This window comes from Acinetobacter sp. NCu2D-2 (assembly GCF_001647675.1).
In the GTDB taxonomy this organism is placed as follows: domain Bacteria; phylum Pseudomonadota; class Gammaproteobacteria; order Pseudomonadales; family Moraxellaceae; genus Acinetobacter.
On sequence record NZ_CP015594.1, the window covers coordinates 1,614,804 to 1,730,146 of the forward strand.

The window sequence follows — 115,343 nt, forward strand, 5'->3', positions numbered from 1 at the left end:
AAAAAAGTAGCGATGGGCTGCATCTACTCGTAGACTCTACAGGCATGAAGTTTCTAGGTGAGGGCGAATGGAAACGCAAGAAACATGGAGCTGAATATCGTCGCCAATGGCGTAAACTACATATTGGTATAGATGCCAAAACCCTACAAATACGCGCTATTCAGCTCACAACCAATAATGTCAGTGATTCACAGGTGCTTGGTGATTTACTTAATCAGATTCCACAAGATGAGCAGATTGACTCTGTTTATACCGATGGAGCTTATGACACCAAGCAATGCCGTCAGGTTATTGCAGATCGGCAAGCACATGCGGTGATTCCACCTAGAAAAAATGCGAAACCATGGAAAGATACAAAAAGTAGCTCGCTAGAGCGAAATGAATTACTTCGAACAGTTAAACGTTTAGGCAGGACATTATGGAAAAAATGGTCAGGCTATCATCGCCGCAGTTTGGTGGAAACCAAGATGCATTGCATCAAATTATTAGGCGATAAATTAATGGCAAGAAGCTTTCCTAGTCAGGTGAATGAAATTCATGCACGTGTAGCAGTCCTCAACAGATTTACGGAATTAGGTCGACCACTTACCCAAGTTACGCCTTAAATTTGGCTCAATTAGGGGCGCTTTGCATTTCAAATCTTTGTGCAACAAAGCGCTTTGGATGAAGTACAAGATTATGCAACAAACTGGTTGTGGCATTACAACCATGAAAGACCACATCAAGCTAACAAAGGAAAGCCACCTCTAATGGCTGCTTAACCTCTACTTTTAACTTCGGTTATTTATGGGAGGATTACCATTCTTCTACGCAGAATACTATCGTAAAGGTGAAAACTATAATTGGTCAGAATTAAATCCTGACTTAGATGATGAATGTAGTCATTTTAATGCTGTTGCTGCTGAAGCGATTGATAAAATCATAAGTAAGTAATTATTAAATGATCGGAAAGTTAATCCAACTTTCCGATCAAAATATTACATTTTCTACTAACAAACTTCACATCAACATCCGCAAATTTCATTCCGTATACTCGATCTTCATCATCTTGGTACGCTGGACGTGGATCTAAAGATAAAACCTGTTCAAGCTCATCAATGATCTGTGCCGATAACTTACCGTTTTTAATCAGCATATCTCTCTGGATTACAGCGTCTTCTGACCAAATCACTTGTTTTCGCTCAGGCTCCTCTTGAGCATAACCACTTTGAGCATCAACAACTGCATCTGAATATTGAATATAAGGTTTTATATCTACAATGGGTGTTCCATCGAGTAAATCACTGCCTGTGACATAAACACGAACCGATTTACCGATTTTTTCGACACGATTTAATTTTACTACTGATAAACCAATCGGTGCTGGTCGATACATACTGCGTGTGGCAAATACACCAATTCTTTTATTACCACCTAAACGCGGTGGGCGTACTTGTGGACGAAACTGCGTTTTTTCTTGATGTTTATTATCGTGGAATTGCCAAACTAACCAAAGATGACTAAATGCCTCGATCCCCTCAAATGCCAGTAAATCATTATAGGGTGGCTGCATTTCAATATAACTTTCGACATTAACCAAATTGGGCTGACGAGGAATACCAAACTTTTCTTTGTAGGGAGATTTCATTATACCAATAATGGGTAAAGTCAGTTCGGTCATAATCACTTTTTTTGATAAGCTCAATTAAATATATTCAGTTTATCGAGAATGATTTTAGATTAGAATAGCAAGCTGTTCTAATTTGATAATTTATTGAGACCTTTAATGGCTGCGTTTAACGTCGAAAAGATTACTCACGTCCACCACTGGAATGACACATTATTCTCTTTTAAAACGACTCGTGACACTGCATTACGTTTTAAAAACGGTCAGTTTGTGATGATCGGCTTAGAAGTCAACGGCAAGCCTTTAATGCGTGCTTATTCAATCGCAAGTGCAAACTACGAAGAAGAACTTGAATTCTTCTCAATTAAAGTGCCAGATGGCCCTTTAACTTCAATTTTACAAAAAGTTAAAGTTGGCGACGAAATTTTAGTTTCTAAGAAACCGACAGGTACTTTAGTACTTGATGACTTAAATCCAGGTAAAAACTTATACCTACTTTCTTCAGGTACAGGTCTTGCACCATTCCTTTCAGTGATTCGTGATCCTGAAACTTACGAACGTTTTGAAAAAATTATCGTGGTTCACGGTACACGTTATGTTTCAGAATTGGCATACCAAGATCTCATCTTAAATGAAATTCCAAATCACGAATTCTTTGGTGAATTGGGTGCGAAAGACAAATTGGTTTACTACCCTACAGTGACTCGTGAAGATTTCCATACGCAAGGTCGTGTGACGACTGCCATTGAAACTGGTGCTTTATTCGAGAAAATCGGTTTACCACGTTTCAACCCTGAAACTGACCGTGCAATGCTATGTGGTTCTCCTGCATTCCTTGATGATGTGGCAGCGCTTCTTGACCAACACGGTCTTAAAGAATCTCCACGTATGGGAGTACTTGGCGACTACGTAATTGAACGTGCTTTCGTAGAAAAATAATCTGAAAAATTACTTTTGTAGCCTAAAACGCATGCCTTGAGCATGCGTTTTTTATAGATATTTAGTCTTAGTCTAATCAAATAAGTCAGAATATTTAAAATTAAAATTATTATTCATTATTAGGTACTTATACACAAAACTCAAATGTTAATAATTTAAGATAAATAATAAGTATTAATTTTAAAAATATAAGTTTCAGCCCAACCAAGGTCGAAAATGTTAGAATATATCACTGTAATTTATTTCTCCTGAGGATTTATCCTCGATAAAGACTTAGTTACATAAACCTTGAAAACATTAATTCGATCTATTTAGATCCCATTCTTCCGCTTCACCGTTTATGCAACCAGGCCATTTTCTATAGGCAAGGTATGAGCACTGAACAACCCACCTCTATCGAGCGTACAGGGTCTAAAGTTTATCGACTGATTGTGGTCGTTCTAACTTTAGCTATTGCGCTGTACTTGATCATTCAAGGTGCTAAATTATTAAGCCTTGGTGGTACAAGTTATTATCTTTTAGCAGGGATTGCCTATGCTGCAATCGCTGTTCTCTATGCAATGAAAAAAGCCGCAGGTTTTTGGCTTTCCATTGTGACATTTGTTGCGACCGTCATTTGGGCTGTTATTGAGGTTCAAGGCTTGAGCTTCTGGCAATATATCCCACGTTTGGTTGTACCGACCATTTTATTTGTCCTTAGTCTTTGGGCAAGTAAAAGCTTAACTGCATTGGATGCAGCAAAAGTTAAAATCGGTAACCGTATTGGCTTTGCTGGATTTGCAGGCTGTGTTGCTGCACTTATTGCGGCATTCTTCCCACATGGCACAATCTTAAATCCAATTGATATTGTGCAAGATCCTGAACTTGCAAAACCAAATGCTGAAAACCCAGGCGATTGGGAATATTTCGGTCGTAATGGTAACGGTACGCGTTTTGCACCATATACCGACATTACCCCTGAAAATGTCAAAGATCTCAAAGTTGCTTGGACTTACCATACAGGTCGTGATACTTCTGCTGGTGTCGATGAAAATACCCCAATTCAAATTGGCAGCACATTGTACTCATGTACACCAACCAACATTATTTCAGCGATTGATGGTGATACAGGTCGTGCCCTTTGGAAATATGATCCAAAAGCGAAAACTGCAGAACATATTACCTGCCGTGGTGTCGGTTATTATGATGCCACTAAAGATAAATCTTTAACTGCAGCAGACCTTCAAGCACCGGGCATTAAAGCATGTCCACAACGTATTTTAACCTCTACGGTTGATGGTCGTTTAATTGCGTTAAATGCCAAAACCGGTGCTTTATGTCCTGAGTTCGGTGTTAATGGTCAAGTCGATGTTCTACATGACATGGGCCCGACTGAACAAAGTAAACGTTACCATCCAACATCTACCCCACTGATTGCCGGTCATGTTGCCGTATTAGGCGGTTGGGTACGTGATATTGTGCATGGCGAACCTTCAGGTGTTGTCCGTGCCTATGACGTTCGTACGGGTAAATTGGCTTGGGCGTGGGATGTTGGTAATCCTGAACTTGTAGGTGAACCTAAAGATGGCAAAGGCTTTACTTTAGAAACACCAAACATGTGGACTATCCCAACCTATGACAAAGACCTGAATTTGGTTTACTTGCCTACAGGTAATGGTCCTCCTGACTACTGGGGCGGTGACCGTAACGCAGCCAAAGAAAAATTTGGTTCAGCCGTTGTGGCTGTCAATGCCTCAACAGGTAAAACAGTCTGGACGTATCAAACAGTTCACCATGATGTTTGGGATTACGACTTACCGTCACAACCTGTACTTTATGACATGACCGATGATCATGGTAAAAAAGTGCCTGCGTTGATCCAAACGACCAAAATGGGTCAAATCTTTGTCCTTGACCGTCGTACGGGTAAACCTATTACCAAAGTTGAAGAACGTCCTGTCGACACTAATGGTGCTGAAGGTGAAAAACTTTCTCCAACTCAACCATTCTCTGTGGGTATGCCACAAATTGGTAATGAAACGCTCACTGAACAAGATATGTGGGGGATCTCAACCTTTGACCAATTGGCATGTCGTATTGACTTTAAAGACTCTGTCTATAATGGTCTTTACACTGCACCAGGTGAAAAACCATATATCGAATGGCCTAGCCTACTCGGTGGTTTCAACTGGGGTGGTATCTCGATTGATGAATCAACTGGCATGATGTATGTTAACGATATGCGTATGCCACTGCGTATGTCATTGGTGCGTAAAGAAGATATGCACAAATATCATATTTCCACTGATGAAGTGCCTGGATTTATGGGTACAGTACGTCCTCAATTGGCAGGTCCATATGCCGGTGTAAAAATCGACATCATGCAATCTAAATTGGGTGTACCTTGTAACAAACCACCATTTGGTACGATGACTGCCATCGACTTGAAATCTAAAAAAGTCGTTTGGGAAGTACCAATGGGTACCGCTAAAGAATTAGGTCCATTAGGTGTCAAAACCCATATGCCAATTCCTTTAGGTATGCCAACACTCGGTGGCCCTACTTCAACAGCCTCTGGTCTGGTGTTCTTCGCAGGTACTCAAGATTACTACCTACGTGCACTTGATTCAAAAACGGGTAAAGAAGTGTGGAAAGCAGAGCTTCCTGTTGCTGCTGTTGCTGCACCATTGATTTATAAATCTCCAAAAACCGGCAAACAATATGTTGTGATTTCTGCAGGTGGTGCAAGCCATTCTAAAGATGTTGGCGACTATATCATTGCCTTTGCTTTACCTGATCAAAAATAATTTTTTGATGGTAAAACAAAAAACCGAAGCCTAGGCTTCGGTTTTTTTTCATTTCATCGCAGATAGCTCTATCAATCTTTCCCCTTATGTCCCAAATTTCAGAGCTGAGAAAAACTAATTCAGTCTAATTTTCATGCAAACAATCAGCATTCGTAAAAGGATTAATAGCATGTTTAAAAAGTGCTTTTTATTCAATATTTTTAGACTTTAGAACTGTGTTTAATGCATTTTAAACCTTAATTATCCTCATACAAAATCCAACATAATGATATGCGAATATTAATAGAAAAATTGCCCTACACTTACATTAAATTATCAATAAAATAAAAGACTTAAAATTATTAAATGAATTAAGTTAAAAAATTCTAGCATGCTAATTTATATTCCCTAAGCTCTCTCATCATCCCTTTAAAAATTTACGTGAGATATCAATTCAACGTTAAAACTTTGAATTAAGTTCACGCATCATCTTCAATATTAAATTGTTTAAATATTCAACAAAATCTTGTATTTCCGAGTATTTTACTTGGTTGAATCCTATTTTTAGATGCATAAAATAAAAGCCATACTTTTTTTATGTCTTTCGATTTTATCATGAGCATAACCACCGTGACCGAACTTCTCTCACCTGCAGGTTCATTGAAAAATATGCGCTATGCCTTTGCTTATGGTGCAGATGCCGTCTATGCAGGACAACCCCGCTATAGCCTGCGTGTTCGTAACAATGAGTTTGACCATGACAATCTTGCCATAGGCATTCAAGCAGCCCATGCATTGGGTAAAAAATTCTATGTGGTGGTGAACATTCAGCCGCATAACTCAAAATTAAAAAATTTTATTCGTGATTTAGAACCCGTGGTTGCCATGCAACCTGATGCCCTGATCATGTCTGACCCTGGCCTGATTATGATGGTACGTGAGTATTTTCCTCACATGAACATTCACCTGTCTGTACAAGCCAATGCAGTGAACTGGGCAACGGTCAAGTTTTGGAAAAATATGGGCTTAACTCGCGTGATTTTGTCACGTGAACTCTCCTTAGAAGAAATCGAAGAAATCAAACAAAACGTGCCGGATATGGAAATCGAAGTCTTCGTTCATGGTGCGCTGTGTATGGCCTACTCAGGTCGTTGCATGCTCTCTGGCTATATGAACAAACGTGATGCCAACCAAGGTGCATGTACCAACGCGTGTCGTTGGGAATACAAAGTACTTGATGCAGTCGAGGATGAAACAGGTGATGTGATTCCTGTAAAAAATCTCGATTCAGGTTGTTGCTCTAAAGATGCTGACGAAGCGCATATGCAAGCACAACATCAATTTGACGCACCTGTGTTATTACAACGTAATGACGAAGATATGTTTGCCGCAGAAGAAGATGAACACGGCACTTACTTTATGAACTCGAAAGATTTACGTGCAGTACAACATGTCGATCGCCTCACCAAAATTGGTGTGCACTCACTGAAAATTGAAGGTCGTACCAAATCCTATTTCTACTGTGCGCGTACAGCTCAAATTTATCGTAAAGCCATTGATGATGCACTTGCAGGCAAAGCGTTTGATCCATCACTGATGACACAACTTGAAGGGTTGGCGAACCGTGGTTATACCGAAGGTTTCTTGCGTCGTCATGTGCATAGTGAATATCAAAACTATGAAAATGGTTCATCAAGTTTCGATCATCAACAATTCTGTGGTGAAGTCTTAGAACGTCATGGCGATTACATCAAAATTGATGTAAAAAACCGTTTTGTGGTCGGTGACACTTTGGAGCTGATGACCACATCAGGCAATATCACTTTTGTCTTGACTCAAATACAAGATTTAAAAGGTAATCACGTTCTCGATGCAAAAGGTTCGGGCCACATTGTTCAAATTCCTGTACCGGCAGATGTCGATATGTCGTATGCCCTACTCATTCGTAATTTACCAAATTCAACTGCCGATATTTCAGCATCGTCTTTGGCTTATCAAGTGAGTTAAACATGGCGTTACTCATTACAGATAAATGCATTAATTGTGATATGTGCTTACCAGAGTGTCCCAACGATGCCATTTATGAGGGTGCAAAAGTCTATGAGATTGACGTCAATCGCTGCACGGAATGTGTGGGTTTTTATGAACGTCAAACTTGTGTCGATGTCTGTCCAATTGAGTGCATTGTGCCACATCCTGAACATCAGGAAACAAAGGAAGAATTGTTGGATAAGTTTAACCGATTGAATCTATTAAATTCTTAAGAAAAAATTAAAATTGGTATAGCTTTTGCTTTTTAGAAGATGACCTTGGGGAAAGTACAATAAGAAGGTTAAAACAAAAAAAGCAGCACAAATAACTACAAACTAAACTCATGTGGGGAAAGTTTATTTTGTAGTTAGATGAATAAAAAAAGGAACTCCGGTGTTAGCGTCCAAAGTTCCTATAAAACGATAATAGATTATAAATCCGAGCTTAAGCACCTAGGATAAGGGGAATCCTAGGTGCTTTTTATTTATTGCCCAGAACGGATGATGTAATCAAAAGCAGACAGTGATGCTTTCGCGCCTTCACCTGTGGCAATGATGATTTGTTTGTACGGCACTGTAGTACAGTCACCCGCAGCAAATACACCTTTCACATTGGTTTCGTTGCGCTCATTAATCACAATCTCACCACGGTTGGTTAATTCAACTTTGGTTTCTTTTAAGAAATCCGTGTTTGGTAACAAACCGATTTGTACGAAGATACCTGCAAGTTCAACAGTGTGCTCTTCATCAGAGGCACGGTCTTTGTATTTCAAAGCCGTCACTTGTGAACCATCACCAACCACTTCAGTCGACAAGGCATTTTTGATCACAGTCGTATTCGGCAAGCTGTTGAGTTTGTCTTGCAATACTTGGTCAGCACGAAGTTTGGTATCAAACTCAACCAATGTTACATGCTCAACAATACCTGCAAGGTCAATCGCCGCTTCTACACCTGAGTTACCACCACCAATCACAGCAACGCGTTTGCCTTTGAACAATGGACCATCACAGTGTGGGCAGTACGCAACACCACGTGTTTTATATTCTTGCTCACCCGGTACATTCATTTCTCTCCAACGTGCACCTGTAGACAGGATGACAGTTTTCGATTCAAGTTTTGCACCATTTTCAAGAGTCACTTCAACTAAACCATTGGCAGTTTCATCCGCACCTTTGATGTCAGATACACGTTGTAGGTTCATGATGTCCACACCATATTCACGAACGTGTGCTTCCATTTCAGCAGCAAACTTAGGACCTTGAGTTTTTTGTACTGAAGTGTAGTTTTCAATGTCCATGGTATCCATAACCTGACCGCCCATGCGTTCAGCCACGATCCCAGTTTTAATACCTTTACGTGCTGCATAGATTGCAGAAGTGTTCCCTGCAGGGCCACCCCCAATCACAAGCACATCAAATGCATCTTTAGCATTTAATTTTTCAGCATCTTTGGCAGCAGAGTTGGTATCTAACTTGGCAATGATTTCTTCCAATGTCATACGACCTTGACCGATATGTTCGTTGTCTTGGAAGACCATCGGTACCGCCATAATTTTGCGTTCTTCAACTTCGTCTTGGAAGAATGCACCATCAATCATGGTGGTGGTTGTGCCTGGGTTGTAGATCGCGATTAAGTTCAATGCTTGAACCACGTCAGGACAGTTATGGCAGCTTAACGATACAAACACGTCAAAGTTAGATTGAACACCTAAACCTTTAATTGAAGCCAAAACTTCATCAGATACTTTTGGTGCATAACCTGAAGTTTGAAGTAATGCGAGAATTAATGAAGTGAATTCATGGCCCATTGGCAAGCCTGCGAAGTAAACACGTGGTTCTTCACCTGCTTTTGCCACACCAAAGCTTGGTGCACGTTTGTTTTGACCATCAAAACGTGCAGTCACAAGTGAAGATAATGCCGCAATTTCTTCAACCAGTTCTTTGATTTTGGCAGATTTGTCTGAGTCATTTAAAGTCGCAACCAATTCGATTGGACTTTCTAAGCGTTCTAAAAGTGCTTTTAATTGAGCTGTAGTATTTGTGTCTAACATTGCTAACGTCTCCAAAGGAGTAAATGTTCATTCGATGAGAGAATAGTAATAGAATCCAATAAATAGGTAAAACGGTTAGTATTTATAAATACAATCGGAAAAATAGATATTAGATGCGTTATCATACTGAAGCATAGAAATGGAATTTCGAAAAATGATTGATATCTATCGTTTTTCAAAAAATTTAACTGAAATTTGCTGTTCAATACGCTGAGTTCGATTTTGAATATTTCGAGACAGTACAAACATAACCAAACTGAATACAGCGCTGATCAATAAGAAGACAATTAAAATCGTTTGAACAACGCCATTTAACTGATCTGCTTTTTCAATTTTAGGCAGAACAGATTTTGCTGCAGGTGTGACGGCATCTTGAAAAACTTGTTGCTGCATTGACCAAAGTTGCTCTGACTTGAATCCATAACGCTCGAAGTTTGCATCCTTATTTTCAGCATCTATTAAAACCTTGACATAAGGTTTAGCGGAAGCCAGATCTGCAGGTCGATGTAATAAAGCTGTTTGCGCTAACAAATAAGCTTCAATAGGCTGAGCTGTATTTTGCTCTGTTAGAGATTGTGCAATCGTACTCTGATGAATATTTTGATCATAATAAACCAGGGTTTCAGTCATCTGTTTTTGTTCATCTTGCAGGTCATGCTGCCAATAGCTCAGCCCTGACCAAATCAAAATAAACGCAATCAGCCAGCCGACAAATTTTAAAACAAAGGATTGAAATCGAATGGCAAAATAACGAAATTTTTTCAGGGCACTAACCACAATAAATGCGCAAAAAAAAGCCGAGAATATCTTAACAATTAACCAGCCAAACCAAGAGAGCAAACTCCAAAAATAATCGGGATCATTGCCCCACATGAGTAAATTATCCTGAACTGAAACAGGAATATGCAGTTGCTGAACCTCATTACTCAATCCGAAAAAACTATAGATCAAGTCATGTTGTAAATATAAGCCTGCCAATGTCGCTAAGACAAAACTCGTCCCTACGCCAGTCCATAGCTTTAAACTACGCTGTCTTTTTTTCAGGACGACTAAGCCTTGACGTATATCCTGGGTAGAGAGTGGCTGGGATTCATTCAAAAGCACTTACCTCATAAAAAGTTCGATCTTCAAAATATTTAAGATGGATTATCTATATTGGCACTTTCAATGACCAACTGATTTAAATTACTTTGTAAGTCTTTCAGCTTAAGTGTTGCCTCTGAACGCTTTTGCATGCCCTCTTTTTGAATCTGAATGACATCGTTGACCGTATTAATTAACGTATTTTGCACATGCTCTAACGTTTCAATATCAATCACTGAACGCTGATTTGCTCTTGCTGTATCTACTGAGTTTTGATGCAGCAAATCAGCATTACGTTTCAACAATTCATTGGTCGCATCATCAATTGTATTGGCCAATTGCACGCTATTTTTTTGTTCATTGAGCGAGATCGCCAAACTGATTTGATTTTTCCATGCTGGTAAGGTGATATTTTTAATGGCGTAAAACTTATCGACCAACATTAAGTTGTTAGATTGAATAATTCGAATCATCGGTAAAGTTTGCAGTGCGGATTGCTGCAAAATCTGTAAATCACTCACACGCTTTTCTAAGTTATTCGAAAGATGATTTAAATCATAAATTTTTTGCGTGGTATTTTGATCTTGAGCTAAATCGGTCAAATGTACGATTTCAGTTTGCAATTCTTGCTGGCGTAACTGCCCTGCTGCAATGTGTAAGCCAAGCTGTTTATATTCATCTTGGACACCTTCAAACATTTTCTCTAATGTACTTACACGTGCTTTTAGACCAGTTTGAGAACTTTCAATTTCAGTCACCAAGGCATCAATTTGCTCTTTGGTGGTATTGAAGTGCACATCAAAACTTTGCTTTGCCCCTTTGAACTTACTGAGTAATCCACCTAAAAATCCTGTATTTTGATTTTTATTTAAAATACTTGAAGTATTCAGTTTTTGAGCCACTTGTACCACTTGATTCAACTTTTTACCCGTTTCATCTAGGTCTTTATTTTGAACTAAGCCCAATAATTCATCAGTATATGATGCTGTTTTTGTTGCAATATTCTTTCCGTATTCAGCGACATTATGCTGATTAATTTCATCTAGCTCTTGTTTAACAGCCATGACATCTTGCAGGTCTTCTTGCTTTAAACCTAAAGACTTTAAATCCAAATGCTGAAAGTTTTGCTGTGTAATTTCAGTGCTATTTTCATGTTCAATATGGACAATATCAGATGCTTTCATATTTCACCTTTGTTATTTTGCTTGGCTGTATGCTCAATGGATTGTTTTAAAGTCTTAATTAATTTCTGCCGACTCTTTTCTAGCGAACTTAAATTGTGTTGGCTATGCGGCATTTGACTTTGTTGAATGTGGTATTGCCATGCAGGTAATAAAACCTGCTGTGCTTCCTTATAACGATCAAGCAATGAAAATGACAATTGCTGAGAAAGCTGCATCTGACTCATCGCAATATCATTACTGGCTTGCAAGGTCTTTAGGCTATAAATCTTTTTAGATAGACGCTCTCTAAAATGACCCAAAGCATCAGAAGATTGCACAAACTGAGGATATTCATCCAAAAACTCTTCAGCAGCTTGAATATGTTTCGCCATTTGTTCACGTAAACCCATCAGTTGCTGTAAGCGCGCTTGAGATTTTTGAATTTCGACTTGTATCTTTTGGCTTAGTTGATTAGTTCGGTCAATATCATGCTCTAGACTTTTATAATAATTTATCTGCTGAGAGGCATGTTCCAAGTCAAACCCAAACCAACGTTGTAACGCATTAAATTTTTTAGGTTTTAAAACTTTAGTGGATTGATTCAAAACACCAATCAAACGCTCAATACTCTGACTCATTTGCTGTGTAAGATGAGGATCGACTCCACTGAGTAACACAGATTGTGCTTGAATAATTTGATCGGCATAACGGTTTAATCGTGATTGATCATGAATTAAAGGCACCAAATAATCACGCTTCAGCAGCAAAAGCTCTTTTGCATCGACTGGAATATCCTGTAATGGAACCCAAGCTGTATGTTGTGACATAAACCGACGAACCTCATGATGAGATTTTATACTAAGGCTTTTCGCGATAAATTCATGTAGATTTTTGCAAAGAATCTCTTCATTTTTTCTTGTTTATTGATTACAGATAGGTGCTCATAAGATTTTTAGTTAAGCACCTTAGATCACTGAAAATATGTATAAAATTCTCGAATTAATCATTATATATCGTTTATTATTCAAGCTAAGTATAGCAATCATAACAAACTGAGAAGATGAAGATGGAACGCTTTTTCCATAACACTATGTATGCCGCACGTTGGATTTTAGCCCCTGTTTATTTTGGCTTATCTTTCGCACTCCTTTTACTGGCACTTAAATTCTTTCAGGAAGTCGTCCATGTACTTCCACATATTTTTGAATATAGCGAAGCAGATCTGATCTTAGTTATTTTATCTTTGGTCGATATGACCATGGTCGGTGGCTTAATTGTGATGGTGATGTTTTCAGGTTATGAAAATTTTGTCTCTCAACTGAAAATTGATGAAAATAAAGGTCGTCTGAATTGGCTTGGAACAATGGATGCTAATTCACTTAAACTCAAAGTGGCAGCTTCAATTGTTGCTATTTCATCAATTCATTTACTGAGAGGTGGATCAGGAAATTTGAACAACACCTATAAGTGATATTTTGCTCCCCAAATGATGTTATAAACATCGATATAAGGAGTATTTTATGGCACGTAGACCAAGAAGAAATCATTCAAATGATTTTAAAGCTAAGGTAGCACTTGCTGCGATTAAAGCAGAAAAAACACTTGCTGAATTGAGTGCTGAATTTGATGTTCATCAAAACCAAATTATCGACTGGAAAAATCAATTGATTTCGGCTTCCTCGCAAGCCTTCGATCAATCAAAAGCTCCAGCAGAACCACCCATTGATCTAAAAAAACTACATGCAAAAATCGGTGAGCAGGCATTAGAAATTGATTTTTTAGAAGGTGTGTTGAAGAAACTGGGCCGCTTCAACCACAAAAGTTAATCGACGACTCACTTCAGATTTCAGTATCTAAGCAAGCTAAGCTACTGAAAGTCTCCCGTGGTTGTTATTACTATCGCCCAAAACCTGTGAGTGCATCAGATCTGAAGCTGATGCGCTGTATTGATGAATTACATATGCAATACCCTTTTGCAGGTAGCCGTATGATGCGTGATTTATTGAACCGTCAAGGACATCATATAGGACGACGTCATACACGTACTTTAATGAAAAAAATGGGCATTAATGCGTTATATCGTAAACCAAATCTAAGTCAGGCCAATCAAGCTCACTGTAAATATCCATATCTGCTCAAAGGATTGAATATTCAACGGAGTAATCAAGTGTGGGCAACGGATATAACATATATCCCTATGGCAAAAGGCTTTGTCTACTTATGTGCTGTGATTGATTGGTACAGCCGTAAGGTGCTTGCCCATAGCGTATCGATTAGTATGGAGGTTGCATTTTGTATAGAAACATTAAATGAAGCTATTGAAAAATATGGTCGACCTGAAATCTTTAATACAGACCAAGGCAGTCAATTTACCAGTGATGCGTTTATTGAAGTGTTAAAATCAAATGACATCCAAATCAGCATGGACGGTAAAGGTCGTTGGGTCGATAATGTGATGATTGAACGATTATGGCGCAGCGTTAAATATGAGGAGGTTTATCTCAAAGCCTACAGCAATGTTTTGGATGCGAAGAAGCAATTAAACGCATATTTTGAATTTTATAATTTGAAACGACCTCATTCGAGTCTGGACAAAATGACTCCAGATGAGTTTTACTATGACCAGCTACCACAACAAAATAAGGTAGCTTAACTAGAGCAGAATATCACTTATAAATAAGCTTTTAGTTGTTCAAACAAGTGGGACCACCTCTACTGCGTATTTTTATGGATGCACGGAATATCGAAAACGATAAGATTATGTGGTATGTGATTATGCATATGACCTTTGTGGTGTCTGCATTTATTATGGGTTATTTAAATAAAATCTCTAAACACTAAACCTAATCTCATCATTAAAAAAGCCATGAATATTCATGGCTTTTGATTTAGAGATAATCACCTTCACCTTCACGTTCAGGTTGATACAGTACTTTTTCAATTTTGACATTCATCAATTGACCATTCGGCTGCGGCCATACAATTTCCTCACCTTCAGCTAAACCCAAAATCGCTGCACCTACAGGCGCAATGACATTCAGCTGACCTGCTTCACCCTTAAACTCATGCGGATAAACTAACGTCACTACAGATGCTTGCTGATTCGTAGAGAGTTTAACTTTCACTTGCGCATGCATGGTCACAACATTATCAGGAATATCTTGTGGTAAACGCACTTCAGCCCGTGCCAGTTCATCCTCAAGATGCTGCATGGTCTCTGTTAATGCGTCCTGATGCTCAAGCATAGTCTGCAAACGGTTGAGATCTTGTTCTGACAAAATAAGTTGTGGTTTTGACATGATGTTATGTTCCTTATAATTGTTATCCAAGTTATAGCTGATTCTGCAAATTTGCAAAAGATGAAAAGTGTATTCTATAAAAAAAGCCTCCTAACGGAGGCTTTTTCCATTAACGTGAAACGCTAATTTATTTTGCATATACTGGGAATTTAGCACATACAGCAGCAACTTTTTCTTTTACTGCAGCAATCACGGCTTCATCACCTTTCGCATCTAGGATGTCCGCGATCCAACCTGCAAGTTCACGTACTTCAGCTTCGCCGAAACCACGAGTTGTTACCGCAGGAGTACCGATACGGATACCAGAAGTTACGAATGGAGAGCGTGGATCGTTTGGTACAGAGTTTTTGTTAACAGTGATATGAGCAGCACCTAACCAAGCATCAGCATCTTTACCAGTGATGTCTTGTTTGATTAAAGATAACAAGAACAAGTGGTTTTTCGTACCGCCTGAAACAACGTCATAACCGCGTTCAATCAGAACTTCAGCCATTGCTTGCGCGTTTTTCACAACTTGTTGTTGGTATGCTTTGTATTCAGGCGCCATTGCTTCTTTAAAGCAGATCGCTTTAGCTGCGACAGCGTGAACTAAAGGACCACCTTGGTTACCTGGGAATACAGCAGACTGTAATTTTTTCTCGATTTCTTCGTTTGCTTTCGCAAGGATTAAACCTGAACGTGGACCACGAAGTGTTTTATGAGTCGTCGTTGTTGTTACGTCAGCAATTTGTACTGGGCTTGGGTAAACGCCAGCAGCAACAAGACCTGCAACGTGAGCCATATCTACAAATAGGTAAGCGCCAACTTTGTCCGCGATATCACGGAAACGTTGCCAATCAACGATTTGGCTGTATGCAGAGAAACCAGCAACGATCATACGTGGCTTGTGTTCAACAGCTAAACGTTCAACTTCTTCATAATCGATCTCACCAGTTTCTGGGTTTAGACCGTATTGAATTGCATTGTAAGTTTTACCAGAGAAGCTAACTTTTGCACCGTGAGTCAAGTGACCACCGTGAGCAAGGCTCATACCCAAAACAGTATCGCCAGGGTTAAGAAGCGCTAAGTAAACTGCAGAGTTTGCTTGAGAACCCGCATGTGGTTGAACGTTAGCGTAGTCAGCACCAAAGAGTTCTTTAGCACGGTCAATTGCCAATTGTTCGATTACGTCTACGTATTCGCAACCGCCGTAGTAGCGTTTGCCTGGGTAGCCTTCCGCATATTTGTTTGTAAGTTTTGAACCTTGAGCTTCCATTACTGCAGGTGAGCAGTAGTTTTCAGAAGCGATTAACTCAATGTGAGCTTCTTGACGAGCATCTTCGTTAGAGATTGCTTGAGCTAATTCTGGGTCAAATTGAGCAATTGAAGTATTGGCAAACATTAGCGAGGTCCTATTAAATTAGGGCTTTTAAGCCGTGCTAAGATTGGCGCGTATTGTAGCATGAACTTTTCTATTTACGACCATGAACTTGCGACTGTTTTCCATAAATTTATTTCATTTCAAACATTCGATCAGCTCATAAGTGGTAAAATCAAATGATTGAAATAAAAATAGAGATTTTAAATCGTTGAATTTTAATAACACGATAAAATCAAAATCTATCAACCTATAACAACTGTAAAAATCCAAAGACTGATTTCACTATGCTTGCTGCCCTTCTTTTCTTGATCATTGGTTTTAGCTTAGGCTATATCTATCGTGGTACAAAATCGAGCTCATGTCCTCAAACAACAACGGTCAGACGCTATCAAGCGCCTTTAACACATCAACAAAAATTGTATTTAAAAAGCATGCATCAAACGGAGAGCGACCGAATTCGTGAGCTGAATAAATTATCCAGTCATCAAAGTACTTTTTTACGGTTACTAAAACAGACTTTCTTTCATTTTGAGATTGCAGTTAAAGACAATCGATTTATTGTGCTTGATCGGGATCATTTTCCACTTGCGATATTTGAATACCGCGATGGTACTCAACCAATTAAACTTGTCGATCAGGAAGATGGCCTACCGTTGCATCTCTATAAAGCTTTAATTTCATCCGATGAACTTAAAAAAGATTACGCAAGCATCATCTCTACAGAAAAATAACGCTTTTATGTCAACGCACTGCATCATTTTTAAGTTTTTCTCGTTAATATGAACGTTATATAGCAATACTGATGGTGCAATACGATGCAGGCAATTATTCTCGATACTGAAACCCATACATTAAATGGCCAGCCCATTGAAATTGCTTACGCACCTGTAGATATTATTGACCATAAAATTAGCTTAGATAAAAGCAAACTGTTTGACCAACTCTATTCTTGCGATGAGCCAATTTCTTATGCTGCCATGGCGGTTCATCATATTTTAGAATCTGAATTAGTCGGTCAGCCCCACTACTCGACATTTAAATTGCCTAATGAGACGCAATACATTATTGGTCATAATATTGATTATGACATTCGCGCATTGGAAAAATGTGGTGTAGATAGTTCTAATATTAAAGCCATTTGTACATTGGCACTCGCACGCCGAGTTTGGCCGGATGCCGAAGCACACAATATTTCAGCTTTAATCTATATGATTACCAAAGGCAGCGAACGTGCCCGAGACATGATCCGTAAGGCGCATCGCGCTGATATGGATATCATTTTGACTGCCAACATCTTGATGCATATTGTTCATCATTTACAAATCAATAGTATCGAAGAGCTTTATGCGGCTTCAGAAGATGCACGTATTCCACGTACCATTAACTTTGGTAAGCATCGTGGTACTGCGATTAGCGAATTGCCCGCTGACTATATTCAATGGCTCCTTCGTCAGGACGATCTCGATCCTTACCTACGGAAAGCACTTGAGAATAATGCGATTCAAACACTTTAATTTGCATTGTCCAAAGTAAAAGCCATACCTTAAAAAGTATGGCTTTTTTTATATGCCTATTCAAAGTTTAGACTTTACAAAACTAAAGTCATGCATAAAAGCAATTAATAAAAATCCTAAAAATAACGTAAATTTATGATTTTATTCATTTAAATATAAGAAAACTTAATATCCAATTATCTTATTCGACTTTCAGACTATGTCCATTATGCAGGCTTTAATGGCATATAACAGTTTGGCTTTAAGCGATGATACAACGATGTCTTACTGTTTAGTTTTTGATGAATTTGATAATCCAACGTACTTAAAGAAAGTGGGAAACTGGGTTATTACTTTTGATACTCATCAAACACATGCCGAACAAACACGTTTAGCACTGACCAGTGTCTTACCTCGTTCTGTCGATTCAGGACTGCAAATTCGCCGGATCATTATTCAACAGCACAGCATCGAAAACCATTGGATCATTCAACTTATTGAAGCATTCGATAGCGAGCAAAATCAGGAAATCACCTTAAGTCTTGAAGATCCAAACACCCAAACATCTATTCAGCAGATTTTAGCCGAATTTGCACGTTACGATGTTTGTATCCAATTATTGAAACTTGAAGCATAAAAAACTCACCTTATGGTGAGTTTTTAGAGTTTGAAACGTTAATTCGCTTCAATCACTCGATAAATACTTGGCGTATTTTGGCTTTCGAATAAGAGTTCGATACTTGGCAAAATAATTTCGTCGCCAATCACCACATGCTCAATTTTTTGAACTAATTTAGGAAGCTCTAAAGATTCAATTTCAGAATCACGAAGGACAGCTTTTGCATCCACAACTTTGCTATATTGATCTTTCACCTTAATATCAATCATTTTTTTCATCATTCTTCTCCCTTTTTTTAGATCAAATTTTTATAACATGGTTTTCTAAAATCCAAGCCCTTAAATTGTTAAATTTCATGGCAATGTTAATTTTATTAAACCATGTAGATCATAAGTGATTGTTTTCATAATATTTAAATAAATTGTATGACAAAAAATAAAAAAAGCTCGCATTGCTGCGAGCTTTTCTGTTGGATGGCTAGTGCTAGATTTATTGCCTGTCAAAACAAGCTCAACTAACTGTCATTGATCCGTCCAACTCATCAGTAGCGCCCTATTTCAATGACCTACTGTAGTTTCAATATAGGATTAATTTTTCTACGCTGCAAGCCTACTTTACATTTCTAAAAGAACACTCATACAAAATTCAAATTGAGTTTTTTTACATTTATTTTAGAATTCAGCACTGTTTCACACGCCTATTTAAGCGCAAAATAGCGCATCTAATTTTTGCTTCTCATTGTTATGCTTTGGCAACTTATATTAAGCGACTTATATCGTTATACAGGCAGCACATCACTTAAAGCTTTGCTTAAAACCTATTTGTTTAATCGTGGTTTTAATTTTAGTGTTTGGCTACGAATTGCCAGTCAAAAATCTTTTTTGGCAAAATGCGCCTACCCTATTTTTTATTATAAAAAGAAGAAATATGGTATTGATATCCACTGCACCACAAAAATCGGTTATGGCTTGTTTATTGGTCATGGCGGACCATTGGTGGTGAATCCAACAACCATCATTGGCAATAACGTGAATTTATCACAGTTCACCACAATTGGAGCTAATGGCGGTCGTCAAGCCGCAACCATCGGCGATAATGTCTATATCGGCCCGAATGTTTGTATTATTGATGATGTAAAAATTGGTCATAATGCCACGATTGGCGCAGGCAGTGTGGTCACTAAGGATATTCCTGAAAATGCTACGGCAGTCGGTAATTATGCCAAAGTCATTAATTACGACAATGCGGGTCAATCGGTCAACCGACGTTGGACAATTAAATAGTCAAAATAAAAAAGCTCCTATATTAGGTAATGCCAGTCAGTTAAGCAAAAAAAGTTAAAATACTGTAAAAAGAGCGTATGTAAATACGCTCTTTTTTTATGAATTTATCTCAGAATTTAGATTTAACATTAAAACAAACCCTACCTTCACTTTCACAATTCAGTGAATTGATTGATTTAAACTGGATTGAAGATTGCTTAAACCAAACAGGTAAAGCATCAATTCGAAAAAGAAAACTGCCTGCTGAACATGTTGTTTGGCTGGTAATCGGACTTGCTCTATTTCGAAATCAACCGATTTGGTATGTGGTTCAACAATTGCAACTTGTTTTCGGTACGGCAGAATACTGTGTACCGAGTGCATCCGTACAAGCAAGACAGCGCTTAGGCTTAGAGCCCATGAGTGCTTTATTTTCGACATTAAGTCAGGCATGGTTTAAAGACTCACAACAACAATATAGCAACTTTCACGGTCTATGCGTTTGTGCTGTAGATGGTGTGGTTTGGTCTATGCCTCATACAGAAGAAAACTTTAAGCACTTTGGTTCATCCAAAGGCAAAACAGCAGCTGCCCCTTACCCACAAGTCAGAGCGACTTGCCTGGTGAATACCAATACACATGAAATGATTGATGCCCAAATTGGCAGTATGGATCAAGGTGAATTAACCTTAGCCAGTCAATTAAAAGCACCAGTTCGCAGTATTACCCTATTTGATCGTGCTTACTTCTCTGCTGATTTTTTAGTGAGTTGGCAATCTCAGGCAGAAGAGAGTCATTGGTTGATGCGAGCAAAGGACAACCTGCGTTATGAAGTGATTCATCATAATGCGGCCCATGACTTTCAGATCAAAATGCCTGTTTCAGCAAGAGCAAAAAAGATAAATCCGTCATTGGGTGACTATTGGGAAGCACGTTTAATTGAAGTTGAATATGCAGGAAAAATAAGATGTTACATTACATCATTAACAGATTCTGAAGTTTATCCATTCAAAGACCTTGCAATGCTTTATATCCAGCGTTGGGAAATAGAAATGTGTTATCGGGAAATTAAAAGTGATTTACAGGATGCAAGAATTTTAAGAAGCAAACAACCTGATTTGGTCTATCAAGAATTGTGGGGGGTATTTATTGCTTATAATATCTTAAGAAGACAGATGAGGTTTATCGCTGAACATGCAAAGGTGAGTCCTTTAAGGATCAGTTTCCATATTGCATCTATGAGTATTATCAATATCTTAAGGCACACACCTTTAGAATCAGCAGGAAATCTACCCAAACATTTAGCACAATTATTTGAACAATCTAAAATATTTGTATTACCTGAAAAAAGGCAAAGGCAATGTCCGCGAGTAGTGAAAATTAAAGCACAAAAATATCCAAGAAAATGCCAGTCAATTTCTTAACTGACTGGCATTACCTATATTAGGAGCTTTTTTCTGTTTCACGCTTTATTGTGCAGCGACAAATTTAGCACGAGCCGCATGTAGCTTTTTATAGCTTTCGATTAAACGAAGATGACGATCAAGCCCTTCAAGTTTCATACTGGTTTCAGTCAAACCATAGAATTTAATCGTTCCATCAACTGAACCCAATACGGCGTTCATACGTTCATCACCAAACATACGGCGGAAGTTATGTTCGTAATCTTCAAGTTCCATCTCATCATCAAGCATGACTTCAAGTACCACGTTCATGCATTGATAGAACAAGCCACGCTCAACGGTATTGGTATTAAACTGTAAGAATGCTTCAACTAAATCTTTGGCTTCTTCAAATTGCTTTAAAGCCACATAGATTAACAATTTAAGTTCAAGGATGGTGAGCTGTCCCCAAACGGTATTGTCATCAAATTCCACACCAATCAACGTTTTGATTTCGGTGTAATCATCTGAGTCACATTCTTCTAAACGTTCAACCAATGCTTTAAGTTGCTCGTCATTTAGACGGTGGATATTTAAGATATCTTCACGGTATAAAAGTGCTTTATTGGTATTATCCCAAACCAAGTCTTCAACTAAATAAATTTCTGAATAATCAGGCACTAAAATACGACAAGCTGTTGCACCAAGGTGTTTGTACACCGCCATGTACACTTCTTTACCCATGTCTTCAAGAATGCCGAACATCGCAGCAGCTTCATCCGCATTTGAGTTTTGACCATTGTTGGTGAAATCCCATTCCACAAACTCATAGTCAGACTTCGAGCTAAAGAAACGCCATGACACCACACCGCTTGAGTCAATAAAATGCTCAACAAAGTTATTTGGTTCAGTTACTGCATGTGAGCTAAACGTTGGTTTAGGCAAATCATTCAGACCTTCAAAACTACGACCTTGTAAAAGTTCAGTTAAGCTACGTTCAAGTGCTACCTCAAAGTTAGGATGTGCACCGAATGAAGCGAATACACCACCTGTACGTGGGTTCATTAAAGTCACACACATCACAGGGAATTGACCACCCAATGATGCATCTTTCACTAAGACTGGGAAACCTTGCTCTTCAAGCCCTTTGATGCCTTCAACAATTTTTGGATATTTTGCCAAAACAGATTCAGGTACATCTGGTAAGGTAATTTCACCTTCCAAAATTTCACGTTTCACTGCACGTTCAAAAATTTCAGACAAACACTGAACTTGAGCTTCTTCTAAGGTATTCCCTGCGCTCATACCATTAGAAAGATATAAGTTTTCAATCAAGTTTGATGGAAAATACACAGTTTCGCCATCAGACTGACGTACAAAGGGCAATGAACAAATACCGCGCTCAGTATTACCTGAGTTAGTGTCATATAAATGTGTACCTAACAACTCTTCATCAGGGTCGTAAATTTCAAGTGTGTATTCATCTAGAATTTCTTCTGGCAATTCACCATTTGGACCCGGCTTAAACCATTTTTCATCTGGATAATGCACAAAATCAGCATTGGCTAAATCTTCACCCCAGAATTGATCGTTATAGAAGAAGTTACAGTTTAGACGTTCAATAAATTCACCCAAAGCTGATGCCAAAGCACTTTCTTTGGTTGAACCTTTACCATTGGTGAAACACATTGGTGACTGCGCATCACGAATATGCAATGACCAGACATTTGGCACGATATTACGCCAAGACGCAATTTCAATCTTCATACCAAGACCTGCCAAAATCGCAGACATATTGGCAATGGTTTCTTCTAAAGGTAGATCTTTACCCGGAATAACCGTCTTGGTTTCAGAAGCCAATGAAGGAATCAGCAATGCTTGCGCATCAGCATCAATACTTTCAACTTCTTCAATGATAAATTCAGGACCGGTTTGAATCACTTTCTTAACCGTACAACGGTCAATCGAGCGCAGAATGCCCTGACGATCTTTTTCAGAAATATCAGCAGGCAATTCCACCTGAATTTTGAAAATTTGTTTATAGCGGTTTTCAGGGTCAACAATATTATTTTGCGAAAGACGAATATTGTCTGTCGGAATATCACGTGCCAAGCAATACACTTTTACAAAGTATGCAGCACACAAAGCTGAAGATGCTAAGAAATAATCGAATGGACCGGGAGCAGAACCATCACCTTTATAACGAATGGGTTGATCGGCAATGACGGTGAAATCATCGAACTTCGCTTCTTGGCGAAGATTATCGAGATAATTAACCTTAATTTCCATGCGGGCACCTAATGTTCTTATGTGTCATTCAGGACAAATAAGTTTTTGAATCTAAATATAAGCCGTATCACGGAGCAGAAATGACTTAAAAAATGAGGTTGGCTTATGCAGCAGACTATAAATACACATAGCCCTGCTTGAGCTGAATGCAGCTATTATAGTGATATTTTATAGAAATGATAATGATGTCGCAGATTCAGAAAAGATGTGACTTTTTATACCCATGACTTTAGCCACATTTTTTAAGAATAATCTTTTCTCTAACTATGTATCATCTATATATAGTTATACAAATCCTATTTTCTAATGAGGATTGAGTACTCATACTTGTTGTATAACTTCTATATAGAAAACTAAAAATAAACACCGATCTTTCTTTGATCATTTATTTGTCTAAATCTTGAGATATGCTAAACTTCGCCCACTTTATACACCTACGCTTTGTCGTGGGTGTTATTTTTTTAAATCTCCCTTTTTGAAATTAAATTGTTCAGTAGGCACAGCTTCTCCCAACTTTCGCTGTTGCACTTTATTTACTGCTTATTTTTTCAAATTTTTTGGAATCTCCTGTCCGTCAGGGGATTAGGCATTTTTTATTTCAAAATTTGACCTAAGGCTGACGGCAACGTATCGCTATAGTTGAAAATAATGTCTCAACCTCAAATTTCTAAACTCACTTTAGGTGCGTTACTGTTCCCACTCGCACTTGTGTTATTCGAATTCGCTGTCTATCTCGGCAATGATCTCGTGCAACCCGCGATGTTAGGTGTTACTCGTGATTTTGGTGTCAGCAGTTCTTGGGCACCCTCTTCAATGTCTTTCTATTTGTTAGGTGGTGGCTGCTTGGCATGGCTCATGGGTCCACTCTCTGACCGCATTGGCCGTAAGAAGGTCTTACTCACTGGCGCATTATTTTTTACTGCCATGTGCTTGTTGATTTTGTTCATGCCCAATATTCAAAGCTTCCTCGGTGTTCGCTTTTTACAAGGTATTGGTTTAACTGTCATTAGCGCTGTAGGTTATGCGGCCATTCAGGAAAACTTTGAAGAGCGCACCGCAATTAAAGTTATGGCATTAATGGGTAATATGACATTAATGGCTCCTTTGCTTGGACCCGTCATTGGTGCATTTCTGATTGACCATATTTCATGGCATTGGGGCTTTATCGGTATTGCTGTGCTGTCTATGCTCGGTTGGCTGGGGCTTAAACTGGCTATGCCGAATGATCAGAAAGCCAATTTATCCACTGCACCAATGGGTAATATGTGGGCTGACTTTAAAAAGGTGTATAGCAATAAACAATTTTTAGTCATGACCAGCGCACTTCCAATGGCATCACTGCCAATTATGATGTGGATTGCGCTCTCACCTGTCATGTTGGTGGAGAAATTTGCTTTTACTGGTTTTGAATATGGCTTAGCTCAAATTCCTGTACTCGGCGCATTAATCCTTGGCAGTGTACTGCTGATGAAAATCGTGGATAAATATCCACTCGGACAAACCGTGCTCGTCGGTCTACCGATTATGTTGGTCGGTTCACTGGTGACTATTTCAGGACTATTTGTTCCAGATTACTCAGTGTGGTTATTGATTATCGGGATGACGCTGATGAGTTTTGGTGAAGGGATCTGTTTCTCTGTGCTGTATCGTTTAGCCATGATGTCATCTGATGTCTCTAAAGGGACGGTCGCATCTGCCATGTCAATGATGATGATGTTGATCTACTTCACCTTTCTTGAGATTTCACGTCATTTATATGAAGCATTCGATATGCTGGCATTCAGCTTATGTGGCTTAGTCTTGGTTCTCTTATGGTTTACCCTACCACGCAAAATGCTAAAACAGATTATGCAAAAGCGTAAGGAAAATAATGAATTCTAAATAGAATAATTTTTTCAAAGCGAGCCAAATTTGAGCTCGCTTTTTTATTGCCTAAAACTAGAAATGCTCACATTTCAGCTTAAGCAAGATTTGAAAAATGGGGAATAAAATAGATGCTTAAAAAATAGAAAATGAAAATTATTATATTTTAGTGTTATAGAATAAAAAATGGTGCGCTCAGCGGGACTCGAACCCACGCCACAGGCTTCGGAGACCTGTACTCTATCCAGTTGAGCTATGAGCGCGCGACGCACATCATAACAAAAAAAAGCGCGAGGTAAAGCAACTATATATAAGTCTCTCAATTTACTGATTATGCTTTATACAATGTTGCAAATTTGGAACGCAGAATACCGAGTTAATCACTTGGATTATCCAGCAAGATCACTCACAATATCTCAACTTTTCACCAATTGAGACATTCATGACTGATGCATTGACATTAAGGGATTTGTCCAAAACCTATCGTAATGGTTTTCAAGCACTTAAAGGAATTAATCTGACTGTACCCGAAGGTGAATTTTATGCACTTTTAGGGCCAAATGGCGCGGGAAAATCCACTACAATCGGTATTATCAGCTCATTAACAAAAAAATCGGGCGGAACGGTAGAAATATTTGGTCATAATCTAGACACTCAACCTTCTCTTGCAAAACAACATTTAGGGGTTGTACCGCAAGAATTCAACTTTGCCCAATTTGAAAAAACCTTTGATATTTTGGTGACTCAAGCTGGTTATTACGGCATTCCTAAAAAAATTGCGCAAGCACGTGCAGAAGAATACCTCACCAAGCTTGGTCTATGGGAAAAACGTAGTACGCAAGCACGTATGCTGTCAGGCGGGATGAAGCGTCGTCTAATGATCGCGCGTGCCATGATGCATGAACCTAAGTTGCTCATTTTGGATGAGCCGACTGCGGGTGTAGATATTGAGCTACGTCGCTCAATGTGGGACTTCCTCAATGAGATGAATGATAAAGGTACCTCTATCATTCTCACTACACACTATTTAGAAGAAGCAGAAATGCTCTGTCGTCGAATTGCAATTATAGACCGTGGTGTGATTAAAGAAGATACCACCATGAAAAACTTCCTCAATCAGCTCAATGAAGAATCGTTTATTTTAGATTTAGTTGATCCGATAGAACCGCTTAATATAGAAATTATTGGGGTTAAATTTAACTTGGTCGATCCCGTGACTTTAGAAGTAACTCTTGATAAAGCACACAGTATGAATGATCTGTTCCAATTGCTTGAATCGAAAAATATTCGTGTAAGTAGTATGCGTAACAAATCAAACCGTTTAGAAGAACTCTTTGTGAAAATGGTCGAAAAGAATCTTGATGGAGCGAGCGCATGAACTTCAATCAACTCTGCGTCGCTTTATATACCATCGTTTATAAAGAAGTCCGTCGCTTTATGCGAATTTGGCCACAAACGTTACTTCCACCAGCGATTACCATGAGTTTGTACTTCGTGATTTTCGGTAATTTGGTGGGTTCACGCATCGGTCAAATGGGCGGATTCAGCTATATGGAATTCATTGTTCCTGGCTTAATCATGATGGCGGTCATTACCAACAGTTATGCCAATGTATCTTCAAGTTTCTTTAGTGCTAAATTCCAAAAAAGTATTGAAGAGTTGATCATGAGCCCTGTCCCCCTACATATTGTACTGTGGGGCTTTGTACTAGGTGGATTATGTCGTGGTGTCTTAGTGGGTATTATTGTTAGTGCCATGAGTCTGTTTTTCTCAGATTTAAGCATTACCAATTGGTTTGTGACTATATATACCATTGTGATCACATCACTACTATTTTCATTAGGTGGCTTTATTAATGCAGTCTATGCAAAATCTTTTGATGATATTTCGATTATCCCAACATTTGTTTTAACACCGCTGACTTATTTAGGTGGTGTATTTTATGCAATTTCAGCATTAAGCCCATTTTGGCAAAACTTATCTTTAATTAACCCGATTGTATATATGGTTAATGCGTTCCGTTTTGGCATCCTAGGTCATAGCGATGTCAACGTCACAATTTCATTAACTGTTATTACAATCTGCTGTGCCGTACTTTATGGCGTGGCTTATCATTTACTCTCCCGTGGTTCAGGAATGCGTGAATAATGAGTGTAGAAAATTCTCTTCTTGGTAAAGATACCAACTACCCTACTGAATATCAGCCTGATGTTCTATTTCCAATTTCACGTGCGCCTGCACGTGAAGCGTATGCTCATGTTGAAGGTATTCGACAAGGTAAAGACTGGTGGCATGTTTTCGAAATTTCATGGCTTAATTTAGCCGGTGTACCTCAAGTTGCGATTGGTCGCATTACGCTTCCAGCATCTTCACCGAATTTAATCGAATCGAAATCTCTAAAGCTCTACTTTAATAGTTTGAACTTTGCCAAATTCGAATCGAAAGAAGCATTTATTGCGACTGTTGAAAAAGATTTATCTAAAGCCGCTGAAGCAGAAATCAAATTGGATTTATTCCATGTTGATGATTTAGAGATTACAAAACCTGAAGGGATTTGTCTTGATGATTTGACACCTGAGCGTATTGAACATCACCCTGATGCATCATTATTGGCTTTTGATTCAGCGAGCGATGAAGAAGTTGATGTTCAGTTATATTCACATCTGTTAAGAAGTAACTGTCCAGTCACTGGACAACCGGACTGGGGTACAGTATTTATACGCTATCAAGGTAAAAAACCTTGTTATAAGAGTATTTTGGCTTATATTATTTCTTATCGTCAGCATAATGGTTTCCACGAGCAATGTGTGGAGCAGATTTTTGCCGATGTTTGGCAAAATCTACAACCAAAAAATCTGATGGTATATGCAACTTATACACGTCGTGGTGGATTGGATATTAATCCGTGCCGTGTATCAGACTTAACATGGATGCCTCGCCCTATTCGATTAGCGCGACAATAAAAACATTGAGGTTTAACAATGCCATTTTTCGGGTTTATTCCTTCTGCAGAGCTTTTAAATACAATTCAGACTGCACAACAAAACAAAAATTCGAGTGAACCACTGTATCCACTTCGAGATAAAACTGCATTACTGATTAATGATGAGATTATTGATGCGATTTTGACTGAACTGGTACGACGTTTTCCACCAAGTGAAAAACGTGATACAGCAGAAAAATTGGCAGGTTATATTAAATCCACCGTCGCAGTCTTACTCAAACAACTTTTGGGTAAGGCTTCGAACGATGTGGTACGCCAATCTATCGAATTTTCTGAAAAAAGCTTATTTAAAGATCCACAAGGTCAATATCGCGTCGGCGAACCTCTTGATGCCAATCTAGTCAGCAAACTCAAGCAAAACTATGCAGATTTAAGTGCAGGCAAAGAGATTGATAAACAAGCCTTAAGTAACTTATATAAGCAATTTGGTGAAGCTACTGTTCGCCACTTTATGAGTGACTTTAATAAGACGCTTGATTTAGGCATGATCAAACGTAAAGCTTCAGAATTGGGGGCATCTGCTGTCATTAAAGCAATTAATATTGCTGCAGATAAAATTATTTTGAATTTGACCAATGATGAACTCAAAGCGATGGCTGAATACCACGATACACTGTTCTATGTTTAATAAAAATTTCACTGAAAAAGCCTGAGATTACTCAGGCTTTTTTTATACCTAAATAATTTGTTACACATTTGATCAATTGGCTCTACTTTTTAAATCAATAAGCCCTATTCTTTGTCTTTTTTTGTATAGCTTTCTAGGTGCAATCTACCGACAGATGATATCTTGACCATCTTAAAAATATTATCTAAATGCTTGATGTCATAATAGATCGAGCCATAGATAGTTTTCACCTAAGCACTATGTTGTATCTAATTTTTTTTGGAATTTGGATGTTAATGTTGAACTCTCATTTTTATAAAAAACTAAAACAATTGAGCACCGCTGTCTTTGCAATCAGTTTGACCAGCTTTGCGCAAGCCAACGATTTCCAAAATCACCCTTCATATGCCAATTTTAAGCAAAATACCATGAAGACTTATGGTCTGAGTGCGGAACAAATTGACTGGGCAATGAATGGCTCTAAAAATTTGCCTAATATTATTAATATTATGAATCGTCCAGGTGAAAGCAAACCTTGGTACAGCTATAAAACCAACTTCCTTTCAGAAGGCACGATTCAACGCGGTGTGCGCTTTAAACAACAATATGCATCTACCCTACAACGTGCTGAGCAACAGTTTGGTGTACCCCAATCCATCATTTTAGGGATTTTGGGTGTAGAAACAGGTTTTGGCTCAAATAAAGGCTCATTTACTACACGCGATGCGCTTGCAACACTCGGTTTTAATGGTGACCGTCGCAATCAATATTTCCAAGATGAGTTATCTGCGCTTATTGCATGGTCGTATAAAGACGGTATTCCGACTTCTTCTGTCATCGGTTCTTATGCAGGTGCGGTCGGTTATCCGCAATTTATGCCAAGCAATATCACTAAGTTCGGTGTCGACTACGATGGTAACGGTCATATTGACCTTAGAAATTCAGCTGTAGATGCAATTGGTTCTATTGCAAATTATCTTGCTAATCATGGTTGGCAGCGCGATCAACCAATTGCATTTGCCGCAAGATACACCGGAAATAATCCCGATCAGATCATTGCCAAAGATCTTACTGCACCCATTCCATATGGCGCACTTAAAACACAAGGCATTAGCCCTTTAAATCCAATTGTGAAAATTGATGATTTAGACATGGTCAATGTCATTCAATTACAGGAAAATTACGGTCCGATCTATTACCTGACATACCCGAATTTTCAGGTGATTACGACCTATAACAAGAGCCGAATGTATGCCACCGCATTGTGGCTTTTAGGTACAGAAATTACCAATCGTTAACATGAATTTTTCCTAATTCTCATAAAAGTCAAGAAATTTTTATGAGAATTAGTTCATATTTTGGACTTTTTACATACATTGTTACAATTTTGATTATTTTTTAACCAATTATTGTTTATTTTCCGTACTTTTTGAAAGTATTTTAAGTAAAGACTAGACAGGGTATTGAGCGCATGAATATTATCCATCTCGTCAAATGTAGTTGCATAAGTTAAATATCAGGCATGTTTATGTGGTTTTTCAGCTTGTTAGCTTCATCCATATGCCATGCTGTTAGGAGTTGATTCGATGCATTCTTCAATCTTAAAATATTTTATGGCCATCGCCACGACAGTCACTCTGACACAGTCGCAAGCGGACATGGTCCAATCATCATCGTTGAATAACGATCATGATACTTCTCGTTTAGCAGCACGCTTGTTAAACAAAGAAGTTCAAAGCTTTAATTCAAACTTTACGAATTTAAGTAGCCTTTCAATCACTGAACGTTCCGGCGATAAAGTTCGTCGCGAAACGATTGCAGCAAAAATCGAAATCCCTGAAGAAGAGCCTTCAGTGATTGAAAAGCTGAACACCGTTGCCTCTAACACAGTTCGCAAATTCACTCAGTCTGGTACTGCTTCTTGGTATGGTCGTCAATTCCACGGTCGTAAAACAGCAAGCGGTGACACATTCGATATGAATGGTTTAACTGCTGCTCACCGTAGCCTGCCTTTAAACTGTTACATTCGTGTGACCAACAAAACCAATGGTAAGAGTGTTGTCGTGAAAGTAAACGATCGTGGTCCTTTCCATGGTAATCGTGTACTCGACTTATCTTACGGTGCTGCGAAGCAAATTGGCTTAACTCACGCAGGTACAGGTAAAGTCAGTATCGAACGTGTAGATGGTCCACACTCTTAATAACTTGTTGCACTATATTTGATCTGAAGCCACAATTTATTGTGGCTTTTTTATTGAGTATCATTTTGAAAAAATATGAATTGATTTTTGCACTGTTACTTTTAGTGCTTTTCTTTTTACTCGTGCAATGGTCTTTCCATGGCTTTGCTTAGATCTTTGCATCTACTCATTTTTGACCAATTGTGATTTAAGATTTATATTTTCATTCATCAGCTTAAAACGACATGGATGAGGTCAAATGAAAACAATCAGCGAATGGTTTGATGAATATAGTGAAAGTCATCAAAACAAAACCAACAAAATGATTCATTGGGTATGTGTCCCTACCATTTATTTTTCGATCATAGGCGTCTTGGCACACTTTAGTGCACTACTCACTACCCTCCTGCTCGTACTGTCTTTTATTTTTTATGCACGTTTGGACATTGTACTTGCAGTTGCTATGGCAGTTTTAACTCTGGTGATGGCATGGTTGATTTGGGTATTACCTGTGGGTGTTGGCTTCTATATCGGATTATTTGTTTGTGCTTGGATTGGTCAATTTTATGGACATAAAGTGGAAGGTAAAAAGCCATCTTTCTTTAAAGATCTCCAATTCCTCCTTATTGGCCCTATTTGGTGCCTTGATACCTTTATTGCTAAAGTACACCCATCTTGGAAAACTCGTCAAAATAACGCAATTGAGAGCCATTTGTAGCATTCTCAAGTTTTAAGATTTGGAAGAACCTTATTGGTAGGTTCTTCCTTGATGTTTTAACCAACCATTAATATGTTTTCCAGCAGGATCATGGTGTGTCCAATGGATGACTCCACCCTTATCACTGTATTCATATTCACCATAAAATTCGACCGTATCGCCTTTTTGAATGGTGTCAATTCTCGGAGATAAATCAATATTATGTGCAACCAAAACGGTTTGACCATTATTCAGTTCTAAAATGAACTTCTGATGACGCGAGCCTTCATTGTCATCACGTAATAACGCTACCACTCGTCCACTAGCTTTGACCTGTAAATCGCTTTGGTTGCGTGCAAATGCCTGTGCAATCTTATCGGTGTCATCCTTTTTGACGTCAGACGGCTTTTGCTGAGTTTGAGAATTTGATGCTGTGGAGTCCTGAGCTTGGGTTTCTATAGCCGTCGGTGTATTAACAGCTTGATTGTCTTGCTTAAGATCTATGCCAATATAGGCTGCTGCCAGCAAAGCAATTGCAGCGCCAATCGATATATTTGTTTTATTTGCCATAATTATTCCTTAACTTTGTTTTATTTTAACCATAAAAAAAGCCCCAAATGGGTAATGCCAGTCAGTTAAGAAATTGACTGGCATTTTCTTGGATATTTTTGTGCTTTAATTTTCACTACTCGCGGACATTGCCTTTGCCTTTTTTCAGGTAATACAAATATTTTAGATTGTTCAAATAATTGTGCTAAATGTTTGGGTAGATTTCCTGCTGATTCTAAAGGTGTGTGCCTTAAGATATTGATAATACTCATAGATGCAATATGGAAACTGATCCTTAAAGGACTCACCTTTGCATGTTCAGCGATAAACCTCATCTGTCTTCTTAAGATATTATAAGCAATAAATACCCCCCACAATTCTTGATAGACCAAATCAGGTTGTTTGCTTCTTAAAATTCTTGCATCCTGTAAATCACTTTTAATTTCCCGATAACACATTTCTATTTCCCAACGCTGGATATAAAGCATTGCAAGGTCTTTGAATGGATAAACTTCAGAATCTGTTAATGATGTAATGTAACGTCTTATTTTTCCTGCATATTCAACTTCAATTAAACGTGCTTCCCAATAGTCACCCAATGACGGATTTATCTTTTTTGCTCTTGCTGAAACAGGCATTTTGATCTGAAAGTCATGGGCCGCATTATGATGAATCACTTCATAACGCAGGTTGTCCTTTGCTCGCATCAACCAATGACTCTCTTCTGCCTGAGATTGCCAACTCACTAAAAAATCAGCAGAGAAGTAAGCACGATCAAATAGGGTAATACTGCGAACTGGTGCTTTTAATTGACTGGCTAAGGTTAATTCACCTTGATCCATACTGCCAATTTGGGCATCAATCATTTCATGTGTATTGGTATTCACCAGGCAAGTCGCTCTGACTTGTGGGTAAGGGGCAGCTGCTGTTTTGCCTTTGGATGAACCAAAGTGCTTAAAGTTTTCTTCTGTATGAGGCATAGACCAAACCACACCATCTACAGCACAAACGCATAGACCGTGAAAGTTGCTATATTGTTGTTGTGAGTCTTTAAACCATGCCTGACTTAATGTCGAAAATAAAGCACTCATGGGCTCTAAGCCTAAGCGCTGTCTTGCTTGTACGGATGCACTCGGTACACAGTATTCTGCCGTACCGAAAACAAGTTGCAATTGTTGAACCACATACCAAATCGGTTGATTTCGAAATAGAGCAAGTCCGATTACCAGCCAAACAACATGTTCAGCAGGCAGTTTTCTTTTTCGAATTGATGCTTTACCTGTTTGGTTTAAGCAATCTTCAATCCAGTTTAAATCAATCAATTCACTGAATTGTGAAAGTGAAGGTAGGGTTTGTTTTAATGTTAAATCTAAATTCTGAGATAAATTCATAAAAAAAGAGCGTATTTACATACGCTCTTTTTACAGTATTTTAACTTTTTTTGCTTAACTGACTGGCATTACCCAAATGGGGCTTTTTTCTGCAAGTAATAATGCTTAAAGCAAAATTATTTAGCAGCAGCTTGAGCAGCAGCAACTTCTTCAGCGAAGCTCATTTCTGCTTTTTTCTCAATACCTTCACCAACTTCGAAACGAACGAAGTTAGCTACTGTAGTACCAGTTGCTTTAAGGATTTCAGCAACTTTTTTGTCGTTGTCGATTACGTATTGTTGACGTTCAAGAACAACTTCGTTCAAGTATTTCTCAACAGAACCTACAACCATTTTTTCAACGATGTTTGCTGGTTTGCCAGATTCAAGAGCTTTCGCTTCAGCGATTTCTTTTTCTTTAGCAACAAGTTCAGCAGGAACGTCTTCAGCTTTTACAGCAACTGGGTTGAACGCAGCAATGTGCATTGCCAAGCCTTTACCAGTTTCAGCATCACCAGCGTATGCAACAACAACACCGATTTTAAGACCGTGTTTGTAAACTGCAAGGTTTTCGCCTTCAACAATTTTCGCACGACGTACTTGGATGTTTTCACCGATTTTTTGAACAAGAGCAATACGAGTTTCTTCAACTGTAGCGCCATCTTCAAGTTTAAGTTCAGCGATTTTAGCAGCATCAGTTTCGCCAGCAGCAAGTGCAGCAGCAGCAACTTTAGCAGAGAAGCCAGCAAAGTTTTCGTCTTTAGCAACGAAGTCAGTTTGGCAGTTAACTTCTAAAAGAAGTGCTTTGTTGCCGTCTTGAGCGATAGTGATCGCACCATCAGCAGCAATGTTACCTGCTTTTTTAGCAGCTTTAGCTTGACCAGATTTACGAAGGTTATCAATCGCTAATTCGATGTCACCACCAGCTTCTGTCAAAGCTTTTTTACATTCCATCATTGCAAGACCAGTACGATCACGCAATTCTTTAACCATGCTTGCTGTAACTGCAGTCATGTTTATCTCCTAAATTCGGTAGAAAATGAATTCTTTTAGAACAGAAACGGCCCAGAGGATACTCATGGGCCGCCTGCATACACGACGCTTACATTGCCACCATTACGTGTTGCAAAAATGACAAGCTAGCGTCTAACGCATTAAGCCTCAGAAGCTGGAGCTTCTTCTGCTTTAGCTTGTGCATTTGCTTGTGATTGTGCGTATTCTTTACCAGCAATAATCGCATCAGCCATAGCAGAAGCATAAAGAGTTACTGCACGGATCGCATCATCGTTACCAGGGATAACGTAGTCTACGTTGTCTGGATTAGAGTTTGTATCAACGATACCGATTACAGGAATACCAAGGTTTTTAGCTTCTTTGATTGCAATTGCTTCGTGATCAACGTCGATTACGAACAATGCATCAGGTAAACCACCCATGTTTTTCACGCCACCAAGACCGCGTTCAAGTTTTTCCATTTCACGAGTACGTTCTAAAGCTTCACGTTTAGTAAGCTTAAGGAAAGTACCGTCAGTAGATTGAGTTTGAAGGTCTTTTAGACGGTTGATTGACTGGCGAAGAGTTTTCCAGTTAGTCAACATACCACCTAACCAACGGTGATCAACGTAAGGTTGACCTGCGCGTTGAGCTTGTTCACGGATAATTGCAGAAGCTGCACGCTTAGTACCAACGAACAAAACTTTGTTCTTTTTGCTAGCCAATTGGTTAGCAAAGTTCAAAGCATCATTTAACGCAGGAACAGTGTGCTCAAGGTTGATGATGTGAATTTTGTTACGCGCACCAAAGATGTATTCGCGCATTTTTGGGTTCCAAAAACGTGTTTGGTGACCAAAGTGTGCGCCTGCTTGTAGAAGGTCGCGCATGCTTACGTTGTAATCTGCCATTTTCTTTACCTTAAAGTTTGGGTTAGGCCTCCATATACCCGCATTCTCCACCTCGAAAGGCACCCAGAGATATGTGTCGATATATGTGCGGATTTTATTGCCCCATCGCACAAAGCCCGTGAAAATTTATTCACGAAAAAGCATTTGATAAAATGGGCGGCTATTTATACCATAGTCACATACAAATTTCCAAAAGTTTTTAGAGATCATGAACAGTACTTACGAAGCTCCACGTCGACTTATCAAAACTCCAGATGAAATTGAAAAAATGCGAGTGGCGGGACGACTAGCAGCTGAAGTTTTGGATATGATCAAACCGCATATTGTTCCAGGTGTGACTACCCTTGAACTTGATACGATTTGTCATGACTATATCGTTAACAAACAAGATGCGATTCCTGCATGCTTAGGCTACGGTGCTGCACCTGGTCGCCCTGCTTTCCAACACGTGATTTGTACTTCAGTGAACCATGTGGTGTGCCATGGTATTCCATCAGAGAGCAAAAAATTAAAAAAAGGCGACATCCTCAATATTGACGTGACTGTTATTAAAGATGGTTACCACGGTGACACCAACATGATGTATATCGTGGGTGGTGAAACTTCAATTCTTGCTAACCGTCTATGCAAAGTAGCACAAGAAGCAATGTATCGTGGTATTGAAGCTGTAAAACCAGGTGCAACCATTGGTGACATCGGTCACGTAATTCAACAATATGTTGAGTCAGAACGTTTTGGTGTTGTTCGTGAATACTGTGGTCACGGTATTGGTACTGTGTTCCATGATGAACCTCAAGTTCTTCACTATGGTCAAGCAAACACAGGCATGATCTTGGAAGAAGGCATGACCTTTACCATTGAACCAATGGTGAATGCGGGTGACTGGAAAACCAAATTATTGGGTGACAAATGGACTGTGGTAACTAAAGACCATAGCCTCTCAGCACAATATGAACATACATTATTGGTTACAAAAAATGGCGTAGAAGTATTAACAGCTCGCCTTGAAGAAGATTTATCACGCTTTACTGCATAAGATTGCGTGAAATAAGAAAGGCTGTCCATTTGGGCAGCCTTTTTTGTTTGCGCAGTTATTTTTCAAACAATCCAATATTTTTATTTAAATTAAAGGGTTCAACATAATTTCCGATTTTATTCATTTTTTTTACTAAAACAACAAGAATAGAGTGTCGGCTGACCTGCTTTTAAGCTAAGATAATGTGCTTTTTATTTTTTAATCCCTATAAGAAGGAATAATGCCGTGGACGTACGTCTCTCTGATCGTGTAAATAGCATCAAACCGTCCCCTACACTTGCTGTAACCAACAAAGCTGCTGAATTGAAAGCTGCTGGTAAAAACGTAATTGGTTTAGGCGCAGGTGAGCCAGACTTTGATACCCCACAACACATCAAAGATGCAGCAATTGCAGCAATCAACAACGGTTTCACTAAATATACCGCTGTTGACGGTACGCCAGGTCTTAAAAAAGCAATCATTGCAAAATTAAAACGTGACAATAACCTTGAGTACGCTGCAAACCAAATCTTGGTATCTTGCGGTGGTAAGCAATCTTTCTTTAACTTGGCACTTGCTTTGTTAAATAAAGGTGATGAAGTGATCATCCCTGCGCCATACTGGGTAAGCTACCCTGACATGGTGATCATTGCTGAAGGTGTACCTGTAATTGTGAAATGTGGTGAAGAACAACGTTTCAAAATTACTCCTGCTCAATTAGAAGCTGCAATCACTGACAAAACTCGTTTAGTGGTACTTAACAGCCCATCTAACCCAACAGGTATGATCTATACTAAAGCTGAATTAGAAGCTTTAGCTGAAGTGCTTCGTAAATACCCAGAAGTGATGGTTGCTTCTGATGATATGTACGAACCAATCCGTTGGGATGACGAGTTCTACAACATCGCAACTGTTGCACCTGACCTTTACGACCGCGTAATCGTATTGAACGGTGTATCTAAAGCATATGCGATGACTGGCTGGCGTATTGGCTATGCAGCGGGTCCTGCTAAACTCATCGGTGCGATGAAAAAAATCCAATCTCAATCCACTTCAAATCCAACTTCTATTTCACAAGTTGCTGCTGAAGCTGCATTGAATGGTCCTCAAGACGTTCTTGAGCCAATGGTTGAAGCATTCAAACGTCGTCACGACTTAGTTGTAAATGGCTTGAATGACATCAAAGGGATCACTTGCCTTCCTGCTGACGGTGCATTCTATGCATACGCAAACATCCGTCCATTGATTCGTGCAAAAGGTCTTAAATCTTGCACAGAATTCGCTGCATGGTTATTGGAAGAAACTGGCGTAGCCGTTGTTCCTGGTGATGCATTCGGTCTTGGTGGTTACATGCGTATTTCTTATGCAACTGCTGACGAAGTACTTGTAGATGCGCTTGCACGTATCAAAAAAGCTGCTGACTCAATCGAAGGCGTAGACGCTGCGATTGCTTCAATTGCTGCTGAAAAATAATCTAGTTATCTAGATTTAAAAAAACCCGCATTAATTGCGGGTTTTTTATGCCTTGAAAATATGATGAATTTCATATAGCCATAGATTATGAAGTTAAACCAAATGGCGCTCTTGGAATAGTTTGGAAATAACCCACGCCTGAGATAGCTTTAAATTCAAGGAAGTGACGAACGACGCTATCTAAGTTCAATGAAATCTCTTTGTGCTGTGAAATCGACCAAGCTTGTGATTGATTCTTACCTGTAAAACTATTACCCGAAATTTGATATAAATAAACATCATCAGACTTAGTAATAGGCTGCACTTGTAGATTTAAACCTAGCTCAATCAAACTCTTCTCAGCCGGTTGAATTAACCACTTTTCACCAAACCATAACTGCAACAAATCGCCTAAGCACAACTCAATACGCGCAAATGGCCATAGATCGATATATGCAGATTGCACAGGTGTTTTATATTGCTCAGGCTGAGACAAAATCGAAAGATAATGGGTTTGATAGAAATCGAAATTTTGGAAGATTTGAGAGATGCTGAGCGTATTCATTCGCTTACTCCGATTTAGCCATTTTTGTGCTGGCAAGTAGGTTTAAATCCACACTATTTAACCTTTCGGTTAAATCACTTTCTGTTTTCAGACTAACAACCGTAAGAAGGCTTTGCAAGCTTTTTCAACAATTGCCATGCATTTGCGCAAATTAAAAACATCTGCATCAAAATTTATAGATTCTTCACTATTTTTACTTGACCCATCTCAAAATCCCTCTATAATCGCACTCAGATTCTCCAATAGCTCAGTCGGTAGAGCGACGGACTGTTAATCCGCAGGTCCCTGGTTCGAGCCCAGGTTGGAGAGCCAAATTCTAAAAAGCCCAAGCATTTAAGACTTGGGCTTTTTTATTGCTTGATTAAATTTATAAAATCCCCCACTCGGGAGGATTTTCACAATAATAATTTAAGCTGCTTTTGCAGGCACGCCACTATGGAAACGGAAAGTTTCATCAGGCGTTAAAATTAAGTTTTTCTCGACTTCACGGATATGATGAATTCGATCTTGAATGTCTTCTTCAGGATTTTTCAATTTGGAGGTTTTAGCCACATCCAAAGCAAGTGCGAGATAGTCCTCAAAATGGCGTGATTCAGACTTTAGTAAATAACGGTAATAACGCCCTAACTCTTCATCAACATGCGGTGCAAGCGCATAGAAGCGCTCACATGAGCGTGCTTCAACAAAAGCACCAATCACAAGTACATCAATTAGCGCTTCCGGCTCGTAAGTACGGATTTCTTTACGTAAGCCACCGGCATAACGCCCTGCACTCAGACCAATCCATTCCTGTCCACGCTTGTGCATTAACTCAAGGACTTGCTCATAGTGCAGCATTTCCTCACGCACAAGCTGCGCGAGCTTCACTTGAAGATCAACGAAATAACTGTAGCGGAACATCAAGTTCATTGCTGTACTCGCCGCTTTTTTTTCACAGTTAGCATGGTCTTGCATCAAAATATCTAAATTCTGTAATGCTTCATCCAACCACGCTTTGGGTGTTTCACAACCCAAGAAACCGATGACCGGCTTCATGAGTTCATCATAATCAATATTCGACATATACTTCTTTCAAATCTTAACGAGCAGCTTTAATGACAGCTTTCATTTGCTGTACCGCTTGTGCCAAGCCAACAAATACGGCATCTGCAATAATTGAGTGACCAATATTCAACTCATGAATTTGTGGAATGGCAGCAATTGGAGTGACATTATCCAAGTTCAAGCCATGCCCTGCATTCACCACTAAACCTTTAGATGCAGCGTATTCTGCACCTTTTACAATACGTTCAAGTTCAGCTTGTTGCGCTTCAGGTGTTTCAGCATCCGCATATGCACCGGTATGAAGTTCAATGGTTGGCGCACCACATGCAACTGCAGCATCAATCTGTGCAAAATCCGCATCAATAAATAAAGACACATCACAACCAATGGCAGTCAGTTCTTGAGTGGCTTTTTTGACATCTTCAAAATGACCAACAACATCCAAACCACCTTCAGTGGTCACTTCCTGGCGTTTTTCCGGCACAAAACACACGTGCTGCGGTTGAATTTCTTTAGCAATCGCGACCATTTCATCGGTCACCGCCATTTCCAAATTCATATGCGTTTTAAGTACAGGACGCATGCGGCGCACGTCATCATCTTGAATATGTCGACGGTCTTCACGCAAGTGTAAAGTAATGCCTTCAGCGCCCGCCTGCTCACAGATCAATGCAGCATTGACTGGGTCTGGGTAGTTCGTACCACGTGCTTGTCTTAATGTTGCGACATGGTCAATATTGACACCAAGTAATGCAGCCATAATCATTTCCTAACGACGATGTGATTGAGAATTTTGTATCCATAACTGTCGACTTTTTAAGGGTCGATCACCGAGTAATGCAGTAATCACTTGGCGGTACAGTTTCGTCAATAATTGTAACTGTTCTAAGGAAAAATCCATACCGCTTTCATAATGCTGCATCGTTAAAATCTGTTGCCCTGACACTGTGGCACGTGTTTCTTTCACTGATGGCATAAATCCATCATTGAGCTGAAAATAATAATGTTGTGATGGATTTATTTCTGCTTGATTAGCATCCACTGTAAAATCAATGGCATAACCTAATTCTTCTAGTAAGGTATGCTCGAAACGTCTTAAAATTTGTTTTAAAAATTGATTGGGATCTGATTGTGACGAGAGTTGCTGTAATTGGGTCAAGGTCACGCCATATTGCTGAAATGTATTCGGCATTTCAACTTCAAGTGGACACAGGCGTAACAATATTTCATTCAGATAAAAACCCGAGAAAAAGGCATCTCCAAAAAAGAAAATCGGCTGATTAACAATTTCAAGTTTGGTAAAGTTTTTAAGTTCTGATTTCCCTGAGGCTTGTAAACGAATCGGTTGATATTGTGGCGGTGGCATTTGCCGAAGAATACCATCAATACGACCCTGCTCTTGGGTAAATAAATGCACAATATGACTGCGTTCGCGGTACTTACGATGATGGATTAAATATCCATGGAGTACTTCATTACGCATGTGCTAACAATCTACTTTTAATCTTTCGATTTTTCTTCATCGTCATCTCCATCTGGGATGACTGCACCGACAACAGCCGCAGTCCCTTTGACTGCGACTTTTGTCGTTTTATAAGCAACTTTAACTGGAACTGTCACAATCTTATGCACGCAGCCTTGTAAGAAGAATACACACGCAACCACAGTCAGCACTTTGATCATGACAGTTCCCTATTGATTAAATATCGCTATAACCTAGACTTTTCAATGCACGTTCATCATCAGACCAACCACCTTTGACTTTCACCCAAAGTGTCAGCATGATCTTTTGTTCGAACATTTTTTCCATATCGGCACGGGCGTCCATACCAATTTTCTTTAATTTCGAACCTTTTTCACCAATCACAATGGCTTTTTGACCTTGGCGATCGACAAAAATCGTAGCATCAATATACGTACATGCCGCTTTTGGACGACCAGTCTTTGGATTGATGGTTGCTTCTTCTGTTTTAAATGATTCAATTTGAACAGTTAAATCATAAGGAAGCTCTTCACCCAATTGACGCATGATCTTTTCTCGGATAATTTCCGACGCTAAGAAACGTTCTGAACGATCGGTCAATTGATCCATTGAGTAAAGTGGCGGTTGGAACGGAAGATAAGAGGCGATGGTATTACGCAAATGATCGAGGTTGGCACCACGAAGTGCGGATACAGGCACGATTTCCGCAAAATTCATCAATTTCGCACGTTCTTGAATCAGTGGTAATGCATGGTTTTTATTTTCAAGCGTATCAATTTTATTAATCACAAGAATAACAGGCATATCCGCATTTTTCAGTTTTTCCAAAACAAGTTCATCGTTTTGAGTCCACTTATCTGCATCCACCACAAACAGAACCAAGTTCACATCGCGTAACGCTGAATGCGCTGCACGGTTCATCATTTTATTGATGGCACGTACTTCTTTCTTGTGCATCCCAGGTGTATCGACAAATACAGCCTGAGATTTTTCACGCGAATCAATGCCCACAATCTTATGACGTGTGGTTTGTGGTTTACGTGATGTAATCGATAACTTTTGTCCCAAAATATGGTTCATCAACGTTGATTTACCCACATTCGGACGGCCGACAATTGCCACAAAGCCACTGCGATAATCCGATGGGATTTCAGTGCCTTGCTGGCTAAAGAATTGACTAATTAAATCGTTACTGTCGCTTTGCGACTCGTGATCAGCATCATTGTGATCGGAATGAGTAGTCATTAAGACTTTTGCTCCAATAGTTTTAAAATATCCGCCGCAACTGCTTGTTCAGCAAAACGACGGCTTGAACCTTCACCTTTCATCAAAGGTAAACCTTCAATCTGACATTCCACTTTGAAATGTTGATTTGGGGCATCACCTTGAATATCTACAACCTCGTAAATTGGGAGAGGTTTTTTACGTGCTTGTAGATACTCTTGTAAACGCGATTTCGGATCTTTAAGTTGATCCGTTGGTTCAATGTGGTTCAAATAAGGGACGTACCATTTTAACACAATGGATTCGAGCAATTTCATATCTCCGCTGTCGATATAAATCGCACCGATAATTGCTTCAACCACATCGGCTAAAATAGATTCACGATGATGACCACCCGACTTTAACTCGCCCGTACTTAAAATTAAGTTTTGGCTCAGTTTTAAATCATTGGCGATTTTTCCTAATGCTTCCTGACGCACTAAAGTCGCACGCATACGCGTTAATCGGCCTTCATGTTCTTCAGGATAGGCATTATAGAGATAGCTCGCGATGATCATCCCTAAAAGAGAATCGCCTAGAAATTCTAGGCGTTCATAGTTTGTTTTATGACTGACTGAACGATGGGTCAAAGCAAGTTTTAAAAGTTCCGGTTGTTTAAACTGATAACCTATACGACTTGCAAGACGTTCATCATTGAGTTTGGCTTGTGCTTTTACCAAAATCTTTCTCGAACTTCATGATTAAATCAACATTCATTATAAAGTTTTTGCGAACTTCATAACTTTTATGCACCGCTAACCCACCAGCATTTTCAACTTTGATATTTTCTTTAATATCAAAATCTCGAACATTGTTCATATCTAAACGCTGTCCAAGCTGTTGAATAAACTTCTCTGGTGTATTTTTTGGCGCCGATGCAATTAATTCCTCGATTTGCGAATCAATTACACGGTCATCCCAATATGGTCCCCAAACCGCAATTGCAATCTTTGCAATAAAAGCAAAACCAACGATTGCAAACAATATCGCAATATAAGATGCACCTTTTTGATGTCTCATTTTTATTTTCCTAGTTTAAATTATTGAATCGCTCCATTTCGACTGAAAGATGGTAACTTGAAGCCAGGCTCTTTATGCATCCACACATAGAACGCACGACCTGTTAAATTCTCTTCAGGTACAAATCCCCAAAAACGACTGTCAGCACTTTGATCACGATTATCCCCCATCGCAAAGTAATGACCTTCTGGAACTTTCACTTCCCAATATAAACCATTTTCGCGCGAATATTTACCATTTTCAACGAAGTTGATAAATGGCGCTTGACGAGCAACGTTTACATTCTCAAGTTCACGCATGGTAAAGGTATGTTTACCCAAGGTTTCTTGATGGTAAATAGAGGTTGGAGTATCTAAATTGTCTTTTTCACGACTAAATTCTACAGGGACTTTATGAACCTTTTGACCATTGATAGTGAGCTGACCATGATCATAAACAATATGATCACCCGGCAAACCCACCACACGTTTAATATAGCTAATGGTTGGTTGTGGTGGATAACGGAATACAATCACATCACCACGCTCAGGACGACCAGTGTCAATAATTTTTGTATTGACGATTGGAAGTTTGACACCATAGTTGAATTTATTCACCAAGATAAAATCACCCGTTTCTAAAGTTGGCACCATAGAATCAGAAGGGATATTAAATGGTTCATACAAGAATGAACGTAAAACCAAAACCACCGTTAAAACAGGCCAGAAATCATAAGCCCATGAGATGATGACATTTTCATTCCCTTTACCCTTGGTCTGTCTTTGTTTAAAGACAAACTTATCCAAGAGCCATACCGCAATGAAAAATAAAGTTGCAGGTACGAGAATTAAATTAAAATCAAAATCCATGAGCTTTTTATCCTTATTTTAGCGTTCGACTTTCAATACTGCTAAGAACGCTTCTTGCGGGATCTCAACACTACCCACTTGTTTCATACGTTTCTTACCTTCTTTTTGCTTCGCAAGAAGTTTCTTCTTACGTGATACGTCACCACCATAACATTTCGCAAGTACGTTTTTACGCATCGCTTTTACGGTTGAACGCGCAATAATTTGCGCACCAATCGCTGCCTGAATTGCCACATCAAACATTTGACGCGGAATCAGATCTTTCATTTTGTCAACAAGTGCAATACCACGGTGACGCGCATCCTGACGGTGACAAATCATCGCCAAAGCATCGACTTTTTCACCATTAATGAGAACATCCACTTTCACCAATGACGATGATTCAAAACGAACAAAGTTATAATCGAGTGATGCAAAACCACGTGAACATGACTTCAATTTATCGAAGAAGTCCATCACCACTTCTGCCATTGGGATTTCAAACGTAATTGAAACTTGGTTACCCAAGAATTTCATATCTTTTTGCACGCCACGACGTTCAACACAAAGTGTCATGACGTTACCTAAGTAATCTTGCGGTACTAAGATGTGACATTCAGCAATCGGTTCACGTAAATCTTCAACAGTTGAACCATCTGGCATTTTAGATGGGCTGTCGATATAAACGGTTTGACCATTTTTCAATACAGCTTCGTAAATAACGGTCGGCGCAGATGAAATCAAATCAAGGTTGTATTCACGTTCTAAACGCTCTTGAACGATCTCCATGTGCAGCATCCCTAAGAAGCCACAGCGGAAACCAAAACCTAAGGCATCTGAGCTTTCAGGTTCAAAGAACAATGCCGAGTCATTGATTTGCAGTTTATGCAATGCATCACGGAATGGTTCGAAATCACTTGAATCAATCGGGAACAGACCTGCGTACACCTGTGGTTTTACTTTTTTGAATCCAGGTAATACCGCAACTTCAGGCGTAGTCGACAAAGTAATGGTATCACCCACTGGCGCACCAAAAATGTCTTTAATACCGGCAATCACAAAGCCTACTTCACCAGCTTCTAAAATGTCTGTTTCGGTATGTTTCGGATTAAAGATACCTACAGACGTTACGATATGTGTTTGACCTGTTGATTTCACCAACATTTTGTCGCCCTTACGGATACGACCTTCTTTGACACGAACGAGTGACACAACGCCAAGGTAGTTATCGAACCAAGAGTCAACAATCAGTGCTTGTAAAGCAGCATCACGATCACCTGTCGGTGCAGGAATCACATCAACCAAACGCTCAAGTACACCTTCTACACCTAGACCTGTTTTTGCAGAACACGTTGGTGCATCAACGGCTTCAACACCAATAATATCTTCAATTTCTTGAATAACACGCTCAGGTTCAGCCTGCGGCAAGTCAATTTTGTTAAGGACAGGTAGAACTTCAAGACCTTGCTCAATTGCGGTATAGCAGTTAGCAACAGACTGAGCCTCAACACCTTGTGCAGCATCTACAACCAACAATGCACCTTCACACGCCGCCAAAGAACGCGATACTTCATAAGAGAAGTCAACGTGCCCCGGTGTATCAATAAAGTTTAATTGATAGGTTTCACCATTTGGATGCTTATAGTTCAGTGTCACTGAAGCAGCTTTAATGGTAATCCCACGTTCCCGCTCAATATCCATTGAGTCAAGGACTTGCGCTTGCATTTCACGATCTTGCAAACCACCACAAGTTTGAATAAATCGGTCGGCTAGCGTCGATTTACCGTGGTCGATATGCGCAATAATCGAGAAGTTACGAATGTTTTTAATATCAACAGATTTTTTAGCTTGCGCCATGGGTTACCTTAAGAAAAAACACGCCATACAAATGAAAAAGGTTGTATAGCAAAAGCCTATTAGAAATTGCCGAGGATTATAGCAGATGGATTTTTCAATGTATCCAAAATTCATCAATTCCTTTTATCAGAGCGAACGACTTTAGATATTGAACTCATGAAGACTAAACAATGTCATATTTGGAAAAATCATAGGGATCTAGTTCGGCTGCAATCGGCTGATAGGCTTGGGTAAAGGTCGGTGACATACGCTTTGGACGACCAGTCACGATTTCAACACATGCCCATTGGGTATTACCCATGAATAAAATGCTGCGATCACTCGGTCGATAAAACACATATTGGCGGTATGAGTACAACGCATTTATATCGCTCAACCATGTGCGAAGTATTAAAGATTCACCTTCAAATGCCGCTTTACGATATTGAACATGATGTTCTACTGCGACCATAGCATGCTTTAATTCAATATATTCTTTTAAACCTAAGCCCAGTGCCTCAATATGAGCACTTGCCACATCTTGCATCCACTGCACATACACGACGTTATTTACATGTCCTAATTGATCAATATGTTCAGGTTTTACCTTGATTTCTAAATCAAATATATCTGACATGTCCTATTCCATTGCTTCGCTTTAAGAAAGGCTTAGTTTAGCGAAATTCGTATTCTGATAAAGATATACTCATAAAAAAACCGCCACGAATGGCGGTTAGATTGAATCAAAATTATTGGATACGCATGCCAATAATTGCACGTTGACCTTGACGAATCAGTGATACGCGCGCAACCGTACCATTTTTTAAGTTCGATACAACTTCAACAAACTCTTGTGAGTCCTTAATGTTTTTACCATTAATGGCTGTGATCACATCATTCGGCTGAATACGTGCTTGAGCGGCCAAACCACCGACACGAACATCTTGAATAAACACACCACCTTTCACACTTAGACGTTCTTGTTCAGTTGGTGTTAAATTACGAATTGACACGCCAAGTACAGGACCCTTAGATGGCTTAGCAACATCTGTTGATTTTGCAGGCGTATCATCTGGTGCTGTATCTAAGGTCGCAGAGATATTACGGCGTTTATCATCACGTAAAACTTCAAGCTGAATTTTTTGTTTTGGTAAAGAACGATTTAGATAATTCAGCAATTCATTGGTACGAGAAATTGGCGAGCCATTATATTTTAAAATCACATCACCCGATTGCAGCCCTGCACGAGATGCTGGTGAGTTAGGAACAACCTGAGTAATCAACGCACCTTCAGGTTTTGGTAAATTATAAGATTCAGCCAAATTACGGTCGATATCTTGCAGACTCACCCCTAAATAAGAACGTGTCACTTTACCGTTCTTTTTCAACTGATCAGCAACATCCATCGCCACATCAATCGGGATCGAGAACGATAAACCCATATAACCGCCTGTACCACTAAAGATACGTGAGTTCACCCCTACCACTTCACCGCGTTGGTTAAATAGAGGACCACCCGAGTTACCCGGATTTAACGCAACATCAGTTTGAATAAATGGAACAGTGGTTTCGCCCATCATATTACGCATTTTGGCACTAACAATACCGGCAGATGCCGAATAATCAAAACCAAAAGGTGAACCGATCGCAAGCACTGGCTCACCCACACGCAGGTTATCAACATTACCTGTGCGTAATTCAGGGAAGTTTCCGCCATTCACTTTAAGCAAAGCAACGTCGGTACGTTCATCACTACCGACCACTGTCGCATCAATCTCACGGCGGTCATTTAACGTAATGGTGACTTTCGATGCATCTTCAACCACATGATGGTTGGTAAGCAGATAACCGTCTTTACTAATGAAGAATGCACTTCCGTAACCTGTTTTTTCTTGAGGGACACGTTGCTGCGGAATGATAATTTGATTACCGAAAAAACGGCGCAAAATTTCAGGGACTTGTTGTTGCAAGAGCTCTTCTTGGCTCATCTTCTTCACAACATTGACACTGACAACAGCAGGACTCACCTGTTCGACAAGATTTGAAAAATCGACAGGACTTGCTGCTTGAGTTTGAAATGCTGTTACAGTAAAGGCAACGGCATAGAGTCCGCAGCTAAGCACATTATTCTTCATATGACGTATCTATCCCTTTAAAATTATTGCTATAAATGAAACGTTTTTAGCATAAAGCCATCTCATTTTGCATAAATATATGTAAAAATTCCATTCACAATTACTCCATAATTTATGTTTTTTAATTTTGAATAAATCGTTGTTTTCGATTAGTTAAGTCGAATTTACGCTTGCATTTTGACCAAAAAAAGGCTGTTATTACGGCACTTTATTTTTCTATTCGCTGATGGACATGTCGAATCTTCATACAACACATCAATTCGATGTGATTATTGTAGGCAGTGGCGGTGCTGGTCTTAGTTTAGCCTTATCTCTACCCGATCATTTCAATATTGCAGTTCTGGCAAAATCTTCGCTTACAGATGCAAGTACCTTCTATGCACAAGGAGGTGTTGCTGCTGTACTTGATGAAACAGACTCTATTGAACAGCATATTGATGACACCATGATTGCAGGTGCACATTTATGTGAAATGGATGCGGTAAAGCAAACGGTTGAAGGTGGTAAACCTTCGGTCGATTTTCTACTGAAACACGGTGTTCAATTTACTTTGGATGAACAAGATCAACTTCATTTAACACGAGAGGGTGGACATTCTCAGCGTCGTATTATTCATGCTGCCGATGCGACCGGTCGTGCAATATCGACCACATTAGTCGAGCGTGCACAAGAAAAATCAAATATTCATATTTTTGAAAATTTTATTGCCATTGATTTAATTTGCTCAAAAAAATTAGGCATTGAAGGTAACAACCGTGCATTAGGCTTATATGCACTCGATGAAAAAACAGAAAAAGTGTATACGTTCTTAGCACCATCTACTGCCCTTGCTTGCGGCGGTGCAATGAAAGCCTATCTCTATACGTCAAATCCCGATATTGCGACGGGAGATGGGATTGCTATGGCATACCGTGCAGGTTGCCGTGTCGCCAATATGGAATTCAATCAGTTCCATCCAACTTGTTTATATCATCCTCAGGCACGTTCTTTTTTAATTACTGAAGCAATGCGTGGTGAAGGTGCATATTTACGCTTGCCAGATGGTGAACGTTTTATGCTGCGTTTTGATGAACGTGCAGAGCTTGCACCGCGTGATATTGTCGCGCGGGCAATTGATTACGAAATTAAGCGTTTAGGGATTCGTCACGTTTGGCTCGACATTACCCATAAAGATGATGCATTTATTAAGGAACACTTCCCAACACTCTATGCACGTCTGTTAGAACTCGGTATTGATATTACCAAAGAGATGATTCCTGTGGTGCCTGCAGCACACTATACGTGTGGTGGTGTCGTTGTGGATGAACATAGTCAAACCGACATTCAAGGCTTATACGCGATTGGAGAAACTTCCTATACAGGATTGCACGGCGCTAACCGTATGGCAAGTAACTCACTTTTAGAATGTTTTGTCTATGGTATGAGCGCAGCAGCCCATATTCAAAGTCAGTTTGATGGCAACTATCAATCCCCCGATGTGCCTGCTTGGGATGACTCTCAAGTAACCAATCCTGATGAAGATGTGGTGATTCTACAAAACTGGGATGAACTGCGTCAGACCATGTGGAACTATGTCGGTATTGTTCGTACAACAAAACGTCTTGAGCGTGCCCTGCATCGAATTGAAATGTTAAAGAAAGAGATTACTGAGTATTATCAAGACTATCAGGTGAGTAAAAATCTGATTGAACTGCGTAATTTAGTTTTGGTCTCTGAAATGATTGTACGCTGTGCGATGAGCCGTAAAGAATCCCGCGGTTTACATTTCACTTTAGACTATCCTGAATTAGCGCCAGAACTGCGTAAAACTGTACTTACACCGCCTCACTTTGCCGTCGAGCAGCCTTTGGTCAATGTAGAATTGGTTTAAGTTTAAAAATGGGTTGATGAAAAGCCAAGTGAATGTACTTGGCTTTTTTATTTTCTAAATACGCGAATCGCCGCTTCAAAACTTTTTAAATGTAACTGAACTAAATCGTCTAAATTTTGATAGCCACCCGCAAGTACAAACATAATGGGGATCTGACTTTTTTTCGCTAAAGTAAATACGATGTCTTCACGTTTCTCGATCAACTCTGTATTAAACCAAACGGAACCAAAAGGATCTGCCGCGTGGCAATCCATCCCCGCCTGATAAATAATTAAATCTGCTTTCCACGCTTGAGCCATGTGAAAGCCTTCATGCAGTGCCAAAGTGTATTGAGCGAAACTGCCTTTAGTCGGGTGAACATGCCGTGTATGGCAGCGCTCATAAGTCGGACAACCAAAAGGTAAGCCATAAATACTAAAGTTAAATAAATTATTCAGCCTTCGCGTAAATTCGGCCGTTCCATTTCCACCATGTTGATCACAGTCCAAAACAAAAATACGTTTATTCGGAAATTTCTGCGCCACCAATGCCAAACCATTTAAGGTACAAAAAGACCCACCATATTCATACACGGCATGGTGAAAACCTTGCGCAATATTGGCAGACACCCCATTTTTCCATGCCAATTCTGCAGCCATGATTTGTCCAGCATTGATTTTTAAAACAGCATCACGTAACTGTTCATTCCACGGTTTAAAGCCTGAAAAGGTGGCTAATTTTTCTGGTGTGCCTGTTAAAAAGGCATCAATATATTGCGGATCATGTAGTTCTTTAAGTAATTCAATCGAGATTTCTTCAGGTGTATGAAATTTTATCTTGTTCCATTTTTTTAATTGTTCAGCAACTGCGGTTAATTTTTCCATACTATTCGTGTGCGTATGCGCAAAATAGTCAGGTGAATAACATACATCAAGCATGCAAATTTACTCTATTTGAGATTGGGCCACATCAATAAGCTGCTGTAATTGGGTTGTACCTGGGCTATATAAACCATTTTCAACTTGTTGACTAAAGTGCGTCGTAAAAGCTCGTTTTCGATTTTCTGGAGAAATCGCCAACGTGGTTAAACGTAAAAACCAAAAGCCTGGCAATACATCATAAGGCATGACATAGCCTTTATACTGTTTATTCGGTGTCTTATTTTGTATCGCATCACGATGATAATCGACAGAAAATAATGAACCTGCTGGAATTCTGACGCCATTCATCAGTACGGGTCTAAGGCTAATACAGGAATGATTATCTCCCATATTGAGCTTTTCCATGAATAAGGGTTTGCGCGCATGATCAACAAAAATATTGATCTCACCTTCTCGTAAAATACGGTGATGGGCAATTTTAAGAAAGAAGTTTTCCGCCATTGGACATGAACCGACTTTAGGTTTGTCCTGCAACGTATCAATTTCAACTAAACCTGTTTCTTGTGAGGTTTTAGGAAGAATAATATCTTCAATCATTTCACTAATCAGTTTACTTTCTTCGCGATCAACACGTTGTGTAAGCTGACGTAAATTTTCCTAAAATTTCATCCATTCAAAAAGATTTTGCTTATATTCACTTTGTGGTTGTTCGGCAATAAATGCCTTGACCTGTGGATGAACATCCAAATGACGCCAAGTCTCGAGTTCCAATCCATTTATCTTTTGTTGCTCAATAATTTTTTTTATTGACTTAATTTCAATATCTTCAAAGAGTTTTAAATCCTGAAAGTCTGAAATATGTCTTGGTAGATTGATATATTCTGATAACACACGTGTTGCTTGAGTATAACCACAGCCCCGGCGTTCGGTTTGATGTGAGTAATGCTCGTTCAGCATTTCAACCATCTTCAATGACAAAGGATGTACATTTTCTTGGAATACTTTTACGATTTCATGGTCAATCGCACTCATGCTTGATCCTGTCCGTATTTTTTATAATCATTCTCACTGAAATAACATGCTTTAAGCCAAAAAATAATTCCTTTCAACAATTTTTAACAATTCAATTTATTAAAATAAGTTCTTAATTTTCATATATTTGAATTGCAATACAGATCTTTTTAATTATGAGAAATCAATCACTTTTTATCGGTATACTATAACTACCCGTAACCTGTGCAACCGGTTCATCACTTCCCTCTGAATAGACCCAAACTTCTCCTACAATTAGCGTTCGACCAATTTTAATGAGCTTCGCTTCTGCAACTAAATCACGTTCACCGCTAGGCTTGTTTAAGAAGTGAATATTGATATTTGACGTCACTGCCATGGCAACAATTCCAAGCTCAGCCAATATCGCAACGTAAAGTCCAAAATCAGAAATCGCCATAATGGTTGGTCCAGACACCGTTCCACCCGGTCGAAGATGGTTTTGATCAATACGATAACGCACATATGCAGATTTCTCTGCGACACTGATAATCGAGCAATGCTGCAAACTTTGTGGAAATTGAGATTCTAAGAATTGCTGAATCTCTTGCTGAGTTGAAGCCATAAAAAAAAAATCTCCTATATCCATCAGACTATAAGAGATTTTTTAAAATAATGAGTTGACAATGATTGACTGCTTAGATCATCTGTAATTGAGCTTTGGCCTGTGCAAAGACATCGTCAGGGGTTTGAGTGGCATCCAGTCGTTTCACACGTTCAGGATGACGCTGCCATAGTGTTTCATAACCACCACGAACTTTCTCAAAGAAAGTTACTTTCTCTTGTTCAAAACGATCTAAAGCACCGCGTTCACGGGCACGATTCATACCCAATTCAATCGGTGCATCTAACCAAAATGTCAGATCAGGCATACGAGCAACGAAATTTTGATTGAGTAAATTCAGCTTATCTTCACTTAAACCACGACCTGCACATTGGTAGGCAAAACTCGCATCGGTGAAACGGTCGCACAATACAATTTTACCCGCCTCTAACGCAGGCAAAACCACTTGTGCTAAGTGCTGTGCACGCGCTGCATACATAAGCAGTAACTCAGTGTCATTACACATCTGCTCTTCATGGTTCACAGCAAGTAATAAACCACGAATTTGCTCAGCCATAGGCGTTCCGCCTGGCTCGCGTGTTAAAACCACTTCACGCCCTTCAGCAAGGAAAGCATCATAAATACGGCGAATGAGTGTGGTTTTACCGACACCTTCAGTGCCTTCAAAGCTAATAAACATCAATTTCCCTTATTTTTAGAACGTAAAACGGCAAGATAGTCTTGTACCGCTTTATTATGATCTTGCAAATTACTACTAAAAGTATGACCGCCATTACCCGTCGCAACAAAGTAAATATTGTCCGATTCATCAGGGTGCATGGCTGCTTCAATTGCTTTTTTGCTTGGCAATGCAATCGGTGTCGGTGGCAAACCTGACATCGTGTAGGTGTTATAAGGTGTTGGACGGCGCAAATCGGCTTTAGTCAAATTACCTTGATATGCATCTCCCATTCCATAGATAACCGTTGGATCTGTCTGTAAACGCATTCCAAGTTTTAAACGGCGCTCAAATACGCCCGATACTTGTTCAAGTTCACTGTCTAAATTGGTTTCTTTCTCAATAATTGAAGCCATAATTAATGCTTCATATTTATTTTTATAAGGCAAATCGTTTGCACGATTATTCCACGCTGCATCCAATGCTTTCATTTGTCGTTGATACAGGTCTGTCAGAATTTTTCGATCCGTTTCGCCTTTGGCAAAGAAATAGGTATCGGGTGCAAACAGTCCTTCAGGATGTGAATATGGAATATTCAATTCTTTTAACAATTGCTCTGTCGGAAGATTCACGACTTCTTTGGTTACTAAATCATCTTTTTTAAGAGCATCAATGAGCTGTTTAAATGTCGTGCCTTCAATCACCAAAATACGATTCATCTGTGCATTATCGACATTAGAGATCATCTTCAAAACATTGGCAATGCTCATGCCCTTTTGAACTTCATAGACCCCTGCTTTCATAGTGTCATGAATCGCAATACGCTGATAAATTTTCACTAAGATCGGGAAGCTAAGATGATCTTCTTTAGCCAAACGGTCAATAAAGCCTGAGTAGGTTTCACCTGTACCGATCATCAGCCTTTGTTTATCACCATCAACCGGATAAGCCTTCCAAAGGCTGGCTTTTAAAACCAAACCACTAATTAAAAGCAACCCAACAACAATAAGGATTAATCCTTTAAATGGAAATGATTTAGACGTCTTATTTTTCTTTTTGGCTTTAGGCTTGGAGGCTGGCATAAGTTGGCATCTGATCTAAACGTAAACTATTAAAAAGCTCAATACAAGGCGCACAATCTAATTGACGCTGTTCTAATTGAGTGACCATTTTCATTGGGCTGAGTGCATTGCAAAAAAATAAACTTTGAATCTGTTCAAGCTCATCTAATCCAATCTCGCGAACTTCACATTGCACAGCATGTTGCTGCATACGGGCTAATATTTCAGCACGCATCACACCCATAACGCCATTATAGCGAAGTTCTGGGGTGATCCACGTATTGTTTATACGAATGAAACAATTACTGCTCACCCCTTCTACAATTAAACCTTGTACATCACAGACCAAGGCTTCAATCCAGCCTTTTTGATCTGCTTCTTGTTTGAGCATCACTTGCTCTAAACGATTTAAGGTTTTAAGCCCAAGTAAACTTGGCATAGTTAAACCTAGTGCCTGCTGCAAAATACCCGATTTAATCTCTTGATATTGAAAATTTTGAATTGGCTGAGGATAATAAAACACCCATACATCAGCGGCATGCTCAGGTAAACTGTAGCCACGCTGTCCTATTCCACGGCTTAATATAATTTTTAATGTACCATTCAAGACTGGTTCATATTGCTTTAAAGCTTCAAGCGTTTGCTCAATATAAGATAAATCTGCTTGAAGGCTTAAACGCATATTACTGTCTTGCAAACGCATCAAATGCCGATCCCACAGTTCCACTTCACTGTCACGAATTCGGGCTGTGGTAAAGCAACCATCGCCATAATGAAAAGCACGATCTAATACATTCACCTGATCGACTTGCTGTGCATTTTTAAAACATAACATGCATTTAGGACCTCATCTTGAAGCTCAATCATATCGAAATATAGCCACCATCTATATATCTTTTTTCCTCACATCAAATTCTTTTTTAATTATTTTTTATGCAAAAAAACTCAAGCTATTCTTGCCCCATCAAATAAAAGCGAAATAAATTGAGGCAAAAATGAATTTAAACAAATTAAAACTCGGGGTATTGGCAGCGCTGGTTTCAGCAACTGCATTTAGCGTATCTGCGAAAGACTTTTTGAATGTATCTTACGACCCAACACGTGAACTGTATGACAACTTCAATAAAGAATTCAGTGCGTACTGGAAAAAATCTACGGGTCAAGATGTAACTTTCAAACAATCACATGGTGGTTCAGGCAAACAAGCCCGTGCGGTGATTGATGGCTTAGATGCCGATGTCGTGACTTTGGCACTTGCAGCAGATATTGATGAAATTGCAGCACGTGGTTTATTGCCAAAAGACTGGCAAAAGAAATTCCCACAAAACTCTACGCCATATACATCTACGATTGTATTCCTTGTACATAAAGGAAACCCAAAAGGCATTAAAGACTGGGGCGACTTAGTGAAACCGGGTGTAGAAATCATTACACCAAATCCAAAAACGTCGGGTGGCGCACGTTGGAACTATTTAGCCGCTTGGGCTTGGGCGAAACACCAACCAGGTGGTAACGATGCCAAAGCACAAGAATTTGTTCGTCAAATTTATAAGCAAACTAAAGTGCTTGATTCAGGTGCTCGTGGTGCAACAACGACCTTTGCTGAACGTGGTATCGGACATGTACTTTTAGCTTGGGAAAATGAAGCGCATCTAGCTGTTCGTGAACAACCGGGTAAATTTGAAATTGTGACGCCTTCACTTTCAATCCTAGCTGAACCGCCTGTAGCAATTGTTGAAAAGAATGCGAAAAAAGATGGCAACCTCAACTTGGCGAAAGCATATTTAAACTATTTGTACTCTCCAGCAGGTCAAACTGTTGCAGCACAGAACTACTATCGTCCACGTAATGCGGCTGTACTAAAAAAGTACAGCAATGTATTTAAGCCACTTAAACTAGTGACCATTGATAAAGAATTTGGTGGCTGGACCAAAGTACAAAAACAACATTTCGATAATGGCGGTGTATTCGATCAAATCGTAAAAGCCAATAATTTAAAATAAGCGATAAAATTGCTTAGCACAAAGGCCTTAATTCATAAGGCCTTTGTCATATCAAAGGCTTAAAAAGCCACTTATACTCAAAATTCATATAAAATTCATTTTTTATTATTTTTTATGCATAAAGAATAGGTTTATTCTCCACTCATGTTACAAAACATGTATGAATAAATTGAGGTCGACATGAGCATTGCAAATAAATTAAAACTTGGACTTTTAGCCACATTGATTTCTGCAACTTCAATGAGTGCAATGGCGCGTGACTTCCTTAACGTTTCATATGACCCAACGCGCGAACTTTATGAAGATGTAAATAAAGAATTCGGTAAATATTGGAAGAGCCGTACAGGCCAAACCATTAATTTTAAACAGTCACATGGTGGTTCAGGTAAACAAGCCCGCGCTGTAATCGATGGTTTAGAAGCTGATGTGGTAACTTTAGCGCTTGCTGCTGATATTGATGTCATTGCTGAAAAAGCAAAACTACTACCACAAGATTGGCAAAAGAAACTTCCACAAAACTCAACACCATATACATCAACAATCGTTTTCCTAGTACGTAAAGGCAACCCGAAACATATTAAAGATTGGGGTGATTTGGTTAAACCAAACGTTGCGATTATTACACCTAATCCAAAAACATCTGGTGGTGCACGTTGGAACTATTTAGCCGCTTGGGCTTGGGCAAAACACCAAGCTGGTGGTAATGACAAAACAGCACAAGAATTTGTTCGTAAGATTTACAAACAAACCAAAGTTTTAGATTCAGGTGCGCGTGGTTCAACTACGACATTCGCTGAACGCGGTATTGGTGATGTGCTCTTGGCTTGGGAAAATGAAGCGCATCTTGCTTTGCGTGAACAACCGGGCAAGTTTGAAATCGTAACCCCTACACTTTCTATTTTGGCCGAACCACCAGTTGCGATTGTAGAAAAAACTGTTGCGAAAAAAGGCAATAAATACCTTGCACAAGGTTACTTAAACTTCTTGTATTCACCACTTGGTCAAGAAATTGCAGCACGTCACTTCTACCGTCCACGTAATGCAAAAGTGTTGGCGAAATACAATCATACCTTTAAACCACTGAAACTCGTGACCATTGATCAAGAGTTTGGCGGCTGGGACAAAGTACAAAAAGCACACTTTGAAAATGGCGGTATTTTCGATCAAATCGTAAAAGCCAACAGCGCGAAATAAATAGAAGAAATAAGGAGCAGCATCATGACACATACGCTAATTGTTCCAGGAGTGGGTGGCAGTGAATACGAACACTGGCAATCTTGGCTACAGCGTGGCTTGATGCAATGCTCCCGAGTTGAACAAAAAGATTGGAATCATCCTGTACTTGCAACTTGGGTTAAAGAATTTGTTCAACATGTAGTAACAATCAAGGGTGATATTGAAATTGTGGCGCATAGCTTTGGTTGTCTGACCAGTGTGGCTGCCCTGTTTCAGCACCCTGAACTGACGCGAAAAATTAAAAAACTGATTTTAGTTGCACCGGCAAATCCGGAACGATTTGGGGAAAATGGCTTTGCTCGTGAGAGTCAATCCAATTATGGGGCTTATTTCCATCAGTTGAATATCAAAGTTCCAACCGTGATGTTGATTAGTGAAAACGATCCATGGCTTAGCTTTGACGATGCACAAGCATTAGCAAAATCATGGCATTTAAAACCGATCAATTTAGGTCAAGTTGGACATGTCAATGTTGCATCAGGCTTTGGCCCTTTCCCTGAAATTAAACAATATTTAAGTCCAGAGAGTTCGATGCAACATATCAGTAATGCTGATGATGGCAAGTATTTTTTTAAATTTGCATTTTAGGTGTCGCAAATTATGCTTGTCCCAAATTTCATTTTTAATATTCGCTGGTTGTATTCAATTAGCATTCTCTCTTTTGAGGAGTAACCATGTCGCAGCGATCCCGAGTGCTGCCAGGATTTGGTCTATCTCTAGGCTTTACCCTAGCGTATTTATCACTCATTGTACTGATTCCACTGTCTGCAGTGTTTATCAAATCTTTAGGCATTGGCTGGGATGGTCTTTGGGAAATTCTCAGTTCAGAACGTATCCTTAAATCATTACAACTGAGCTTTACTGCTGCCATTATTGCAGCTTTAGTCAATGTGATTTTTGGTCTGTTACTGGCGTGGTGTTTGGTTCGTTATAGCTTCCCTGGTAAGCGTATTGTGGATGCATTGGTCGATTTGCCATTTGCCCTACCAACAGCGGTTGCAGGTATTGCTTTAACCTCACTTTATGCCCCTACTGGTTGGATTGGTCAGTACTTAGAACCTTTAGGAATTAAAGTAGCCTATACACCACTGGGTATTACCTTGGCACTGATCTTCATCGGGATTCCATTCGTAGTTCGTACAGTTCAGCCAGTACTTTCTGATTTGGAAACAGAACTTGAAGAAGCCGCTTCTGCACTTGGGGCAACTCGCTTTCAAATCGTGACCCGTGTGATTTTTCCAATTCTATTGCCTGCTTTAATTACAGGTTTTGCATTGGCATTTGCACGCGGTGTAGGTGAATACGGTTCGGTGATCTTTATTGCAGGCAACCAGCCATTTAAGACAGAGATTGCACCCTTAATGATTATTTCTCGTCTTGAAGAATATGATTACGCCGGTGCAACCACCATTGCGGTTGTGATGCTTCTTATCTCATTTGTCTTGTTATTCCTGATTAACTTATTACAAGCATGGGCGAGCCGACGTACAGGGAGAACTGCACGATGAGTTTGAATACCAACAGCAATGCACTTGCTGAAAAGCTACAATCTCGTGATGCGACACGTGAGCCAACATGGGTACGTTATACCTTAATCGCGATCGCCATGATCTTCTTCCTAAGCTGCTTAATTTTGCCATTGATCTTGGTATTTGTTGAAGCATTTAAACAAGGGATAGGCGTTTATAGCCAAGCGCTTGTGCATCCAGATACATTATCGGCAGTTAAGTTAACCTTACTCACTGCAGCTATTGCCGTTCCAATGAACGTGGTCTTTGGTGTTGCAGCAGCTTGGTGTGTGGCAAAGTTTCATTTCCGCGGTAAATCAATTTTAACAACCATTATTGATATGCCATTTTCGGTATCACCTGTAATTGCAGGTTTAATGCTGGTGTTAATTTTTGGTACGCAAGGTTGGATGGGCAATTGGCTCATGGATAACGACATCAAAATTTTGTATGCCGTACCTGCAATTGTTTTAGCAACTGTGTTTATTACTGTTCCATTCGTTGCACGTGAACTCATTCCATTAATGGAAGCGCAAGGCACTGAAGAAGAAGAAGCTGCGATTGTACTTGGTGCATCAGGCTGGCAAACCTTCTGGAAAGTGACCCTTCCAAATATCAAATGGGGCTTAATTTACGGTGTCATTCTGTGTAATGCCCGTGCAATGGGTGAATTCGGTGCGGTGTCTGTGGTATCCGGTCACATCCGTGGTGAAACCAATACCTTACCGTTACACGTCGAAATCCTTTACAACGAATATACCTTCAGTGCTGCGTTTGCTGTGTCGTCTCTCTTGGCTTTACTCGCGATTATTACCTTAATCCTGAAAACATGGGTTGAAGTACGCCAAGAAAAACAAAACAAACGCAATGATGAATCAACAGTTTCTTAAGGAATGCCCACATGAGTATTCAAGTAAAAAATATTGAAAAACACTTTGGTGCCTTCCATGCACTGAAAAATATTTCCCTCGACTTTCCAGATGGTCAGTTGGTTGCACTTCTTGGTCCTTCAGGCTGTGGTAAAACCACATTGCTTCGTATCATCGCAGGTCTTGAATCTGCAGATGGTGGTCAAGTCATTCTGGAAGGTCAAGATGCAACGAATGTACACGTACGTGAACGTGAAGTTGGTTTTGTATTCCAGCACTATGCATTGTTCCGTCATATGACAGTATTTGACAACATTGCTTTTGGCTTACGCGTACGCCCACGTTCTACTCGTCCATCTGAAGCCGAAATCAAAAAACGTGTTACTCGTTTATTAGATTTGGTTCAGCTTGGTTTCTTGGCAGACCGCTACCCTGCTCAGCTCTCTGGTGGTCAGCGTCAACGTATTGCTTTGGCGCGTGCTTTAGCTGTTGAACCTCGCGTACTTCTACTCGATGAGCCATTTGGTGCCTTGGATGCCAAAGTACGTAAAGAGTTACGTCGCTGGTTGCGTACTTTGCATGATGAATTGCACATTACTTCAATTTTTGTGACCCATGACCAAGAAGAAGCGCTCGAAGTGGCCGATCAAATTGTGGTGATGAATAAAGGCAATGTGGAACAAATTGGTTCACCGCGTGAAGTGTATGAAACACCAAAAACACCATTCGTCTTTGATTTCTTAGGCCAAGCCAATCGTTTTGAAGGTCAAAACAATAGTGGTGTGATCCAATTGGGTGAAGACCGTTTGCAATTTGATGGTGCTAAAAATGCAGCACAAGGCGAAGTGATTGTATTTGCTCGTCCTGATGAATTCCGTATTCATGCACAACCACAAGACAATGCAATTCAAGCAACTTTCATTCGTGAACTTTGGATTGCAGGCAAAGTTGTTGCTGAACTGAATGATCGTCAAGGTAACTTAATTGAAATATTGCTTACGCCTGAAGAAGCGCGTGCGCATCAGTTCCGTCCAAATCAAACCGTTTGGTTAAGTGCATTGAACTTGCACTTGTTTGAAAACCAAGTGGCATAAATACAAAAAGATGGGGCTATTTGCAGCCCCATCAACTTAGTAGGGTGTAAAAAATATGAATTTCCAACAACTAAGAATTATCCGCGAAACGGTAAGACAAAATTTTAATTTAACAGAAGCATCTGCTGCACTTTACACCTCTCAGTCAGGTGTCAGTAAACACATTAAAGATTTGGAAGATGAGCTAGGCGTTCAGCTTTTTATTCGTAAAGGTAAGCGCTTATTAGGTTTAACTGAACCTGGTCAGTCTTTACTTGGTATTGTTGAACGTATGTTGGTCGATGCAGACAACATTAAACGCCTTGCCGATGACTTTAATAAAGTTGATGAAGGCACTTTAACGATTGCAACAACGCATACACAAGCACGTTATGTCTTGCCGCCGATCGTGAATCAATTTAAAAAAGCATTTCCTAAGGTTCATTTGATTTTACAACAAGCCAGCCCTGTTGAAATTACGGAAATGCTCCTTCAAGGTGAAGCAGATATTGGTATTGCAACTGAAGCGTTAACCACTGAAGATAATCTTGCAAGTGTGCCTTACTATAACTGGCAACACAGCATCATTACGCCACAATCACATCCATTAGCTTCAAAAGAAAATATCACGATTGAAGATTTGGCTGACTTTCCAATTATCACCTACCACGGTGGTTTCACAGGTCGTTCTAAGATTGATACTGCTTTTGAGAATGCAGGTTTTCATGCGGATATCGTGATGTCTGCGCTTGATGCCGATGTGATTAAAACCTATGTAGAATTAAACATGGGTGTCGGCATTGTCAATGACGTAGCTTATGACCCAGAACGTGATTATCGTTTAAAACAAATTAAAACCGATGTATTTGGTGTTAATACCACTTGGATTGCTGTACGTAAAGGTCACCTACTTCGTGGTTATGGCTATGAGTTTATATCGCTCTGCTCACCAGATGCAGACATTAAAGCCCTAAAAAAAGTTGCTTATCCTGACGAATAAGTAATAATAAAAAAGGCTCCAAAGAGCCTTTTTTATTATTTAAAATTTCTAAGCATGAAAAAACGAGCCGAAGCTCGTTTTTTATCAGGTCAAACTTACCAGTAGAAGTTCACACCAACTTTACCAACTGGTAACCATTCATACTTGTCATCATTTGCAATCGCTTGGCGATCATTTTCAATTGCTTGTGCTGCACTAACACCATTTACAGTCTGTGTTAAATCTCCAGTACCCACTAAACGTACACTTGGGTTACCAGTATAGTAAGCACCTACTTCACCAAATACACCCCAATTTTTACTGAACTTTGGAGCCCAGCCTAAACCGACGTAAGGTGCAATATCATTATCATAAACTAGATTACCTTGCACACTCGTTACACTACTATCATAGTAACGACCATCAATTTTAATTTGACCATCAGAGCCTGGACGACCTGTAAGAGCATAGTCATTATCAATGTAAGCAACACCAGCTGCTAAATAAAGTCCTTGAGCAGCCATACTTTGACTATCACCCCATGGACGTAATTCAGCATTTAAATAAACAGTGTTATTGTCTTGATCCCAATCATACTTCGTGCCATTAATTGAAAGGTCATCAGTCCAAGAAATATCGCCACCGTTGTAACCTAAAGTAACGCCTACTTTCGGGCTTGCAGTCCAAGATAAAGCACCACCATAGCCTGTTGTACCCACTTCTAAACGAGCACCTGTTGGTACAAGTTGGTTTGGTTCAAATACATAACCATCGTGAACAACAGTGTCATCAGCCATTGCAAGACCTGAAACAGCAGATAGTGCAGATACAACTGCTAAAACGCGTAGTGACTTCATAAGTTTCTCCTCAAAAAAATTTAGTTTTTACATTTGTTACTTTTGTAATACGGCAAATCTTAAAGCAGAACATGATCACAAATTATTCGTTTTTTGCTCACTTTTTGTTATTTTTTGATACAAATGCAATTAATCATTGATTCATTAAGTAATTTTGTATTAGTAACCCATACAATTAATGAGAAATTTCTAGTTTCTAAATTTCAGCTGATATTAAGACAATTTTAATAAAATAATTTTATTTAATATATTCATTAGTTTTAACAGCATAAATCATGAATAATTTCATTTTATAGTGTCAAAAATGGCTATTGTTAGCTCAATATAGTGTAAAATCTTGGAAAATTTTTTCTGGAAGGAAGATCATGTCTCAGCTTTCAACAATCATTGAACAAGCGTTTGAAGACCGTGCCAATTTCACTGCTGCAGATTGCCCTGCTGAAGTACGTGCTGCAGTAGAGGAAGTTATTGCTGGCCTAGATAACGGTTCATTACGTGTTGCTGAAAAAATCAATGGTGAGTGGGTTGTTCATCAATGGATTAAAAAAGCCGTATTGTTATCATTCAAACTTAATGACAACAAACCTATCGAGTCATGTGACCTTCGCTTCTACGACAAAGTTGATACTAAATTTACTGGCTGGACTGAAGAACAGTTCAAAGCTGCTGGTGTACGTGTTGTACCTCCTGCTGTTGCACGTAAAGGTTCATACCAAGCGAAAAACGTTGTACTTATGCCATCTTACGTAAATATCGGTGCGTATGTGGATGAAGGTACAATGGTTGATACATGGGCAACTGTAGGTTCATGTGCACAAATTGGTAAAAACGTTCACTTGTCTGGTGGTGTTGGTATTGGTGGTGTTCTTGAACCGCTTCAAGCGAATCCAACGATTATTGAAGACAACTGCTTCATCGGTGCACGTTCTGAAATCGTTGAAGGCGTAATCGTTGAAGAAGGTTCTGTAATTTCAATGGGCGTATTCATTGGTCAATCGACTAAGATTTATGACCGTGCAACTGGCGAAATTCACTACGGTCGTGTTCCTGCTGGTTCAGTTGTTGTTTCTGGTACATTGCCGTCTAAAGATGGTACGTGCAACCTATACGCTGCAATCATTGTGAAAAAAGTAGATGCGAAAACTCGCGCTAAAACAAGCTTGAACGACTTATTACGTGAAGACTAATATCTCTTAAGCTTTATACGGAACGTCTTATCAGTTCCTCATCTCTACGATCAGCAATGATCGTAGAGATTTTTGTTTTTATACCCTGTCATTTGTTTTGGTTATTTTTGTTATGAATAAGCTTCGTTCTTCCGCTATACCTGTTTCTGATCCGTCTGCGGGTTTACGTATCACGGAGATCTTCTATTCATTGCAAGGTGAAGCCAATGCAGCAGGCTTGCCGACTGTATTTATTCGTTTGACGGGTTGTCCATTACGTTGTACGTATTGTGATACCACTTATTCATTTGAAGGTGGTGAGCGCCAATCTTTAGACGATATTATTCAAACTACACTGAATTTTAAAACACCTTATGTCTGTGTGACAGGTGGTGAGCCACTTGCTCAACCTAATGCACTGCCATTGATGCAACGTTTGGCCGATTTAGGTTGTGAGGTATCACTTGAAACCAGTGGTGCCTTAGATGTATCTAAAGTCGATCCACGTGTTTCTAAGGTTTTAGATTTAAAAACACCAACTTCAGGTGAAGTTGCACGAAACTTGCTTTCAAATCTCGATCATTTAACCCAGCATGATCAAATTAAATTTGTGATTTGTAATCGTGAAGACTATGACTGGGCAAAAGCGCAAGTTGCAGAATTTGCTTTAAACGAAAAAGTGAGTACCGTATGGTTCTCCCCTGCATTTGCAGTTGAAAAAGGTGCGGTTCGTTTACCTCAGTTAGCACGTGACCTTGCACAATGGATTTTAGAAGACCATCTCCCTGTTCGTTTCCAGTTACAACTGCATAAATTGCTCTGGAATGATGAAACTGGTCGTTAATTATTAATTTTAAATTTGGAGTATCAATTATGCGCCCTCGTGCCATTGTTTTATTGTCTGGCGGATTAGATTCAACAACTTGTTTAGCTTGGGCGCAGGCACGCTACGAATGTATCGCGTTAAGCTTTATGTATGGTCAACGTTCAACGACAGAATTAGACGCTGCTCGTGCTTTAACGAAACGTGCCGGTGTTGAGCATCGTGTAATTAATATTGATCTAGGTAACTTGGGTGGCTCTGCCCTCACTGACCATAGTATTGATGTGCCAGATCATGAACAAGCAGGTATTCCAATTACCTATGTACCTGCACGTAACACGATTTTCCTTTCTTATGCGTTGGCAGCTGCTGAAGTGTTTGGTGCTGAAGCGATTGTGATTGGGATTAATGCCGTTGATTATTCAGGCTATCCTGACTGTCGTCCTGAGTTTATTGATGCTTTCGCCAATATGGCTCGTCTTGCAACTAAAGTGGGCGTTGAAGGCAAACCGCTCAAATTTGAAACACCTTTGTTACATTTATCCAAAGCAAATATTATTCGCTTAGGTATAGAACATGGCGTAGACTACAGTCAAACAGTCTCTTGCTATCAAGCAGATGACCAAGGACGTGCTTGTGGTAAATGTGATAGCTGCCGATTACGCAAACAAGGTTTTGCTGATGCAGAAATCGCAGATCCGACACGTTACGTACCTCAATAACTAGGTAGGGTTTATGAAAAATTTAAAATCAAACATCTTTCTTACAGCTTTAGTATCGGCTGCTGCCGTTTTTGCAGGTTCTGCTCATGCGAACAATGACAAACTTCAAAATGCGTACAAAAGCAATAACGTCAAAGCTGCTTTGATTAATGTTTGTAAAGAAGAAACAGCGAAAGGTAAAAAGTTAACTACTGCTGAAGTTTCTAAATACTGTACTTGTGCTGTTGAAGCTGATGGCCGTTTAACTAACGCGCAAAAATGGGAAATCCAAAGTACCATTAACCAAAAGAAAAGCCCTGCAACCCTCGCATTTGTGCAAAAACAAAATAAAGACTTACAGGCATGTTTCGGTCCTCAGTTAGTGAATAAGTTAAAAACACTCACTGAAGCAGCTCAAGCTGCCCAAGCGAAAAAATAAGTCTTTTGACTTTAAAAAGCCTGCAGATGCAGGCTTTTTTATTCCCGTCTATTTGGTATAACAATGCTTTTTTCTATGCGCTCGCATTCAGAATTTGGTTATGATATTCAGATTCATAGCTGCTTTTAATTTAAGGATGAACCATGTCAGATTTGACTTTATTAAATCACACCTTCCCGACAACCCAAGGTGAAGTGAACCTTGCTGAACACCCAAGCGAATGGCTCATTGTCTACTTCTACCCTAAAGATTCAACTCCTGGCTGTACAACTCAAGCGATTGGTTTTTCTTGCTTAAAAGATCAATTTGATGCATTGAATACCACTATTTATGGCGTATCTCGTGATTCAGTAAAAGCGCATCAAAACTTTACAGAAAAACAAAATCTTACGATCGATTTGATTAGTGATAAAGAAGAAATCTTATGCAAACACTTCGATGTGATTAAAGAAAAAAATATGTATGGCAAACAAGTTATGGGGATTGAGCGTTCAACATTCATTTTCCATAACGGTCAATTGGTAAAAGAATACCGTAAAGTGAAAGCTGCTGGTCATGCTGAACAAGTCCTTGAAGATCTAAAAGCATTACAAGGCTAAGTTTTTGAAGCCCGAATAAGTTCGGGCTTTTTTATGATCATAATAATGAGTACGCAATCCACCACATGACAATCGCAATAGATACATCGAGGATTTGCCAAGCTCTCGGATTATTAAAGATCGGCAATAAAAACCGAGCTGCGTACCCCAAGCTAAAAAAGAAGATAAATGAGGCGCAAATAGCCCCCAAAGCGAAGTAAATTTTCCATTCAGCAAATTTGATTGAAATTGAACCCAATAAGACAACTGTATCCAAATAAACATGTGGATTGAGCCAGGTAAAGGCTAAACAAATCACAATGGTTCTATACAGAGATTGCCTTTCAGTTTGTCCTAAATCCAAATGTTGCCCTTGCATAGCTTGTTTAAAGTGCAATGCTCCATAAACAAATAAAAAGGCAGCACCCGTATATTTGGCAATAGACATTAACAGCGGATGACTTGAAACAAATTGTCCAAATCCCATCACCCCTGCCATGATGAGTAAAGCATCCGAGATTGCACAGACCAAACATACCCAAAAGACATGTTCTTGTTTTAAGCCTTGTTTTAAGACAAAAGTATTTTGCGCACCAATGGCGAGGATTAAGCTCGAGCCCATGAGAAAACCATGGATCAGACTGTTTAATAGCATGAATCATCAACGTATATCTTTTAATACGCCGAATTATGCCCGCAGAAAAGATAAATTGATTATGATTAAGAAAATATCAATATAACTAAATTTTTCTTAGGTTGTTTATGTTATCCAGTAAATCTTGTGAAGCCTTTTTGACCGTTGCAGAATCAGGAAGTTTTGAAGATGCCGCACGTCAACTCTGTATTACAGCATCTGCTGTAACCTTACGAGTGCAAGCCTTAGAAAAAGAGCTAGGACAGATTTTACTCTTAAGAGAACGCCCCTGCCGTGTGACCAATGCAGGGCAGCAATTACTTGAACATTTACAGCATCAACGCTTGCGTGAACAAAATTTAATACAACAATTTCATGGTCATCATGATGCACATTCTTTTCAGCAGTTTAGTATTGCCACCAATGCTGATTCATTATCAACATGGTTACTTCAAGTTCTGCATCCGGTTTTAATTGATCATCATATCGCTCTCAAAATCATGATTGATGACCAAACCCAAACCCACCAACTTTTAGAAACAGGTCAAGTCAATGCCTGTATTTCAGTAGAAGATCAGTCGATGAAAGGTTGTAGTGCACATTATTTAGGAACGATGAATTATCGCATGGTTGCCACACCCGCTTTTGTGCAGCGATGGTTTTCTAAAGGCATTTCTAGACAAATCTTAAAACAGGTTCCAGCGATTATATTTAATGATAAAGATCTTATGCATCATCAAGTCATGCTTAAAATGTTTGGTTTGACGCAGCAAAATTATCCGCATTACTTCGTGCCTTCTTCCACTTCATTTTTAGAAGCCATTCACTTAGGACTAGGCTTTGGCTTAGTGCCTGAATATCAAATTGGGGATGATTTAAAAACTGGAAAACTAATAGAAATTTTTCCCGATGCAAAAACTGAAATACCACTCTATTGGCATCATTGGAAACAACAACCTCTGGCGTTAAAGCAAATCACAGCCATTTTATTAAATGAGGCAGGAAGTCATTTTAATTCAAACTATTAAAATAACTTCCTCCCATGAGATTATTGCGTATTCCATTGACCATTAAGATGGATATTTACTTTTTCACCAACACCCGCAACCGCTTTTTTCATCCCAAAATCTGAACGGTTGATGACTGTCTTCGATGTAACTTTGAGTACATTCGGATTAGAAGCATTTGGGGTTAAGGTTGTATCAAACACGACGGGCTTCGTCACACCGCGCAAGGTTAAATTACCCAAAATTTGATAGCGGTTATTACCAAGCGATTTAAATTGGGTACTTTTAAAGTTTACTGTTTTATATTTTGCTGCATAAAACAGGTCTTCGCCCATAATCATATTTTTTAGTGATGGTTTAGATAATTTAAGGCTATCCACTTGCATGGTAAATTGTGTTGATGCATTTTGCAGCGCCTTAGGGTCAAACTGCATTTTGGCATTTACGCTACCAAAATCACCTTTAACCACCGTCATACCGAGTGATTGGATGCTGAATCCAACTTCCCTATTTGGACTCAAAGACCAATTTTGCGCATAAGCATTCGAAATACACGCAGCGCTCAAGCAACCAACTAAGGCAATATTTTTGTATTTAGCATTCATTTGCATGGTTTTCACTCCTCAACCAATCAGTGAATGCAATCCACGTTAACTTAGGTTGCTCTTATCATTGATGGAGAACTTGTGTGACAATTGTTGATATATCTCGTTATCCTGAAACTTTTGTAAGAAACTGATGGTCCCATGTGGAAATTTGTCTGTCTGTATTTCACCGCGATAATACGCTTCACGCATTGGCGTTGCCGATAAAGCCCCTTCCAAACTTTCCAGCTCCACCATCTCCCATTCAGGGAAGAATTTTAAATAATAAGATGAATCATCTTTAAAATGACCAATTAAACCGACTTTTGCATTTGGCTCAACCACTTCATTCACCAGTGATTTAACTAACTTTTGCCATTTTTCATCATTATAAACATCAATCACATGTACAAATTTAATACGTGCTTGATCCTCTTTAGAAAAATTCGACAAGATCATCTGTTCGCGTTCTGTGGCTAAGAAGGGATTTTTGATATTACGTTCTGGTTGTGCTGAACCAAGTGCCAAGATGACTTGCCCACTTTGCTCAAGCGCAATTTGAATCGTTTTCATATGTGCCAAATGAAAAGGCTGAAAACGTCCAATAAAAACTAAATAATCAAATGTATATTTCATAGCACATCTATTCTTTTATGAACGCGTCAGTTATGTCACTTGGAATTTTTTGCGACATAATAGCGGGCATAAATTCTAATTAATAAAGCAAGGATAGTACGATGACACTGAGCTGTATTCAACAACCTCATCCGCATTTGAATGCAAATTTAGACCATGGCGTTTTGACTTTAGCCATCAATCGTCCTGAAGCAAAAAATGCCTTATATGGTGAATTGTACTTAAAGATTGCCCAAGCTTTGGATGAAGCAGATCAAAGTTCTGATGTACGCAGTGTAATTTTGCGTGGTGAAAGCGCAGATTTCAGTGCAGGCAATGACATGCAAGATTTTATGAAATTTATTCAATCACCGCTTGAAGGTAAAGCAGGTGATGCACCACCGTTTGTGGTCTTAAAATCTGCTGCGAAATTTTCCAAGCCTTTGATCGCTGCGGTACGTGGTGTGGCAATTGGGATTGGGGTTACCATCCTACTCCATGCTGACTTGGTGTACAGCGACAATACCGCTTTATTCCAAATTCCATTTGTGAGCTTAGGTTTATCTCCTGAAGGTGCTTCAAGTAAATTACTCATCCAGCAAGCTGGCTACCACAAAGCGGCGGAACTGCTATTTACTGCTCAGAAATTTAACAGTGAAAAAGCACTTAGTGCAGGCTTGGTCAACAGCATTGAGGAAGATCCTTATGCCACTGCACAGAAACAAGCTCTACAGCTAGCAGCGTTACCATTGGCATCACTTCGTCAAACCAAAGCCTTGATGAAACATAATCTTCAAGAAATCATTGAATGCATTGATCATGAAGCAGAAATCTTTATGCAACGTGTCGCTTCACCAGAAATGAAAGAAGCAGTTGCTGCATTTATGCAAAAGCGTAAACCTGATTTTTCACAATTTAACTAAATACTTTTCTCATGACTTAGGCACTATAAGTGGCTAAGTCTATTTTTCCTTTTCATTTTCCAAAGAATGCGATTTTATGTCTCAAGAAAATACTTCTCCTAAAAAACGTTATTTTGAAGCAGCTCCTACTGATATTGACGTCGATAACTTTCGAAAAGTGGTTGAAAGCCGTCGTTCAGTACGTAAATTTACCGACAAACCCATCCCAAGTGATGTATTGGATGCATGTGTTGATTTAGCGCTTATTGCACCAAACTCATCAAATTTACAGCCATGGACTTTTTATGTCGTTCAAGATGCTGCCAAGAAAAAACAACTGGTTAAAGCATGCCTTGGTCAGCTTGCTGCAAAAACTGCAGCGGAACTGATTGTATGTGTAGCGCGTACAGACCGCATTAATGACATGGCGAAACGTAATATTTCTGAGTTTCCATTCCCTGAAGTACCACCAGCGGTACAGAAATATTATAAGTTCATTCCTTATAACTACATGACAGGTTACTTAAACACTGTAGGTAACTTTAAGAAAGTGGCTTTCAAAGTTGCACGTACTTTGGATAAGCAGCTACCAGTCACAGCATTCAATCCTGCAGATGCCAAATTGTGGGCAAGTAAAACTACTGCACTCGCGTGTGAAAACTTAGTTTTAGCATTACGTGCTTATGGTTTTGACAGTTGTATGATGGAAGGTTTTGATGAGCCTTTGGTTAAAAAACTGTTAAAGCTCAATGATCAGCAACATGTGGTGATGGTGATTGGTGCGGGTGAACGTGCTGAAGACGGCGTATTCTTCCCACAATATCGTTTTGATCGTGAATTATTTGTTCAAAAAGTTTAAAAGGTTAACTTAACTTTTAATGACTACACATGCACGTTTTCAAGGATTCATCTAATGCTTGTTGTGTAGCAATTCCTCACTTTTCACGGGCGAAAAGTGACAAAAGCCCTTTGTTTGGTTGAGGATACGTCCTTGTATCCCAACCAAACGGTGGCATCCATGCCACCTTATCTCCTTTATCTAATTCAGTTCTTAAGCTTACTTTGAAGCCAATGTTGCATCATCAATCCAATTACAATGAAAACCTAACGGCACACGTGTAGGTAAGTGAATCGTAGCAACTGGCCCTGCTTCAATATTTTGTGCATTTAAAATTACGACTTTTGATGGACTACCATCTAAAGCATGTACATAAGACATGAGCCAACCGTCATTTTCAGCTTGTACGCCATTCTTTTCAGGATTCTCTCGTGCAACAAAAATGACTTCACCTGTCACAAAATCCTCACCATAGGAATAAGTCTGTGTCGTATGCAGTTCCAAATCATGGCTGATTAAACGATTGCTTTTGACCTGATGAGGGTCATCAAACTCACCAAAAGAAACACTATAAATATAGCGATATGGTCGTCCTGTATAGGCTTCATTAATACGTGGGAATTCCTGTTTTTCTTTTGATAAAACAGTACGCGTCACCAGATTTTTATCTTTAATAAAAACAAATCGTTCTAAACGTATGTCTTGATCTTCAATAGGTCCCTGAATCGAATTGACCATACAGCTTGAATGCACGACTGCATCTAAAACGATATTGCCATTTTCCATTTCAAATGCATTTGCACTATGGAAAATAAAACACGGCTCTATGTCATACCAAACAATATCGTCTGCTTGACCACCAAAAGGCAGCACACCAATTCTGGCTTGATGTAATGGATTCCATTGATAAGGCAGCAATGAGCCATTTATGGCACTTTTAAGCGAAAAATTCACACACAAATCAAAAATCAGCACATGGTTTTGAGTAATCGCACAATCATGAATCATTGGGCCATGTTCAACGGGAATCTCAACATGATGTTTAAGCTTGCCCTGCGTATCCAAATGCAGATAAAACACTTTATTTTTCTCTAATGCGTCATAACACACCGCATGAATTTCACCAGTTGCAGGGTCAATATGCGGATGCGCAGTAAAAGGGAAATCTTGCTGATCTTGAAAAAATTGCTGTCGTTTAGATTCTAGATTTTGATCAATTTCAATGGGGTATGAACCTGCTTCAACCAGTGCCCAGATTTTCCCTGCATAACTTAGAATATTGGTATTCACAGCATCTGTTACACCACGTGCTTCACCGTCTATCTTAGCTCGTTGAAGTTTCTGCTGGACACTGTCAGAACCGACATATTTACTCTTATACCATTTTGCTTGCCCAGCATCTAAGCGTAGGCCATGAATCATGCCATCCCCAACGAACCAATGATAGTTTAGAGGATTCTTTACCGTAATCGGATTTGGACCAATCCGCATCAGTGTTCCGCTGAATTGTTGGGGAATTTCGCCTTCTACCTTTAAATGCGCACAAAATTGCTCTAGCCGTTGTGGTGCAAATACACCATCCAAGTAAGGATTGTCATGGGAATATGGCAGTTGACTGTGCGCAAACCCCATGGCCTGACGAATGGTTTTGCTGATCACCTTTTTTACGGTTCGTTGTATCGATGTCGACAACTGCATATTTTTTTCCTATTTATTGTTTTGTTTATATTTCTTGATCAGTTTATAGCAAATTTTAGCAGCATATATCCATTTATGCTGCGTGTTTATGACAATGTCTTATTTAATTAAATTCAAGGATTTGTAGAAATTCAAAGGCTGGCTCCTCATAAGGATGGCTTTGCTTTAAAGCTGCTGCAACCTGTTTAGCATGAACTTCAGGAACAATCGTTTCAACGCGCCATTCAGGAATACGCTCCAATTCACCAAGCTCACCAATAAATGGATTTGCGCCTTTTACAGGCTTGAACTGCCCTGTTCCAAGGACTTGCCATGCACAATGTTCGTAATTACCAATCCCACCTGCACCTGCTGCAAAAATCGCATTTTTAGTCGATTCAAGGTGAGATTCTGGTACGTAATAAATGAGCTTTAACACGATATTTCCTCAGCTATTTCGATAAGATGATCATCTGCCAATGCTTGGGTAATCATTGCAAGTGCAGAATTTTGTGAATGTTTCGCATAAGTTGCATAAAGACCAAGCTGCGGTAGTTTTTGATCGGTCTGAATAATTTTGACCTGCGGATTTAAAAATTTCAGTAAATATTCTGGTACAAAGCTAAATCCCATTCCCATATTAATCAAATTAATGTGCTGTAGAACATTGGTCACCCATAGAATTTGATCATCTGCCTGCTGAGTGAATGGAATTAAAGCATTAAGCTTGTCATAAAATACGGGTGAAGCATTTTTTTCACACATAATCACGGTTTGATTTTTCAGCTCCTGCAATTTAAATACCCGCTCTGATGGATGCAAACCTTGCAAAGCCACCAAATAAATCTGTTCATTCATCAAATGGATATTTTCATAATCTGAATGCTGCAAGGCATAGCGGGTAAAGGTTAAATCTAATTCGGCATTTTTAAGGGCTTGGATTTGTTCTAAACACGTCAGGCTGTGCAGATGAATTTTAACATCGGGAATATTTTGTTTAAGTTGCTCAAGGATATTTGGCATCAACTTTATTTCTGCCACATTTAAAAACCCAATATGGATTTGATTTTTCTTTTGCTGTGCCGCCTGATGCGCCGCTGCCACAGCCAGTTTTGCACTTTCCAGTGCATTCATTGCATGCGGTAAAAAAGCTTCGCCCTCTTGTGTTAAACGCACCTTACGTGCAGATCGGTCAAATAATACTAAACCGACTTCATGCTCTAGATCCTTAATCTGCTGACTTAATGATGGCTGTGCCGTAAAAAGTTTTTCAGCGGCTTTGGTAAAACTTTGTTCTTGTGCCACCGTGACAAAATAACGTAAATGCCGAAGTTCCATTTCCTGCCACCTAATCTTTTTTCAAGCAAAAATCAATTTCGTCATAGTCTATTAGTGGAAATTTATATGCAATTAGACTTTAAACGCATACCTCTACAACCCTACTAATGTGTTGTTTAGACTCATTTTCATTCAAGGCACATGCCAATTTGTAATGACATCAGATGGATCGTATATGACACAGCATTTTGATACCGACGTATTAATCATTGGTACTGGACCTGCAGGCTCAACACTCGGTTTAGCCTTGGCAAACTATGGCATAAAAGTTCAACTTTTCACTCAATTTAACTGGCTTGCCAACAGTCCACGTGCGCATATTACCAATCAACGTGCAATGGAAGTCTTACGTGATTTAGGCGTAGAAGAACAAGTCAAAGAAATTGCCACACCCTGGGAAATGATGGGTGAAAGTCTGATTACCACAAGCCTGGTCGGTGAAGAAATTGCGCGTCTTTCTGCTTGGGGTACAGGTGATGAACGCCATGGTGATTACATCAAAGGTAGTCCATGCCCATTGGTCGATTTAATTCAACCTAAAATGGAAGCGCTACTCGTCAAAAATGCTGCTGAGCGCGGTGCGATTTATAATTTCAATACCGAATACTTATCTCATGTTCAGGATAAACATGGGGTGACTGCGACCTTCTTAAACCGTATAACCAATACTGAATTTAATTTACGTGCCAAGTATCTCGTCGGCATGGATGGTGCTAAATCTCGAGTATTAGAACAATTAGATTTACCGCTCGAAGGCGTGATGGCACGTGCTGGTACAGTCTATGTCACATTTAAAGCCGATCTTTCTCAATATGTAAAAAATCGTCCTGCAATTTTGCAATGGATCGTGAATCCTGAGGCAAGTTTTGGCGATTTGGGTATGGGCTTACTGCGCGCCATTACCCCTTGGAATGAATGGATTATGGGTTGGGGCTTTGATATTTCCAAAGGTGAGCCACAGGTCACTGAAGAACAAGTTCGTGCACGACTTGATGCTTTCGTTGGAACCCATGTCGAAGACGTTGAGATTCAAAAACTTTCCTATTGGTACGTGAACCAAACATGGGCGACGGAATATTCTAAAGGTCGCGTGTTCTGCGGTGGCGATGCGGTACATCGTCATCCGCCTTCAAGTGGTTTAGGTTCAAATACCTGTATGCAAGATGCCTTTAACCTCGGCTGGAAACTGGCCTATGCTGTTAAAGGTTGGGCTGCTCCTACACTTTTAGAGTCCTATACGGCTGAGCGAGCGCCTGTGGGTAAACAAATTGTGGCACGTGCGAACCAATCACGTTATGACTATAAATATTTAAAAGAAGTGTTTGGTTTTGATCAAGGTGTCACCACACAAAAAGACATGTTGGAACGGATTTTTGCGGAAAATGAACAAGGTGCTGAGATTCGTAAAAAGTTATTCAAAGCACTCGAAATTAAAAACTTTGAGTTTAATGCTCAAGGTGTGGAGCTCAATCAGCGTTACACATCAAATGCCATCATCAATGAATCTGAACCTGAAGTATTTGAGCAAGATGAACAACTGTACCTACAAGCGACCACACGCCCAGGTGCTAAAGTCCCTCATACATGGTTAATTGATTCGAAAGGTAATAAACAATCCATTTTAGACATTACAGGCAAAGGTCGTTTTACCCTACTCACCGGTCTTTCAGGTAAAGGCTGGAAACTTGCAGCTCATGCATTGAATTTACCTTACTTGGATGTCATTCAAATTGGTTCACGCGAATATCGCGATGTGTATTGCACATGGAACAGTAAATCTGAAATTAATGAATCAGGTGCTGTTCTTGTTCGTCCAGATGGTTATGTCGCATGGCGTTATCAGGAGAGTACAAATGATGAGTTTGATTTTGAAAATACATTGAAAGCGGTGTTAAAGCAGATTCAACTCACTGTTTAAATACGTAGAAAAGCACTGAAAAGCCACGAATTGTGGCTTTTTACCTGATTTCTTCACGTTATCTCATAAATAGTTTTGAGCAAGAAATATTACTCACAAGATCGCCATACACCAAAATTCCTAGCAACTTTTAAAAAACTAAAATGATGGCTGAATTAACAATATTGTCTAAATTTAAATATTTACATAACTATTTATCACAATAATCATCTCTTGGCATGGTCATAGATGTCCCATCCAATGCTTTAGAATATGCTAAATTTTCTTGAAAACGCTGCTTAGTATTGGTTGTGATAGCGCCAATACTTTTCACAATATTTGATGCAAGTTGATTCTCATGAGGAAAAACATCATAGATACAAGAAATCGCACGTGCGCTTTCATAATTTAATTGTCTTACACGAATCATATCAGTCTTATCGACCAACAATATTACTTGCGACTGAATTGCATATTGTTCAACTGCTTTACGTTGCTTAGGATGATGATAGGTACGTCTGATATATTCATCAATATCATCTCGAATGCCATTATTATTTAAATCTAGGCCTTTTAAATCCGAATCATCATTTAATTGAGGTAACTGCCCAATCTCTTTAGCAAGATCAATCCGATCTAGATTCATTTTCCACATATACCACTCACAACCCGCTAAAGATGTGATGCTCAGTAAAAAGATTATTTTTATAATGTTCTGGATCTTAATCTGCATAGAATTTGAATACTTAGATCATAATGGAAATGAGATCTTTTTTTTATGAGTATGTGAAAATTACGCTTAATTATAAAATATTTAAAAAAAGTGATTTATGTGATGTATCAGGCTTGATTAGCAAGTGTTTGCTGAAATAAGAAAGAACATCAAGTGATGGTCTTTTTTTATATACAACAATAAGATTTCAAGCAACTTTATTTAAATAGATGATCTGCGACATGGATGTCGCCGTCAGACTAGGGACAAGGATGTCCTATCAGTCAGATAAAGCATTTTTGTTACTTTTGATGCTTCAAAAGTAAGGTATCATTTACGATATCCTGATGATAAAAAAAGCCACCTTTCGGTGGCTTTTTTAATTCGGCGGATTCAAGCGGCAAGTGCAACAGTATAAAAACCAGCCATAACTTCACTCGGTGTATACCAACCTAGTGTTTTTCTAGGACGATGGTTGAGTGCAAATTCTATCTGCTCTATTTGTTCGTTTGACACATCATCAAACGATGATGATTTTGGCAGATATTGACGGATTAAACCATTCGTATTTTCATTTCTAGCTCGCTGAATAGACTTGTAAGGATCAGCAAAATACGTCTCTATCCCAGCATCAGTAATTCTTTTGTGTTCGGAAAATTCTTTGCCATTATCAAATGTCACACTATAAGCATGGCTCATTTGTAAACGATCTAATGCACAAGTAATCGTTTGAGAGGATGCTCTCGTTGGCCCTAAATGAACAATATGTACATACAGGCTCTTTCGATCAACGAGTGTCAATAAAGCACCTTTATGATGTTTACCAATCACCGTGTCACCTTCGAAATCTCCTAAACGTTGTCGTTGATCAATGACCTGGTCTCTGCAGTGAATACTTGTTTTATCAATGATTTGCCCCCTACGATCCGTGTTTTTGTAACCTCGTTTTCGATATTTCTTCTGATGCCTTAAGTGTAGATGGAGTTTACCGCCTTTTGATTTATCTTGATAAATGTACTGGTAAATCCACTCATGTGAAGGTACATCCAGCCAACCGCGTTGTGTTAAAGCACCTGAAATTTGTTCTGGTGACCAGTCCAAGCCAATTAAATAATCAATATAGGCGAAGGCAAATGCTGTCATTGATGAGGAAGGACGGTACCGTCTTTGACTTGCAAATTTAGCTGCCTGTTGAGCCCTATATCCACGTTGCCCAGTATTTCTTTTTAATTCACGGTAGATGGTTGATCGTGAACGCCCTAACTCCCGAGCAAGGTTAGCGATTGAGCTTTTACTTTTCAAAGTAGCATAAATTTCGTATCTTTCATCTTGAGAAAGTTGGGTGTATTTCTTCATTGTGTGCTTTCCAATTGCGAGTTGAAAAAGTCTAATGATTCTATGAATACACCTAACTTTTTCAACTAACTACAAATGTGTCGCACTTGGGATTTGAATCTGCGTTCATTGATTTAATTAACCAATAAATTTACGTGCATTACGGAACATACGTAACCAAGCACCATCTTGATCCCAATCTTCAGGTTTCCAAGAATGCTGAATCGCACGGAAGTTACGCTCTGGATGCGGCATCATAATCGTTGCACGACCATCAGTTGATGTCACGCCAGAAATCGCTTCAGGTGAACCGTTCGGGTTCAGTGGGTAATGCTGTGTTGGGTTACCGTGACTGTCTACATAACGTAGAATCACTTGGTTACCAGCATTCAGCGCAGCAAAGTTTTCTTCACTTGCAACCGCACGACCTTCACCGTGTGCTACAGCGATTGGAAGAATCGAACCTTCCATACCTTCAAGCAAGACAGAATTTGATTTCTCAACACGAACATTCACGCTACGCGCTTCAAACATTTCTGAAACGTTACGATGGAAACGTGGCCAGTTTTCAGCACCCGGAATCAGTGGTGCCAATTGAGACAACATTTGACAGCCATTACAAATACCTAAAGAGAAAGTTTCGTCACGGTTGAAGAATTTCTCAAATTGGTCACGTAGTTTCGGGTTGAACAATACTGATTTTGCCCAGCCACCGCCTGCGCCCAATACGTCACCGTAAGAGAAACCACCACATGCTACCAAGCCTTCGAAATCATCAAGGCTGATACGACCTGCAAGTAAGTCACTCATGTGTACGTCAACGGTGTTGAAGCCGACTGTATCAAATGCAGCAGCCATTTCCACATGACCGTTTACACCTTGTTCACGTAAAATTGCCATGCTCGGACGACGTAAATTAATAAACGGTGCTTCTACAGGCTCATTTAAGTCAAAGGTTGGTTGTGCGATTAAACCTTTGTGATCCTTATCTGTGATCAAGGCAAATTCTTGTTCAGCGGTTTCTAAGTTATCACGTAGACGTTGAATTTGATGTGACACTTCAGTCCAAGCCACTTGCAAATCAGCACGTTCAAGCACAAGACCATTCACAGACAATTGATCTGTATTGTTTACAGTACCAACTAGAGAAATCGCATCTTTAATTGAAGATGCTGCGACTTCAGCTTGTAATGCGTCCCAATCTGCTTTGGCAATTTGCAGAACCGCACCAATTTCTTCAGCAAATAATGAAGCCACAGATTGTTCTTCAAGTGCAACACCTAGACGTGAAGCGAACATCATTTCCGCAACAGTCGCAAGCAAACCACCATCGCCGATGTCATGATACGCCTTGATTAAGCCGCGGCTGTTCCAGTCTTGAACCAATGCAAAGAATGCTTTGAAGTCATCGAAGCTATTAACATCTGGCGTTACTGAACCAATTGCTTTATACACTTGCGCTAAGATCGAACCGCCAAGACGGAATTGACCTTTAGACAAATCAATACGAACCAGTACAGATTCGATATTTTTAAGTTCAGGTGTAAGCGTCTTACGAACATCAGTCACTGGTGCAAACGCAGTGATTACACCTGACATTGGCGAAGTCACAGACTTATCTTCACCTTCATCATTCCATGTAGTACGCATAGAAAGTGAATCTTTACCCACTGGAATGGCAATACCCAATGCAGGGCACATTTCCATACCGATGGCTTTTACACCTTCGAATAATGCTTGGTCTTCGCCCGGTTGACCTGCAGCTGCCATCCAGTTCGCAGACAATTTAATATCGCTGATTTGGTCAATCTTCGCAGACATGATGTTCGAGATGGATTCAGCAACCGATAAACGTGCAGAAGCCGCTGGGTTTAACAATGCAACTGGTGGACGTTCACCCATCGCCATTGCTTCACCTGTATAACCCACAAGGCTTGTGGTGGTTACCGCAGCATCTGCCACAGGAACCTGCCATGGACCCACCATTTGATCACGTGCAACCATACCCGTAATCGAACGGTCACCAATGGTGATCAAGAACGATTTAGATGCAACTGTTGGGTTTTTAATGACACGGTAAATCGCATCTTTCAGATCAGTGACTTTCGATGCGTCGAAGTCATCGCCTTTGCGTTCAGCAGTTTCATATGAACGGCTCATGCGTGGTGTACCACCGAGCATCACTTGCATTGGCATATCCACAGCTTTGTTTTCAAACAATGGATCTTCAACGGTTAAGTGACGTGCTTCAGTCGCTTCACCAAGCACCGCAAACGGACAACGTTCACGCGCACAGATCGATTCAAATAGTGCTAAAGATTCTGGTTTGATCGCAAGGACATAACGTTCTTGTGCTTCGTTTGACCAGATCTCCATTGGAGACATACCAGGCTCAAGCGATGGAATCTTACGAAGGTCAAGTACCGCACCGAGTTCATGGTCATTCACAAGCTCAGGCATTGCATTTGAAATACCGCCCGCACCCACGTCATGCACAGAGACGATTGGGTTTTCATCTTCCATACGCCAGCAGGTATCAATTACTTCTTGGCAACGGCGTTCCATTTCTGGGTTTTCACGTTGGACAGAAGCAAAATCTAGGCTCTCACCCATGGTACCGCTGTCTACAGAAGAGGCTGCACCGCCACCTAAACCGATCAGCATTGCAGGACCACCAAGCACAATCAAAAGATCGCCCGGTTGGATCGCATCTTTTTCGACATGGTCAGGACGGATGTTACCGTAACCACCGGCAATCATGATTGGCTTATGGAAGCCTTTTACTTCGCCATTGACGTTTTGTTCAAAAGTACGGAAGTAACCATTTAAAGCAGGACGACCAAATTCGTTGTTAAACGCTGCACCACCCAGTGGCCCTTCAATCATAATTTGAAGTGGCGATGCCATACGTGATGGTTTGCCATAGTTTTCTTCCCATGGCTGTTCAAAGCCCGGAATGTTCAAGTTCGAAGTTGTGAAACCTGTTAAACCTGCTTTTGGCTTACCGCCACGGCCTGTTGCGCCTTCATCACGAATTTCACCGCCTGAACCTGTCGCAGCACCAGCAAATGGTGCAATCGCTGTAGGATGGTTATGGGTTTCCACTTTCATCAAGATGTGAGCTGCTTGGCTCTTGTATTGATAAACGAACTGACCGTTTTCGTCTTTTTTCGGATAGAAACGTTGTGTGTCAAAACCAACAATCACCGATGCGTTGTCTTTATACGCCGACAAGACATCTGTTGGTGATTCTTTATAGGTGTTTTTAATCATTTGGAACAATGACAATGGTTGCACTTCACCATCGATTGTCCATTCAGAACCAAAGATTTTATGACGGCAATGCTCTGAGTTTGCTTGTGCAAACATCATCAGCTCGATGTCATTCGGGTTACGACCCAATTTTGTAAATGCGTCTGTCAAATAATCAATTTCTTGATCAGACAATGCAAAACCAAATTCAGAATTGGCTTTGACTAGTGCTTGTTTACCTTCACCCAAAATATCAATTGAGTTTAAAGGTTTTGGTTCAGTCTCAGTAAACAGTGCAGCAGCATCTTCAATCTTATTGAATATGCTTTCTGTCATACGGTCATGCAAGACTTGTAATGCTTCTTTAGACAGCGCTTTTACGCCTTTTAGGGTAAATAAAACGCCGCGTTCTAAACGATGAACCGGCGTATTACAATTCGCGAAAATGTCTGTTGCTTTAGACGACCACGGCGATATGGTTCCGACACGTGGTGTGACTAAAATTTGAATCTCATCATCTGCAGCTTGGCGGAGTTCATATGACTGACCATCGTTGAGAAGCTGTAAAGCGGATTGCTGTTGTTGCTCACCTAGCGCTTGGTCAAAAAGGTAAACAAATTGACTTTCTAGTGATTGAACAGAACTAATTGGCGTTAAGCGCGAGAGTAGTTGAGTTTTCTTAAAAGAAGAGTGTGCAGGTGCACCGGCAACGATAAACATGCTGATTTTGGCTCCACGGGATGGTCATCGACCATGCCACAATGTGACTTGAGAGAGGGTCATATTCTACTGTGAATTGAGCAAATCAGCTAGAGAGGAATGCAGAAAACTGACCGCTTATGAGTCAGCTTTTTTAAAATAATACGTTTATTTTCAGTCAAAAAAATTGAACGTAGTCGGCTAGGTTATCACATTTTTCTAGATAAAAAACAAATCTTGTTAAGTTTTCTCAACCTCTTAAAAATTGTATTATTTTTCAACAACAAGCCCAATCAGGATCATCTTGAAAATTTAGACACTTCAACCTGCAGTTCTATTGGTTTAGATGATCCATTAAATCTTTCACTGCTTCCAAAGAAAGCTGCAAAGATTTCGGATCAATTAACTCAATCGTGTCACACGCTTTGTGATAACACGGTGCAAATTCAAGTTCATCCCCTTTCATTTGCTCATTAAATAAAATTAAAGACGTCACTGGTACCTTGCCTAAAAATGGCGCGGTATCACTTGCGGCCAAGGTCGAAACATCCTCTTTCACCTCAATGCCTTTGGTTTTAAAGAATGCTTTCATCTGTTGTTCTAAGGCTAAATCGCCTGCATGTTTTGGTATCTTACGTAAGCCATCTGTTAGCGGCTTATATTCAGCCTCTTTCATACCACGTGCTTTGAGCATTTTTTCCATGTCATCAATGGAAGAATGGTCACCATCCGCGATTTGAATGGTTGGATTTTTTGTACCGACCATATCGATATTGATATACGCCTGAATGCCTTTGAGCTGTGTTTCAGTCAATTGACTGACAAAGTCTTTTGAGCCGCCTATGCCATCCTCTTCAGAATCCCAAAATGCAAGATATACCGTATGTTTCGGCTTGGTCTTAGCATAGTGATGCATCAACTCTAAAAGTACGGCGACACCTGAACCGTTGTCATTAATGCCCGGCCCCATTTTCACTGAATCATAATGTCCACCAACGATAATCGCGGTGTTTTTAGATTGTCCCTGAATTTCTACAATGATGTTTTGCCCCACTATTTTATTGCGGTTTTCAAAGGGAAGCATCTGCGCAGTCAATTCAGCTTTTTTCGCTTCATCTAGGATGTATTTAGCTGTTGCTTGCCCACCTGCTGTTCCCACGGCACGATTTCCACCATTTTCTTGAGCAATGGCTTGTAAGATATATAAATGCTTCATTATAGGATGGCCATCTCGCACCGCCAATTGCTGTGCCATAGTGAGATCTTGCTGCATCGGTTCTGTCGTACAGCCTGATACACCAATTCCCAATGCCAACATTAATAAGGTTCCAACCCCAACTTTTATATGCATCATGACTTCCACGTTTTTCTCTATTTGTTTCATATTAAGAGATTGAGCCATGTGCGAGATAGTGCATTTCAGTAACGATCTTTCTTCTATTTCGACCCTCATTTAAAACGGCAACTTATGTCGCAAGTACATATATTTTCAAACTGAGATTTGGCATCATAGCCTTGAACAAAGAAGGTAAATAACAATGAATACGATGCGCTGGCTTGATCTGCTCTCGACTTTACGAATTGGCAGTAAAAAACAAAATACTGAACTGGCACGTAGCCCTTTTCACAAGGACTACGACCGAATTATTTTTTCGCAAAGTTTTCGCCAGCTGAATCGTAAAACTCAAGTGCATCCCCTCACGCAGCATGATGGTATTCATACCCGCCTGACCCATTCTTTAGAGGTGTCTTGTATTGGGCGTTCTTTAGGCATGCTGGCGGCTGAAAAAATTAAAGATGATTTACCGGCATGGATTTCCCCTGCCGATGTCGGTGCAATTATTCAGGCCGCTTGCCTTGCGCACGATATTGGCAACCCGCCTTTTGGTCATGCCGGTGAGTATGCCATTCGTGAATGGTTTGACGATGCCTCACATACCGACTTTTTAAAAGATTTAAGTCCTGAGCAAGAAGCCGATGTACGCCAATTTGAAGGCAATGCCCAAGGTTTACGCTTACTAACCCGTATTGATTATCATCCGGATGACGGTGGAATGCGCCTGACTTACGCAACCTTAGGAGCTTACTTAAAGTACCCATGGCTATCTAAAACGATTGCATCACAGGGTGACACGCCTGCCAATAAACGGGCAAAGTTTGGCTGTTACCAGTCAGAAAAAGAGATTTTAAAGCAAATTGCTGAACAGCTTGGTTTGCTGCAACTGGGTGATTATCACTATTGTCGTCATCCACTCACCTACTTGCTCGAAGCAGCCGATGACATTTGCTATGCCCTGATTGATTTAGAAGACGGCATCAGTCTAAACATGCTGAGCTATGAAGAAGTTGAACCAATCTTCCTAAATTTAATTGGCGATTACGGTATTCCTGAAGAATTACAGATGCCATTGTCAACGTGGCAGCAAAAAATTGCTGCACTGCGTGGTCGGGTGATGAAACGAATTGTAGATGAAGTCACGACTGCCTTCGCACGACATCAGCAAGAAATCCTCATGGGTCAATTGCAAGGCTCTTTGTTGGCCTATTGCAGTCCGGATGTGGAAGCTGGAATTAACCGTGCCAAAGAATTGGCCCGTGACAAGATCTTTGAACACCCACAAAAAGCTGGTCTTGAGATTATTGCGCACCAATGTCTGCAAAATATTTTAGATGCTTTTATTCCACTGACCACACCGCATAAAAACTTGAGCTTTAAAGAGCAGCGTTTAATGGCCATTTTACAGCGCTCTGGTTCACATTTTGGCGCAGATCACTATGACAATATTATGCAAGTGCTCGATATTGTTTCGAAGTTTTCCGACCATCAAGCCTATAACCTCTCGCAAGAGTTACAAGGCAATAAGTCTGGTTTAATTTAAGCCATTCTCGCTCGAGTTTTGATGATAAACTCAAGCAAAATGATAGATATGCATGTGACTAATACTTTTTCTTGTGACATGCCCCGATTAAATTAGAGTAAAAATTTAAATGATTGGATGCCTGATTGGTGAAGTGCTTGCTTTAGAAGCACCGACTGTATTACTTAATGTGAATGGTGTGGGTTACGAGATTGATACCCCGCTCACCACTTTCTGCCAACTACAAAAAGGGCAAAAAATCACGCTTTGGACACATTTGGCGGTTCGTGAAGATGCGCAGTTGCTGTATGGATTTTTAAATCAGCAGGAAAAAACCATTTTCCGTACCTTACTGAAAGTCAACGGTGTTGGACCTAAAATGGCTTTGGGTATTTTGTCTACGTTAAGTGTAGATATGCTTATTCATACGGTTGAACATGAAGATGTGAATACCTTGGTCAAAGTTCCGGGTGTCGGCAAGAAAACGGCTGAACGCTTAATGATTGAATTACGTGACCGCTTTAAAGCGATGGCATCAGGTGCTGTACCAAGCAATTCAACGACTGAGCAAATTCAATTTACAGGCAATTCTGCAGTGGCTGAAGCTGAAGCTGCACTTCAATCTTTAGGTTATAAGCCGGCAGAAGCGCAAAAACTGATTAATGCAGTAAAAGCAGATTACACTGAAGCGAGTGACATTATCCGCGCGGCATTAAAATCGATGAATAGATAAGCAATTTACCTATGAGCAAATTTTCAATCTAAAATTTGCTCGAGCTTTAGCGACATGGATGTCGCTAGTTGAGTTGAGGTACAGGACGTACCTTCAACTCAACAAAAGATTTTTGTTACTTTTGATCTTTCAAAAGTAAGACAACGCCTACACAATGGCAGCCAAACACAGATCATTATTTGAGGCTGTTTTCACAGCATCAAACAGCTTCGATAAAGAGATTAAGTTAATAGATATGCAAGACCGTCTTATCAGTGGTTCTGAAAAACCCGAAGATCATTTTGATCGTGCCATTCGCCCGACTTCACTCGATGACTATGTCGGTCAACCGGTTGTCCGTGAACAAATGGAAATCTTTATTGGTGCTGCACGAGGTCGTGGTGAAGCACTCGATCATACGCTTATTTTTGGTCCACCGGGTTTGGGTAAAACCACTCTGGCCAATATTATCGCGCGTGAAATGGGCGGTAATTTAAAATCGACGTCTGGTCCTGTGCTTGAACGTGCCGGTGATTTGGCTGCCATGCTCACCAATTTAGAAGAAGGCGATGTTTTATTTATTGATGAAATTCACCGTCTTTCGCCTGTGATTGAAGAGATTCTCTATCCTGCAATGGAAGATTATCAACTTGATATCATGATTGGTGAAGGTCCTGCAGCACGTTCGATTAAACTCGATTTACCGCCATTTACTTTGGTGGCAGCAACCACACGAGCAGGTCTATTGACCTCTCCACTACGTGACCGTTTTGGGATTGTACAGCGTTTAGAGTTCTATTCAGTCGATGACCTGACCCACATTGTGACCCGTTCAGCGAATCTCATGGATGTACCCATGACCGAAGATGGCGCACGTGAAATTGCCCGTCGTTCGCGTGGTACGCCGCGTATTGCCAATCGTTTGTTACGTCGTGTACGTGACTACGCGCAAGTCAAAGGTACAGGCGAAGTCACTCAAGAGATGGCGCAACGTGCGCTTGATATGCTCAACGTGGATAAAGATGGCTTAGATACGCTTGACCGTCGTTATTTGTCGATGCTGCTTGAACGTTTTGATGGTGGTCCTGCGGGTGTTGAAGCATTAGCAGCTGCGATGGCGGAAGATTCTGGTACGCTTGAAGATGTGATTGAGCCCTATTTGATTCAGCAAGGTTATGTGATGCGGACTGCACGTGGTCGTATTGCCACCAATATGGCGTATTTACAGTTTGGGATGACACCGCCTGAACCGAAAGAAAAATGATTTCAAAAGCAGCTTAGGCTGCTTTTTTTATTTCAGCTTGGATTAATTTGCTAATCTGTCTATTTAGCTCATTTAACAGCAAATAAATTGTAATATTATCTTCGCCTATAATCTTTTTAAGATCATTTCCTAATTTTTGAAACTCACTATATTCTAATAGCTCAATAATGGTTTGATTCTCTTTTTTTAACCATGATTCTGATTCAGGCTGGTCTAATAAAATCTCTAGATATCTCCATAAAAATTGAAAAAATAATATATTTTTCATTTCCAAATTGACAATCGAACGACCTTTAGTCAGTAAAAATAGCTCTAATACATGGTAATCTTGCAAAACTTGATTTGAGATATCTCTTAATTCTTGATAGATCTGCCCCACATGTGTAGTTCGATCCAATTTTTCCTTGTTACTGATACTCCCGTAAAACACCTTAAAATCTCGAAGTTTTAAAATAAGATTGGCTTGCCCACTAATGAATTTTGAAGCGTATTGAATAAAGTTTTGAGTGATAACCTGTTTGTTTTTAAATGCTAATTCTTTTTCAAAAGAATCTTTGTGACTATTTATCAATTCTCTATTTACTTTAATCTGACTTTTTGTTGATTGTTTGACAACATGAATCGTCACAAAGAATGCTAGGAGCGACAAAGCTATAGCACCGACAGCAATCCAATCAGTCGAACTAACATTCACATCCAATGGAATTTTTGTATTAGGATCAACTCCAACATGAGTGAGTTATAAAGGTTGCTGTGGCACAGTCCACGGCAATTGAATCATCATGTCATTGTTATTTTGCTCTGCCACAGTATCCTCTTTCTTATTTTTAAATCGATTATTTATTCACCATATTCTAAAAATTTTCAGGCTATTACAAAAGAAAAAGCCAACTGACCATACCTGAATCAGTTGGCAAAAGCACAAATTTATTTTTCTAACTATTTATCGTTTTTATTTCGCTTCGTCCTTAAACTCTTTAAAGTCCGCTTTACGAATCATGGCGTGAATACCTTTGGTTTTATCGACCACTTGAGACACTTCAAAATCAGTCGCAGCACTTAAGTAAGCGTACGCAATTTCCTCTGAAATACCATACTCATCTACAAGGAAACGAATGGCTTCACGGGTCGATTTACGCATTGCTTCGTCAAGGTCTTCATCCAAGCCCGGTGTAATCCAAAACTCATCATTTTCACCCAATGGCTGAGTTAATGATTTGCCCGGAATTTTGTCACGACCAGCTTTTAATACTAAAATTTTAAAGGTCGCACGCGCAGAACCTTCAAGCGCGGTTAACGCAACTTCGCCATCACCTTGTACAAAGTGACTATCGCCTGTATAGAACAACGCACCCGGTACTTGCACAGGATAATAAGCTGTTGCACCTGCAGTTAAATCATTAATATCAATGTTGCCGCCATAGAATGATGGTGGAACAGAATGCACAGCATCGCTCGTATTTGGTGCAACACCCATCGTTCCCATGAATGGATTGAGTGGGAAACGAATCGCTTTACCTGATTCTGTTTTCAATACTCCTTCCCATACGCCATCCGCATTTTTCTCAATAGGTGTAAACACCGAAACATTGCCATAGGCTTCTGGATTTGACGGTGATGCATGATCATGTTTTTGACGCTTTGGGAACTCAGGCAATGTACCTTTACCATGACGATTTGAGATCACACCGTAGGGCACGCGAGGCTCAACCTTTAAAATCTCAACTTTTAAAATATCACCCGGCATCGCACCTTCGACATAGACTGGACCTGTAATAATGTGTGGACCATCTTTATGGAAATCATGCTTGAGCTTTGAGCCTGTAATAAGTTTTGCTTCAGGTAAAATATGTTCAGCTTTAACTCCTTGTGAAGTGAAATATTTTTCAGCATCACGCCCTTGATCTTCTAGTAAACCTTCATGTGAAACTGTATCAAATGTAATCGTGCTACCTGCTGGAATCGTTAATACAGGTTTTGCATCTTTATTAGGTAGATAGCCCCAAGTAATTGTATTTAGTGTACTTGGCACATAATAATGACCTTTATAATCCCCACTTTTGAGTAAGGTTGGTTTGTTTTCAAGCTGTTTTAGGATTTTAAAATCTTCAGCTGAGGCATTTGCAGAAATAAAAGAAAAGCTGGCTGCAACAGCGAGAGACAGAGCTAAAGGTTTTAACATATGCTCAAATTCCATGATTTTGAATAGTTCTTATATGGAAGCAATAACAATGCCAAAAACTTTTTTCTTATGCCAATGCGCATATTGATGAAACAAAAAATAAAGAATGAATATTCACATATTATAAAAACTCATTTCCTCAAAATATTTTCGCCATAGATTCGGGCACTTTTACATTTACTTAAAGAACTCTCTTATCTCTTTACGCATCGACCACAATTCACATATCAAACCGCATTGAATAAACATAAATCACAATCTAAATTAATAAATGTGAACTAAGTCGTCATTTGATCAAAATTAAATGATGAGGTATCAAAATAGTGCATTTGCGAGCAACTTCATCACTATAAATACAATCGCATCGCCCTAGATACAACATAAATAACACTTGCGAATAATTAAGAGGGTACCGCCATGAAACATCTATTATTCAGTGCTTGTATAGCTTTACTCGCGATGAACTCTTCCGCAAAAGATGTTTGGGAATGCGGAAATGCGGTACTGCAAGATCTGTGTCAAAATCAACAATGTCGTGGCAAAGGCCCTGCCCATTTAGATCGCCTTACCATAAGCGTACAAGGACAAAAGAATGTCAGTATCTGTACCAATCAAGCCTGTTGGCGTGGTCAAGCTATGGTGACCAATCAAAATGCGCAGTTAATTTTAAAATTGAATGATGTGCGTTGGCAGGATCGTGATTATCCAGATCCTAAAAAAACCTATGTTCTTTCGATTAATCGCAGTACTCAAAGTATCTATTTTGAAGGCAATAATGAAAATCATCCTGTCGCATGCAAAGCAGTTTAATCCGATTTAAACTGCTTTTTTTGTTTTTACTACATGCTGTTGTAATGAATTAAAACAGTCGAGGTTAATCCCGATAATTTAAAAAATCCCCAAACGCATCTCTGACAGGCTTTTTGAAAGGTTGTGCCATTGGAGTCATTTCTTAGAGTGCTAAACTTCCCCGCATGACAGCACTTGACTCACTACCCGATTTTAGTCATTTTTCAATGCACTAGCGCGGTGTAACTGTCTAGTCCAATTCTCTAGATTGCAAAATGGAACACCTCATGGCGAATAAATTCGAATTCAACATTCGTGTATATATCGAAGATACTGATGCAGGCGGCATCGTTTATCATGCCAATCATATTCGATTTATGGAACGTACACGAACTGAATGGCTTCGCGCATCAGGCATCAGCCACTATTGGCATCAAAAAGACTACAATTTTGTTGTACATAAAATTAACGTGAAATATTCACGACCTATCATGATGGATGATCTAATTACCGTCACTGCAAGTGTCGTTTCATTGAAAGCCTCATCATTTGTATTGCAACAAAATATTTATCGTGGTGAAATCATGCTTGCATCCGGTGAGGTTGAATTGGCATGTATCAGTGCAGATATGAAACCACGTCGCCTACCCGATGAAATACGCGAACTAATTCAGAAAGAGTTAGAATCCAACTAAAAAAATTATTTGGCACATGTAACAACTATGGCAACTCAGTTAGAAACAACACTTCATATTTCAGATCTTATTTTACAAGCTAGTCCGGTCGTTCAATTGGTCATGCTGATTTTACTGCTGGCATCGATGTTGAGTTGGTATCTGATTGCCAAGTTATGCATGAGTTATAAAAAAGCACAGGCGGAAGATGAACACTTTCAAAAAATCTTCTGGTCTGGTGCTGAACTCAATACGCTTTATAACAACGCACAGCTAAACTCTAAACGTCGCGGTCTTGAAGATATTTTTTATCGAGGTCTAGGCGAATTTTTAAAATTAAAAAAACGTCATGCTTCTACTGAACAAACCATTGAAGGTACGGAACGTATCTTACGTGTAGGTTTAAGTCGTGACCAAAGCCAGCTTGAGAATGGTTTAGGTACATTGGCGAGCATCGGCTCTGTGGCACCTTACGTGGGTCTATTCGGTACCGTTTGGGGCATTATGAATGCGTTCATTGGTTTATCTGATGTTGACCAAGTGACTTTAGCGACTGTTGCACCGGGTATTGCCGAAGCATTGATTGCAACCGCTATTGGTCTATTCGCTGCCATTCCTGCTGTACTTGCATTTAACCATTACACCGCTAAAAGTGAAGCGCTCTATTCTGATCGTGCTTTATTTGCAGAAGAAATGATTGCACTGTTACAACGTCAGTCTGTCGGCAATACACAGGACAATGACTAATGGCAATTCAACGTTCTGGTCGCTTTGAGCGTATAAAAAAGCCACTAAAAAGTGAAATGAACGTCGTGCCTTATATCGATGTCATGCTCGTACTTTTAGTAATCTTCATGGTGACTGCACCCATGATTACCAGTGGCATCAAGGTTGATTTACCTCAAGCCAATGGTGCACCAATGGAATCTAAAGATGCCCCTGCCATGGTGACTTTAGATGAAAATGGTCAATATTTTCTTGAATATAAAGAACACAAAGCTGAGCCTTTAGAACTTGCTGCTCTTAAACAAATTTTGACTGAAGCGCAAACACAAGCAAAAGCCAACAATAAAGAGATGCAAGTGGTCATTCGTGGTCACAATACACGCCCTTATGGTGATGTCATTGCACTGATGTCTGAATTACAGGATGCCGGTTTAACTCAGGTAGGCTTACTGACTGAGCCATTAAAGTAGTTTATGAAAGAATTTAACAAACCACCGTTTAAGCAAAAAGCAATTGCCATCGGGTTTACCATCGGTGTGCATGTGGTTGCTTTGGTGGGATTACTTTATCTTGGTATGAGTAAACCACCTGAACCACCTAAACAAATCAAAACGGTTTTAATCAAACCTGAAGATTTGAAACCTGTGACGCGTGAAGAAACTGAGTTTACAGAAACGGCACATGAAAATATCGCCACTGAAATCACGCAAACGGCAACACCTGTCATTGATGCACCTGCGGTACCAACAGCAACGCCAGTAACGCCCCCACCTGCTGCTCCTGTAAAACCACAAATTGATACGCAGAAAGCGGCTCAAGAAGCTAAAGCTGCTCAAGAAAAAGCAGAACGACAAGCTGCTGAACAAGCCCGACTGGCAGAAAAACAACGTCAGGCTGCTGAAGCCGCTGCACAGGCAAAAGCTGAGGCCGCTCAGGCAGATGCTAAATCTAAGCAGGCTGCACAAGCCAAAGCGGATGCTGCACGTAAAAAAGCTGAACAAGCAGCAGCAGATGCTCAGGCAGCAAAATTAAAAGCAGATGCTTTAAAACGTGCTGAACAGCAAAAGCAAAAAGTGGCACAGGAAAAAGCGGCTGCAGAAGCAAAAGCCAAAGCTGCAGCTCAGCAAAAACAAGCTGCTGATGCAGCTAAAGCCAAAGCTGCTCAAGATGCCAAAGCCAAAGCAGATGCTGCAAAAGCGAAAGCAGAACATGATGCCAAAGCCAAAGCGGATGCCGCGGCAAAAGCGAAGGCTGAACACGATGCTAAGGCCAAGGCTGATGCATTAGCTAAACAAAAAGCGGCGGATGCTGAAGCAAAACGCAAAGCTGCCGCAGAAGCGAAAGCCAAAGCAGATGCTGAAGCTCGTGAACGTGCTGCCGAGGAAGCTCGTGCCTCTTCTGCACGTCAAGCTGCTGAGGAAGCTGCACAAAAACAAGCTGAGTCCAAGCGTATTGCATCCACTGCAAAACGTGATTTTGAAAACAAAATCCGCCGTGCTTGGGATACACCAAGTGGTTCCTCAGGTAAAACCGCTACTGCACGTATTCAGCTCAATGATGATGGTAGTGTGCGTTCGGCTGTAGTGAACTCTAGCGATCCCGATATGAAAGCCAGCATCGAAGCGGCTATTCGTGCGGCAGCACCATATCCGATGCCTTCAGACCCTGAAGCGCGACGACAAGCTCGCTCGTTGACTTCAACGTTCAAGGCACAATAAGAGAAAAGCCATAACAAATAATTTGTTATGGCTTTTACTTTTTAAGATAAACTTCAGTTTAAATTGATAAAATAATCTTCATTTTTCACAGACTAATAACAGTTTCCTGTCGATTGCGTGCTTCTATTCAGGCAAAATCATGCGATCATGTAGAACAAGCATATTCACAATAAATCCGTTGATTTGAGTATATAACGAATGATGGAAAAAACACGTAAACACTTACTCAGCCTTGCAATCATCAGCGCTCTAGGCGCAGCGTTTGTAACGCAAACACATGCTCAGCTGCATCTTGAAATTACCAAAGCACCAGAATCTGCACCTAAAATTGCGATTATTCCATTCAGCCAAGATCAAAGCATTTATCCTATTATAGAAAATGACTTGAATCGTTCAGGTAAATTCACAAGTAGCTCAAAAAACTTGCCTGCAACAGCAAGTTTGGATAATCCCAATGCCGCGGCTTGGGCAACTGCCGGTGTCCCTTATGTCGTAACAGGGACATCGAAAGCCAATGCAGATGGAAGTCTTGCTGTTCAATATCAATTGTACGATGTCGAGAAAAAACAATATTTATTAAATGAACTTCTCACTGTTCCTGCAAATCGTACCCGCCAAGCAGCGCATATGATCAGTGATGCAATTTATCACGCATTAACGGGCATTCAAGGTGACTTTAGTGGCCGTATTGCGTATGTACTACGTAATCCAGCAACACCTGAACAGCGCTATACCTTACAAATTGCTGACACTGATGGCGAACAACCGAAAACGATTCTGACCTCACGTGATCCAATTTTATCCCCTGCTTGGACACCAGATGCCAAGAAAATTGCTTATGTGTCATTTGAAACCAAGCGCCCTGCGATTTACCTCCAAGACCTTTCAACAGGTCAACGTGAAAAATTAGCTAGCTTCCGTGGTTTAAACGGCGCACCAAGTTTCTCACCAGATGGCAAAAGTATGCTGTTTACAGCTTCCATGCATGGCAATCCTGAAATTTATCAAATGAACTTGGAAACGCGTCAACTCGAGCGTTTAACCAATGATTCAGCCATTGATACTGAAGCGCGTTATGCACCAGATGGTAAATCATTTATTTATACCTCTGACCGTGGTGGTTCACCACAAATTTACCGCTATGATTTTGCCAATGGCACTAATAAACGTTTAACTTTCCGCGGTGCATTTAATGCACGTGGTACATTAAGTGCAGATGGTAAAAAGTTAGCCCTTGTTCATCGTCCAAGTGGCAGTAATTACAAAGTTGCTGTCCATGATATAAACTCAGGTGTGACGAATATTCTGACACCAACAAGTTTGGATGAATCACCAAGCTTCTCACCAAATGGACAAATGGTGGTATATGCGACACGTGAAGCTAATCGTGGGTTGTTATCCATCATGTCTTTAGATGGTCGCTTCCGCATGAACTTACCAAGTGAGCAAGGCGAAGTACGTGAACCCGCTTGGGCACCAAAATAAACAAAATTTTCATAAATCAAATCAACCTTCATGGAGAGGAAGATGAAAAAAGTACAATTATTCGCACTACCACTATTAGCAGTTGCTGTCGCTATGACAGGCTGTGCAAGCCGTAAACCTGCTGCACAAGTGCAAACAGGTGATCTTGCAGGTACAACTACAACGGTTAATACCCAAGGCCTAAGTGAAGATGCTGCACTAAGCGCACAAAACCTTGCAGGTGCTTCATCTCGTGGTGTCACTGCTGAAAATAAAGAGTTCCTTGCAAAACGTGTGGTGCATTTCGACTATGACAGCACCGAGTTAAGCAATGATGATTTACGTACGCTTCAGGCACATGCACAGTTCTTAATGGCAAATGCCAATTCACGTGTTGCGCTTACAGGTCATACTGATGAACGTGGTACGCGCGAATACAACATGGCTTTGGGTGAACGTCGCGCAAAAGCAGTTGAAAGCTTCCTTGTCACTTCAGGTGTAAATGCAAATCAACTTGAAGCTGTGAGCTACGGTAAAGAAATGCCTGTAAATGCAGGTCATGATGAAAGCGCATGGAAAGAAAACCGCCGCGTCGAAATCAACTATGAAGCAGTTCCACCACTGTTGAAATAATTCCCATATAAAAAAAGCACTCAACTGAGTGCTTTTTTTATGCGCTTATGATTTAAGATTTTGAGGTTGGTTCATTTACATTCGGATTCATCGATTCAATCAAATCGTGTTTGTTGAATTTTTTATATTCAGGCTTTGCTTCATAATCTTTCCAAGCCTCTCTCATTTTGTCCTCGGAAATATCATCTACAGTGATTGATTCGCCTGCTGTTGGAGTCGCGTCAAATTTCAAAGTTGTCATTATTGGTGCTCCGTTTTATTGTCCCTCTTAAATTTAACATAGCAGTTTCTGTACAAGTTGCAAGGGCAAAATCAAAACAAATAATGTAGTTTAATTTTTCTTTTACTGCGTTCTCATCTAAAATAGTCGGCAATGTTATTTTTATCGTTCTGATAAATTTTTAATCGGAGTTTTCCTGATATGTCAAACCTTAGCCTTTCCCAGTTTTTACAACAAAAAAGTGGGAATTTAACACCTGAACTTGCACAAGTAATTGAAACAATTGCCAACACTTGTAAGTCAATTGATAAATTACTGCAAAAAGGTGCGTTGGCGGGTGTTCTAGGAAGTGCTCAACACGAAAACGTTCAAGGTGAAGAACAAAAGAAATTAGATGTTATTTCAAATGACTATTTAATTGATGCTTTGAAAGTACATCCACATGTGGGTGGTTTGGCTTCAGAAGAATTGGATGAATTTACCCCTGCTCAAGAAAATGGTGATTTCCTTGTGTTATTTGACCCACTTGATGGTTCAAGTAACATCGATATCAACATGTGCGTCGGTACAATTTTCTCGATTTTACCTGCAAAAAATGCAGTGACTCAAGCTGAAGACTTTATGCAACCGGGTGTTAACCAAGCAGCAGCAGGCTATGTGTTGTATGGCCCATCAACCATGTTGGCATTAACTGTAGGTGCTGGTGTTGTCTTCTTTACTTTTGATCCAGAAACTCAAGAATTCATTTTGACTAAAGATGCGATTCAAGTTGCTGCCGATACCAAAGAATATGCAATCAATGCATCAAATCAACGTCACTGGGAAGCTCCTGTTCAACGCTATGTTGAAGAACTTCTTGCTGGTAAAACAGGTTCACGTGGTAAAGACTTCAATATGCGTTGGGTTGCATGTATGGTAGGCGATATTCATCGTATTCTTTGCCGTAGCGGTATCTTCATGTATCCATACGATACAAAAGATCCTAAAAAAGCAGGTCGTCTACGTTTAATGTATGAAGCAAACCCAATGAGTATGTTGATGGAACAAGCTGGCGGTGCTTCTACTACAGGTCGTGTACGTATTCTTGAGATTCAACCTTCAGAATTACACCAACGTGTTCCTGTGATCATCGGTTCTAAAAACGAAGTTGATCTTGTAACTAGCTACCATAACTAATTTTTATAACGGCAGTCGGCAATTCGCTGACTGTCGTGGAATTTATCTCCCATGCCAACCATTTTCCTTGAATCAAAAGACAACCCGAAAATTAAACATTTACGTGGTTTGATTGAACAAAATACATATCGTAAAAAACAAGGACAAACCATACTTGAAGGCACACATTTGTGTCTTGCATGGCTCCATGAAAATAAGAAAATTAATTCTATTTTCACCACAGAACATGCACTTTCACATCCTGATTATGAAACCATCCTGAATAAATACACCGGTGTGGTTTTTGTCATCAGCGAATCGTTATACAAAGATATTAGTACTTTAGGAACATCGATTGCCTGTATGGCAATTGTGGATATTCCAACCAATCGTGAAGCTGTAGATTTTAAAGCCGACACTTTAATTCTAGAGAATGTTCAAGACCCAGGTAATGTCGGTACATTATTACGCTCTGCTGCAGCTGCGGGTATCGATCAAATTATCTGTACCAAAGGTTCTGCATCATTGTGGTCTCCACGTGTATTACGTGCAGGTATGGGCGCGCACTTCTCACTTCAATGCTTTGAAAATATCAACCTTGAAGATGTACTGCCTAAATTCAAAATTCCAGTTTATGTAACCAGCTCACACCGTTCGGAAAGTCTGTATAGCAAAGACTTAAAGAAAGCCAGTGTTTGGATCTTAGGTAACGAAGGTCAAGGTGTTTCTGATTATGCATTAGAACATGCTGAAGCTGTGACAATCCCTCAACCTGGTGGTCAAGAGTCACTGAATGTGGCTGTAGCAGGCTCAATTTGTTTCTTTGAAATGGTTCGTCAGCGCGTTTAAACAGCCTTTCAGTTACAAATGTTTAAATCTAGGTTTAATCCCTCCAAAATAGATTAAACTACAAAAATAATAAGGTTTAATGTCAACCAAACCATTATTTCCATCGTTATATATCATATGAATTTGGAAATAATGGTGGGTATCCAATGACAGGATTTTCCATCTCTATGGATTTAGCACCGAAAAAGCTTCATTCGCAAGATTCGAGTACTTTGAGAAGTACGGCTGAGTCGCGCCTGAAGAATTTCATGCAAGATGTCACTGGACGTGCATTGGTCATGATGGAAAGTGCGACCCAAGGTCAGCAAGGCATTGCCATGGACCTTGTCCAAGAGGCTTTTATCTCATTACATAAGTCCTATGCAGATAAAAGTACCGAAGAGTGGTATCCCCTGTTCTACACCATTTTAAATCACAAATTACAAGATTGGCGTCGTAAAGAAGCACGTCGAGCTCAACCTTTTTCATTTTTCAGAAAAGTACAGCTTGATGACGATAGTGATGAACTCGATCATGTAATTGATGAATCAACACCATCTCCACTTGAATTCCTTCATCAAGCTGTAACAGCCGAAGAAATTCAAGCTGCGATTGCCTCCTTACCACAACGCCAGCAGCAAGCATTTATGCTTCGAGCTTGGGAAGGTTTTGATACCCAAACCACCGCTCAAATCATGCAATGCAGTGAAGGTAGTGTAAAAACTCATTATCACCGTGCCATACAAGGTTTACGTCAAGCATTGGCACATTTAGACCCCTTTATGGGAGGATCATCCGAATGAATCATGATGATTTTTTAAAACACGTGACACAAGAACTCGATGGAATGGCTCAGCAACACAAAGGCAAACCCATCGTAATGAATCATGTGCTTGAAGAAATTCATGCACAGAAACATTCGCATTTTGCTTTCTTAAAAATGTCAGGTTTTGCATTGGCAGCTGCTATTGCAGGTGTGGTTGTCTTACCTAATATCGGTACACATGACGAACCACAGACTCAAGTGGTTTCAACACCAAAATTATCACCACAAATGGTGGAAGACTTAGAAATGCTCATGGTTTTAGGTGAGGATAAAGTTCCACATGGCAGCTAAAAAATTAGTGCTCGCATTTTGTGCGGTTGGTTTCTTGCAAACAAGTTTTGCTGGATTTGATCGTTTTTGGATTTTTTCTAAAGATGCCAATACACAAGTGAATGATACTTGGAATACATTAAGTGAAAGTGAACAGCTTGCTCTCATTCAGAAATACCAAGCATTAAAAGAGCTTCCTGCAAGTGAACGTGCTAATCTTCAACAACGTATGGATTGGTTTACGCAACTTCCCGATGAAGAAAAACAAAAAATGCGCGAAACTTGGCAAAAAATGAGTACGCATGAACGTCGTGAACTTGCAAATCGTATGCAAAAAGCCAGTCCTGAGGAAAGACCGACTATTCGTGCCGAATATATTAATAAATATATCACTGAAGCTAAATTCTAAATATTTATAGCCGATAAAAAAGCCTCTGTTTACAGAGGCTTTTCTTTTCACTTATTTATATATTCTTCTTGAACGGTAAGCAGCTAAACCCACCAAACTAAGCAAACCAAACACTCCAAATGCACCTCCACCTGAGCTGGTATTGGTGTTTTTCGCACTGTTCTTTAATTGAATTGTTGCAGTATTAGACATTGCACCATCCGCATCAAAATAATTATAGGTCACTTGATAATCAAACTGACTGAGATTATTTTTTGCTGCAAAAGTCAGTTTTCCACCATAACAGGTTTCACGTAAGTGTGTATCTGGACATAAACCTGTACGTTCCGCTGACATGGTTAAGCCTGAGCTAATTGATTCAATACGAATTGGTGTCTCAGAACCATCACGATTCTTATAATATTGAGGTCGAACAGTCCCATCTGCGGTCGTCGTATTTTCCCCATCATCGTCATAATCATTTTCAAGTGGGTTGACTGTCACACTCAGATCATTTTCAGGATGAAGTATATAGACATCGGTTTTTGCCACAGGTGCGATATTTACAAACGATGCTGACAATACACCTGCGGACGTCTTAGGCTCTGTACCAGCATTCTGTTCTGTAATCTTATATTCACACAGCTCAGTTTTTCCAACCTCAGTCAGTGAACCATCTGTACGATAGAACATAATACGTTTAAGTTCAGGAATCCATTCACAGCGCTGTACAGGATCTAATTCAGTGTCGTAAGGATTCTCACCTTCTGTTTTTAATGTTCCCACACCTTTGGCTGAAACCTCAATTTTATAGTTTTCAGTGTTCAGCGCTTTAAGTTTTAATTCACCATTACTCGTCTCTTCTTCTTTTGGCAAAGCTAAAGCAAATGGATCAATATAAATCGCGCGGTATTTATTGTATTGTTTAGTTTTGGCTAGCAATGCTTCAAAATCTTTTAGTTCTGCCTGAATCTGTAACAGACTAGATTTATTCGCAGGATTATCTTGCATTGCCTTAAGTTCAGTAATGTTTTGCTCATAATATTCAATTAATGAGCGATACGGTGTGTTCTTAAGATCAACAATATCTGATGCGGTTAATTTCATTAACTCAACCGCACCAATATCACAGGTGTTTTCAGAATTTGGATCTAAAACAAGTTTAGATACTGTTAATCGCTCAAACCCTCGTTGATCAACTGCACTACATGCTTGATGGCCAGCATTCACAAGCTCACCTTTCGGATAATATAAAGGCAGATGTAAATTTAGTGCGGATGCTGGATAATAATTAGATAGATAGTTTTGCATATTTGCATTTGCCGCTAAGATTTTATTCTTAGAAGTTTCGGTATTTGAACTCGCAGGAATATCACAATCAGCAGCAAATGCATTATTTAATGTAACGAGTGCAATTTTTTCTTCAGCAGGCGTGTCATCTTCATTACTTTCTTCAATAGTTCTTGTAATTTGTTTAGGTGTATATTTACAATTTTTCCCTGTATTAAAAGCAAGGATATTAGAACTTAAAATTTTTGTTCCCAAATAATCGTACCAATATGTCACTGCTGCATTATTTTCAACAATGGTATTGCTCGACAAAGTCAACGTATTGCCAACTTCTAAGGGATGATTTGCATCATTAAAATGACGAATAATCACACCATTTGTTGAATCAGCAATATTACGGGCTATTGTACTGGTAGAGATATCAATACTTGATGACCCACAGATATTAATCATACTTAAACTGTTTGAGTCACCGTTTTCAACGATACTACTCTGATTAATACTTAAGGGTGAGGTGACAGGAATAAGTTTATTCTTACACTCCATGTCCCAAACACTACCATTTTTTGCTTTATTCGATTGAATTCGGGTTTTATAAATAGAAGCTGAAATGTTCTGATCACTTCCAGCAAAGTAAATGGCTCCTCCTCTATTCCCAGCTTCTGAATTTAAAATAGCTGAGTTATAGAGACTTACAGACCCACCAATAAAGAATGCACCACCATTGGCTTGTTGTGGTGTCGCTGAGATCACTTTACCATTTCTAAGTTCAATATTATTGATTTCGAGATTAGCCTTCGTCTGTGAGGTATTAAATAATCTTGAATTAAAATTTGCATCAATAATGGTTTTAAGCGCAGTTTGTTTTGGGTACTCGCCTGTCAGTTCATCTTTTTCATTTTGATCATAGGGTAATTCACCATATAAAATGACATGTGAGCGTGGTACCAGTTCACCCTTATCAAGTTTATAAACACCTTCTTTAAGTTGAATATAATCTTTTTGACCATTCAACTTGTTACCTACATTACAACCACCATACCCTTTGTTGTCATATGCGGTACGGATCGCTTCGCGTAAAGAACATTGACTTGGGTTTGTACCATCCTCATCGTCCAGTGTGGTCACTTGAATCACTTTACTTTCAGCAGCCATTAGAGAAAATGTCGATAAAATTGTGGCTACAACGATTCCCTTTTTATAAATTTTCATGTGCTTTCCCTAATCTTTTTATTTTTTTCTACGTAATACTGCCAATCCAAGCAAAATACCTAACCAACCAAACCCAACAGCACCACCCGACGTTTTTACTTTATCGCTTTTCATTTCGCCATTCGGTTCTTGAACAATATTTACGCGTACTGAAATATATGGATCACTTTCGTCAAATCGTGATGTAGTGGTGACTACTTTCATTGTCAACAGATCTGCACCATGCCAATTACCATTTGGCGTATAGGTTACATTTCCATCTAAATCAATCGTGATTTTCCCCTTTGAAGTCACGTGATTTTGTTGTTCTATCTTAATACAGCCATCTTGCCATTCTTGCCCTTGAGGTGCTGGCCCTACAATTGCATTACAGTTTTCTTTCGGTACAAGATCACTATCACCTAAAGCATCTAAAATCGAAAATTTTGCAATTTCACCCATTTTTAGATCACGACCAACTAGCATTGAAGATGTTGGAACTACAATTTCAATAGCACCTCTATCACAGCCTACATTGAATGGAATGGTTGGACGGCTATTATTACGTTGGTCATTCCCCTCACATGACAGAATTTTATTGTCTACTACTTCTGCTGCACCCTGATTTACAATTGGCGAATCTGTAATATTTAAATAGCTCAATAAAATACGTGGTCGGAAATAACCCAAAAACTGATCTTCTTTTTCGCTAAATGGACATAAGATCGCTGTATTTTCTTGCTTGATATTCGGGCAAGTACCCTCAACATCGTTGCCTGCAATAATATTTTGATCATCCTCTAATATTCTATTTGGATACGCTGTTTCACCTGCCCCACATAATGACGTGGTTAAATTATTTTGGACAATCGTATTTGTTGAATTGCTACCATCAGCCACTTTACAGTTTTCGTTATTCTTTAAAATGATACTGTTCGCGATTGAACCTAATTTAGACTCGCTTCCAGCATAGACAATACCAGCACCTTGGTTTGCTAGGATTGTCGTATTGTTGATTACGAGTCCATCATTTAGCCATAGTACAGGACCAGTATTACTGTAAAGTGTAGAGTTGGTCAGATAAGCACTGTTCGTTTGGCTTAAGCCTGTTTCACTAAACAAATTGGCAAATTGAGCATCTGAAGTCTTATTTTTACGAATGACGGATTGGCGTATACGAATACTGAGCAATTTAGTATAAATCGCTCCACCTTGCTGTGCTTCATTGCTTTCAATCAAAGTGTTGGTAATTGCCAAATAACCCTTTCCATCCGTATTCGGGCTATAAATCGCACCACCTTTATCTGCATGACCTGAAGTTAATTTTACATAGTCTAAAGTCAGGTAAGCATCAGCATAAATCAGACCGCCTTTATCAACCCAAGTCGGATTTTGATCGCTTCCCTGCAACGTTATTTCTTCAATTTTCACAGATGGTAAGTCAATCACAACAGGCGTAGCTGTTTCACCTTCTTCTGGCTCAACAGGCGCTGGAGCTTCACCTTTTTCTATCAATAATATGCGCTTGCCATTGGCTGCTTGGATAACGGCATTTTTTAAACCTTTGTTAACGGTCTGCGTCACATTGGTTTCATAAAATGTTTTAATCGTTGCAGAAACATTTAGGACCAAATGACCTTCGGTTAACTTATAAATTTCTTTTTCTTTTAAGAGAATGGTATTGGTTGAATTTTCTCCACCACAACCATGATAACCTTCTTTCGGCATCCCCATATTGATGTAATGAATGGCTTCACGCAAAGAACATTCTTTGTCATTTACATCATTATCTAATGTCGTGGTAACAGTAATATCAGCACCAAAAGTTTGCCCTGCAATAAAAAGCAATCCTAGGCCTATGCTCTTTTTGAGCATAATTCTCTCCTTAATTTTTTATCTTCTTTTTCTTCTTTAGTTGCAACATCCCTGCAACATAGAATTATTTTGCCCTACTGTGTCATATACTGCTGAAATTCTCAACAATTTTTATAAATTACCGATATTCGTCAATCAGTGCATAAATTTGTCTTAAATTGGCATGGCTCACTTTGAGCTTTTCGCCTTTAAATAATTGAATAATTTGTTCTAATGTTTGTAAAAGCACCGAAGTTTGATGTGGTCCATTATTCAATAAATAATCAAAAATCTGTTGGTCTAAATGAATACCCCGGCGGTCAAGTACAGAGGACACTAATGCAAATCGATCGGCATATAAACTACCATTCGGTACACGTGTACTTACCGCTTGAGTTAAGCGAGATTGTAAATCGGGAAGTTCTAATTTGAGTTCAATCGGCGCTAGTCGAGATGAAAAGACCAATTGACCACCACCTTCATTATTATAATTAATCAGGTGAAAAACAGCCTTTTGCCAATGTGGAACACCACTAATGGCTTCGATATCATCTAAAGCCACTAAGTCATATTGATCGAGTGAAGTAATCGCTTCAGTCGGAGCATCCAATAGTTCGAGTAGCGAGACTTGAATCGCGGATTTACCGATTTCCAAATAGGAGTCACAAATCGCCGACAGCAAATGACTTTTTCCTGTACCTGCTCCTCCATAAACATAAAACCGGCTAATTAATCCCGCATGAAGTTGGCGTATTGCGTCAATGACGTGCCCCCACCCTGGACCCGAAAAATCACTAATTCGGGCATCAAGTTGAGGTTCAATGTCTAACTGTAATTGACGCATATATATAAGAACGCCTTATTCATCATTATCTATGGTTTTTCCAATCTTACTCGATTTTTCATTGGCTTGCAGCGTTTTCGCAGCGTTCGGTTTAACTTCAATATCAACATCCACTTCAGAGGTTTCAATATTGATTGAGCCATTTCCATCTGCGTGAACAAGCGTAACTTGTGAATCATAAAGTTGACTATGCTCATAATATTCACGCAAATGTTTAAGTAATACAACAATGACCGCTGCAACTGGCAAAGCAATCAACATGCCAAGGAAACCGCCTAGCTGTGCACCTGCAAGCACCGCAAATACAACAGCTACAGGTGACAAACCAATTTTATCTCCAAGTAAGAAAGGCTGAAGAATATAGCCTTCAACAGCTTGTCCGACCATAAACACCACAACCACTAAAGCGATTTGCATCCAATCTATGCCAAATTGGAATAAGGTCGCAATCATAGCCGCAATAATTCCGACTGCAAAACCCAAATAAGGAATAATACTCGCAAGACCTGCAATCATCCCAATGATCAGTCCAACTTCCACGCCGATCAATTGCAACCCTACAGCATAGACAATACCCAGAAGAATCATCACCAAGAATTGTCCTTTTACAAATGCCCCCAATACAGAGTGACATTCACCAACAATTTTCATGGTTTCAGGTTCATATTGGCGCGGAATAAGACGACGTAAACTCTCTAGCATGCGATCCCAATCAAGCAAGAAATAGAACGCAATAATTGGAATTAAAACGATCACACCACCGATCTGTAAGAAGCTCAAACCAGATTGTGCAAGCTTCAAGACCATCGCTTGAATACTGTCAGCGCTGTAATTGGTTTGTACATATTCCATGACAGCTGCAGTAATCTGATCGGTATCCAATTCCATTGGCACTAGATTAAATGTAGAGGACGCCCACGGCAGGAAATTATAATTAATCCAATGAATACCTTCAGGAATATGTGATTTTGCATACATCAGCTGCTTCCACACCAAAGGTAATAGATACCAAAGTGCGAAGGTCAAAACGACACCAATACCGACAAACACCACACTAATTGAAAGCCAACGTGGCATGCCAATTTTAGCCAGACGATCGACCAAAGGACTGAACAAATATGCGATCAAAAATGCGCCAACAAAAGGAACTAAAACTGGTTTAAGAAGATATAAAACCCAAAGTATCAGCGCGATACTTGCGAGGATAAAAATGCGACGTAGGGTACGATCTACCATAGAATCCCGCCTTTTTTCATTTAATCATTATAAAAAGTAAAATATTTCAATAAAGATAGCATTTTAGGGCATAAATAACATAAGAGTTTCGTATATTCAGGTTATAATCCCCGCGCGAATGCGGAGACTTCATTATGAGCAACTCAACTTCTACCCCAAACACTGGTTTAAGCTACAAAGATGCAGGTGTCGACATTGAAGCGGGCGACGCGTTAGTCGATCGAATCAAATCTGTCGCTAAGCGCACAAAACGTCCTGAAGTAATGGGCGGTCTTGGTGGCTTTGGCGCACTTTGTAAAATTCCTAAAGGTTATGAAGAACCTGTTCTCGTATCTGGCACGGATGGTGTAGGTACAAAATTACGTTTAGCACTCAATTTGAACCGTCATGACACAATTGGTCAAGACTTGGTGGCAATGTGTGTAAACGATCTTTTGGTATGTGGTGCTGAACCATTATTCTTCCTTGACTACTATGCAACTGGTCACTTAAATGTAGATGTTGCAGCAAATGTAGTAACAGGTATCGGTGCTGGTTGTGAACTTGCAGGCTGTGCGCTTGTGGGTGGTGAAACTGCTGAAATGCCAGGCATGTATGAAGGCGAAGACTATGATCTTGCAGGCTTCTGTGTTGGCGTGGTTGAGCAAAGCAAAATTATTGATGGCTCTAAAGTTAAAGCGGGTGACGTTTTAGTAGGTGTTGTATCTTCAGGTGCACATTCAAATGGTTACTCTCTTCTTCGTAAAATTCTTGATGTCAAAAATGTTGATTTAAATCAAATCATCGATGGTCGTCCACTTGCAGATGTTGCAATGGAACCAACACGTATTTACGTTAAACCGATCCTTGAATTGCTAAAACATGTTGATGTGCATGCAATGGCACACATCACTGGTGGTGGTTTACCAGGTAACTTACCTCGTGTCCTTCCAAATGGTGCTCAAGCTGTGATTAATGAATCATCTTGGGAATGGCCTGAATTGTTCAAATTGCTTCAAAAAGAAGGTGGTGTTGAACAATTTGAAATGTACCGTACATTTAACTGTGGCGTAGGTATGGTTTTAGCCGTAGATGCACAAGATGCTGACAAAACTGTTGAATTGCTGAACAGCTTAGGCGAAAAAGCATGGACCATGGGTCACATTGTTGATAACGCTGAATCTGTTGAAGGTGCTGACGAAAAAATCCGTGTGATTTTCGCATAAGTACCGCACATGATAAAAATTGCTGTACTGGTTTCAGGTAATGGCTCAAACCTGCAAGCCTTGATTGATGCAAATCTTTCAGGGCAAATTGTTGGGGTGATTTCCAATAAACCTGAAGCCTATGCTTTAGAACGAGCAAAAAAAGCCAATATTGCGACTGCTGTCATTGAGCATAAGCAATACCCTAATCGTGAAGCTTTCGATGATGTGATGCATCAACAGCTTTTGGATTGGGAGGTAGATCTTGTAATTTTAGCTGGCTTTATGCGTATTTTAAGTGAAAAATTCGTGAAAGCATGGGAAGGGAAAATGATTAATATCCACCCTTCTCTATTGCCAAATTACAAAGGAATGCACACTCATCAGCGTGTGTTAAATACAGGCGATCGCTTACATGGCTGTACTGTGCATTATGTCACTGCTGAACTTGATGCAGGTCAAGCACTGGCACAAGGGGTTTTACAAGTCGGCATTCATGATGATGCTGTGAGTTTAGCTTCACGTGTCCATGTACTTGAACATCTCATTTACCCACAGGTCGCTGAATGGATCTGTAATGGCACTGTCATCTATACCGATCAAGGTGTGCTCTTTAAAGAGCAACCATTGCTTGAGCCAATTCAGTTTTGTAAGTTCTAACTTAAATACTTGATATAAAAAACGCATCCTCGGATGCGTTTTTTATTTAAGCACTTAGCTGTTGAATGGTTTGCTTTAATAGCTGTGCAATATCATTCGGTCGTTCAAGCGGGAACATGTGCCCACCTTCAACCACGGTATAATCTATACCAAACTTCTTCTTAATCATTTTCGGGAAGCCTGGTTTTAAAAATGGACCTTTCTTCGCCACAACCAAATGCATTGGTACTTGTGGTTTAGGCTGAGGTAACCACCAAAGCGATGGATTGGTTCTAAAAATATTAACCTCATCCATTTTTGGGATGGTGAGCTGAACCCCACCGCGAATTGGATCATCTGTCAAAGCATGATCAATATAAGCTTGGAAGCATTCTGTATCAAAATCTTGATAGAAACCTTTTGGACGCAATAACTCAGCGGCCTGTTCGCGAGAATCCCAATGATCACGACGGCGCAAAGACAATGCTGCAGGAGACATCGTATCTACAATTTTAAGTTTCAGAACTTTAGCAATATGCATCCCTAAAGAATGCATACCCATAATCAACGGTGGATCAAGCATAATCACTTGTTCAAACAATTCAGGTCGTTTTAAAGCTGCTTGAAATGACAACACAGCTCCAAGTGAATGCCCGATCGCAATCACTTTACGGCCTTGTGACTGCTGCACGACACTATCAATTACTTGCTGGGTCAAACTCTTCCAATGATTATCAATTGGATAACGCTGATCAGGCCCCAATAAAGGGGTGTAAATCACATCGTATTCATCTGCAAGTGCATCAAAAAGTTTCTGATACACTTTGGCAGGTACACCATTCGCATGGGCAAAATGAATTATTGGTTTCATTGTAAAGTCGTATTGTTCTCTGTTTTTAATTGCTGAGAAATCGATGTCGCGATACCTTCACCAAATGATGCTCCCATACGACCTAAAATAGACTCGAGTGGATTGTGTTCAATGGTGTAGTTCACCGCTTTATCTGTTTTTAATTCACGTTTCAAATTTTGAAGACTACCAGTGCGATCGGCAATGCCCAGTGCGACTGCTTGTTCACCTGTCCAGAACAGCCCTGAGAAGATTGCAGGATCTTGCGATTTCAGTTTATTACCGCGACCTTGTTTAACAGCATTAATAAAGTGGCTATGTACGTTATCTAACACACCTTGTACATGGGCTTTTTGAGCAGCATCTACAGGTTGCGTCATCGACAAGATCGCTTTGTTTTCACCTGAGGTCATTGTACGGTCTTCAACACCCAATTTTTGCATCAGGTTGTTTACGCCGTAATTTGGCATGATCACACCAATTGAACCCACAAGACTCGATGGATTGACAATAATTTCATCTGCTGCTGATGCAATATAATAAGCGCCAGATGCACCTGTATCACCAATCACAGCATAAAGTTTCTTGGTCGGATATTCTTTTTTCAAATAACGAATTTCTTGCCAGATTTCATCAGACTGTACTGGTGAACCACCCGGTGAGTTAATATTTAAAACAACGGCTTTACTGTCTTTATTCGCAAAGGCTTTTTTCAAGGCTTTGTTGGTATTGGTACTATTGACACTTTGTTTATCTGCGGCGATGGTACCAATCACATCTACGACTGCTAAATGAGAACCAGAGGTCGTACTCGCATCTGTCGGTGAGCTGCTGCATCCTTTTCCAAGTGCAACAATAATAAAAACCAAATAGGCAAAAGTTAAGAACTTAAAGAAAATGCCCCAGCGACGCGCACGACGCTGTTCTTCTACAGAAGCAAGTACAGCTTTTTCAAGAAGTTTCCATTCAGGTCCAGTAGGTTGCATAGGCTGTTGAATCTTATCAGTTTGATTTTCAGGTTTTGGTGGCCAATCGGACATAAATAATCCAATAATTGAGTTATATTGCACCCATTATATACATGGAAACGCTAAAATCTGTTTAAAAGGTGGCTTTTCACTTATAATAATTTTACTTATATCATCTTATGCAATTGACAAGTTTCAATGAATAAACAAGAGTCAAAGAATTCACTTTACGGTTTACTGAACTTTGTCAGTCGCTTGCCTCTTCAGATTCTGCGTGGTTTTGCTCGTGGTTTAGCGGGACTCGTCAATATCTTTCATATTACAAAAACCTCTAAAATTATTCGTCTGAATCTTAAAATTACCTTACCTGAACTGTCAGACCAGCAACGTGAAGCGATTACACGCCAAGCGATTCGCAATGAACTGATGTCTTATTTTGAATTTTTCAGTATTTGGGGTTCAACGAATCAAAAAAATATCGATCGAATTCATCACATTTCAGGTGAACACCTATTACATGATGCACTTGCTGCAAAAAAAGGCGTAGTTTTAATCGTTCCACATTTTGGTACATGGGAAGTCATGAACGCCTATATCGCGCAATTCACCCCCATGACCATTATGTATAAACCTGTTAAAGATGAATCCGCTGACCGATTTGTGCGTGAAGCACGCAGTCGTGAAAATGCGCATTTGGTGCCAACAGATGAATCTGGTGTGCGTCAAATTTTTAAAGCACTAAAACAAGGCGGTACAACGGTTATTTTACCGGACCATACTCCAAATGTCGGTGGTGAATATATTCCTTATTTTGGTGTGCCACTCGCAACTAGTAATTTAAGTGCCAAACTCATCCAAAAGACCAAAGCCAAAGTACTTTTTTTGCATGCCAAACGTAATTCCAATCAAGGTTTCGATATGAGTATCGAACCGATAAGTGATGCAATTTATGATTGCGATGCAAACACGGGCACTCAAATTATTTTAGAAGCATTAAAAGCACTCATTCAACGTCATCCTGAACATTATCATTGGAGTTATAAACGCTTTAAAGCACATCCAAAATTGGGACGTATTTATGATATAGATGAAAACCTTGCACTCGAAAAAATTGACGCAATACGCAAAGAAAACCTTCATTAATCTTTAATACGTTTTGGTCTTTGCAACCAGCGATATTGGTCACGATAAGTTTGAAGCACGAATTGATTGTGCTTCATTACAAAATGCACACTGCCCTGCTCAGCTGTCGTCATTAAAAGAATATTTAGGTCCTTTAATCGTGCTTGTGTCAGTTTACTCGGATGTCCATAACGATTAAATCGCCCTGCTGAAGCAATAGCAAGTTTAGGTTGATAGTATTTTAGAAAATCGTAAGCCGAACTGTTGTGACTGCCATGATGCCCGAGCACTAAAACATCGACCTTTAAATGTGGATAGCGTTGCATCAGTTCAAATTCAGTTTGCCAGCCTGCATCTCCCATGAGTAGAAAATTTTGATACGGTCCTCTATTCGGAATATAGACATGCAACACACATGAATTTTCATTTTTGTTAAATGATCTCTCTTTCGATTTTTGCATTGCAGGTGAAAGCACCTTAATCACTACTTTTGTATCTAGGCTTAAATCTTGCCCTACCTGACAAAGTTGAAACCTTGAGGATGTGGTATTGGGGAAATCTTCATTGGCATAAATCTCTTTTATTGCTAATTTTTCTTTAATGCTTTCAAAAGCACCACTGTGATCCTGATCAAGATGGGTCAGTACAAGATAATCTAATTGCCGAACTCCGTGCACCGATAGAAATGGCAAAATAATTTGTTTGCCCACACTGAACTTTTCTTCATCATAATAACCTCCTGTGTCGACCATCATGTTCTTTGTAGGTGCTTGTATAAAGATGGATTGGCCTTGCCCGATATCTATAATTGACAACTGAATTTCACGTTCCGCATGAGGTAAAATGAGTGGAATCAAAACGGCGTAAGACCACGATTTAGGAATCAGCCCTCTTGGTAGAAATAAGATGATGAGACAAACAATTCCTAAATACAACATCCAGCTATTCATTACTACAGGAATCAACTGTGGTGAAAAAAGAATATCGATCAACTGTAATATACCGAGTAACAATTGCATGATCAGATCATTCAACTGAAACAATAAACTCGACAGTGGTTCAAAGATAAAAAATACCAATGCTGCAACGATATCCAGTGGTACAACCAGTAAGCCAATCCAAGGGATAGCAATCAAATTACTGATGGGGCTAATCCAAGCCACTTGTTTGAAGAAAATGATCATCAATGGAAATAGAGCAATAAAAATTTTCCATTGAGATTCGACCAGAATTTTTAAGCCAAAATGAATCTTATTTATCCAGGTTTGATCATTCTGTTTGGGTTGTTGTTGAATGGTTTGATAAATTCTTAATAAAACAAAACACGCACCATAGGAAAGCCAAAAAGCAGCCGACAAAATACTGAAGGGATCAAATAAAAGAAGTAAGGCAGCGCTGATGCTTAATAGTTTGAAAGGTTGTAATTGTTGTTTGAATAAAAGCGCCAAACAGACTAGTGCACTCATAAGCAGTGTTCTTAATGCAGGGATTTCAAAGCCCACAAAAGCACAATAGAGCAACACACAGAGTAAAAATGGCAAACACAGAAAATATTGACGTGGAATTTTTAAAAATAGCGTTGGACATTTTCGTGAGATGATCCAATTCAATACACCACAAAACATCAAGGCAAAAATCACCACATAAGGTCCTGATATTGCTAGTAAATGACTCATACCAAAACGCTGGAATTGTTGTTTAGTCTGTTTGGACAATAGGCTTTCATCACCTGTGAGTAATGCCAACAATAAACCTTTATTCCGAATGGGCTGTCTTATAAAAAAAGACCGAAACTCAGCACGTTGTTGTTCTATTTTTAATGCGAATCGTGCAGACAAACGATGTTGTTTTCGAACATAGCGACTATAGCCAAGCTGACTAACTTCTGCTTCACTCAAACTTTGGGCGGACTTAACCCGAAAACCTGCCATGATATTTTGTTCGATATACCATTTTTCCACATCAAAGGCACCATCAGTGGCATAACTTTGAGTAGGTCTCAACTCACCTTCTAAGCGATAATATTGTCCTAAAGTAATACTTTCATCTGCTGCTATTTTCAGTTTCTCAGGTTGAATTGATGCCATCCATTTCGATGTACTGCCATCCACATGCAAAACTTCAATTGGCTGTTGAATGCTGCTTTCTGTCCATTGGTCTAACTGCTTGATATAAGCGATCACTGAGACTGTTTTTCTCTCATGTTCGACAGTTTTTAAACGTTCATTTAATGATTGATTGGCATAAGCACTACCCAAAATAAAAGCCAAAGCAAAACTTATAAAAACGAGTGATACCCGAATATAGATACTTTTAAACTGACTATACAGAATGCGAACAATGATGACCCAAATAATGAGTAAAGTCGTGACTTGAAAAAAGTTTAGTTCAAAGCCTAATAATGAGCGTCCCATCATCGCGACACCCAATATCCAGCCCAAACATAAACTTAATAGCATTGTTATTGTTCTTATTTATTTTTAATTACATACAATAATAAAGCCCACCGAGGTGAGCTTCAATAAAAGGCGATCATTCCAATAACTTAAGCGTCTACCCAAACCCCATCTTGCATATGCAAAATTGAATCTGCAGACTGTGCCAATTGTTCATCATGGGTAACAATCAACATCGCCATGTTAAATTCACGGCGCAAATCCGACAACAATTCAAAGATTTTCACTGCGGTTTTACGGTCTAAGTTCCCAGTTGGCTCATCGGCCATCATGAGTTTTGGACGACCGACTAATGCACGAGCTAAAGCCACGCGTTGACGTTCACCACCTGAAAGCTCACCAGGTTTATGCGTCAAACGATGACTTAAACCCACGCGTTCCAGCAAATATTCGGCCTGTGTTTTAATGTCTTTATATTTGGTGCCATTACGCAGCATCAATGGCATGGCCACGTTTTCCAACGCAGTAAACTCAGGCAACAAATGATGGAACTGATAGACAAAGCCTAGATGTTCATTTCGTACGTAGCCACGTTCAGCTTCGGACAAGGTATCAAAACGTTGACCATTGACCATTACTTGTCCTGATGTTGGACGATCCAAACCACCAAGTACATGGAGTAAAGTACTTTTACCTGAACCGCTTGAACCCACAATTGAAACAAACTCACCTGCTTTGACTTGCAGTGAAATACCCCGAATGACATCAACGGTAGATTTACCATCCGTAAATGACTTCTGGATATTTTGCGCATCTAAAATGATATTACTCATAACGTAGCGCCTCCGCAGGTTGAATTTTTGCAGCTCGAAGTGCTGGGTAGATCGTTGCAACAAAGCTTAATGCTAGAGATAAGCCAACAATAATCACGACATCCTGCCATCTTAAATATGATGGTAAGTAATTAATGAAGTAAGCATCAAACATATGTAGACCGAGCGAATTGTTTAACCAACCGATAAATCCACTGATACCTGTCGCAGCGATAATTCCTAAGATCGCCCCCGCACATGTTCCGATCACGCCAATCACAGTACCCTGTACCATAAAGATTTTAGTAATCGTTGCAGGGGATGCACCCAAGGTACGCAAAATAGCAATGTCCGATTTTTTATCAGTCACTACCATGACTAGTGATGACACAATATTGAATGCTGCAACCAAAACAATCAGGAATAAAAGCAAGCTCACCATGGCTTTTTCCATTTGGATCGCACTGAATAAATTACCGTGGGTATAAGTCCAGTCAGATGCATAGAAGTTCGCTGGCAAATCTGTCACGATGTCACGAGAGACTTGCGGTGCAAGGAAAATATCATCCAGCTTCATACGAATCCCTTGTGCGCCATCCGGCAAGCGTAATAATGTCGCAGCGTCATTCAAAGCGATATAACCCATCATCGAATCGACTTCAGCACCGATACTAAAGATCCCTACCACTTTAAAACGTTTAAAGCGTGGTACCACACCTGCAGGAGATGGAGTTGCTTCAGGTAAAACCAAGGTAATGCTGTCATTTAAACCAAGACCAAGTGCATCCGTCAGCTGTTTGCCCAAGACTATCCCAAATTCACCCTTTTTCAGGCTATCAATGCTACCCTCAACCATATGGTTTTGGATGATTGATACTTTCTTTTCATAGTTCGGTTCAATCCCCGTGACCATAATGCCTGACACTTGTCCTTGAGCTGTCAACATTCCTTGCAATTGTGTGAACGGTGCCACACCTTGGACGTGTTCATGCTGCTCAATTTTCTTTGCAAGTTCAGGCCAATTTGGTAAAATTTGTGTCGAAGAAACAGTAGCTTGTGGAACCATCCCCAAAACTCTGTTTTTTAATTCTCGGTCAAAACCGTTCATGACAGATAAGACTGTAATCAGAACCGCCACGCCTAGCGTGAGACCGATCATAGATACCAAAGCGATGAAAGAAATGAAGTGGTTACTACGCCGTGCGCGAGTGTATTTCAACCCTATATACAGCGAGATTGGTTTGAACATAACCATCTAGTCCGAGGTAATAAATTATGGAAAATGTACAGCATCAACACGTCGCGACTGAAAGACGCGTAATGTCACGTATCGATGCTGCCTTACGAATTAATTATCAGATTATTTCCGAAGACGTTGCTTTAAACGACCCTTACGATCCTAACTTCGTATTGCCACGCTATTTTCTACTACTTGCAGAGTTAGATCAATTTGATCATGCGCTTGACTACGAATTAGAACAATTATCTGAAAAAGATCAACAAATTGCTCGAATCTTATCCTTATTCAACCAAAAGTTAAACCTCATTACAGGTTCTTTGTATGACGCAATTGTACAAAGCATGTTACCAGTCCCAGAACATGTCAACTTTTCAGAGACTGGATTTAGCTTCTTTACCGACCGACCAATTGCCAACGGAACCTATATTCATGTGACCTTAAGTCACCCTGAAAATTTCTTCCATGTTGCAGCAACTGCACAAGTGGTTTATAGCCGTGCTGAAGAAGAAGGTAAATATCGTACAGGAGCATACTTTATTACCTTACATCCTCAAGACCGAGCAAAATTGGCAGAATGTGTGAAGGCAGAGTATGCGTAAAACTTACGCAACTTGATTATGGGCGAGGAAAAAGACTCGCCTTAATTTCTTTTAAGAAATAAATCACTAAACCACTGAGTAGTACCACTACTCCAATAAATGCCATCCCTGATAATTTTTCATCATTTAATACTGAACCGATAATTAAAGCGATCACTGGAGTGAGTACCGTAGTCAGTGACAATGTCGACGCTTTAATATTTTTGACCAACTTAAAATAACAGAACATGGCAACCAATGACGCCATAATTACCGCATAAGCCAAACCAAACAGCGACTTTGCATGCGGTATTTCAGTTGGAGCGTATTGCCAAATAAATGGCATCATACACAGTACACAAAGTACAGAGACTGAAATTGAACCTGCAGCTTGAGCCATGGGGTCAAGTGGCGCATTAATCTTTTTCACCCAAAACATCGACACGCAATACACTAAAACACTCATCAAGGCTAAGGCAATTCCAATGGGTTGAA

At 39.7% G+C, this 115,343-nt stretch carries 114 protein-coding genes, 2 tRNA genes and 2 pseudogenes (2 of these 118 cut by a window edge); 62 read left to right on the forward strand and 56 right to left on the reverse strand.

Annotation, left to right across the window (positions count from 1 at the left end; genetic code table 11):
* From A3K93_RS07690 to A3K93_RS14900, 3 genes and pseudogenes are all read left to right on the forward strand, one after another.
* Positions 1-605, forward strand: the 3' portion of a protein-coding gene (locus A3K93_RS07690) for an IS5-like element IS17 family transposase (protein WP_081408502.1). 328 nt of this gene lie to the left of the window's left edge; only the last 605 of its 933 coding nucleotides appear in the window; the start codon falls outside the window, past its left edge; the stop codon is at positions 603-605.
* Positions 606-659: 54 nt separating this feature from the next.
* A pseudogene (locus A3K93_RS15145) lies at positions 660-761 on the forward strand (integrase core domain-containing protein); the annotation flags it as partial.
* Positions 762-786: 25 nt separating this feature from the next.
* On the forward strand, positions 787-933 hold the full coding sequence (locus A3K93_RS14900; protein ID WP_157883268.1) for a hypothetical protein: 147 nt from the start codon (positions 787-789) through the stop codon (positions 931-933).
* 19 nt (positions 934-952) lie between these two features.
* On the opposite strand, the gene tsaA is transcribed toward A3K93_RS14900, so the two are convergent.
* On the reverse strand, positions 953-1,660 hold the full coding sequence (tsaA, locus tag A3K93_RS07695; RefSeq protein WP_067730441.1) for a tRNA (N6-threonylcarbamoyladenosine(37)-N6)-methyltransferase TrmO: 708 nt from the start codon (positions 1,658-1,660) through the stop codon (positions 953-955).
* A 105-nt stretch (positions 1,661-1,765) separates the two neighbouring features.
* On the opposite strand from tsaA, the gene A3K93_RS07700 reads away from it, so the two are divergent.
* From A3K93_RS07700 to A3K93_RS07715, 4 genes are all read left to right on the forward strand, one after another.
* Entirely contained in the window at positions 1,766-2,545 is a 780-nt protein-coding gene (locus A3K93_RS07700; RefSeq protein ID WP_067730443.1) for a ferredoxin--NADP reductase, read from the forward strand.
* Between the two features lie 371 nt (positions 2,546-2,916).
* A complete protein-coding gene (locus tag A3K93_RS07705; RefSeq protein ID WP_067730445.1) occupies positions 2,917-5,331 on the forward strand; it encodes a membrane-bound PQQ-dependent dehydrogenase, glucose/quinate/shikimate family in 2,415 nt (804 codons plus the stop codon).
* Positions 5,332-5,907: 576 nt separating this feature from the next.
* The gene (gene trhP, locus A3K93_RS07710; protein WP_067730447.1) at positions 5,908-7,317 is read left to right on the forward strand and encodes a prephenate-dependent tRNA uridine(34) hydroxylase TrhP; all 1,410 of its coding nucleotides are present in this window, start codon (positions 5,908-5,910) and stop codon (positions 7,315-7,317) included.
* A 2-nt stretch (positions 7,318-7,319) separates the two neighbouring features.
* Positions 7,320-7,574 (forward strand): YfhL family 4Fe-4S dicluster ferredoxin, encoded by a 255-nt coding sequence (locus A3K93_RS07715; RefSeq protein ID WP_067730449.1) that lies wholly within the window; start codon positions 7,320-7,322, stop codon positions 7,572-7,574.
* Between the two features lie 251 nt (positions 7,575-7,825).
* On the opposite strand, the gene ahpF is transcribed toward A3K93_RS07715, so the two are convergent.
* The 4 genes from ahpF to A3K93_RS07735 all read right to left on the reverse strand — a co-directional run bounded on the left by ahpF (position 7,826) and on the right by A3K93_RS07735 (position 12,464).
* On the reverse strand, positions 7,826-9,391 hold the full coding sequence (gene ahpF, locus A3K93_RS07720) for an alkyl hydroperoxide reductase subunit F (RefSeq protein ID WP_067730451.1): 1,566 nt from the start codon (positions 9,389-9,391) through the stop codon (positions 7,826-7,828).
* A 165-nt stretch (positions 9,392-9,556) separates the two neighbouring features.
* Entirely contained in the window at positions 9,557-10,489 is a 933-nt protein-coding gene (locus tag A3K93_RS07725; RefSeq protein ID WP_227509862.1) for a hypothetical protein, read from the reverse strand.
* A 38-nt stretch (positions 10,490-10,527) separates the two neighbouring features.
* Positions 10,528-11,658 (reverse strand): toxic anion resistance protein, encoded by a 1,131-nt coding sequence (locus tag A3K93_RS07730; protein WP_067730455.1) that lies wholly within the window; start codon positions 11,656-11,658, stop codon positions 10,528-10,530.
* Entirely contained in the window at positions 11,655-12,464 is an 810-nt protein-coding gene (locus A3K93_RS07735; protein ID WP_067730457.1) for a tellurium resistance protein, read from the reverse strand. The genes A3K93_RS07730 and A3K93_RS07735 overlap by 4 nt, the downstream gene beginning before the upstream one ends.
* A 239-nt stretch (positions 12,465-12,703) precedes the next feature.
* Between A3K93_RS07735 and A3K93_RS07740 the strand changes: the two genes are divergently transcribed.
* The 3 genes from A3K93_RS07740 to A3K93_RS14825 all read left to right on the forward strand — a co-directional run bounded on the left by A3K93_RS07740 (position 12,704) and on the right by A3K93_RS14825 (position 14,478).
* Entirely contained in the window at positions 12,704-13,108 is a 405-nt protein-coding gene (locus A3K93_RS07740) for a TIGR00645 family protein (protein WP_236761078.1), read from the forward strand.
* Positions 13,109-13,157: 49 nt separating this feature from the next.
* Positions 13,158-14,290 (forward strand): IS3 family transposase gene (locus A3K93_RS14720; protein ID WP_227509863.1). Its coding sequence is split into 2 segments (ribosomal slippage): positions 13,158-13,410 and positions 13,410-14,290, totalling 1,134 coding nucleotides; the frame shifts between segments, so codons are not numbered across the junction.
* Positions 14,291-14,325: 35 nt separating this feature from the next.
* The gene (locus A3K93_RS14825) at positions 14,326-14,478 is read left to right on the forward strand and encodes a hypothetical protein (protein ID WP_236761079.1); all 153 of its coding nucleotides are present in this window, start codon (positions 14,326-14,328) and stop codon (positions 14,476-14,478) included.
* A gap of 47 nt (positions 14,479-14,525) precedes the next feature.
* Here the strand turns inward: A3K93_RS14825 and rnk are convergent, their stop codons facing one another.
* Both rnk and glyA read right to left on the reverse strand, forming a co-directional pair.
* Complete coding sequence (rnk, locus tag A3K93_RS07755; protein ID WP_067730459.1) at positions 14,526-14,936, reverse strand: nucleoside diphosphate kinase regulator; 411 nt, start codon at positions 14,934-14,936, stop codon at positions 14,526-14,528.
* 127 nt (positions 14,937-15,063) lie between these two features.
* Positions 15,064-16,317 (reverse strand): serine hydroxymethyltransferase, encoded by a 1,254-nt coding sequence (gene glyA, locus A3K93_RS07760; protein ID WP_067730461.1) that lies wholly within the window; start codon positions 16,315-16,317, stop codon positions 15,064-15,066.
* 263 nt (positions 16,318-16,580) lie between these two features.
* Here glyA and A3K93_RS07765 point away from each other — a divergent pair, with 263 nt between their 5' ends.
* The 3 genes from A3K93_RS07765 (at position 16,581) to A3K93_RS07775 (ending at position 18,426) form a co-directional block, all read left to right on the forward strand.
* Positions 16,581-17,027, forward strand: a complete 447-nt coding sequence (locus A3K93_RS07765; protein ID WP_067730463.1) for a hypothetical protein — start codon at positions 16,581-16,583, stop codon at positions 17,025-17,027.
* An 84-nt stretch (positions 17,028-17,111) separates the two neighbouring features.
* Positions 17,112-17,810: a DNA polymerase III subunit epsilon gene (locus A3K93_RS07770; RefSeq protein WP_067730465.1), complete on the forward strand. Its 699-nt coding sequence runs from the start codon at positions 17,112-17,114 to the stop codon at positions 17,808-17,810.
* Between the two features lie 259 nt (positions 17,811-18,069).
* Positions 18,070-18,426 carry a hypothetical protein gene (locus A3K93_RS07775; RefSeq protein WP_067731701.1) on the forward strand — a complete coding sequence of 119 codons (357 nt, stop codon included), beginning with the start codon at positions 18,070-18,072 and terminating at the stop codon, positions 18,424-18,426.
* Between the two features lie 38 nt (positions 18,427-18,464).
* On the opposite strand, the gene A3K93_RS07780 is transcribed toward A3K93_RS07775, so the two are convergent.
* Entirely contained in the window at positions 18,465-18,686 is a 222-nt protein-coding gene (locus A3K93_RS07780; RefSeq protein WP_067731702.1) for a hypothetical protein, read from the reverse strand.
* 465 nt (positions 18,687-19,151) lie between these two features.
* On the opposite strand from A3K93_RS07780, the gene A3K93_RS07785 reads away from it, so the two are divergent.
* A complete protein-coding gene (locus A3K93_RS07785) occupies positions 19,152-19,691 on the forward strand; it encodes a serine O-acetyltransferase (RefSeq protein ID WP_067730467.1) in 540 nt (179 codons plus the stop codon).
* 98 nt (positions 19,692-19,789) lie between these two features.
* On the forward strand, positions 19,790-21,094 hold the full coding sequence (locus A3K93_RS07790) for an IS4 family transposase (RefSeq protein ID WP_067730469.1): 1,305 nt from the start codon (positions 19,790-19,792) through the stop codon (positions 21,092-21,094).
* A 45-nt stretch (positions 21,095-21,139) separates the two neighbouring features.
* On the opposite strand, the gene A3K93_RS07795 is transcribed toward A3K93_RS07790, so the two are convergent.
* On the reverse strand, positions 21,140-23,341 hold the full coding sequence (locus A3K93_RS07795) for an OsmC domain/YcaO domain-containing protein (protein ID WP_067730471.1): 2,202 nt from the start codon (positions 23,339-23,341) through the stop codon (positions 21,140-21,142).
* Positions 23,342-23,989: 648 nt separating this feature from the next.
* On the opposite strand from A3K93_RS07795, the gene A3K93_RS07800 reads away from it, so the two are divergent.
* Complete coding sequence (locus A3K93_RS07800; RefSeq protein WP_067730473.1) at positions 23,990-25,222, forward strand: MdfA family multidrug efflux MFS transporter; 1,233 nt, start codon at positions 23,990-23,992, stop codon at positions 25,220-25,222.
* Positions 25,223-25,391: 169 nt separating this feature from the next.
* Here A3K93_RS07800 and A3K93_RS07805 read toward each other — a convergent pair.
* Positions 25,392-25,467, reverse strand: a tRNA-Arg gene (locus A3K93_RS07805).
* 179 nt (positions 25,468-25,646) lie between these two features.
* Here A3K93_RS07805 and A3K93_RS07810 point away from each other — a divergent pair.
* The 7 genes from A3K93_RS07810 to A3K93_RS07840 all read left to right on the forward strand — a co-directional run bounded on the left by A3K93_RS07810 (position 25,647) and on the right by A3K93_RS07840 (position 31,713).
* A complete protein-coding gene (locus tag A3K93_RS07810) occupies positions 25,647-26,582 on the forward strand; it encodes an ABC transporter ATP-binding protein (RefSeq protein WP_067730476.1) in 936 nt (311 codons plus the stop codon).
* A complete protein-coding gene (locus A3K93_RS07815; protein ID WP_067730478.1) occupies positions 26,579-27,352 on the forward strand; it encodes an ABC transporter permease in 774 nt (257 codons plus the stop codon). Before A3K93_RS07810 ends, A3K93_RS07815 begins: the two co-directional genes overlap by 4 nt.
* Positions 27,352-28,167 carry an NADPH-dependent 7-cyano-7-deazaguanine reductase QueF gene (gene queF / locus A3K93_RS07820; RefSeq protein ID WP_067730480.1) on the forward strand — a complete coding sequence of 272 codons (816 nt, stop codon included), beginning with the start codon at positions 27,352-27,354 and terminating at the stop codon, positions 28,165-28,167. The genes A3K93_RS07815 and queF overlap by 1 nt, the downstream gene beginning before the upstream one ends.
* Positions 28,168-28,185: 18 nt before the next feature.
* Positions 28,186-28,836: a hypothetical protein gene (locus A3K93_RS07825; protein WP_067730482.1), complete on the forward strand. Its 651-nt coding sequence runs from the start codon at positions 28,186-28,188 to the stop codon at positions 28,834-28,836.
* A gap of 275 nt (positions 28,837-29,111) precedes the next feature.
* Positions 29,112-30,113 (forward strand): lytic murein transglycosylase B, encoded by a 1,002-nt coding sequence (gene mltB, locus A3K93_RS07830; RefSeq protein ID WP_067731703.1) that lies wholly within the window; start codon positions 29,112-29,114, stop codon positions 30,111-30,113.
* Between the two features lie 288 nt (positions 30,114-30,401).
* The gene (locus A3K93_RS07835; RefSeq protein WP_067730484.1) at positions 30,402-31,016 is read left to right on the forward strand and encodes a septal ring lytic transglycosylase RlpA family protein; all 615 of its coding nucleotides are present in this window, start codon (positions 30,402-30,404) and stop codon (positions 31,014-31,016) included.
* 238 nt (positions 31,017-31,254) lie between these two features.
* Complete coding sequence (locus A3K93_RS07840) at positions 31,255-31,713, forward strand: Mpo1 family 2-hydroxy fatty acid dioxygenase (RefSeq protein WP_067730486.1); 459 nt, start codon at positions 31,255-31,257, stop codon at positions 31,711-31,713.
* A 30-nt stretch (positions 31,714-31,743) separates the two neighbouring features.
* On the opposite strand, the gene A3K93_RS07845 is transcribed toward A3K93_RS07840, so the two are convergent.
* The 4 genes from A3K93_RS07845 to rpsB form a co-directional block, all read right to left on the reverse strand.
* Positions 31,744-32,262 carry a DUF3465 domain-containing protein gene (locus A3K93_RS07845; protein WP_067730488.1) on the reverse strand — a complete coding sequence of 173 codons (519 nt, stop codon included), beginning with the start codon at positions 32,260-32,262 and terminating at the stop codon, positions 31,744-31,746.
* Between the two features lie 65 nt (positions 32,263-32,327).
* On the reverse strand, positions 32,328-33,632 hold the full coding sequence (locus A3K93_RS07850; RefSeq protein ID WP_067728195.1) for an IS4 family transposase: 1,305 nt from the start codon (positions 33,630-33,632) through the stop codon (positions 32,328-32,330).
* A gap of 116 nt (positions 33,633-33,748) precedes the next feature.
* Positions 33,749-34,624 carry a translation elongation factor Ts gene (gene tsf / locus A3K93_RS07855; protein WP_067730490.1) on the reverse strand — a complete coding sequence of 292 codons (876 nt, stop codon included), beginning with the start codon at positions 34,622-34,624 and terminating at the stop codon, positions 33,749-33,751.
* Between the two features lie 140 nt (positions 34,625-34,764).
* Positions 34,765-35,511, reverse strand: coding sequence for a 30S ribosomal protein S2 (rpsB, locus tag A3K93_RS07860; RefSeq protein ID WP_067730492.1), 747 nt, complete (start codon positions 35,509-35,511; stop codon positions 34,765-34,767).
* Positions 35,512-35,719: 208 nt separating this feature from the next.
* Between rpsB and map the strand changes: the two genes are divergently transcribed.
* Positions 35,720-36,547, forward strand: coding sequence for a type I methionyl aminopeptidase (gene map / locus A3K93_RS07865; protein ID WP_067730494.1), 828 nt, complete (start codon positions 35,720-35,722; stop codon positions 36,545-36,547).
* Between the two features lie 225 nt (positions 36,548-36,772).
* Positions 36,773-37,999 carry a pyridoxal phosphate-dependent aminotransferase gene (locus A3K93_RS07870; RefSeq protein ID WP_067730496.1) on the forward strand — a complete coding sequence of 409 codons (1,227 nt, stop codon included), beginning with the start codon at positions 36,773-36,775 and terminating at the stop codon, positions 37,997-37,999.
* Positions 38,000-38,084: 85 nt separating this feature from the next.
* Here the strand turns inward: A3K93_RS07870 and A3K93_RS07875 are convergent, their stop codons facing one another.
* Entirely contained in the window at positions 38,085-38,543 is a 459-nt protein-coding gene (locus A3K93_RS07875; RefSeq protein ID WP_067730498.1) for a hypothetical protein, read from the reverse strand.
* A 236-nt stretch (positions 38,544-38,779) separates the two neighbouring features.
* Here A3K93_RS07875 and A3K93_RS07880 point away from each other — a divergent pair.
* Positions 38,780-38,855, forward strand: a tRNA-Asn gene (locus A3K93_RS07880).
* 96 nt (positions 38,856-38,951) lie between these two features.
* Here the strand turns inward: A3K93_RS07880 and A3K93_RS07885 are convergent.
* From A3K93_RS07885 to A3K93_RS07935, 11 genes are all read right to left on the reverse strand, one after another.
* Positions 38,952-39,605 (reverse strand): tRNA-(ms[2]io[6]A)-hydroxylase, encoded by a 654-nt coding sequence (locus tag A3K93_RS07885; RefSeq protein WP_067730500.1) that lies wholly within the window; start codon positions 39,603-39,605, stop codon positions 38,952-38,954.
* 16 nt (positions 39,606-39,621) lie between these two features.
* On the reverse strand, positions 39,622-40,347 hold the full coding sequence (gene pdxJ / locus A3K93_RS07890; protein WP_067730502.1) for a pyridoxine 5'-phosphate synthase: 726 nt from the start codon (positions 40,345-40,347) through the stop codon (positions 39,622-39,624).
* Between the two features lie 9 nt (positions 40,348-40,356).
* Complete coding sequence (gene recO / locus A3K93_RS07895; protein WP_067730504.1) at positions 40,357-41,070, reverse strand: DNA repair protein RecO; 714 nt, start codon at positions 41,068-41,070, stop codon at positions 40,357-40,359.
* 17 nt (positions 41,071-41,087) lie between these two features.
* A complete protein-coding gene (locus A3K93_RS07900; RefSeq protein ID WP_067730506.1) occupies positions 41,088-41,270 on the reverse strand; it encodes an NF038104 family lipoprotein in 183 nt (60 codons plus the stop codon).
* A gap of 16 nt (positions 41,271-41,286) precedes the next feature.
* Positions 41,287-42,315 (reverse strand): GTPase Era, encoded by a 1,029-nt coding sequence (gene era, locus A3K93_RS07905; protein WP_067730508.1) that lies wholly within the window; start codon positions 42,313-42,315, stop codon positions 41,287-41,289.
* Positions 42,315-43,013 (reverse strand): ribonuclease III, encoded by a 699-nt coding sequence (gene rnc, locus A3K93_RS07910; protein WP_067730510.1) that lies wholly within the window; start codon positions 43,011-43,013, stop codon positions 42,315-42,317. Before rnc ends, era begins: the two co-directional genes overlap by 1 nt.
* Positions 42,985-43,353 carry a DUF4845 domain-containing protein gene (locus A3K93_RS07915; RefSeq protein ID WP_067730512.1) on the reverse strand — a complete coding sequence of 123 codons (369 nt, stop codon included), beginning with the start codon at positions 43,351-43,353 and terminating at the stop codon, positions 42,985-42,987. The genes rnc and A3K93_RS07915 overlap by 29 nt, the downstream gene beginning before the upstream one ends.
* 20 nt (positions 43,354-43,373) lie before the next feature.
* Entirely contained in the window at positions 43,374-44,201 is an 828-nt protein-coding gene (lepB, locus tag A3K93_RS07920; protein ID WP_067730513.1) for a signal peptidase I, read from the reverse strand.
* Positions 44,202-44,219: 18 nt separating this feature from the next.
* Positions 44,220-46,037: a translation elongation factor 4 gene (gene lepA, locus A3K93_RS07925; protein WP_067730515.1), complete on the reverse strand. Its 1,818-nt coding sequence runs from the start codon at positions 46,035-46,037 to the stop codon at positions 44,220-44,222.
* A gap of 163 nt (positions 46,038-46,200) precedes the next feature.
* The gene (locus A3K93_RS07930; protein ID WP_067730517.1) at positions 46,201-46,653 is read right to left on the reverse strand and encodes an acyl-CoA thioesterase; all 453 of its coding nucleotides are present in this window, start codon (positions 46,651-46,653) and stop codon (positions 46,201-46,203) included.
* Between the two features lie 112 nt (positions 46,654-46,765).
* Positions 46,766-48,151, reverse strand: coding sequence for a Do family serine endopeptidase (locus A3K93_RS07935; RefSeq protein WP_067730519.1), 1,386 nt, complete (start codon positions 48,149-48,151; stop codon positions 46,766-46,768).
* Positions 48,152-48,377: 226 nt separating this feature from the next.
* Between A3K93_RS07935 and nadB the strand changes: the two genes are divergently transcribed.
* The gene (gene nadB / locus A3K93_RS07940; protein ID WP_171255060.1) at positions 48,378-50,021 is read left to right on the forward strand and encodes an L-aspartate oxidase; all 1,644 of its coding nucleotides are present in this window, start codon (positions 48,378-48,380) and stop codon (positions 50,019-50,021) included.
* A gap of 47 nt (positions 50,022-50,068) precedes the next feature.
* On the opposite strand, the gene A3K93_RS07945 is transcribed toward nadB, so the two are convergent.
* From A3K93_RS07945 to pabC, 6 genes and pseudogenes are all read right to left on the reverse strand, one after another.
* Positions 50,069-50,938 carry a histone deacetylase gene (locus A3K93_RS07945; protein ID WP_067730521.1) on the reverse strand — a complete coding sequence of 290 codons (870 nt, stop codon included), beginning with the start codon at positions 50,936-50,938 and terminating at the stop codon, positions 50,069-50,071.
* Positions 50,939-50,944: 6 nt separating this feature from the next.
* Positions 50,945-51,913, reverse strand: a pseudogene (locus tag A3K93_RS07950) (hypothetical protein).
* Positions 51,914-52,076: 163 nt separating this feature from the next.
* A complete protein-coding gene (locus A3K93_RS07955; protein ID WP_067730523.1) occupies positions 52,077-52,496 on the reverse strand; it encodes a PaaI family thioesterase in 420 nt (139 codons plus the stop codon).
* Between the two features lie 73 nt (positions 52,497-52,569).
* Positions 52,570-53,175 carry a dTMP kinase gene (gene tmk / locus A3K93_RS07960; RefSeq protein ID WP_067730525.1) on the reverse strand — a complete coding sequence of 202 codons (606 nt, stop codon included), beginning with the start codon at positions 53,173-53,175 and terminating at the stop codon, positions 52,570-52,572.
* On the reverse strand, positions 53,175-54,236 hold the full coding sequence (mltG, locus tag A3K93_RS07965; RefSeq protein ID WP_067730527.1) for an endolytic transglycosylase MltG: 1,062 nt from the start codon (positions 54,234-54,236) through the stop codon (positions 53,175-53,177). Before mltG ends, tmk begins: the two co-directional genes overlap by 1 nt.
* Positions 54,217-55,050, reverse strand: coding sequence for an aminodeoxychorismate lyase (gene pabC / locus A3K93_RS07970; protein ID WP_067730528.1), 834 nt, complete (start codon positions 55,048-55,050; stop codon positions 54,217-54,219). Before pabC ends, mltG begins: the two co-directional genes overlap by 20 nt.
* A 160-nt stretch (positions 55,051-55,210) precedes the next feature.
* On the opposite strand from pabC, the gene A3K93_RS07975 reads away from it, so the two are divergent.
* From A3K93_RS07975 to A3K93_RS08005, 7 genes are all read left to right on the forward strand, one after another.
* Entirely contained in the window at positions 55,211-56,218 is a 1,008-nt protein-coding gene (locus A3K93_RS07975; protein WP_067730530.1) for a sulfate ABC transporter substrate-binding protein, read from the forward strand.
* A gap of 180 nt (positions 56,219-56,398) precedes the next feature.
* The gene (locus A3K93_RS07980; protein WP_067730532.1) at positions 56,399-57,412 is read left to right on the forward strand and encodes a sulfate ABC transporter substrate-binding protein; all 1,014 of its coding nucleotides are present in this window, start codon (positions 56,399-56,401) and stop codon (positions 57,410-57,412) included.
* A 24-nt stretch (positions 57,413-57,436) separates the two neighbouring features.
* The gene (locus A3K93_RS07985; protein ID WP_067730534.1) at positions 57,437-58,042 is read left to right on the forward strand and encodes an RBBP9/YdeN family alpha/beta hydrolase; all 606 of its coding nucleotides are present in this window, start codon (positions 57,437-57,439) and stop codon (positions 58,040-58,042) included.
* An 86-nt stretch (positions 58,043-58,128) separates the two neighbouring features.
* Positions 58,129-58,962, forward strand: coding sequence for a sulfate ABC transporter permease subunit CysT (gene cysT / locus A3K93_RS07990; RefSeq protein WP_067730536.1), 834 nt, complete (start codon positions 58,129-58,131; stop codon positions 58,960-58,962).
* Positions 58,959-59,852, forward strand: a complete 894-nt coding sequence (cysW, locus tag A3K93_RS07995; protein WP_067730538.1) for a sulfate ABC transporter permease subunit CysW — start codon at positions 58,959-58,961, stop codon at positions 59,850-59,852. Before cysT ends, cysW begins: the two co-directional genes overlap by 4 nt.
* Before the next feature lie 11 nt (positions 59,853-59,863).
* A complete protein-coding gene (locus A3K93_RS08000) occupies positions 59,864-60,925 on the forward strand; it encodes a sulfate/molybdate ABC transporter ATP-binding protein (protein WP_067730544.1) in 1,062 nt (353 codons plus the stop codon).
* A 55-nt stretch (positions 60,926-60,980) separates the two neighbouring features.
* A complete protein-coding gene (locus A3K93_RS08005) occupies positions 60,981-61,904 on the forward strand; it encodes a CysB family HTH-type transcriptional regulator (RefSeq protein ID WP_067730546.1) in 924 nt (307 codons plus the stop codon).
* Positions 61,905-61,999: 95 nt separating this feature from the next.
* Here the strand turns inward: A3K93_RS08005 and carO are convergent, their stop codons facing one another.
* On the reverse strand, positions 62,000-62,740 hold the full coding sequence (gene carO, locus A3K93_RS08010) for an ornithine uptake porin CarO (RefSeq protein ID WP_067730548.1): 741 nt from the start codon (positions 62,738-62,740) through the stop codon (positions 62,000-62,002).
* A 365-nt stretch (positions 62,741-63,105) separates the two neighbouring features.
* On the opposite strand from carO, the gene dapD reads away from it, so the two are divergent.
* The 5 genes from dapD to A3K93_RS08035 all read left to right on the forward strand — a co-directional run bounded on the left by dapD (position 63,106) and on the right by A3K93_RS08035 (position 66,468).
* Entirely contained in the window at positions 63,106-63,927 is an 822-nt protein-coding gene (dapD, locus tag A3K93_RS08015) for a 2,3,4,5-tetrahydropyridine-2,6-dicarboxylate N-succinyltransferase (protein ID WP_067730550.1), read from the forward strand.
* Positions 63,928-64,039: 112 nt separating this feature from the next.
* Entirely contained in the window at positions 64,040-64,750 is a 711-nt protein-coding gene (gene queE, locus A3K93_RS08020) for a 7-carboxy-7-deazaguanine synthase QueE (RefSeq protein WP_067730553.1), read from the forward strand.
* Between the two features lie 29 nt (positions 64,751-64,779).
* Positions 64,780-65,451, forward strand: a complete 672-nt coding sequence (queC, locus tag A3K93_RS08025) for a 7-cyano-7-deazaguanine synthase QueC (protein ID WP_067730557.1) — start codon at positions 64,780-64,782, stop codon at positions 65,449-65,451.
* 13 nt (positions 65,452-65,464) lie between these two features.
* Positions 65,465-65,869 carry a hypothetical protein gene (locus A3K93_RS08030; protein ID WP_067730559.1) on the forward strand — a complete coding sequence of 135 codons (405 nt, stop codon included), beginning with the start codon at positions 65,465-65,467 and terminating at the stop codon, positions 65,867-65,869.
* Between the two features lie 143 nt (positions 65,870-66,012).
* The gene (locus A3K93_RS08035) at positions 66,013-66,468 is read left to right on the forward strand and encodes a peroxiredoxin (protein ID WP_067730561.1); all 456 of its coding nucleotides are present in this window, start codon (positions 66,013-66,015) and stop codon (positions 66,466-66,468) included.
* A 37-nt stretch (positions 66,469-66,505) separates the two neighbouring features.
* Here A3K93_RS08035 and A3K93_RS08040 read toward each other — a convergent pair whose 3' ends face one another.
* A complete protein-coding gene (locus A3K93_RS08040) occupies positions 66,506-67,102 on the reverse strand; it encodes a LysE/ArgO family amino acid transporter (protein ID WP_067730564.1) in 597 nt (198 codons plus the stop codon).
* 107 nt (positions 67,103-67,209) lie between these two features.
* On the opposite strand from A3K93_RS08040, the gene A3K93_RS08045 reads away from it, so the two are divergent.
* Positions 67,210-68,109, forward strand: a complete 900-nt coding sequence (locus A3K93_RS08045) for a LysR family transcriptional regulator ArgP (protein ID WP_067730566.1) — start codon at positions 67,210-67,212, stop codon at positions 68,107-68,109.
* Positions 68,110-68,129: 20 nt separating this feature from the next.
* On the opposite strand, the gene A3K93_RS08050 is transcribed toward A3K93_RS08045, so the two are convergent.
* Together A3K93_RS08050 and A3K93_RS08055 are read right to left on the reverse strand one after the other, a co-directional pair.
* On the reverse strand, positions 68,130-68,693 hold the full coding sequence (locus tag A3K93_RS08050; RefSeq protein ID WP_067731705.1) for a YceI family protein: 564 nt from the start codon (positions 68,691-68,693) through the stop codon (positions 68,130-68,132).
* Between the two features lie 45 nt (positions 68,694-68,738).
* Positions 68,739-69,308 (reverse strand): nicotinate-nicotinamide nucleotide adenylyltransferase, encoded by a 570-nt coding sequence (locus A3K93_RS08055; RefSeq protein WP_067730568.1) that lies wholly within the window; start codon positions 69,306-69,308, stop codon positions 68,739-68,741.
* Positions 69,309-69,409: 101 nt separating this feature from the next.
* Between A3K93_RS08055 and A3K93_RS08060 the strand changes: the two genes are divergently transcribed.
* Positions 69,410-70,210 (forward strand): enoyl-CoA hydratase-related protein, encoded by an 801-nt coding sequence (locus tag A3K93_RS08060; RefSeq protein WP_067730570.1) that lies wholly within the window; start codon positions 69,410-69,412, stop codon positions 70,208-70,210.
* Between the two features lie 76 nt (positions 70,211-70,286).
* Positions 70,287-71,048 (forward strand): nitroreductase family protein, encoded by a 762-nt coding sequence (locus A3K93_RS08065; RefSeq protein ID WP_067730572.1) that lies wholly within the window; start codon positions 70,287-70,289, stop codon positions 71,046-71,048.
* A 198-nt stretch (positions 71,049-71,246) separates the two neighbouring features.
* Here the strand turns inward: A3K93_RS08065 and A3K93_RS08070 are convergent, their stop codons facing one another.
* The 3 genes from A3K93_RS08070 to A3K93_RS08080 form a co-directional block, all read right to left on the reverse strand.
* A complete protein-coding gene (locus A3K93_RS08070; protein ID WP_067730574.1) occupies positions 71,247-72,725 on the reverse strand; it encodes a carotenoid oxygenase family protein in 1,479 nt (492 codons plus the stop codon).
* 103 nt (positions 72,726-72,828) lie between these two features.
* Entirely contained in the window at positions 72,829-73,143 is a 315-nt protein-coding gene (locus A3K93_RS08075) for an NGG1p interacting factor NIF3 (RefSeq protein ID WP_067730576.1), read from the reverse strand.
* Positions 73,137-74,042 carry a LysR family transcriptional regulator gene (locus A3K93_RS08080; protein WP_067730578.1) on the reverse strand — a complete coding sequence of 302 codons (906 nt, stop codon included), beginning with the start codon at positions 74,040-74,042 and terminating at the stop codon, positions 73,137-73,139. The genes A3K93_RS08075 and A3K93_RS08080 overlap by 7 nt, the downstream gene beginning before the upstream one ends.
* 175 nt (positions 74,043-74,217) lie before the next feature.
* On the opposite strand from A3K93_RS08080, the gene A3K93_RS08085 reads away from it, so the two are divergent.
* Positions 74,218-75,960, forward strand: coding sequence for an FAD-dependent oxidoreductase (locus tag A3K93_RS08085; RefSeq protein ID WP_067730580.1), 1,743 nt, complete (start codon positions 74,218-74,220; stop codon positions 75,958-75,960).
* A gap of 190 nt (positions 75,961-76,150) precedes the next feature.
* On the opposite strand, the gene A3K93_RS15065 is transcribed toward A3K93_RS08085, so the two are convergent.
* The 4 genes from A3K93_RS15065 to A3K93_RS08105 all read right to left on the reverse strand — a co-directional run bounded on the left by A3K93_RS15065 (position 76,151) and on the right by A3K93_RS08105 (position 83,288).
* Positions 76,151-76,594 (reverse strand): hypothetical protein, encoded by a 444-nt coding sequence (locus A3K93_RS15065; protein ID WP_227509864.1) that lies wholly within the window; start codon positions 76,592-76,594, stop codon positions 76,151-76,153.
* A 450-nt stretch (positions 76,595-77,044) separates the two neighbouring features.
* Complete coding sequence (locus tag A3K93_RS08095; protein ID WP_067730582.1) at positions 77,045-78,007, reverse strand: IS30-like element IS18 family transposase; 963 nt, start codon at positions 78,005-78,007, stop codon at positions 77,045-77,047.
* 117 nt (positions 78,008-78,124) lie between these two features.
* Positions 78,125-81,958 carry a phosphoribosylformylglycinamidine synthase gene (purL, locus tag A3K93_RS08100; RefSeq protein WP_067730584.1) on the reverse strand — a complete coding sequence of 1,278 codons (3,834 nt, stop codon included), beginning with the start codon at positions 81,956-81,958 and terminating at the stop codon, positions 78,125-78,127.
* Between the two features lie 313 nt (positions 81,959-82,271).
* On the reverse strand, positions 82,272-83,288 hold the full coding sequence (locus A3K93_RS08105) for a M20/M25/M40 family metallo-hydrolase (protein WP_067731707.1): 1,017 nt from the start codon (positions 83,286-83,288) through the stop codon (positions 82,272-82,274).
* A 187-nt stretch (positions 83,289-83,475) separates the two neighbouring features.
* Here A3K93_RS08105 and A3K93_RS08110 point away from each other — a divergent pair, with 187 nt between their 5' ends.
* From A3K93_RS08110 to ruvB, 3 genes are all read left to right on the forward strand, one after another.
* A complete protein-coding gene (locus A3K93_RS08110) occupies positions 83,476-84,816 on the forward strand; it encodes a deoxyguanosinetriphosphate triphosphohydrolase (protein WP_067730586.1) in 1,341 nt (446 codons plus the stop codon).
* A 109-nt stretch (positions 84,817-84,925) separates the two neighbouring features.
* Positions 84,926-85,528 carry a Holliday junction branch migration protein RuvA gene (gene ruvA / locus A3K93_RS08115; protein ID WP_067730588.1) on the forward strand — a complete coding sequence of 201 codons (603 nt, stop codon included), beginning with the start codon at positions 84,926-84,928 and terminating at the stop codon, positions 85,526-85,528.
* A 235-nt stretch (positions 85,529-85,763) separates the two neighbouring features.
* The gene (gene ruvB / locus A3K93_RS08120; protein ID WP_067731708.1) at positions 85,764-86,771 is read left to right on the forward strand and encodes a Holliday junction branch migration DNA helicase RuvB; all 1,008 of its coding nucleotides are present in this window, start codon (positions 85,764-85,766) and stop codon (positions 86,769-86,771) included.
* 13 nt (positions 86,772-86,784) lie between these two features.
* On the opposite strand, the gene A3K93_RS08125 is transcribed toward ruvB, so the two are convergent.
* Positions 86,785-87,465, reverse strand: a complete 681-nt coding sequence (locus A3K93_RS08125; RefSeq protein ID WP_067730590.1) for a hypothetical protein — start codon at positions 87,463-87,465, stop codon at positions 86,785-86,787.
* Positions 87,466-87,723: 258 nt separating this feature from the next.
* Complete coding sequence (locus A3K93_RS08130; RefSeq protein WP_067731709.1) at positions 87,724-88,953, reverse strand: acetamidase/formamidase family protein; 1,230 nt, start codon at positions 88,951-88,953, stop codon at positions 87,724-87,726.
* Positions 88,954-89,370: 417 nt separating this feature from the next.
* Between A3K93_RS08130 and A3K93_RS08135 the strand changes: the two genes are divergently transcribed.
* The 7 genes from A3K93_RS08135 (at position 89,371) to pal (ending at position 94,957) form a co-directional block, all read left to right on the forward strand.
* Positions 89,371-89,763, forward strand: a complete 393-nt coding sequence (locus A3K93_RS08135) for a hypothetical protein (RefSeq protein WP_067730592.1) — start codon at positions 89,371-89,373, stop codon at positions 89,761-89,763.
* A gap of 266 nt (positions 89,764-90,029) precedes the next feature.
* Positions 90,030-90,437 carry a tol-pal system-associated acyl-CoA thioesterase gene (gene ybgC, locus A3K93_RS08140; protein ID WP_067730594.1) on the forward strand — a complete coding sequence of 136 codons (408 nt, stop codon included), beginning with the start codon at positions 90,030-90,032 and terminating at the stop codon, positions 90,435-90,437.
* A 27-nt stretch (positions 90,438-90,464) separates the two neighbouring features.
* Positions 90,465-91,163, forward strand: a complete 699-nt coding sequence (gene tolQ, locus A3K93_RS08145; protein WP_067730596.1) for a protein TolQ — start codon at positions 90,465-90,467, stop codon at positions 91,161-91,163.
* Positions 91,163-91,612 (forward strand): protein TolR, encoded by a 450-nt coding sequence (gene tolR / locus A3K93_RS08150; RefSeq protein ID WP_067730598.1) that lies wholly within the window; start codon positions 91,163-91,165, stop codon positions 91,610-91,612. The genes tolQ and tolR overlap by 1 nt, the downstream gene beginning before the upstream one ends.
* Positions 91,613-91,615: 3 nt before the next feature.
* Positions 91,616-92,860 carry a cell envelope integrity protein TolA gene (gene tolA / locus A3K93_RS08155; RefSeq protein WP_067730600.1) on the forward strand — a complete coding sequence of 415 codons (1,245 nt, stop codon included), beginning with the start codon at positions 91,616-91,618 and terminating at the stop codon, positions 92,858-92,860.
* 201 nt (positions 92,861-93,061) lie between these two features.
* Positions 93,062-94,345 carry a Tol-Pal system beta propeller repeat protein TolB gene (gene tolB / locus A3K93_RS08160; protein WP_171255098.1) on the forward strand — a complete coding sequence of 428 codons (1,284 nt, stop codon included), beginning with the start codon at positions 93,062-93,064 and terminating at the stop codon, positions 94,343-94,345.
* A gap of 42 nt (positions 94,346-94,387) precedes the next feature.
* A complete protein-coding gene (gene pal / locus A3K93_RS08165) occupies positions 94,388-94,957 on the forward strand; it encodes a peptidoglycan-associated lipoprotein Pal (RefSeq protein ID WP_067730604.1) in 570 nt (189 codons plus the stop codon).
* A gap of 52 nt (positions 94,958-95,009) precedes the next feature.
* On the opposite strand, the gene A3K93_RS08170 is transcribed toward pal, so the two are convergent.
* Positions 95,010-95,198, reverse strand: coding sequence for an NF038105 family protein (locus A3K93_RS08170; protein ID WP_067730606.1), 189 nt, complete (start codon positions 95,196-95,198; stop codon positions 95,010-95,012).
* Positions 95,199-95,378: 180 nt separating this feature from the next.
* Between A3K93_RS08170 and A3K93_RS08175 the strand changes: the two genes are divergently transcribed.
* From A3K93_RS08175 to A3K93_RS08195, 5 genes are all read left to right on the forward strand, one after another.
* A complete protein-coding gene (locus A3K93_RS08175) occupies positions 95,379-96,353 on the forward strand; it encodes a class 1 fructose-bisphosphatase (RefSeq protein WP_067730608.1) in 975 nt (324 codons plus the stop codon).
* Between the two features lie 51 nt (positions 96,354-96,404).
* The gene (locus tag A3K93_RS08180; protein ID WP_067730610.1) at positions 96,405-97,181 is read left to right on the forward strand and encodes a TrmH family RNA methyltransferase; all 777 of its coding nucleotides are present in this window, start codon (positions 96,405-96,407) and stop codon (positions 97,179-97,181) included.
* A gap of 167 nt (positions 97,182-97,348) precedes the next feature.
* Positions 97,349-97,963: an RNA polymerase sigma factor gene (locus A3K93_RS08185; RefSeq protein ID WP_067730611.1), complete on the forward strand. Its 615-nt coding sequence runs from the start codon at positions 97,349-97,351 to the stop codon at positions 97,961-97,963.
* On the forward strand, positions 97,960-98,277 hold the full coding sequence (locus A3K93_RS08190) for a hypothetical protein (RefSeq protein WP_067730612.1): 318 nt from the start codon (positions 97,960-97,962) through the stop codon (positions 98,275-98,277). The genes A3K93_RS08185 and A3K93_RS08190 overlap by 4 nt, the downstream gene beginning before the upstream one ends.
* Positions 98,267-98,665, forward strand: a complete 399-nt coding sequence (locus A3K93_RS08195) for a DUF3106 domain-containing protein (RefSeq protein ID WP_067730613.1) — start codon at positions 98,267-98,269, stop codon at positions 98,663-98,665. The genes A3K93_RS08190 and A3K93_RS08195 overlap by 11 nt, the downstream gene beginning before the upstream one ends.
* Before the next feature lie 51 nt (positions 98,666-98,716).
* On the opposite strand, the gene A3K93_RS08200 is transcribed toward A3K93_RS08195, so the two are convergent.
* From A3K93_RS08200 to cxpE, 4 genes are all read right to left on the reverse strand, one after another.
* Positions 98,717-101,146: a CSLREA domain-containing protein gene (locus A3K93_RS08200; RefSeq protein WP_067730614.1), complete on the reverse strand. Its 2,430-nt coding sequence runs from the start codon at positions 101,144-101,146 to the stop codon at positions 98,717-98,719.
* Between the two features lie 18 nt (positions 101,147-101,164).
* Positions 101,165-103,000: a rhombotarget A gene (gene rbtA / locus A3K93_RS08205; protein WP_067730615.1), complete on the reverse strand. Its 1,836-nt coding sequence runs from the start codon at positions 102,998-103,000 to the stop codon at positions 101,165-101,167.
* Between the two features lie 118 nt (positions 103,001-103,118).
* A complete protein-coding gene (hda, locus tag A3K93_RS08210; RefSeq protein ID WP_067730616.1) occupies positions 103,119-103,823 on the reverse strand; it encodes a DnaA regulatory inactivator Hda in 705 nt (234 codons plus the stop codon).
* Positions 103,824-103,838: 15 nt separating this feature from the next.
* Complete coding sequence (gene cxpE / locus A3K93_RS08215; protein ID WP_067730618.1) at positions 103,839-105,059, reverse strand: chloramphenicol efflux transporter CxpE; 1,221 nt, start codon at positions 105,057-105,059, stop codon at positions 103,839-103,841.
* A gap of 134 nt (positions 105,060-105,193) precedes the next feature.
* Between cxpE and purM the strand changes: the two genes are divergently transcribed.
* Positions 105,194-106,264, forward strand: a complete 1,071-nt coding sequence (purM, locus tag A3K93_RS08220; protein WP_067730620.1) for a phosphoribosylformylglycinamidine cyclo-ligase — start codon at positions 105,194-105,196, stop codon at positions 106,262-106,264.
* Positions 106,265-106,273: 9 nt separating this feature from the next.
* Positions 106,274-106,903, forward strand: a complete 630-nt coding sequence (purN, locus tag A3K93_RS08225) for a phosphoribosylglycinamide formyltransferase (RefSeq protein ID WP_067730622.1) — start codon at positions 106,274-106,276, stop codon at positions 106,901-106,903.
* Between the two features lie 46 nt (positions 106,904-106,949).
* Here purN and A3K93_RS08230 read toward each other — a convergent pair whose 3' ends face one another.
* On the reverse strand, positions 106,950-107,753 hold the full coding sequence (locus A3K93_RS08230; protein WP_067730624.1) for an alpha/beta fold hydrolase: 804 nt from the start codon (positions 107,751-107,753) through the stop codon (positions 106,950-106,952).
* Positions 107,750-108,772 (reverse strand): signal peptide peptidase SppA, encoded by a 1,023-nt coding sequence (sppA, locus tag A3K93_RS08235; RefSeq protein WP_067730626.1) that lies wholly within the window; start codon positions 108,770-108,772, stop codon positions 107,750-107,752. The genes A3K93_RS08230 and sppA overlap by 4 nt, the downstream gene beginning before the upstream one ends.
* A gap of 126 nt (positions 108,773-108,898) precedes the next feature.
* On the opposite strand from sppA, the gene A3K93_RS08240 reads away from it, so the two are divergent.
* Positions 108,899-109,843, forward strand: coding sequence for a lysophospholipid acyltransferase family protein (locus tag A3K93_RS08240; RefSeq protein WP_067730628.1), 945 nt, complete (start codon positions 108,899-108,901; stop codon positions 109,841-109,843).
* On the opposite strand, the gene A3K93_RS08245 is transcribed toward A3K93_RS08240, so the two are convergent.
* The 3 genes from A3K93_RS08245 to A3K93_RS08255 form a co-directional block, all read right to left on the reverse strand.
* Positions 109,840-112,281 carry a DNA internalization-related competence protein ComEC/Rec2 gene (locus A3K93_RS08245; protein WP_067730631.1) on the reverse strand — a complete coding sequence of 814 codons (2,442 nt, stop codon included), beginning with the start codon at positions 112,279-112,281 and terminating at the stop codon, positions 109,840-109,842. The two genes, A3K93_RS08240 and A3K93_RS08245, sit on opposite strands and share 4 nt — an antisense overlap.
* Before the next feature lie 86 nt (positions 112,282-112,367).
* On the reverse strand, positions 112,368-113,051 hold the full coding sequence (lolD, locus tag A3K93_RS08250) for a lipoprotein-releasing ABC transporter ATP-binding protein LolD (RefSeq protein ID WP_067730633.1): 684 nt from the start codon (positions 113,049-113,051) through the stop codon (positions 112,368-112,370).
* Positions 113,044-114,279 carry a lipoprotein-releasing ABC transporter permease subunit gene (locus A3K93_RS08255; RefSeq protein ID WP_067730635.1) on the reverse strand — a complete coding sequence of 412 codons (1,236 nt, stop codon included), beginning with the start codon at positions 114,277-114,279 and terminating at the stop codon, positions 113,044-113,046. The genes lolD and A3K93_RS08255 overlap by 8 nt, the downstream gene beginning before the upstream one ends.
* 26 nt (positions 114,280-114,305) lie before the next feature.
* Here A3K93_RS08255 and A3K93_RS08260 point away from each other — a divergent pair, with 26 nt between their 5' ends.
* Complete coding sequence (locus A3K93_RS08260; RefSeq protein ID WP_067730637.1) at positions 114,306-114,869, forward strand: PilZ domain-containing protein; 564 nt, start codon at positions 114,306-114,308, stop codon at positions 114,867-114,869.
* Positions 114,870-114,885: 16 nt separating this feature from the next.
* Here A3K93_RS08260 and A3K93_RS08265 read toward each other — a convergent pair whose 3' ends face one another.
* Positions 114,886-115,343 carry the 3' portion of a DMT family transporter gene (locus tag A3K93_RS08265; RefSeq protein WP_067730639.1) on the reverse strand. It continues 436 nt past the right edge of the window, so only the last 458 of its 894 coding nucleotides appear in the window; the start codon falls outside the window, past its right edge — the gene reads right to left on this strand; the stop codon is at positions 114,886-114,888.

What these genes read in the sequence shown, in the direction of transcription:
- A3K93_RS14900 (WP_157883268.1), top strand. Translation starts at nt 787, where the DNA reads ATGGGAGGATTACCATTCTTCTACGCAGAATACTATCGTAAAGGTGAA.
- tsaA (WP_067730441.1), bottom strand. Translation starts at nt 1,660, where the DNA reads ATGACCGAACTGACTTTACCCATTATTGGTATAATGAAATCTCCCTAC.
- A3K93_RS07700 (WP_067730443.1), top strand. Translation starts at nt 1,766, where the DNA reads ATGGCTGCGTTTAACGTCGAAAAGATTACTCACGTCCACCACTGGAAT.
- A3K93_RS07705 (WP_067730445.1), top strand. Translation starts at nt 2,917, where the DNA reads ATGAGCACTGAACAACCCACCTCTATCGAGCGTACAGGGTCTAAAGTT.
- trhP (WP_067730447.1), top strand. Translation starts at nt 5,908, where the DNA reads ATGTCTTTCGATTTTATCATGAGCATAACCACCGTGACCGAACTTCTC.
- A3K93_RS07715 (WP_067730449.1), top strand. Translation starts at nt 7,320, where the DNA reads ATGGCGTTACTCATTACAGATAAATGCATTAATTGTGATATGTGCTTA.
- ahpF (WP_067730451.1), bottom strand. Translation starts at nt 9,391, where the DNA reads ATGTTAGACACAAATACTACAGCTCAATTAAAAGCACTTTTAGAACGC.
- A3K93_RS07730 (WP_067730455.1), bottom strand. Translation starts at nt 11,658, where the DNA reads ATGAAAGCATCTGATATTGTCCATATTGAACATGAAAATAGCACTGAA.
- A3K93_RS07735 (WP_067730457.1), bottom strand. Translation starts at nt 12,464, where the DNA reads ATGTCACAACATACAGCTTGGGTTCCATTACAGGATATTCCAGTCGAT.
- A3K93_RS07740 (WP_236761078.1), top strand. Translation starts at nt 12,704, where the DNA reads ATGGAACGCTTTTTCCATAACACTATGTATGCCGCACGTTGGATTTTA.
- rnk (WP_067730459.1), bottom strand. Translation starts at nt 14,936, where the DNA reads ATGTCAAAACCACAACTTATTTTGTCAGAACAAGATCTCAACCGTTTG.
- glyA (WP_067730461.1), bottom strand. Translation starts at nt 16,317, where the DNA reads ATGTTTGCCAATACTTCAATTGCTCAATTTGACCCAGAATTAGCTCAA.
- A3K93_RS07765 (WP_067730463.1), top strand. Translation starts at nt 16,581, where the DNA reads ATGCTTGCTGCCCTTCTTTTCTTGATCATTGGTTTTAGCTTAGGCTAT.
- A3K93_RS07770 (WP_067730465.1), top strand. Translation starts at nt 17,112, where the DNA reads ATGCAGGCAATTATTCTCGATACTGAAACCCATACATTAAATGGCCAG.
- A3K93_RS07775 (WP_067731701.1), top strand. Translation starts at nt 18,070, where the DNA reads ATGTCTTACTGTTTAGTTTTTGATGAATTTGATAATCCAACGTACTTA.
- A3K93_RS07780 (WP_067731702.1), bottom strand. Translation starts at nt 18,686, where the DNA reads ATGAAAAAAATGATTGATATTAAGGTGAAAGATCAATATAGCAAAGTT.
- A3K93_RS07785 (WP_067730467.1), top strand. Translation starts at nt 19,152, where the DNA reads ATGCTTTGGCAACTTATATTAAGCGACTTATATCGTTATACAGGCAGC.
- A3K93_RS07790 (WP_067730469.1), top strand. Translation starts at nt 19,790, where the DNA reads ATGAATTTATCTCAGAATTTAGATTTAACATTAAAACAAACCCTACCT.
- A3K93_RS07795 (WP_067730471.1), bottom strand. Translation starts at nt 23,341, where the DNA reads ATGGAAATTAAGGTTAATTATCTCGATAATCTTCGCCAAGAAGCGAAG.
- A3K93_RS07800 (WP_067730473.1), top strand. Translation starts at nt 23,990, where the DNA reads ATGTCTCAACCTCAAATTTCTAAACTCACTTTAGGTGCGTTACTGTTC.
- A3K93_RS07810 (WP_067730476.1), top strand. Translation starts at nt 25,647, where the DNA reads ATGACTGATGCATTGACATTAAGGGATTTGTCCAAAACCTATCGTAAT.
- A3K93_RS07815 (WP_067730478.1), top strand. Translation starts at nt 26,579, where the DNA reads ATGAACTTCAATCAACTCTGCGTCGCTTTATATACCATCGTTTATAAA.
- queF (WP_067730480.1), top strand. Translation starts at nt 27,352, where the DNA reads ATGAGTGTAGAAAATTCTCTTCTTGGTAAAGATACCAACTACCCTACT.
- A3K93_RS07825 (WP_067730482.1), top strand. Translation starts at nt 28,186, where the DNA reads ATGCCATTTTTCGGGTTTATTCCTTCTGCAGAGCTTTTAAATACAATT.
- mltB (WP_067731703.1), top strand. Translation starts at nt 29,112, where the DNA reads ATGTTGAACTCTCATTTTTATAAAAAACTAAAACAATTGAGCACCGCT.
- A3K93_RS07835 (WP_067730484.1), top strand. Translation starts at nt 30,402, where the DNA reads ATGCATTCTTCAATCTTAAAATATTTTATGGCCATCGCCACGACAGTC.
- A3K93_RS07840 (WP_067730486.1), top strand. Translation starts at nt 31,255, where the DNA reads ATGAAAACAATCAGCGAATGGTTTGATGAATATAGTGAAAGTCATCAA.
- A3K93_RS07845 (WP_067730488.1), bottom strand. Translation starts at nt 32,262, where the DNA reads ATGGCAAATAAAACAAATATATCGATTGGCGCTGCAATTGCTTTGCTG.
- A3K93_RS07850 (WP_067728195.1), bottom strand. Translation starts at nt 33,632, where the DNA reads ATGAATTTATCTCAGAATTTAGATTTAACATTAAAACAAACCCTACCT.
- tsf (WP_067730490.1), bottom strand. Translation starts at nt 34,624, where the DNA reads ATGACTGCAGTTACAGCAAGCATGGTTAAAGAATTGCGTGATCGTACT.
- rpsB (WP_067730492.1), bottom strand. Translation starts at nt 35,511, where the DNA reads ATGGCAGATTACAACGTAAGCATGCGCGACCTTCTACAAGCAGGCGCA.
- map (WP_067730494.1), top strand. Translation starts at nt 35,720, where the DNA reads ATGAACAGTACTTACGAAGCTCCACGTCGACTTATCAAAACTCCAGAT.
- A3K93_RS07875 (WP_067730498.1), bottom strand. Translation starts at nt 38,543, where the DNA reads ATGAATACGCTCAGCATCTCTCAAATCTTCCAAAATTTCGATTTCTAT.
- A3K93_RS07885 (WP_067730500.1), bottom strand. Translation starts at nt 39,605, where the DNA reads ATGTCGAATATTGATTATGATGAACTCATGAAGCCGGTCATCGGTTTC.
- pdxJ (WP_067730502.1), bottom strand. Translation starts at nt 40,347, where the DNA reads ATGGCTGCATTACTTGGTGTCAATATTGACCATGTCGCAACATTAAGA.
- recO (WP_067730504.1), bottom strand. Translation starts at nt 41,070, where the DNA reads ATGCGTAATGAAGTACTCCATGGATATTTAATCCATCATCGTAAGTAC.
- A3K93_RS07900 (WP_067730506.1), bottom strand. Translation starts at nt 41,270, where the DNA reads ATGATCAAAGTGCTGACTGTGGTTGCGTGTGTATTCTTCTTACAAGGC.
- era (WP_067730508.1), bottom strand. Translation starts at nt 42,315, where the DNA reads ATGACTACTCATTCCGATCACAATGATGCTGATCACGAGTCGCAAAGC.
- A3K93_RS07915 (WP_067730512.1), bottom strand. Translation starts at nt 43,353, where the DNA reads ATGAGACATCAAAAAGGTGCATCTTATATTGCGATATTGTTTGCAATC.
- lepB (WP_067730513.1), bottom strand. Translation starts at nt 44,201, where the DNA reads ATGGATTTTGATTTTAATTTAATTCTCGTACCTGCAACTTTATTTTTC.
- lepA (WP_067730515.1), bottom strand. Translation starts at nt 46,037, where the DNA reads ATGGCGCAAGCTAAAAAATCTGTTGATATTAAAAACATTCGTAACTTC.
- A3K93_RS07930 (WP_067730517.1), bottom strand. Translation starts at nt 46,653, where the DNA reads ATGTCAGATATATTTGATTTAGAAATCAAGGTAAAACCTGAACATATT.
- A3K93_RS07935 (WP_067730519.1), bottom strand. Translation starts at nt 48,151, where the DNA reads ATGAAGAATAATGTGCTTAGCTGCGGACTCTATGCCGTTGCCTTTACT.
- nadB (WP_171255060.1), top strand. Translation starts at nt 48,378, where the DNA reads ATGGACATGTCGAATCTTCATACAACACATCAATTCGATGTGATTATT.
- A3K93_RS07945 (WP_067730521.1), bottom strand. Translation starts at nt 50,938, where the DNA reads ATGCTTGATGTATGTTATTCACCTGACTATTTTGCGCATACGCACACG.
- A3K93_RS07955 (WP_067730523.1), bottom strand. Translation starts at nt 52,496, where the DNA reads ATGGCTTCAACTCAGCAAGAGATTCAGCAATTCTTAGAATCTCAATTT.
- tmk (WP_067730525.1), bottom strand. Translation starts at nt 53,175, where the DNA reads ATGTTTATTAGCTTTGAAGGCACTGAAGGTGTCGGTAAAACCACACTC.
- mltG (WP_067730527.1), bottom strand. Translation starts at nt 54,236, where the DNA reads ATGCCAGCCTCCAAGCCTAAAGCCAAAAAGAAAAATAAGACGTCTAAA.
- pabC (WP_067730528.1), bottom strand. Translation starts at nt 55,050, where the DNA reads ATGTTATGTTTTAAAAATGCACAGCAAGTCGATCAGGTGAATGTATTA.
- A3K93_RS07975 (WP_067730530.1), top strand. Translation starts at nt 55,211, where the DNA reads ATGAATTTAAACAAATTAAAACTCGGGGTATTGGCAGCGCTGGTTTCA.
- A3K93_RS07980 (WP_067730532.1), top strand. Translation starts at nt 56,399, where the DNA reads ATGAGCATTGCAAATAAATTAAAACTTGGACTTTTAGCCACATTGATT.
- A3K93_RS07985 (WP_067730534.1), top strand. Translation starts at nt 57,437, where the DNA reads ATGACACATACGCTAATTGTTCCAGGAGTGGGTGGCAGTGAATACGAA.
- cysT (WP_067730536.1), top strand. Translation starts at nt 58,129, where the DNA reads ATGTCGCAGCGATCCCGAGTGCTGCCAGGATTTGGTCTATCTCTAGGC.
- cysW (WP_067730538.1), top strand. Translation starts at nt 58,959, where the DNA reads ATGAGTTTGAATACCAACAGCAATGCACTTGCTGAAAAGCTACAATCT.
- A3K93_RS08000 (WP_067730544.1), top strand. Translation starts at nt 59,864, where the DNA reads ATGAGTATTCAAGTAAAAAATATTGAAAAACACTTTGGTGCCTTCCAT.
- A3K93_RS08005 (WP_067730546.1), top strand. Translation starts at nt 60,981, where the DNA reads ATGAATTTCCAACAACTAAGAATTATCCGCGAAACGGTAAGACAAAAT.
- carO (WP_067730548.1), bottom strand. Translation starts at nt 62,740, where the DNA reads ATGAAGTCACTACGCGTTTTAGCAGTTGTATCTGCACTATCTGCTGTT.
- dapD (WP_067730550.1), top strand. Translation starts at nt 63,106, where the DNA reads ATGTCTCAGCTTTCAACAATCATTGAACAAGCGTTTGAAGACCGTGCC.
- queE (WP_067730553.1), top strand. Translation starts at nt 64,040, where the DNA reads ATGAATAAGCTTCGTTCTTCCGCTATACCTGTTTCTGATCCGTCTGCG.
- queC (WP_067730557.1), top strand. Translation starts at nt 64,780, where the DNA reads ATGCGCCCTCGTGCCATTGTTTTATTGTCTGGCGGATTAGATTCAACA.
- A3K93_RS08030 (WP_067730559.1), top strand. Translation starts at nt 65,465, where the DNA reads ATGAAAAATTTAAAATCAAACATCTTTCTTACAGCTTTAGTATCGGCT.
- A3K93_RS08035 (WP_067730561.1), top strand. Translation starts at nt 66,013, where the DNA reads ATGTCAGATTTGACTTTATTAAATCACACCTTCCCGACAACCCAAGGT.
- A3K93_RS08040 (WP_067730564.1), bottom strand. Translation starts at nt 67,102, where the DNA reads ATGCTATTAAACAGTCTGATCCATGGTTTTCTCATGGGCTCGAGCTTA.
- A3K93_RS08045 (WP_067730566.1), top strand. Translation starts at nt 67,210, where the DNA reads ATGTTATCCAGTAAATCTTGTGAAGCCTTTTTGACCGTTGCAGAATCA.
- A3K93_RS08050 (WP_067731705.1), bottom strand. Translation starts at nt 68,693, where the DNA reads ATGAATGCTAAATACAAAAATATTGCCTTAGTTGGTTGCTTGAGCGCT.
- A3K93_RS08055 (WP_067730568.1), bottom strand. Translation starts at nt 69,308, where the DNA reads ATGAAATATACATTTGATTATTTAGTTTTTATTGGACGTTTTCAGCCT.
- A3K93_RS08060 (WP_067730570.1), top strand. Translation starts at nt 69,410, where the DNA reads ATGACACTGAGCTGTATTCAACAACCTCATCCGCATTTGAATGCAAAT.
- A3K93_RS08065 (WP_067730572.1), top strand. Translation starts at nt 70,287, where the DNA reads ATGTCTCAAGAAAATACTTCTCCTAAAAAACGTTATTTTGAAGCAGCT.
- A3K93_RS08070 (WP_067730574.1), bottom strand. Translation starts at nt 72,725, where the DNA reads ATGCAGTTGTCGACATCGATACAACGAACCGTAAAAAAGGTGATCAGC.
- A3K93_RS08080 (WP_067730578.1), bottom strand. Translation starts at nt 74,042, where the DNA reads ATGGAACTTCGGCATTTACGTTATTTTGTCACGGTGGCACAAGAACAA.
- A3K93_RS08085 (WP_067730580.1), top strand. Translation starts at nt 74,218, where the DNA reads ATGACACAGCATTTTGATACCGACGTATTAATCATTGGTACTGGACCT.
- A3K93_RS15065 (WP_227509864.1), bottom strand. Translation starts at nt 76,594, where the DNA reads ATGTGGAAAATGAATCTAGATCGGATTGATCTTGCTAAAGAGATTGGG.
- A3K93_RS08095 (WP_067730582.1), bottom strand. Translation starts at nt 78,007, where the DNA reads ATGAAGAAATACACCCAACTTTCTCAAGATGAAAGATACGAAATTTAT.
- purL (WP_067730584.1), bottom strand. Translation starts at nt 81,958, where the DNA reads ATGTTTATCGTTGCCGGTGCACCTGCACACTCTTCTTTTAAGAAAACT.
- A3K93_RS08105 (WP_067731707.1), bottom strand. Translation starts at nt 83,288, where the DNA reads ATGCATATAAAAGTTGGGGTTGGAACCTTATTAATGTTGGCATTGGGA.
- A3K93_RS08110 (WP_067730586.1), top strand. Translation starts at nt 83,476, where the DNA reads ATGAATACGATGCGCTGGCTTGATCTGCTCTCGACTTTACGAATTGGC.
- ruvA (WP_067730588.1), top strand. Translation starts at nt 84,926, where the DNA reads ATGATTGGATGCCTGATTGGTGAAGTGCTTGCTTTAGAAGCACCGACT.
- ruvB (WP_067731708.1), top strand. Translation starts at nt 85,764, where the DNA reads ATGCAAGACCGTCTTATCAGTGGTTCTGAAAAACCCGAAGATCATTTT.
- A3K93_RS08130 (WP_067731709.1), bottom strand. Translation starts at nt 88,953, where the DNA reads ATGTTAAAACCTTTAGCTCTGTCTCTCGCTGTTGCAGCCAGCTTTTCT.
- A3K93_RS08135 (WP_067730592.1), top strand. Translation starts at nt 89,371, where the DNA reads ATGAAACATCTATTATTCAGTGCTTGTATAGCTTTACTCGCGATGAAC.
- ybgC (WP_067730594.1), top strand. Translation starts at nt 90,030, where the DNA reads ATGGCGAATAAATTCGAATTCAACATTCGTGTATATATCGAAGATACT.
- tolQ (WP_067730596.1), top strand. Translation starts at nt 90,465, where the DNA reads ATGGCAACTCAGTTAGAAACAACACTTCATATTTCAGATCTTATTTTA.
- tolR (WP_067730598.1), top strand. Translation starts at nt 91,163, where the DNA reads ATGGCAATTCAACGTTCTGGTCGCTTTGAGCGTATAAAAAAGCCACTA.
- tolA (WP_067730600.1), top strand. Translation starts at nt 91,616, where the DNA reads ATGAAAGAATTTAACAAACCACCGTTTAAGCAAAAAGCAATTGCCATC.
- tolB (WP_171255098.1), top strand. Translation starts at nt 93,062, where the DNA reads ATGGAAAAAACACGTAAACACTTACTCAGCCTTGCAATCATCAGCGCT.
- pal (WP_067730604.1), top strand. Translation starts at nt 94,388, where the DNA reads ATGAAAAAAGTACAATTATTCGCACTACCACTATTAGCAGTTGCTGTC.
- A3K93_RS08170 (WP_067730606.1), bottom strand. Translation starts at nt 95,198, where the DNA reads ATGACAACTTTGAAATTTGACGCGACTCCAACAGCAGGCGAATCAATC.
- A3K93_RS08175 (WP_067730608.1), top strand. Translation starts at nt 95,379, where the DNA reads ATGTCAAACCTTAGCCTTTCCCAGTTTTTACAACAAAAAAGTGGGAAT.
- A3K93_RS08180 (WP_067730610.1), top strand. Translation starts at nt 96,405, where the DNA reads ATGCCAACCATTTTCCTTGAATCAAAAGACAACCCGAAAATTAAACAT.
- A3K93_RS08185 (WP_067730611.1), top strand. Translation starts at nt 97,349, where the DNA reads ATGGATTTAGCACCGAAAAAGCTTCATTCGCAAGATTCGAGTACTTTG.
- A3K93_RS08190 (WP_067730612.1), top strand. Translation starts at nt 97,960, where the DNA reads ATGAATCATGATGATTTTTTAAAACACGTGACACAAGAACTCGATGGA.
- A3K93_RS08195 (WP_067730613.1), top strand. Translation starts at nt 98,267, where the DNA reads ATGGCAGCTAAAAAATTAGTGCTCGCATTTTGTGCGGTTGGTTTCTTG.
- A3K93_RS08200 (WP_067730614.1), bottom strand. Translation starts at nt 101,146, where the DNA reads ATGAAAATTTATAAAAAGGGAATCGTTGTAGCCACAATTTTATCGACA.
- rbtA (WP_067730615.1), bottom strand. Translation starts at nt 103,000, where the DNA reads ATGCTCAAAAAGAGCATAGGCCTAGGATTGCTTTTTATTGCAGGGCAA.
- hda (WP_067730616.1), bottom strand. Translation starts at nt 103,823, where the DNA reads ATGCGTCAATTACAGTTAGACATTGAACCTCAACTTGATGCCCGAATT.
- cxpE (WP_067730618.1), bottom strand. Translation starts at nt 105,059, where the DNA reads ATGGTAGATCGTACCCTACGTCGCATTTTTATCCTCGCAAGTATCGCG.
- purM (WP_067730620.1), top strand. Translation starts at nt 105,194, where the DNA reads ATGAGCAACTCAACTTCTACCCCAAACACTGGTTTAAGCTACAAAGAT.
- purN (WP_067730622.1), top strand. Translation starts at nt 106,274, where the DNA reads ATGATAAAAATTGCTGTACTGGTTTCAGGTAATGGCTCAAACCTGCAA.
- A3K93_RS08230 (WP_067730624.1), bottom strand. Translation starts at nt 107,753, where the DNA reads ATGAAACCAATAATTCATTTTGCCCATGCGAATGGTGTACCTGCCAAA.
- sppA (WP_067730626.1), bottom strand. Translation starts at nt 108,772, where the DNA reads ATGTCCGATTGGCCACCAAAACCTGAAAATCAAACTGATAAGATTCAA.
- A3K93_RS08240 (WP_067730628.1), top strand. Translation starts at nt 108,899, where the DNA reads ATGAATAAACAAGAGTCAAAGAATTCACTTTACGGTTTACTGAACTTT.
- A3K93_RS08245 (WP_067730631.1), bottom strand. Translation starts at nt 112,281, where the DNA reads ATGCTATTAAGTTTATGTTTGGGCTGGATATTGGGTGTCGCGATGATG.
- lolD (WP_067730633.1), bottom strand. Translation starts at nt 113,051, where the DNA reads ATGAGTAATATCATTTTAGATGCGCAAAATATCCAGAAGTCATTTACG.
- A3K93_RS08255 (WP_067730635.1), bottom strand. Translation starts at nt 114,279, where the DNA reads ATGTTCAAACCAATCTCGCTGTATATAGGGTTGAAATACACTCGCGCA.
- A3K93_RS08260 (WP_067730637.1), top strand. Translation starts at nt 114,306, where the DNA reads ATGGAAAATGTACAGCATCAACACGTCGCGACTGAAAGACGCGTAATG.